The 113,288-nt window shown below is 70.9% G+C and carries 106 protein-coding genes and 1 pseudogene (2 of these 107 only partly in view); 58 read left to right on the forward strand and 49 right to left on the reverse strand.

The features are described from left to right. Together BJ998_RS28330 and BJ998_RS28335 are read left to right on the forward strand one after the other, a co-directional pair. Positions 1-85, forward strand: the end of a protein-coding gene (locus BJ998_RS28330; protein WP_184866413.1) for a hypothetical protein. The gene continues 353 nt to the left of window position 1, outside the view; 85 of the gene's 438 nt are visible here — the last part of the coding sequence; the start codon falls outside the window, past its left edge; the stop codon is at positions 83-85. Positions 86-176: 91 nt separating this feature from the next. Next, positions 177-539: a hypothetical protein gene (locus BJ998_RS28335; RefSeq protein ID WP_184866414.1), complete on the forward strand. Its 363-nt coding sequence runs from the start codon at positions 177-179 to the stop codon at positions 537-539. Between the two features lies 1 nt (position 540). On the opposite strand, the gene BJ998_RS28340 is transcribed toward BJ998_RS28335, so the two are convergent. Continuing rightward, the gene (locus tag BJ998_RS28340; protein WP_312890375.1) at positions 541-1,122 is read right to left on the reverse strand and encodes a TetR/AcrR family transcriptional regulator; all 582 of its coding nucleotides are present in this window, start codon (positions 1,120-1,122) and stop codon (positions 541-543) included. 143 nt (positions 1,123-1,265) lie between these two features. Between BJ998_RS28340 and BJ998_RS28345 the strand changes: the two genes are divergently transcribed. Both BJ998_RS28345 and BJ998_RS28350 read left to right on the forward strand, forming a co-directional pair. Continuing rightward, a complete protein-coding gene (locus BJ998_RS28345; RefSeq protein ID WP_221338147.1) occupies positions 1,266-2,348 on the forward strand; it encodes a nucleotide disphospho-sugar-binding domain-containing protein in 1,083 nt (360 codons plus the stop codon). A gap of 130 nt (positions 2,349-2,478) precedes the next feature. Further along, positions 2,479-3,456, forward strand: coding sequence for a cytochrome P450 family protein (locus BJ998_RS28350; protein ID WP_184866416.1), 978 nt, complete (start codon positions 2,479-2,481; stop codon positions 3,454-3,456). On the opposite strand, the gene BJ998_RS28355 is transcribed toward BJ998_RS28350, so the two are convergent. After that, positions 3,449-4,303 carry an NmrA family NAD(P)-binding protein gene (locus BJ998_RS28355; RefSeq protein ID WP_184866417.1) on the reverse strand — a complete coding sequence of 285 codons (855 nt, stop codon included), beginning with the start codon at positions 4,301-4,303 and terminating at the stop codon, positions 3,449-3,451. The two genes, BJ998_RS28350 and BJ998_RS28355, sit on opposite strands and share 8 nt — an antisense overlap. 526 nt (positions 4,304-4,829) lie before the next feature. On the opposite strand from BJ998_RS28355, the gene BJ998_RS28360 reads away from it, so the two are divergent. Further along, the gene (locus tag BJ998_RS28360; protein WP_184866418.1) at positions 4,830-5,975 is read left to right on the forward strand and encodes an HNH endonuclease; all 1,146 of its coding nucleotides are present in this window, start codon (positions 4,830-4,832) and stop codon (positions 5,973-5,975) included. Between the two features lie 288 nt (positions 5,976-6,263). Here the strand turns inward: BJ998_RS28360 and BJ998_RS28365 are convergent, their stop codons facing one another. Beyond that, on the reverse strand, positions 6,264-6,890 hold the full coding sequence (locus tag BJ998_RS28365) for a TetR/AcrR family transcriptional regulator C-terminal domain-containing protein (RefSeq protein WP_184866419.1): 627 nt from the start codon (positions 6,888-6,890) through the stop codon (positions 6,264-6,266). A 58-nt stretch (positions 6,891-6,948) separates the two neighbouring features. On the opposite strand from BJ998_RS28365, the gene BJ998_RS28370 reads away from it, so the two are divergent. The 5 genes from BJ998_RS28370 (at position 6,949) to BJ998_RS28390 (ending at position 14,113) form a co-directional block, all read left to right on the forward strand. Continuing rightward, complete coding sequence (locus BJ998_RS28370) at positions 6,949-7,374, forward strand: ester cyclase (protein ID WP_184866420.1); 426 nt, start codon at positions 6,949-6,951, stop codon at positions 7,372-7,374. A gap of 204 nt (positions 7,375-7,578) precedes the next feature. Next, entirely contained in the window at positions 7,579-8,055 is a 477-nt protein-coding gene (locus tag BJ998_RS28375) for a MarR family winged helix-turn-helix transcriptional regulator (RefSeq protein ID WP_184866421.1), read from the forward strand. Between the two features lie 19 nt (positions 8,056-8,074). Continuing rightward, a complete protein-coding gene (locus tag BJ998_RS28380; RefSeq protein ID WP_184866422.1) occupies positions 8,075-8,830 on the forward strand; it encodes an SGNH/GDSL hydrolase family protein in 756 nt (251 codons plus the stop codon). Between the two features lie 185 nt (positions 8,831-9,015). Further along, positions 9,016-10,272 (forward strand): MFS transporter, encoded by a 1,257-nt coding sequence (locus BJ998_RS28385; RefSeq protein WP_312890376.1) that lies wholly within the window; start codon positions 9,016-9,018, stop codon positions 10,270-10,272. A 103-nt stretch (positions 10,273-10,375) separates the two neighbouring features. Further along, positions 10,376-14,113 carry a S8 family serine peptidase gene (locus BJ998_RS28390; protein ID WP_184866423.1) on the forward strand — a complete coding sequence of 1,246 codons (3,738 nt, stop codon included), beginning with the start codon at positions 10,376-10,378 and terminating at the stop codon, positions 14,111-14,113. A gap of 52 nt (positions 14,114-14,165) precedes the next feature. Here BJ998_RS28390 and BJ998_RS28395 read toward each other — a convergent pair whose 3' ends face one another. The 3 genes from BJ998_RS28395 to BJ998_RS28405 all read right to left on the reverse strand — a co-directional run bounded on the left by BJ998_RS28395 (position 14,166) and on the right by BJ998_RS28405 (position 19,165). Beyond that, positions 14,166-16,076: a glycosyl hydrolase family 18 protein gene (locus tag BJ998_RS28395; RefSeq protein WP_184866424.1), complete on the reverse strand. Its 1,911-nt coding sequence runs from the start codon at positions 16,074-16,076 to the stop codon at positions 14,166-14,168. A gap of 97 nt (positions 16,077-16,173) precedes the next feature. Beyond that, entirely contained in the window at positions 16,174-17,616 is a 1,443-nt protein-coding gene (locus BJ998_RS28400) for a chitinase (protein WP_221338148.1), read from the reverse strand. Between the two features lie 205 nt (positions 17,617-17,821). Then, positions 17,822-19,165, reverse strand: a complete 1,344-nt coding sequence (locus BJ998_RS28405) for a glycoside hydrolase family 27 protein (protein WP_221338149.1) — start codon at positions 19,163-19,165, stop codon at positions 17,822-17,824. 264 nt (positions 19,166-19,429) lie between these two features. On the opposite strand from BJ998_RS28405, the gene BJ998_RS28410 reads away from it, so the two are divergent. Further along, positions 19,430-20,002: a cadmium resistance transporter gene (locus tag BJ998_RS28410; RefSeq protein WP_184869000.1), complete on the forward strand. Its 573-nt coding sequence runs from the start codon at positions 19,430-19,432 to the stop codon at positions 20,000-20,002. An 18-nt stretch (positions 20,003-20,020) separates the two neighbouring features. Here BJ998_RS28410 and BJ998_RS28415 read toward each other — a convergent pair whose 3' ends face one another. Together BJ998_RS28415 and BJ998_RS28420 are read right to left on the reverse strand one after the other, a co-directional pair. Beyond that, the gene (locus BJ998_RS28415; protein WP_184866426.1) at positions 20,021-20,905 is read right to left on the reverse strand and encodes a phosphotransferase family protein; all 885 of its coding nucleotides are present in this window, start codon (positions 20,903-20,905) and stop codon (positions 20,021-20,023) included. 98 nt (positions 20,906-21,003) lie between these two features. Continuing rightward, the gene (locus BJ998_RS28420) at positions 21,004-22,224 is read right to left on the reverse strand and encodes a glycosyl hydrolase family 8 (RefSeq protein WP_184866427.1); all 1,221 of its coding nucleotides are present in this window, start codon (positions 22,222-22,224) and stop codon (positions 21,004-21,006) included. A gap of 201 nt (positions 22,225-22,425) precedes the next feature. Between BJ998_RS28420 and BJ998_RS28425 the strand changes: the two genes are divergently transcribed. Then, positions 22,426-24,840 carry an alkaline phosphatase family protein gene (locus BJ998_RS28425; protein WP_184866428.1) on the forward strand — a complete coding sequence of 805 codons (2,415 nt, stop codon included), beginning with the start codon at positions 22,426-22,428 and terminating at the stop codon, positions 24,838-24,840. A gap of 12 nt (positions 24,841-24,852) precedes the next feature. Next, positions 24,853-25,401 carry a histidine phosphatase family protein gene (locus tag BJ998_RS28430; protein ID WP_184866429.1) on the forward strand — a complete coding sequence of 183 codons (549 nt, stop codon included), beginning with the start codon at positions 24,853-24,855 and terminating at the stop codon, positions 25,399-25,401. 17 nt (positions 25,402-25,418) lie between these two features. Here BJ998_RS28430 and BJ998_RS28435 read toward each other — a convergent pair whose 3' ends face one another. After that, positions 25,419-26,597, reverse strand: coding sequence for an RtcB family protein (locus BJ998_RS28435; protein WP_184866430.1), 1,179 nt, complete (start codon positions 26,595-26,597; stop codon positions 25,419-25,421). An 86-nt stretch (positions 26,598-26,683) separates the two neighbouring features. Next, on the reverse strand, positions 26,684-29,842 hold the full coding sequence (locus tag BJ998_RS28440) for a S8 family peptidase (RefSeq protein ID WP_184866431.1): 3,159 nt from the start codon (positions 29,840-29,842) through the stop codon (positions 26,684-26,686). A 185-nt stretch (positions 29,843-30,027) separates the two neighbouring features. Between BJ998_RS28440 and BJ998_RS28445 the strand changes: the two genes are divergently transcribed. Beyond that, positions 30,028-31,335 carry an MFS transporter gene (locus BJ998_RS28445; protein ID WP_184866432.1) on the forward strand — a complete coding sequence of 436 codons (1,308 nt, stop codon included), beginning with the start codon at positions 30,028-30,030 and terminating at the stop codon, positions 31,333-31,335. A 36-nt stretch (positions 31,336-31,371) separates the two neighbouring features. Here BJ998_RS28445 and BJ998_RS28450 read toward each other — a convergent pair whose 3' ends face one another. Genes BJ998_RS28450 through BJ998_RS28460 form a run of 3 tightly spaced genes read right to left on the reverse strand, consistent with a single transcriptional unit; the run spans position 31,372 to position 34,531 of the window. Next, positions 31,372-32,850, reverse strand: a complete 1,479-nt coding sequence (locus BJ998_RS28450; protein ID WP_184866433.1) for an aldehyde dehydrogenase (NADP(+)) — start codon at positions 32,848-32,850, stop codon at positions 31,372-31,374. A 14-nt stretch (positions 32,851-32,864) separates the two neighbouring features. Continuing rightward, positions 32,865-33,689, reverse strand: a complete 825-nt coding sequence (locus BJ998_RS28455; protein WP_184866434.1) for an NAD-dependent epimerase/dehydratase family protein — start codon at positions 33,687-33,689, stop codon at positions 32,865-32,867. A 50-nt stretch (positions 33,690-33,739) separates the two neighbouring features. Then, entirely contained in the window at positions 33,740-34,531 is a 792-nt protein-coding gene (locus BJ998_RS28460) for an IclR family transcriptional regulator (protein WP_184866435.1), read from the reverse strand. Positions 34,532-34,936: 405 nt separating this feature from the next. Here BJ998_RS28460 and BJ998_RS28465 point away from each other — a divergent pair, with 405 nt between their 5' ends. The 7 genes from BJ998_RS28465 (at position 34,937) to BJ998_RS28495 (ending at position 40,865) form a co-directional block, all read left to right on the forward strand. Then, positions 34,937-35,842 (forward strand): 5-dehydro-4-deoxyglucarate dehydratase, encoded by a 906-nt coding sequence (locus tag BJ998_RS28465; RefSeq protein WP_184866436.1) that lies wholly within the window; start codon positions 34,937-34,939, stop codon positions 35,840-35,842. Continuing rightward, a complete protein-coding gene (locus tag BJ998_RS28470) occupies positions 35,839-37,098 on the forward strand; it encodes a glucarate dehydratase family protein (protein ID WP_184866437.1) in 1,260 nt (419 codons plus the stop codon). The genes BJ998_RS28465 and BJ998_RS28470 overlap by 4 nt, the downstream gene beginning before the upstream one ends. Next, entirely contained in the window at positions 37,092-38,231 is a 1,140-nt protein-coding gene (locus tag BJ998_RS28475) for a hypothetical protein (RefSeq protein ID WP_184866438.1), read from the forward strand. The genes BJ998_RS28470 and BJ998_RS28475 overlap by 7 nt, the downstream gene beginning before the upstream one ends. A 238-nt stretch (positions 38,232-38,469) precedes the next feature. After that, complete coding sequence (locus BJ998_RS28480; RefSeq protein WP_184866439.1) at positions 38,470-39,057, forward strand: Uma2 family endonuclease; 588 nt, start codon at positions 38,470-38,472, stop codon at positions 39,055-39,057. 36 nt (positions 39,058-39,093) lie between these two features. Then, complete coding sequence (locus BJ998_RS46645) at positions 39,094-39,609, forward strand: hypothetical protein (protein WP_221338150.1); 516 nt, start codon at positions 39,094-39,096, stop codon at positions 39,607-39,609. Continuing rightward, positions 39,606-40,220: a hypothetical protein gene (locus BJ998_RS28490; protein ID WP_184866440.1), complete on the forward strand. Its 615-nt coding sequence runs from the start codon at positions 39,606-39,608 to the stop codon at positions 40,218-40,220. Before BJ998_RS46645 ends, BJ998_RS28490 begins: the two co-directional genes overlap by 4 nt. Before the next feature lie 93 nt (positions 40,221-40,313). Then, positions 40,314-40,865: a hypothetical protein gene (locus BJ998_RS28495; protein ID WP_184866441.1), complete on the forward strand. Its 552-nt coding sequence runs from the start codon at positions 40,314-40,316 to the stop codon at positions 40,863-40,865. Here BJ998_RS28495 and BJ998_RS28500 read toward each other — a convergent pair. From BJ998_RS28500 to BJ998_RS28515, 4 genes are all read right to left on the reverse strand, one after another. Next, positions 40,862-42,520: a fumarate hydratase gene (locus BJ998_RS28500; protein WP_184866442.1), complete on the reverse strand. Its 1,659-nt coding sequence runs from the start codon at positions 42,518-42,520 to the stop codon at positions 40,862-40,864. The two genes, BJ998_RS28495 and BJ998_RS28500, sit on opposite strands and share 4 nt — an antisense overlap. A 594-nt stretch (positions 42,521-43,114) precedes the next feature. Beyond that, positions 43,115-44,086, reverse strand: a complete 972-nt coding sequence (locus BJ998_RS28505; protein WP_184866443.1) for a sigma-70 family RNA polymerase sigma factor — start codon at positions 44,084-44,086, stop codon at positions 43,115-43,117. A gap of 343 nt (positions 44,087-44,429) precedes the next feature. After that, the gene (dtd, locus tag BJ998_RS28510; RefSeq protein WP_184866444.1) at positions 44,430-44,855 is read right to left on the reverse strand and encodes a D-aminoacyl-tRNA deacylase; all 426 of its coding nucleotides are present in this window, start codon (positions 44,853-44,855) and stop codon (positions 44,430-44,432) included. After that, a complete protein-coding gene (locus BJ998_RS28515; protein ID WP_376775924.1) occupies positions 44,852-46,333 on the reverse strand; it encodes a DUF7782 domain-containing protein in 1,482 nt (493 codons plus the stop codon). The genes dtd and BJ998_RS28515 overlap by 4 nt, the downstream gene beginning before the upstream one ends. A 186-nt stretch (positions 46,334-46,519) precedes the next feature. Between BJ998_RS28515 and BJ998_RS28520 the strand changes: the two genes are divergently transcribed. Beyond that, complete coding sequence (locus BJ998_RS28520; protein ID WP_184866445.1) at positions 46,520-46,888, forward strand: DUF3099 domain-containing protein; 369 nt, start codon at positions 46,520-46,522, stop codon at positions 46,886-46,888. A gap of 46 nt (positions 46,889-46,934) precedes the next feature. On the opposite strand, the gene BJ998_RS28525 is transcribed toward BJ998_RS28520, so the two are convergent. Both BJ998_RS28525 and BJ998_RS28530 read right to left on the reverse strand, forming a co-directional pair. Further along, positions 46,935-47,810: a carbohydrate kinase family protein gene (locus tag BJ998_RS28525; RefSeq protein WP_184866446.1), complete on the reverse strand. Its 876-nt coding sequence runs from the start codon at positions 47,808-47,810 to the stop codon at positions 46,935-46,937. Then, the gene (locus tag BJ998_RS28530) at positions 47,807-48,736 is read right to left on the reverse strand and encodes a pseudouridine-5'-phosphate glycosidase (protein ID WP_184866447.1); all 930 of its coding nucleotides are present in this window, start codon (positions 48,734-48,736) and stop codon (positions 47,807-47,809) included. The genes BJ998_RS28525 and BJ998_RS28530 overlap by 4 nt, the downstream gene beginning before the upstream one ends. Positions 48,737-48,790: 54 nt before the next feature. Between BJ998_RS28530 and BJ998_RS28535 the strand changes: the two genes are divergently transcribed. After that, complete coding sequence (locus BJ998_RS28535) at positions 48,791-49,024, forward strand: DUF3039 domain-containing protein (protein WP_184869003.1); 234 nt, start codon at positions 48,791-48,793, stop codon at positions 49,022-49,024. A gap of 27 nt (positions 49,025-49,051) precedes the next feature. Here BJ998_RS28535 and BJ998_RS28540 read toward each other — a convergent pair whose 3' ends face one another. Further along, the gene (locus BJ998_RS28540) at positions 49,052-50,173 is read right to left on the reverse strand and encodes a YihY/virulence factor BrkB family protein (protein ID WP_184866448.1); all 1,122 of its coding nucleotides are present in this window, start codon (positions 50,171-50,173) and stop codon (positions 49,052-49,054) included. 199 nt (positions 50,174-50,372) lie between these two features. On the opposite strand from BJ998_RS28540, the gene BJ998_RS28545 reads away from it, so the two are divergent. The 5 genes from BJ998_RS28545 (at position 50,373) to BJ998_RS28565 (ending at position 57,179) form a co-directional block, all read left to right on the forward strand. Further along, positions 50,373-52,094 carry a DEAD/DEAH box helicase gene (locus BJ998_RS28545; RefSeq protein ID WP_184866449.1) on the forward strand — a complete coding sequence of 574 codons (1,722 nt, stop codon included), beginning with the start codon at positions 50,373-50,375 and terminating at the stop codon, positions 52,092-52,094. A 362-nt stretch (positions 52,095-52,456) separates the two neighbouring features. Then, positions 52,457-53,584, forward strand: a complete 1,128-nt coding sequence (locus BJ998_RS28550) for a sugar ABC transporter substrate-binding protein (protein ID WP_184866450.1) — start codon at positions 52,457-52,459, stop codon at positions 53,582-53,584. A gap of 134 nt (positions 53,585-53,718) precedes the next feature. Beyond that, complete coding sequence (locus BJ998_RS28555) at positions 53,719-54,492, forward strand: ATP-binding cassette domain-containing protein (protein WP_184866451.1); 774 nt, start codon at positions 53,719-53,721, stop codon at positions 54,490-54,492. A gap of 20 nt (positions 54,493-54,512) precedes the next feature. After that, positions 54,513-55,979 carry a sugar ABC transporter permease gene (locus BJ998_RS28560; RefSeq protein ID WP_184866452.1) on the forward strand — a complete coding sequence of 489 codons (1,467 nt, stop codon included), beginning with the start codon at positions 54,513-54,515 and terminating at the stop codon, positions 55,977-55,979. Positions 55,980-56,009: 30 nt separating this feature from the next. Continuing rightward, positions 56,010-57,179, forward strand: coding sequence for an ROK family protein (locus BJ998_RS28565; RefSeq protein WP_184866453.1), 1,170 nt, complete (start codon positions 56,010-56,012; stop codon positions 57,177-57,179). 132 nt (positions 57,180-57,311) lie between these two features. Here the strand turns inward: BJ998_RS28565 and BJ998_RS28570 are convergent, their stop codons facing one another. The 3 genes from BJ998_RS28570 to ppgK all read right to left on the reverse strand — a co-directional run bounded on the left by BJ998_RS28570 (position 57,312) and on the right by ppgK (position 60,528). Next, positions 57,312-57,491 (reverse strand): DUF7455 domain-containing protein, encoded by a 180-nt coding sequence (locus BJ998_RS28570; protein ID WP_116174272.1) that lies wholly within the window; start codon positions 57,489-57,491, stop codon positions 57,312-57,314. A gap of 712 nt (positions 57,492-58,203) precedes the next feature. Continuing rightward, the gene (locus BJ998_RS28575) at positions 58,204-59,568 is read right to left on the reverse strand and encodes an RNA polymerase sigma factor (RefSeq protein WP_376775925.1); all 1,365 of its coding nucleotides are present in this window, start codon (positions 59,566-59,568) and stop codon (positions 58,204-58,206) included. Between the two features lie 198 nt (positions 59,569-59,766). Further along, positions 59,767-60,528 (reverse strand): polyphosphate--glucose phosphotransferase, encoded by a 762-nt coding sequence (gene ppgK / locus BJ998_RS28580; protein WP_184866454.1) that lies wholly within the window; start codon positions 60,526-60,528, stop codon positions 59,767-59,769. A 97-nt stretch (positions 60,529-60,625) separates the two neighbouring features. Between ppgK and BJ998_RS28585 the strand changes: the two genes are divergently transcribed. Next, positions 60,626-61,441 carry an inositol monophosphatase family protein gene (locus BJ998_RS28585; RefSeq protein WP_312890378.1) on the forward strand — a complete coding sequence of 272 codons (816 nt, stop codon included), beginning with the start codon at positions 60,626-60,628 and terminating at the stop codon, positions 61,439-61,441. 226 nt (positions 61,442-61,667) lie between these two features. On the opposite strand, the gene cei is transcribed toward BJ998_RS28585, so the two are convergent. Continuing rightward, positions 61,668-62,378, reverse strand: coding sequence for an envelope integrity protein Cei (gene cei, locus BJ998_RS28590; protein WP_184866456.1), 711 nt, complete (start codon positions 62,376-62,378; stop codon positions 61,668-61,670). Positions 62,379-62,891: 513 nt separating this feature from the next. Between cei and BJ998_RS28595 the strand changes: the two genes are divergently transcribed. Beyond that, entirely contained in the window at positions 62,892-63,191 is a 300-nt protein-coding gene (locus BJ998_RS28595; protein WP_116173883.1) for a DUF4193 domain-containing protein, read from the forward strand. A gap of 70 nt (positions 63,192-63,261) precedes the next feature. Here the strand turns inward: BJ998_RS28595 and BJ998_RS28600 are convergent, their stop codons facing one another. Continuing rightward, positions 63,262-63,732, reverse strand: a complete 471-nt coding sequence (locus tag BJ998_RS28600) for a DUF3093 domain-containing protein (RefSeq protein WP_312890379.1) — start codon at positions 63,730-63,732, stop codon at positions 63,262-63,264. Between the two features lie 24 nt (positions 63,733-63,756). Here BJ998_RS28600 and dut point away from each other — a divergent pair, with 24 nt between their 5' ends. The 3 genes from dut to BJ998_RS28615 are packed head-to-tail and all read left to right on the forward strand — an operon-like array spanning position 63,757 to position 65,736. Next, complete coding sequence (dut, locus tag BJ998_RS28605; RefSeq protein ID WP_184866457.1) at positions 63,757-64,251, forward strand: dUTP diphosphatase; 495 nt, start codon at positions 63,757-63,759, stop codon at positions 64,249-64,251. A 4-nt stretch (positions 64,252-64,255) separates the two neighbouring features. Continuing rightward, positions 64,256-64,900, forward strand: a complete 645-nt coding sequence (locus BJ998_RS28610; RefSeq protein ID WP_184866458.1) for a DUF3710 domain-containing protein — start codon at positions 64,256-64,258, stop codon at positions 64,898-64,900. After that, positions 64,900-65,736, forward strand: coding sequence for an aminoglycoside phosphotransferase family protein (locus tag BJ998_RS28615; protein WP_184866459.1), 837 nt, complete (start codon positions 64,900-64,902; stop codon positions 65,734-65,736). The genes BJ998_RS28610 and BJ998_RS28615 overlap by 1 nt, the downstream gene beginning before the upstream one ends. Here the strand turns inward: BJ998_RS28615 and BJ998_RS28620 are convergent. Beyond that, positions 65,708-66,421, reverse strand: coding sequence for an alpha/beta fold hydrolase (locus tag BJ998_RS28620; protein ID WP_184866460.1), 714 nt, complete (start codon positions 66,419-66,421; stop codon positions 65,708-65,710). The two genes, BJ998_RS28615 and BJ998_RS28620, sit on opposite strands and share 29 nt — an antisense overlap. Positions 66,422-66,528: 107 nt before the next feature. Between BJ998_RS28620 and BJ998_RS28625 the strand changes: the two genes are divergently transcribed. Further along, a complete protein-coding gene (locus BJ998_RS28625) occupies positions 66,529-66,906 on the forward strand; it encodes an OB-fold nucleic acid binding domain-containing protein (RefSeq protein ID WP_043723480.1) in 378 nt (125 codons plus the stop codon). Next, positions 66,903-67,640, forward strand: coding sequence for a DUF3159 domain-containing protein (locus BJ998_RS28630; protein WP_184866461.1), 738 nt, complete (start codon positions 66,903-66,905; stop codon positions 67,638-67,640). The genes BJ998_RS28625 and BJ998_RS28630 overlap by 4 nt, the downstream gene beginning before the upstream one ends. Positions 67,641-67,695: 55 nt before the next feature. Here BJ998_RS28630 and BJ998_RS28635 read toward each other — a convergent pair whose 3' ends face one another. Both BJ998_RS28635 and BJ998_RS28640 read right to left on the reverse strand, forming a co-directional pair. After that, entirely contained in the window at positions 67,696-68,355 is a 660-nt protein-coding gene (locus BJ998_RS28635) for a potassium channel family protein (RefSeq protein WP_184866462.1), read from the reverse strand. After that, complete coding sequence (locus BJ998_RS28640) at positions 68,355-69,020, reverse strand: potassium channel family protein (RefSeq protein WP_184866463.1); 666 nt, start codon at positions 69,018-69,020, stop codon at positions 68,355-68,357. Before BJ998_RS28640 ends, BJ998_RS28635 begins: the two co-directional genes overlap by 1 nt. A gap of 152 nt (positions 69,021-69,172) precedes the next feature. On the opposite strand from BJ998_RS28640, the gene BJ998_RS28645 reads away from it, so the two are divergent. The 6 genes from BJ998_RS28645 to BJ998_RS28670 all read left to right on the forward strand — a co-directional run bounded on the left by BJ998_RS28645 (position 69,173) and on the right by BJ998_RS28670 (position 77,589). Continuing rightward, positions 69,173-71,188, forward strand: a complete 2,016-nt coding sequence (locus BJ998_RS28645; RefSeq protein ID WP_184866464.1) for an APC family permease — start codon at positions 69,173-69,175, stop codon at positions 71,186-71,188. Then, positions 71,185-72,372, forward strand: a complete 1,188-nt coding sequence (locus BJ998_RS28650; RefSeq protein ID WP_184866465.1) for a class I SAM-dependent RNA methyltransferase — start codon at positions 71,185-71,187, stop codon at positions 72,370-72,372. Before BJ998_RS28645 ends, BJ998_RS28650 begins: the two co-directional genes overlap by 4 nt. 277 nt (positions 72,373-72,649) lie before the next feature. Then, entirely contained in the window at positions 72,650-74,584 is a 1,935-nt protein-coding gene (gene dxs / locus BJ998_RS28655; RefSeq protein ID WP_184866466.1) for a 1-deoxy-D-xylulose-5-phosphate synthase, read from the forward strand. Positions 74,585-74,698: 114 nt separating this feature from the next. Beyond that, positions 74,699-75,418: a response regulator transcription factor gene (locus tag BJ998_RS28660; RefSeq protein WP_184866467.1), complete on the forward strand. Its 720-nt coding sequence runs from the start codon at positions 74,699-74,701 to the stop codon at positions 75,416-75,418. A 1-nt stretch (position 75,419) separates the two neighbouring features. Beyond that, the gene (locus BJ998_RS28665) at positions 75,420-76,556 is read left to right on the forward strand and encodes a sensor histidine kinase (protein WP_184866468.1); all 1,137 of its coding nucleotides are present in this window, start codon (positions 75,420-75,422) and stop codon (positions 76,554-76,556) included. Between the two features lie 199 nt (positions 76,557-76,755). After that, the gene (locus BJ998_RS28670; protein ID WP_184866469.1) at positions 76,756-77,589 is read left to right on the forward strand and encodes an aldo/keto reductase; all 834 of its coding nucleotides are present in this window, start codon (positions 76,756-76,758) and stop codon (positions 77,587-77,589) included. Here BJ998_RS28670 and BJ998_RS28675 read toward each other — a convergent pair. The 5 genes from BJ998_RS28675 to BJ998_RS28695 all read right to left on the reverse strand — a co-directional run bounded on the left by BJ998_RS28675 (position 77,586) and on the right by BJ998_RS28695 (position 80,904). After that, entirely contained in the window at positions 77,586-77,957 is a 372-nt protein-coding gene (locus BJ998_RS28675; RefSeq protein ID WP_184866470.1) for a hypothetical protein, read from the reverse strand. The genes BJ998_RS28670 and BJ998_RS28675 overlap by 4 nt on opposite strands. A 2-nt stretch (positions 77,958-77,959) precedes the next feature. After that, complete coding sequence (locus tag BJ998_RS28680; protein WP_184866471.1) at positions 77,960-78,352, reverse strand: type III secretion system chaperone family protein; 393 nt, start codon at positions 78,350-78,352, stop codon at positions 77,960-77,962. Positions 78,353-78,434: 82 nt separating this feature from the next. Beyond that, positions 78,435-79,538: a helix-turn-helix domain-containing protein gene (locus BJ998_RS28685; RefSeq protein WP_184866472.1), complete on the reverse strand. Its 1,104-nt coding sequence runs from the start codon at positions 79,536-79,538 to the stop codon at positions 78,435-78,437. 42 nt (positions 79,539-79,580) lie between these two features. Further along, positions 79,581-80,522 carry an NAD(P)/FAD-dependent oxidoreductase gene (locus BJ998_RS28690; protein ID WP_312890380.1) on the reverse strand — a complete coding sequence of 314 codons (942 nt, stop codon included), beginning with the start codon at positions 80,520-80,522 and terminating at the stop codon, positions 79,581-79,583. 19 nt (positions 80,523-80,541) lie between these two features. After that, positions 80,542-80,904, reverse strand: a complete 363-nt coding sequence (locus BJ998_RS28695) for a peptidase inhibitor family I36 protein (RefSeq protein ID WP_184866474.1) — start codon at positions 80,902-80,904, stop codon at positions 80,542-80,544. A 168-nt stretch (positions 80,905-81,072) separates the two neighbouring features. Here BJ998_RS28695 and BJ998_RS28700 point away from each other — a divergent pair, with 168 nt between their 5' ends. After that, positions 81,073-81,765 carry a hypothetical protein gene (locus BJ998_RS28700; protein ID WP_184866475.1) on the forward strand — a complete coding sequence of 231 codons (693 nt, stop codon included), beginning with the start codon at positions 81,073-81,075 and terminating at the stop codon, positions 81,763-81,765. Here BJ998_RS28700 and BJ998_RS28705 read toward each other — a convergent pair. The 3 genes from BJ998_RS28705 to BJ998_RS28715 are packed head-to-tail and all read right to left on the reverse strand — an operon-like array spanning position 81,755 to position 84,262. Next, positions 81,755-82,714, reverse strand: a complete 960-nt coding sequence (locus BJ998_RS28705; RefSeq protein WP_184866476.1) for a serine hydrolase domain-containing protein — start codon at positions 82,712-82,714, stop codon at positions 81,755-81,757. The genes BJ998_RS28700 and BJ998_RS28705 overlap by 11 nt on opposite strands. After that, a complete protein-coding gene (locus tag BJ998_RS28710) occupies positions 82,707-83,507 on the reverse strand; it encodes a DUF72 domain-containing protein (protein ID WP_184869006.1) in 801 nt (266 codons plus the stop codon). Before BJ998_RS28710 ends, BJ998_RS28705 begins: the two co-directional genes overlap by 8 nt. An 11-nt stretch (positions 83,508-83,518) precedes the next feature. After that, positions 83,519-84,262 (reverse strand): DUF72 domain-containing protein, encoded by a 744-nt coding sequence (locus BJ998_RS28715; RefSeq protein WP_184866477.1) that lies wholly within the window; start codon positions 84,260-84,262, stop codon positions 83,519-83,521. 124 nt (positions 84,263-84,386) lie between these two features. On the opposite strand from BJ998_RS28715, the gene BJ998_RS28720 reads away from it, so the two are divergent. Further along, entirely contained in the window at positions 84,387-84,662 is a 276-nt protein-coding gene (locus BJ998_RS28720) for a type II toxin-antitoxin system RelE family toxin (RefSeq protein ID WP_221338152.1), read from the forward strand. An 84-nt stretch (positions 84,663-84,746) separates the two neighbouring features. Here the strand turns inward: BJ998_RS28720 and BJ998_RS28725 are convergent, their stop codons facing one another. The 4 genes and pseudogenes from BJ998_RS28725 to BJ998_RS28740 form a co-directional block, all read right to left on the reverse strand. Further along, entirely contained in the window at positions 84,747-86,852 is a 2,106-nt protein-coding gene (locus BJ998_RS28725) for a 3-hydroxyacyl-CoA dehydrogenase NAD-binding domain-containing protein (RefSeq protein ID WP_184866478.1), read from the reverse strand. Further along, complete coding sequence (locus tag BJ998_RS28730) at positions 86,849-88,042, reverse strand: thiolase family protein (RefSeq protein WP_312890576.1); 1,194 nt, start codon at positions 88,040-88,042, stop codon at positions 86,849-86,851. The genes BJ998_RS28725 and BJ998_RS28730 overlap by 4 nt, the downstream gene beginning before the upstream one ends. A 143-nt stretch (positions 88,043-88,185) precedes the next feature. Continuing rightward, positions 88,186-89,430: an HRDC domain-containing protein gene (locus tag BJ998_RS28735; protein ID WP_184866479.1), complete on the reverse strand. Its 1,245-nt coding sequence runs from the start codon at positions 89,428-89,430 to the stop codon at positions 88,186-88,188. Positions 89,431-89,515: 85 nt separating this feature from the next. Next, positions 89,516-90,233: pseudogene (locus BJ998_RS28740) on the reverse strand (response regulator). A 255-nt stretch (positions 90,234-90,488) separates the two neighbouring features. Between BJ998_RS28740 and BJ998_RS28745 the strand changes: the two are divergent. Continuing rightward, positions 90,489-91,673, forward strand: coding sequence for a dipeptidase (locus BJ998_RS28745; RefSeq protein ID WP_184866480.1), 1,185 nt, complete (start codon positions 90,489-90,491; stop codon positions 91,671-91,673). Between the two features lie 126 nt (positions 91,674-91,799). Here the strand turns inward: BJ998_RS28745 and BJ998_RS28750 are convergent, their stop codons facing one another. Beyond that, positions 91,800-92,357: a DUF3000 domain-containing protein gene (locus BJ998_RS28750; RefSeq protein ID WP_221338153.1), complete on the reverse strand. Its 558-nt coding sequence runs from the start codon at positions 92,355-92,357 to the stop codon at positions 91,800-91,802. 125 nt (positions 92,358-92,482) lie between these two features. Between BJ998_RS28750 and hemE the strand changes: the two genes are divergently transcribed. From hemE to BJ998_RS48685, 4 genes are all read left to right on the forward strand, one after another. Next, positions 92,483-93,556 (forward strand): uroporphyrinogen decarboxylase, encoded by a 1,074-nt coding sequence (gene hemE / locus BJ998_RS28755; RefSeq protein WP_184866482.1) that lies wholly within the window; start codon positions 92,483-92,485, stop codon positions 93,554-93,556. Continuing rightward, the gene (hemG, locus tag BJ998_RS28760; protein WP_184866483.1) at positions 93,553-94,995 is read left to right on the forward strand and encodes a protoporphyrinogen oxidase; all 1,443 of its coding nucleotides are present in this window, start codon (positions 93,553-93,555) and stop codon (positions 94,993-94,995) included. The genes hemE and hemG overlap by 4 nt, the downstream gene beginning before the upstream one ends. After that, entirely contained in the window at positions 94,983-95,678 is a 696-nt protein-coding gene (gene hemQ / locus BJ998_RS28765) for a hydrogen peroxide-dependent heme synthase (RefSeq protein ID WP_184866484.1), read from the forward strand. The genes hemG and hemQ overlap by 13 nt, the downstream gene beginning before the upstream one ends. 113 nt (positions 95,679-95,791) lie before the next feature. Continuing rightward, entirely contained in the window at positions 95,792-97,480 is a 1,689-nt protein-coding gene (locus BJ998_RS48685; protein ID WP_184866485.1) for a patatin-like phospholipase domain-containing protein, read from the forward strand. Positions 97,481-97,638: 158 nt separating this feature from the next. Here the strand turns inward: BJ998_RS48685 and BJ998_RS28775 are convergent, their stop codons facing one another. Beyond that, positions 97,639-98,280, reverse strand: coding sequence for a GntR family transcriptional regulator (locus BJ998_RS28775; protein ID WP_184866486.1), 642 nt, complete (start codon positions 98,278-98,280; stop codon positions 97,639-97,641). Between the two features lie 89 nt (positions 98,281-98,369). On the opposite strand from BJ998_RS28775, the gene BJ998_RS28780 reads away from it, so the two are divergent. The 5 genes from BJ998_RS28780 to BJ998_RS28800 all read left to right on the forward strand — a co-directional run bounded on the left by BJ998_RS28780 (position 98,370) and on the right by BJ998_RS28800 (position 102,114). After that, a complete protein-coding gene (locus BJ998_RS28780; protein WP_184866487.1) occupies positions 98,370-99,323 on the forward strand; it encodes an asparaginase in 954 nt (317 codons plus the stop codon). Between the two features lie 22 nt (positions 99,324-99,345). Beyond that, positions 99,346-99,777, forward strand: coding sequence for a peptide-methionine (R)-S-oxide reductase MsrB (msrB, locus tag BJ998_RS28785; protein WP_184866488.1), 432 nt, complete (start codon positions 99,346-99,348; stop codon positions 99,775-99,777). Positions 99,778-100,053: 276 nt separating this feature from the next. Continuing rightward, a complete protein-coding gene (locus BJ998_RS28790) occupies positions 100,054-100,947 on the forward strand; it encodes a TIGR04222 domain-containing membrane protein (RefSeq protein ID WP_184866489.1) in 894 nt (297 codons plus the stop codon). A gap of 19 nt (positions 100,948-100,966) precedes the next feature. Further along, entirely contained in the window at positions 100,967-101,779 is an 813-nt protein-coding gene (locus tag BJ998_RS28795; protein WP_184866490.1) for an MbnB/TglH/ChrH family RiPP precursor modification enzyme, read from the forward strand. Next, positions 101,776-102,114: an SCO6045 C-terminal-like domain-containing protein gene (locus tag BJ998_RS28800; RefSeq protein WP_184866491.1), complete on the forward strand. Its 339-nt coding sequence runs from the start codon at positions 101,776-101,778 to the stop codon at positions 102,112-102,114. Before BJ998_RS28795 ends, BJ998_RS28800 begins: the two co-directional genes overlap by 4 nt. A 4-nt stretch (positions 102,115-102,118) precedes the next feature. On the opposite strand, the gene BJ998_RS28805 is transcribed toward BJ998_RS28800, so the two are convergent. The 6 genes from BJ998_RS28805 to BJ998_RS28830 all read right to left on the reverse strand — a co-directional run bounded on the left by BJ998_RS28805 (position 102,119) and on the right by BJ998_RS28830 (position 107,484). After that, complete coding sequence (locus BJ998_RS28805; protein ID WP_184866492.1) at positions 102,119-102,883, reverse strand: ESX secretion-associated protein EspG; 765 nt, start codon at positions 102,881-102,883, stop codon at positions 102,119-102,121. 32 nt (positions 102,884-102,915) lie between these two features. After that, complete coding sequence (locus BJ998_RS28810; protein ID WP_184866493.1) at positions 102,916-104,034, reverse strand: hypothetical protein; 1,119 nt, start codon at positions 104,032-104,034, stop codon at positions 102,916-102,918. Between the two features lie 128 nt (positions 104,035-104,162). Next, complete coding sequence (locus tag BJ998_RS28815) at positions 104,163-104,804, reverse strand: DUF3558 domain-containing protein (RefSeq protein WP_184866494.1); 642 nt, start codon at positions 104,802-104,804, stop codon at positions 104,163-104,165. A 10-nt stretch (positions 104,805-104,814) separates the two neighbouring features. After that, the gene (locus BJ998_RS28820) at positions 104,815-105,240 is read right to left on the reverse strand and encodes a hypothetical protein (protein ID WP_184866495.1); all 426 of its coding nucleotides are present in this window, start codon (positions 105,238-105,240) and stop codon (positions 104,815-104,817) included. 247 nt (positions 105,241-105,487) lie between these two features. Next, positions 105,488-106,318, reverse strand: a complete 831-nt coding sequence (locus BJ998_RS28825; protein WP_184866496.1) for a MaoC family dehydratase — start codon at positions 106,316-106,318, stop codon at positions 105,488-105,490. Continuing rightward, entirely contained in the window at positions 106,315-107,484 is a 1,170-nt protein-coding gene (locus BJ998_RS28830) for an acyl-CoA dehydrogenase family protein (RefSeq protein ID WP_184866497.1), read from the reverse strand. Before BJ998_RS28830 ends, BJ998_RS28825 begins: the two co-directional genes overlap by 4 nt. Positions 107,485-107,546: 62 nt before the next feature. On the opposite strand from BJ998_RS28830, the gene BJ998_RS28835 reads away from it, so the two are divergent. The 4 genes from BJ998_RS28835 (at position 107,547) to BJ998_RS28850 (ending at position 110,551) form a co-directional block, all read left to right on the forward strand. Then, positions 107,547-108,167: a TetR/AcrR family transcriptional regulator gene (locus BJ998_RS28835; protein ID WP_184866498.1), complete on the forward strand. Its 621-nt coding sequence runs from the start codon at positions 107,547-107,549 to the stop codon at positions 108,165-108,167. A gap of 12 nt (positions 108,168-108,179) precedes the next feature. Beyond that, positions 108,180-109,187: a non-homologous end-joining DNA ligase gene (gene ligD, locus BJ998_RS28840; RefSeq protein WP_184866499.1), complete on the forward strand. Its 1,008-nt coding sequence runs from the start codon at positions 108,180-108,182 to the stop codon at positions 109,185-109,187. A gap of 215 nt (positions 109,188-109,402) precedes the next feature. Continuing rightward, positions 109,403-109,597 (forward strand): DUF8847 domain-containing protein, encoded by a 195-nt coding sequence (locus BJ998_RS28845; RefSeq protein ID WP_184866500.1) that lies wholly within the window; start codon positions 109,403-109,405, stop codon positions 109,595-109,597. Between the two features lie 267 nt (positions 109,598-109,864). Then, positions 109,865-110,551: a DUF6319 family protein gene (locus BJ998_RS28850; RefSeq protein ID WP_184866501.1), complete on the forward strand. Its 687-nt coding sequence runs from the start codon at positions 109,865-109,867 to the stop codon at positions 110,549-110,551. A gap of 304 nt (positions 110,552-110,855) precedes the next feature. On the opposite strand, the gene BJ998_RS28855 is transcribed toward BJ998_RS28850, so the two are convergent. Continuing rightward, entirely contained in the window at positions 110,856-112,397 is a 1,542-nt protein-coding gene (locus tag BJ998_RS28855; protein WP_246488675.1) for an alpha/beta fold hydrolase, read from the reverse strand. A 101-nt stretch (positions 112,398-112,498) separates the two neighbouring features. Between BJ998_RS28855 and BJ998_RS28860 the strand changes: the two genes are divergently transcribed. Continuing rightward, positions 112,499-113,288, forward strand: the 5' portion of a protein-coding gene (locus BJ998_RS28860) for an EamA family transporter (protein WP_184866502.1). It continues 116 nt past the right edge of the window; 790 of the gene's 906 nt are visible here — the first part of the coding sequence; it begins with the start codon at positions 112,499-112,501; the stop codon falls past the right edge of the window.

Below are 113,288 nucleotides of genomic sequence, written 5' to 3' on the forward strand. Positions count from 1 at the left end.
GTTCAACCTGGTGGACCCGACCGGCGTCGGCCATCAGTACCTGGAGATGCTGCAGCAGTGCGACAACGGCGGGTGCATCGCGTGATCCGCGCCTACGATGCCGGCGTGGCACGCGACGGAGGAACCGGATCACCGATGCCGATGCAGTGGAGCCTCGGCGTGCTCGGCGACCTGATGTGGCTCGGCTGCCGGAAACGCGGCAGCACCTGGCCAGGCTGATCGTCGACGAGGTCGAGGCCGCGCTGGCCAACGGCCGCGAGCTGCGGCCGCCGCTCATGGGCGAGGTGGTGCCGGATGCCCTGTGGTTCCCGGCGCTGGAGCCGACCCTGGAGCGGTATCCGGCCGACCGCGAGCGACTCTCCGCGCAGCTGCAGGTGGTGTTCGAGGCGTACCAGGCCGACGGTCCCGCCCGGGACTCGATCCGGTACGCGCTGGAGAACTACGTCTTCGAGTACCTCGTCGAGCCGGGCTACCGGGAGATCGTGGCCGAGGTGCACCCGCTGCTGTCCACTGTGGTGGATCGGGTGATGCCGGGCTGACTCAGGCCCGGATCAGCGGGACCAGCACCTCGTCGACGATCTCGGTGATGACGTCGTCGTCGAGCGGCGCGCCGTTGGTGAGGAAGTGGTCGCGCATCAGGGCGGGGCCGACGGCGGCGACGCGGAGGGTGAGCGCGCCGGGGCGCGCCTCGCCGCGGGCGGCGGCGCGCCGGATGAGGTCGAGCATGAGCTGGTTGCGGCGTTCGACGAAGCGCTCCCGGTGCCGGAGCATCGTCTCGCGGTCGGCGTCCATCTCGGCCATCACGCCCCGTACGGCCACGCCCACCGGGCTGTTCAGGGCGTCGGCCATGGCCCGCAGCGCGGCGAGCAGGTCGCCGCGCAGCTCGCCGGTGTCGGGCAGCTCGCCGGCGGTGGGGAAGACGTTCAGGACGGCATCCATCATCAGCTCGGCGCGGCCGGGCCAGCGCCGGTACAGCGACGCCTTGCTGGTGCGGGCCCGTTCGGCCACCCGCTCCATGGTCAGCCGCGCGTAGCCGACCTCCACCAGCTCGTCCAGGGCCGCCGCGAAGATGGCCTGGTTGAGCTCGTCGCCGCGCCGTCGCGGCCCCTTCCGGTGATCCACGCCACCCGCCCGTTCGATTAGAGTCCGTTGCGTTCTCTAACGCCCGGGACTACCGTCAGGATAGAAAACGTTTCGTTCTCTATGGGGGAGTCCTCGTGCGTGTTCTCGTAGTTTCGGCCCCCGGTGTGGGGCATGTCTTCCCGATGGTCCCTTTGACCTGGGCGTTGCGCGCGGCCGGACACGACGTCCTCGTCGCCACGTCGAGTGACGCGCTGGTCGTGGCCGACGCCGGCCTGCCGGTGGTCGACGCGCTGCCCGGGTTGGACATCCGGGAGCGGTTCCTCAAGATGCGGGAGGAGCACCCGGAGCAGTTCGCGGAGTTCGCCGCCCGCCGCGTCACCGACGTCCGCGAGATGGGGGAGTTCCTGCCGACCCTGACCCGCCCGCTGCTGCCGGGCACCATGGCCGTCGCCGAGCGGTTCCGGCCGGACGTCGTCGTGCAGGGTGTGCTGGGCGGTTCCGGCCTGATCGTCGCCGGCAAGCTGGGCGTGCCGTGGGTCGGCCACGGCTTCGGCTTCGTGCGCAGCGAAGGCGTGGTTGAGGCGTTCCGCGAGCACATGGCCGCGGAGTTCGAGCAGCACGGCGCCGAGCTGCCGGAGCGCCGCGCCTACGTCGACGTCGCCCCGCCCAGCATGCTCGCCGGCGAGCCGGAGGGCTGGTCGATGCGGTACGTGCCGTACAACGGCGGCGGCGTCGAACCGTCCTGGCTGGCCGAGACCGGCGACCGGCCGCGGGTCGCGGTCACGCTCGGCACCGTCGCGCCGAAGATGAACGGCCTCGGCCCGGTCGAGCGGATCATCGCCGCGGCGCCCGACGTCGACGCCGAGTTCGTCCTCGCCCTCGGCGACCAGGTCGACCTCGACGGCCTCGGGACGCTGCCGCCGAACGTCCGGGCGGCCGGCTGGGTGCCGCTGAACTCGTTGCTGGCCACCAGTTCCCTGCTGATCCACCACGGCGGCGCGGGCACCGCGATGACACCGCTGGCGCTGGGCGTGCCGCAGCTGGTCGCGCCCAGCGGCGCCGACCGGTACATCAACGCCGCCGCCGTCCACAGCCGTGGCGTCGGCCTGCAGGTCGAGGAGGAGGAACTGGACGCGCGGGTGATCAACCAGCTGCTCGACGAGGAGAAGTACCGCGTCACGGCGGCCGAGGTCGCCGCCGAGATCGCGGCCATGCCGTCACCGGCCGAGGTGGCCGCGCGGCTGGTCGATTTCGTTCGGGGGTGAACCGATCGGCCCCGGCGCTCGTGTCACCGTCACTTGACGCGAACGGCACGGGGGTGGGCAGGACATGTGCGAGCGGCCGACACTCGAGCGACCACGGGTCGTCCCGACGATCACTCCCGGCGGTGCGAAGGTGTGGCTGGTCACCGGATATCAGGACGTGCGAGCCGGGCTTTCCGACCCGCGGCTGAGCCGGGACACCCGCGCGGCCGGGCACGTGATCGACGGCGACATCGACGGCCAGGCGTTGCGGGGCCTGCCGATGGGCGTAGCGGAACCGTTGTTGCGCACGGAAAACGCCGCCCGGCTGCGGCGGCTGGCCGCCACGGTGTTCACCGCCGAGCGGGTGGAGCCGCTGCGGCCGCGGATCGCCGGGCTGGCGGCGGAACTGCTGGCGCCGCTGCGCAACCAGCGGTCGGTCGACCTGGTCGCCGAGGTCGCCCGGCCGCTGCCGGTGCTGCTGACGTGCGGACTGCTCGGATTGCCGATGGAGGACAAGACCCGTTCGTGGACCGAGGTTTTGCTCGCCGTCCACGAACGGGCCGGTTCCTCGCTGCGGAGCCACCTCCGGGCGGTCGCCGACAGCGACCTCGTCGAGGCGTTGGCGGCGGTCGAGGCGACCGACGACGAGCTGCTGAACCTGCTGGCGATGCTGGTCGTCGGCGGCGTCGAGATCGCCGGCGGTTTCGTCGCCAACGCGATGTCGGCGCTGTTGGAGAATCCGCGCCGGGTGGCGCTGGTCCGCACCGAGCCGGCGCTGCTGCCGGACCTGGTCGCGGATCTGGTCAGCGGCAGCGATCCGTTGCACGTGGGCACTTTCCGGTACACCACCGAGTCGGTTCGATTAGGTGACACGGTGATTCCGGCCGGCGAGGTCGTGATGCTCGCCGGAACCGACTGTCCGTCCGATCGGCGCGAAGTCGGCACGGTCGGGCACGGCGTGCAGTACCGGATCGGGGCACTGCTCGGCCGGGTGTTGGCAGAAACGGTGCTGGAGCTGCTGGTCGCGGAGTTCCCGACGGTGCGGCTCGCGGTGCCGGCGGAACAGGTGCCGTGGCAGTTCACCCAGCTCAGCCGGGCGGTCGAGAGCCTGCCGGTCGAGGTCAGCTGAGGGTCTTGGCCGCCCAGTCGGCGAACGAGTGCCAGCCGACCTCGGGGTAGTCGGTCCGCAGCCGCGTGATGTCGACGTCCATGCCGACACGCTCGAAGTAGTCGAACATTGCCGCCAGGTCGGTGGAGTACTGCGCGACATCCTTGACGCTTGCCGAGTCGTACTCGATGGCACGGCCGAGAACCGCCCCGAGCGTGCGGGCCATCTCCTTGCCGGTCCGCTCATCCGAGGCGATGTCGACCCGTTGCTTGAGGAACTCCTTGCGGCGCCCGATGACCAGCGCCGCGAACGCCCCGATGTCCGCCGCCGCGATGAGTTTGAGCGGGGTGCCCGGCGACAGCGGCAGCGAGTACTTGCCCTGCCGCAGCGACCGGCTCGCCCAGCCGCCGGCGACGTTGTCCATGAACGCCGCCGGGGCGATGACCGTCCAGGCGTCGGTGGCGTCGGCGAGATGCTTCTCCACGACCCACTTGCTGTCGAAGTGCGGGATTCCGGTGCCCCGGTCGGCGTTCGTCGCCGAGGTGAAGACGATGTGGCCGACGCCGGCGCGCACCGCCGCGTCGATCGCGTCCACGCCGTGCCGGATCTCGGTGTCGAGGTCCGTGCCGAACGGCGTCGTGACGAGGAAAACGGCGTCCGCGCCGGTGAAAGCCCGGTCCAGCGACGCCGGCTGGTCGAAGTCGGCCTCGACCACCTCGGCGCCGAGTTCGCGCAGGTCGTCGGCGGCGTCGGGTCGTCTGGTCAGCGCACGGACGCGGTGGCCGGCGGCGAGTAGGGCGCGGGCGGCCGCGCCGCCCTGGGTGCCGGTCGCGCCGGTGACCGCGACCGTCAACGGTGTGCGTTCCATGAGCAAAGTTTGACTGCGAAAAGGTATCGCGGTCAAGCCTTTTTGAGGCAAGGGTGTGGTGGGCGGGGTGGCATCCAGCCCCGCGTCGACGCGCCACCCCAACGCTGCGGCGTCCGGCCCGCGCTGGCGCATGGGCCCGATCTTGCGGCGCCCAGGCTGCAGCGTCCGGCCCGCACCAAAGCGCCGGCCTGCCTCTTGCTGCGCCCGGTCCGCGCCAAAGCGTCAGCCTGCCTTCGGTTCGACAGTCGGGGGTGCTGGGTGGGGGTGTGGATATTCGCGGTCGGGGTCGCGTGGATTTGGTGTGGAGCCTCTGGACGATGGCACTCAGGGCTGTTTAGGGGCAGGCAGAGCCCGCCCTGAGTCGCTGTCAATTGCATGCCATCGTCCACCTCCACACAAAATCCACGCTTCGCTCAGCGCTTCCCCGATCCCCCAGGGCGCACAGCGCCGGGAGTCGGCGATTATGCATGAAACAATCACCCGTTAGTGATTCGAGTTCGATCTTCGCCGAGCGTATTCTAGACACATGGAAGAACTCACCCTCGACATGGAGAACCAGGAGCCCTGCGGGGCCCTGCTCGACCTGTTGGTGAGGGTGGACATTCCCGGCCTCTCCGATCAGGAGAAGGTCACCGCCTACATTCTGGCCGGCAAGATCGCCGCATTCGGCCACGCCATCCAGCTGGAGGTCCTCCACCACGTCGACGACCTCACCGAACTGGCCATGGCCGGCCACGAACCCGAGCGGGCGTTGGGACAACGCAAGGAATTCAGCCGGGTGGTCGAGACACTGCCCCGCCTGTTCGCCCAGCTGCGGCGCGGGGAAATCGACGAGCGGCGGCTGGAGGTCGTGGATGAGCGGGTGGCTCACCTGCCCACCCAGGCCCTGGTCACCCAGGTCGAGGACTCCCTGGTCGAGGTCGCTGCGGGGTTGAACCGCAGCCAACTCGCCCGGCAGACGACGAAGTTGGTCGCGCTGGCCGATCCCGACGGTAGCGACCAGCGCTGTCAGCGCGCCAAAGCCGAGCGGCGGGTTGAGTTCACGCCGCTGCCGGATGGCATGGCCCAGCTCAAGGCGGTGCTGCCCGCTGTGGAGGCCCGCGTGGTCTACGACCTGCTCAACGCTGATGTCGCTGAGCTGCCCCAAGATGACCGGACTACTGATCAGAAGCGGGCCGATGCCTTCCTCGACCGTTTCCTCGCCAACACCAAGGACCGCCAGGTCCAGGTCCATGTGACGATCCCCGTCGAGACCCTCATCGGCCTGACCAAAGAGCCCGGCCTGCTGGACGGCTACGGCCCCATCCCCGCCGAACTCGCCTGCGAACTGGCCATGCAAGGCCCCTGGCGCGGGATCCTGCTCGACGAGTACCGGCACGCGGTGGCCATGAGCACCGCCAAGTACCGCCCCACCGCCCCCATGCGGGAAATGGTCAAGATCCACGACGGCGGCACCTGCACCGCCCCCGGCTGCACCAGCCCCATCCGCGAACTCGACCACGTCATCCCCTGGCCCAAGGGCAAAACCAAGGCCACCCAACTCAAGGGCCTGTGTTCCTGGCACCACCACCGCAAACACGACAACTACACGGTGACCCTGGATTCCGACGGCACCACCCGCTGGACCACACCCCAGGGCCGGGTCCATACCACCCGACCCCACCAATACTGACCCGCCCCCGCCCCCCATTCTTTGACAACTCCACAGCGAAGGATAAACCGCCAACCCGCCACCCTCACCCCATACTTGGGTCGATTTTGTGTGGAGGTGGACGATGGCATACAATTGACAGCGACTCAGGGCAGGCTCTGCCTGCCCCTAAACAGCCCTGAGTGCCATCGTCCAGAGGCTCCACACCAAATCGGCCCACCCGACACAAGAAATCCCGCCGGCACACAGTGGAAGAGACGACCCGCGAAACGAACCGTCTCTCCCGATGCAACGTCGGCAGTCTGCCGACTACCCCTCCACCCCGTCACCCCGCAGCGTCTCCAATCCAGCCAGCAGTGCCTCCACCGCAAACCTGAACCGCGCGGCGTCATCGGTCCCGCGGCCGCTCCGGAGAGCCTCGGCCAGCAGCGGGAACTCGCTCAGGTCCGGCAGTTGTGAGCCCTCGCCGATGGCGACTTCGCTGGTGGCGTGCCCGATGACGAAGACGGAGAGGGCGTTCACCGCGTCCAGCGCGCGGCCGAGGGGAAAGCCGGCGTCGACGAGCATGCGCACCCCGTCTTCGACGAAACACAACGTGTCGGGGGTGACGGCCGGGCGGGATGCGACGAGGGGGAGCACGTGCGGGTGCGAGAGAAGGGTCTCCCGCAACGAATGGGCGTAGGCGGAGAGCACGGATCGCCAGTCGCCGTCGAGAGCGGGCGGTTCGGAGCGGCGGAGCACAAGCTCGACGAGGCCGTCGAGCAGGGCGTCCTTGGTGGGGACGTAGTGGTAGAGGGTCATCGCCTCGACGTCCAGTTCCGCCCCGAGCTTGCGCATCGACAGGGCCTTGAGGCCGTCGCGGTCGACGAGCGCGAGCGCAGCGGCGAGCACCCGCTCCCGGGAGAGACCGACCTTGGTACCCGGCGTCCTTGACATTCTTACATTGTAAGGCAATGCTGGACCCGCAAACTTACGACGTAAGAAAGAGGGGGGCGTGCTCACCGAGAACAAGCAGGCGGTGGTGGGGTTCTTCGACGCGATCAACACGCGAAGACTGGACGCCCTGCCCGAGTACATGGCCGCCGACGTGATCGACCACAACAAGATCATTCACGGCGAGGCGGACGAGCCCGGGGCGGCGTTCGACGGGTTTCGGCAGCAGCTCGACGCGTTCGGCGAAGGGCGGATGGAGCCCGAGGAGCTGATCGCCGAGGGCGACCGGGTCGTCGCCCGGCTCACCGTGACGGGCGTGCACACCGGCAGCCACCCGCGCATGCCCGAGCCGACCAACCGGCCCTTCCGCGTCGAGCAGATCTGGATCTTCACCCTGCGCGACGGCAAGATCAGCGAGATCCGGGCGGTGAGCGACCGGCTCGGCATGTTCCTGCAGCTCGGCTGGGACTGGCCGACGGCGGACTGAGCTCAGGGCGTGGCGACCAACGCCACCGCCCGCAGCGTCGACGGGTCGGACTGCTCCGCCACCAGCAGTGTGGCGGCGCCAACGACACCACCGGAGTGCACACGCACCGGCCCCAACTCCCCAGACGAGTCCGACTCGTCAGAAATGCCACGCCCGTGACGTGCAACTGTTGACAGCGGAAGTGTTCTGCCGTCAACTCTTGCCATGGCGGATCAGGACCCCCTGCTGGCGTGGCTCTACCTGCAACAGGGCGTGAAGACGATCGAGGAGTCGCTCAGCGCCACCATGGAGGAGCACTGCGACTGCACGCTCAGCGAGCATTCGGCGCTCTACCGGTTGAAGACCGCCAAGGACCAGCGGCTGACCATGGCCGAGCTGTCGGAGCTGCTGTCGATCAGCCCGAGCGGCGTCACCCGCCTGGTCGACCGGCTGGTGCGTCGCGGCTGGGTGGAGCGCGTGCAGCCGCCGGGCAACCGGCGGACGGTGTGCGCGGTGCCCACCGAGGAGGGCCTGCGGGTGCTCCAGGGGCAGACGATGGTCGTCTACTGGCAGTCGGTGCACCAGCACTTCGAGTCCATCCTGGATGCCGACGACCTCGAGGCGGCCGCCCGGATCGGCCGCAAGATGCTGGAGGCGCACGGGCGTTGGGACGAGAAGCGATTCGCGCCCGGCTCACCGTGAGGCCGGTACCGTCCCAGCCATGAGACGGTATGTCGCGCTGGGCGACAGCCTGACCGAAGGCATCGGCGATCCCGCCGACGACGGTCGCCCGCGCGGCTGGGCCGACCGGTTCGCGCACGGCCTGGCCACCCGGCGTGGCGAGGTGGAGTACGCCAATCTCGCCATCCGCGGCCTGACCACCGCGCAGGTGCTGGCCACGCAGCTGCGGCCGGCCGTCGCGCTCGCACCGGATCTGGCCAGCGTCATCGTCGGCATGAACGATCTGCTACGGCCCCGGTTCGACGTCGGCGGCCTCCGTCGCGACCTGGGCACCCTCTACGGAGAGCTGGCGGCGACCGGCGCGGTGGTACTGACCGCGACGCTGCCGGAGCCGGGCATCGGCGTGCCGCTGCCGGCCCGGATGCGGGCCAGCTTCGTTCGCCGCGGCCGCCGCCTGAACGACGCGATCCGGCACGCCGCCGCCGAGAACGGCGTGCGCTGCCTCGACCTCGCGCGGCTGACGCCGATCGATCCGGCGATCTGGAGCGCCGACAAACTGCACCCCAGTGCGCACGGGCATCAGCTCATCGCCGACGAGTTTCTGGCGTTTCTGCACGGTCTTCCGTCGGCGGTGCACGGCCCGGCGCAAGGTGCCGCCTCCGTCGCCCGGCCCGTCGAGCAGATGCGGTGGGTGGCCAACCATGTCGGCCCGTGGCTGTGGCGGCGTCTGACCGGGCGCGCGGCCGGCGACGGTGTCACGGCCAAGCTGCCGGCGTACCAACTGCTGCGCGCCTGACGTCGGTCGCGCTGACCGTTCGGCTGTGCTGCGGCCGGAAAACGGCCCGTTCGGGTCGCCGGCCGTTTCCGGTCGTGCCCGAATCCGTAGAGAAGTCTGTGAGTTTCTGTCCGAATCGGCGCCTGCCCGCTAGTCTGTGCGCATCACGCATATTCGTGCGCATTGCGAACGAATCGGAGGACCTTGTGACTTCCACCGCTGTGCCTCACAACAAGGGCACCGGTCGCGGCTGGGTGCTACCGCTGTGCTGGTCGGCCGTCCTGCTGGACGGCTTCGACCTGGTCGTGCTCGGCACCGTGCTGCCGGTGCTGCTGCGCAACAAGGTGTGGGACCTGTCCCCGGGCGCGGCGACCTTCGTGTCCACCATCGGCCTGGTCGGCATGACGATCGGCGCGCTGGTGCTGGGCACCGTCACCGAGGTGCTCGGCCGCCGCCGGGCGCTGATCGTGTCGGTGACGGTGTTCTCCGCGTGCACGCTGCTGTGCGCGGTGGCGCCGTCGGCGTTCCTGTTCGGGCTGCTGCGGTTCGTCGCCGGCCTCGGCCTCGGTGGCTGCCTGCCCACGGCGATCACGCTGGTCAGCGAGCACTACGCCCGTTCCGGCCGCCCCGGTACGGCGACCACGACCGTGATGACGGGCTACCACGTCGGCGCGATGGCCACCGCCCTGCTGGGCATCGCGCTGATCGAACCGCTCGGCTGGCAGTCCATGTTCGTGGTCGGCGCGCTGCCGGCGCTTGTGCTGGTGCCGCTGATGATCAAGTACCTGCCCGACTCGACCACGCCGGTGGAGCACCGCCCCGGCTCGTCCATCAAGCAGGCGCTGGCGGTGCTGTTCCGCGGCCGCATGATCGGTGTGACGATCGCCTTCTGGGTCACGTCCTTCATGGGGCTGATCCTGGTGTACGGCCTGAACACCTGGCTGCCGGAGATCATGCGGCAGGCTGGCTACCCCCTCGGCGCCGCGCTCGGCCTGTTGCTGACGCTGAACTTCGGCGGCGTGGTCGGTCTGCTGGTGGCCGGCGTGGTGGCGGACCGGATCGGCATGAAGCCGGCGACGCTGGGCTGGTTCGTCGTCGCAGCCGTGCTCTTGGCGCTGCTGAGCATCAAGATGCCCGGATTCGCCTTGTACGTGGCGGTTTTCCTGTCCGGTTCGTTCGTGTTCAGCGCGCAGGTTCTGGTGTACGCCTACACGACCCGCGCCTATCCGGCCGAGGCGCGCGCCACCGGACTGGGCTGGACGGCAGGCATCGGACGTATCGGCGCGATCTGTGGACCGCTGCTCGGCGGCCTGCTGCTCACCGCCGGAATCGTGTACCCGTGGGGCTTTTACGCGTTTGCTGTGGTGGCGGCGCTGGCTGCGGTCGGCGTCGGGGCCCTCAACGCGGCCAGTCGGCTACCGGAGGAGACCGTCGGCTCCAACGCGGAGACATCCCACCAATAGTGAGTGCCATCACGTTGCTCCTTCACGGCCTGCCTGCGATGTTGCCGGGTGACCGCCGCCACGGTCACCCGGGCACACACGCAGGCCCCTCGAAGGGAGCACAATGCTGCGCGGTCTGGTCCTGGTCACGGCGGCGGTTTCGGCCCTTGCCCTGACTACCGCCGGTCCCTCTGCCGCCTCGGCGGCACCGCTGACCCCAACCCCCATAGGCACCTCCGCCCTCGGCGACCTGGTCGGCAGACCGACGCCGCCGCCGACCCGGCAGCCGGACTCGGTGCTCGTCGTCACCGACGGCACCGCGAAGTTCGGGGCCAATGCCAAGCCGGTGGACGGCGTGCCGAACACGACCGTGGTGCACGTCGACGGCGACGCCGAGAAGGCGGCGCAGGAACTGCGCAAGCAGCCGGGAGTTCGCTTCGCTGAGCCGAACCGTGCCGTCGGCGGCATGAGTTCCGGCTCGATGCCAGCGCCGAACTGGGCCGGCAGCCTGCCGGTCAAGGGCCCCGACAACTACGGCGTCACCTCGTCGCTGCAGAGCTTCCTCAACGCCAACGGCGTCGATGCCCTTGGCGCCTACGACACCCTGGGTTCCCGCTACGGCCAGCTGCCCGGCACGGGCGAGATCATCACCAACGTCAGCAGCGGCGACCTCACCGACCAGACCACCGTCGTCAAGGACGGCCAGCGGTACCTCGACATCCCGTCCATGCCGCTGATCCCGACCTACGTCTCCACCGGTGACGGGCTGGACCCGGTGGCCACCACCACCGGCCAGGACGCGCAACTGGCGGAGGTGCTGCTGGACTTCGCCGTGATGGCCCCGCTGCCGCACGACAAGCAACGCCCGGAGGCCGTGGGCAGCGGCTCGACCGACCTGCTCGGCATCGCGCCGGGAGCGCAGTACCGGCTGGTGGTGCCGAACCAGGTGAGCGCCGACGGCATCGCCGAGGCGCTGCTGGCGGCGGCCCGGCAGAACCCGCGCCCCGACGTGATCACCGCCAGCCTCGGCTTCGGCGTCGACCAGTACGGCTTCGCCGGCCGCTACCTTGAGGACGACCCGATCCTGCAGTCGGTGGTGTCCACGATCGTCCGTGACTACCACATCGTCGTCACCATCTCCTCCAACGACGGCACCCGGCTCTACACACCGGCGGCGGTCGGCCCCGACGGCGGCAGCACGCCGACCGACCTGGCTCGCAAGGCATCCGAGACCACGGACATCAACGACGACGCCTTTTCCACGACCCCGAGCAAGGTGCTCGACAGCGGCGCCATCGCCGTCGGTGGCACCACGCTGGACGACACGCTGTCGCAGCCGGGCTCGGCCAACGGGACGTTCGCGACCACCCGCACCAACGGCGCGACCAACTACTCGTCCGGCTTCGGCGAGCGGATCGATGTTTCCGCGCCCGGTGACGGCATTCCCGCCTTCATCCACACGGACAACGGCAGCCCGCAGGCGGTGACGCCGGTGTTCAACGGCGGCACGTCCGCCTCCGCACCGCAGGTCGCTGCCGCCGCGGCGGTTGTGTTGCAGGCGGCTCGCATCGCCGGCAAGAAGCTCGACCCGGTCGACGTCCGCAAGGTGCTGCAGAAGACCGGCCGTCCGGTGGCGACCCCACCGCAGGTCGACCGGAAGCTCGACGTGGGCAACCAGATCGACGTCACGGCGGCGGTGGAGTCCTTGCTGCCCAAGGCGTCGAAGACGACGATCCAGCGGATCTCCGTCGCGCACCGGGTCACCTTCGGCAACCTCGGCGGCAACTTCACCGAGGCCACCGACCCGAACCGGATCGACCTGCAGACCAACGGCACGGGCGAGGGCCTGGTCGGCCCGGTGACCATCGGCGCGGACGTCACCGGCGCGCCGGCCGGGCGCAAGCTCGACTACGTGGTCACCGTCAACGGCGAGCAGTTCCACGCCGACCGACCGGCCGTGCGGATCACGCCAACGCAGCTGCTGCAGGCCGCCGGCCTGCCGGTGATCGCCGCGACCGACCGGGCCGTGGATCTCACCTTCGAGGTGCGCGATGGCCACAAGGTGTTGGCATCGGCCAAGAAGACGCTGACCGTCGGCCCGACCGACGGCACGTACGCCGAGGCGACCGCCCCGATCGCGCCGGCCACGGTGAAGCTGGGCGCACCGGTCACCGTGCACTACGACCTGACCGGCGTCCGCAACCCCAAGTCGCCGCAGCTGGTGGTGTCCTCGGTCGGCCACTGGAATCCGCTGAGCGCGCCGATCTTCTCCGCCGCGTACAAGGTTCCGCTGACCGGCACGTCCGGCGACGTCACGATCCCCGCCAGCGCCTTCGACGGCGGTGGCGGCCTCTACGGCATCGGCATCGTGCAGGACTCGACCAGCATTCACCCTCTCTACGGCGAATTTGCGTCGGTCCGCGTTGATGGCGGCAGCGCCGACCACCGAGCCGCGGCCCCGACGTTCAACGACCAACTGCACAGCCTGACCGTCACCCGGGCGGCGCCGAACTTCACGGTCGACTACGACGTGCGCGGCGTTCCCGGCGCGACCGGCGCCGAGCTGGAGTTCTCCTCGCCCGCGCCGACGCTGTTCAACTCCTACAACACCGTCACCAACGCCAACGGCACGCGGCCGGACGACGACGGCATTGACGGGCCATCGGCGGCCGTCCAGAAACTGCCCAGCCGCAACGGAACCGCGCATCTCGACGCCACCAAGCTCGGCCTCGGGTTCTCGGACTCGTACAACGTGCGGGTGATCGCGCTCGGGCGCGACGGCAAGCCGGTCGGCCAGGCCGGCCCGACCTCGTTCCTCGAACTGGACGACGGCATCGCGCCGGACGACACCGCGGTCGTCGACTTCGCCATCCAGGGCACGGATTCCGTGGTCGTCACCGACGACGGCAACGGGCATCAGGCCGTTCGCCGCTACGACCCGAGCACCGGCGCCTACGGCGCGGTTCTGACCACCGGCAGCGGCTACCAGCTCGCCGGTGTCGATCCGTCGTCGCACCGGGCGGCCGTGCTGCACGGCGCGGCCGTCGAGATCTACGACGTCCCGGCGGCGAAACTCGTTGGCACCGTGGCACTCGGCGACTACACGCCGATCGGTGGCCGTGTCGACGGCGTCCGGCACCGGGCGGCGATCCTGGTGCACCACAAGGGTGACAATGCCGACGCCGTCGTGTCGGTCGACCTCGCCACCGCCACCGCCGGCCAGCCCATCGCCGCCGACAAGGGCGTGCCCGCCGGCACGTACTTCCTGATCGACGTCGATCAGAAGACGGGGCAGGTTTTCGTCGGCAAGGCCGGCGGCGGGCTGATCTGCTTCGCCGGCGGCGCCGGCCTGGTTGCCCGCGTCGACCTCGACACGGCGACCGTGACCGCCGCCGACCGGGCCGACGGCTGCGCAGGTTCGCTCGCCGTCGACGACGGCACGAACACCGCGTACCAGCTGTCGTACCGGTCGGTCAGCGTCAACATCAACGGCACCAGCAACCTGATCCCGGTCGCCGGCGACACTCTGGCTTCCGGCACGGGTATCGCCGTCCGGCAGCAGCCGTCGCTGACGCTTGCCGTCGACAGCGTGCACCACCTGGCGCTGGTCGCGTTCCAGACGCCGCCGGCGGTGCCGCAGTTCGGCGCGGTCGGCGGACTGATCTTCGACAACAACGCCACCAGCCAGGTGGCGGTCGTGGATCTGAGCACCGGCAAGACGGTGAACACGGTGCGGGGCATGAACTTCTCGCCGGGCCTCGTCGGCGCGGGCCCCGGTCGGGGCGTGCAGCTGGATCCGGCGACCCGGACCGGTTGGACGTTCTCCGGCGACATCCACCAGGTGCAGCAGTTCTCGTACTGAGAAACAGAAAGGGCCGGGCAGATCGCCCGGCCCTTTCCTTCACCCCGTTACCTCAGCAAGCTCCGTTGTCGGTCCACACGTTCTGGCTGTTGGCCCCGGGGACGTCGCCCTGGGTCCACCACTTCGCGGTCCACTTGTGGCCGTTGTAGGAGACCACCGCACCGCCGTTGTACGGAGTCGACGCGCTCCACGCGGCCGGGCAGGTGCCGCCGCCGGGCGGGTTGGTCGTCGTCGTGCCGCCGCCGCTGCACGGACCGTTGTCGGTCCACACGTTCTGGCTGTTGGCCCCGGGGACGTCGCCCTGGGTCCACCACTTGGCCGTCCACTGGTGACCGTTGTAGGACACGACCGCGCCGCCGTTGTACGGGGTCGAGGCGTTCCACGCTGCGGCCGTGCAGCCGCCGCCACCCGGGGGAGTGGTCGTGGTGGTGGTGGTCGTCGTGGTCGTCGTGGTGGTGGTCGTGCTGGTCGGCGGGCCCGCGCAGCCCGGCGTGCTGGCCGCCAGGCCGTTCACCACGGAGTTGAACAGCGTCGACGCCGGGTCGAGGTCGTAGAGCGAGAACATCATCGCGCCGGCCAGGCCGTTGCAGTGGATGTAGTCGGTCCGCGCCTTGATCGACTGCGGCGAGGAGCCGCCGTAGAAGTTGGTGCCGTCGTAGAACCAGGCCGACTGGGTGGTCGGGTCGAAGAAGGTGTCCGCCGGGTTGTCCACGATCCCGGACAGTTCCTTGTACATCGCCACACCCGGCACGTTGCCGCTGAGCGTCTTGCCGGCGGACGGGCCGCTCGCGCTCTGGTACAGGCCGTGGTTGGAGCCGGCCGGCACGCCCGTCCAGCCGCGGTAGTAGAACGGGATGCCCAGGGTCAGCTTGTTGGCCGGGAAGCCGCCCGGAATGCCGTAGGCGCTGGAACCCTTGGTGTAGGCCTTGATGATCGAGTCGGTGTTGTACTTCTCGGTGCCCGGCGGGATGGTGCCGGACGGGTCGCTCGGCGAGGGGTACAGCGGGTCCTGGAAGTTCGTCGGGCCCGTCGCGTCCCACGCGCCGTGCATGTCGTAGGTCATCGCGTCGGCGAAGTCCATGTACTGACCGATCTTGTCGGTCTGGATCTTCGCGATCTTGTCCTGGCCGCCGGGCAGGGCCGCGGACAGCGAGTAGTGCTTGCCCAGCCCGTCCAGCTGCGACCGGAACTCCGCCAGCAGCGCGGTGAAGTTCTGGGTGTCGCCTGCGCTGGTGTGGTTGCCCAGGTGACCGGCGGTCGACCCCGGGTACTCCCAGTCGATGTCGAAGCCGTCGAAGATGCCGGCCGCGCTGCCCGCGCCGCCGTAGCCGCCCTCCGAGGGCAGGTTGCCCTTGATGAACATGTCGATGCAGGAGCTGACGAACTTCTTGCGCGAGGAGTCGGTCGCCGCCGCGTCGGAGAAGTACTTCGAGTACGACCAGCCGCCCAGCGACAGCACGACCTTCAGGTTCGGGTGCCGCTTCTTCAGCTCCTGGAGCTGGTGGAAGTTGCCGACGATCGGCATGCCCCACGCGTCGGCCGTGCCGTCCACGCTGATGTCCGCGCCGAACGACTTCTGGTAGTCGGCGAACGCGTCGCCGGCGCCGTCACCGGCGTTGGGGTCGTTCTCGCCGCCCGGGTCCGGGTCGCTGGCCTTCGTCGCCTCGAAGCAGGTGAGGTTGGTGGGGTCGATGTTCTCGAAGTCGTAGATCAGGTAGTCGAGGTTGTTGGCGATCGCGTCGACGTTCTTCAGGTAGTACGCGTTCTGGTAGATCGACCACTGGTCGAAGTACGCCACGCGCAGGCCGCCGGAGGACGCCGCGGCGGTCGCCGCCGCCGGGGTCACCGCGATGGACTGGGGTTGCTGCTGCTGCGTCGCGCCCGCGCCGACAGCGGTGATGCTGCCGACCACGACGGTCGCGGCCGCCGCCGCGATCAGGGCCGTTCTCGCGGATAACTTCATCTGCAGGGGGCCTTCCGAGAGAGGGTGAAGAGCGGAAGTCGTTTGGTGCTCGCCGGCGGGCCGGGATCGGGGGCACCGACCCGCCGGCGAAAGCTACTCAGCAAGCTCCGTTGTCGGTCCACACGTTCTGGCTGTTGGCCCCGGGGACGTCGCCCTGGGTCCACCACTTCGCGGTCCACTTGTGGCCGTTGTAGGAGACCACCGCACCGCCGTTGTACGGCGTGGAGGCGCTCCACGCGGCCGGGCAGGTGCCGCCGCCGGGCGGGTTCGTGGTGGTGGTTCCGCCGCCACCACCCGTGCACGCGCCGTTGTCGGTCCACACGTTCTGGCTGTTGGCTCCCGGAATGTCGCCCTGGGTCCACCACTTCGCCGTCCACTGGTGGCCGTTGTACGAGACGACCGCGCCGCCGTTGTACGGGGTCGAGGCGTTCCACGCCGCCGCCGTGCAGCTACCGCCGCCGCCCGGAGTCGTCGTGGTGGTCGTGGTGGTGGGCGGCGGGGACTGCGGCGGGGTCGCGCCGGCGAACCGCGTGGTGAACTTCGTGAAGTCCCAGTCGTTCTGCGTGACGTTGCTGCAGATGGCGTTGTCGGCGTTGGAGCCGCACTGCCGGTCCCGGTTGACCGACCAGAACGTGAACCGGCCCAGGCCGTGGCTGGTCGCGTAGTCGTACACGGTCTGGAAGTCGGCCTGGTAGAAGAACTCGCCGTTGTCCGACCGGCCGTTCATGCCGGAGAAGCCCTCGTGCGAGTACGCCGTCGCGCTGTCCCAGCCCATGTGGCTCATCAACAGGCCGTGCAGCGCCTCCAGCGCCGACACCTGCGCCGAACCGCCGGCGAAGCCGCCGTCGAACGGCATGATGGAGAAGTTGTTGGGGGAGAAGCCCAGCGCCTTGGACTTGTCCAGCAGCTGGGTGCCGAACCAGCCGGTGCCGGCGGCCGTGCCCGGCATCGTCACCGAGACGAACAGGCCGGGGTTGTTGGCCTGCAACGTCTTGGCCGCGCCCAGCTCGTTGTTGACCGCCGCGTCGTTCTCGTACTCCGGCTCCTCGAGGTCGAAGTCGATGGCGTGCAGCGAGTACTTGTCGATCACCTGCTGGTAGGCCGCGGCGGTGGCCGCCACGGTGCCGCAGGTCTGGCCGAGCTTGGTGCCGCCGTAGCCGCCGACCGAGACCGAGACGTCGCCGCCGGCGGCGCGGATCCGGCTGATCACGCCGGCCACCGCGGTGTCGGAGGAGACCGCGTTCTTGCCGTCCCAGGTGGGACTGCAACCGCCGCCGTCGGGGGCGAGGATGAAGGCGAGCTGGAATGCCTTCTGCCCGGTCGCCGCCATCACGACGGTCGGGTCCGGCGGGTTGTTGCTGACCGGCATCAGGTACGGCGCCGAGGCGTACCAGTTGTTGGACAGGGCATTCGGGGCCAATGCGGCGGCGGAAGCGGCCGTCTGGACCTGAGCCGTGCTGGCGTTGGCGGCCACGGCCGCGGCGACGCCCGCCACGGCGACCGCCGCCAACGCAGTCGCGGCGAGTCTGGCTCGCTGCATATGTCCTCCTCGTCGAAGGCACTGCATGTCATCTTTCGCCGGGCCCGGTGTTCAGAAATGTGGACTAGACCATTGCGGGTGTCAAGGCTTTGGCCTAGACCACTGCCCGGACATTTACCCGGCTACTCCGTTCGGCCCCCGCCATTGGTCGCAAAACGCCGCGAGGCCCGCCATCGGCGGGCCTCGCGGGTTCGTCTCCGGACGGTCAGGGCCACACGGTCAGCAGCCGTGACGCGTGCGGCGCGAGGGTGGCGGAGAAGTTGTCGCGCACGACGCCAAGATTCTTGTGCGCCCAGAGATCGCGGACGAACGCGCTGTGCCGATGGGGTGCTAGATCGGTCCAGTTCGCCGTGACCGTCGCCGGCGCGTCACCGAGGTTGAACAGCGCCACGGTGTAGCTGCCGTTGTGGTTGTCGCTCACCCAGACCTGCTGCTTGGTCGCCTGCGACAGCGGGTGCGCCGCGTGTCCGGCCTGGTCGACCGCGAGCACCTCGTCATTGGTGATCATCTTGACGTCCTCGGGCACCAGCTTCGTCAGGTCGGTGCCCAGCAGCAGCGGCGAGGCCTCGATCGCCCACAGCGTCATCACCGACTGCTTCTCGTCCGGGGTGAGGCCGTCCGGCGCGCCGTTGCCGATCTCCAGCGAGTCGAGGTCGTTCCAGTGGCCCGGGCCGGCGAACGGCACCCACTTCGGCGCGTCGTCGAAGCGGAGCGACGCGCGCACCGCCCAGTTCGTCAGGCCGACACAATGTGAGTAGCACTCGATATCGCCCTCGATGCGCCAGCCGTTGCTGTACTTCGCCCACACCGCGGCGTTGTCGAAGCTGAGCGAGTTCGACAGTTCCAGGTGGATCGGCCGCCGCGTGTTGTCCAGGGCCTTGCGCCACTGCTGCATGTCGACCCGGTTGTCCGTGGCGACGCGGCCGCCGCCCGGGCCGACGAAGTCCATCTTGATGTAGTCGACTCCCCATGACGCCAACAGATCCGCCTGCGACTGCACGTAGGCGGCCGCGCCCGGCTTGCTGAAGTCCAGCTTGCCGGCGCCGTCCGCGGCCGTGTTGCCCGGCAGCGTCGGGTCGAGGACGTCCTCTACGTGGTAGGGCGTGCCCTTGATCGGCGAGTTCGCGTCCACCGCCGCCTTCGGCACGCCCGGCACCATGTAGATGCCGAACTTCAGGCCCAGCTTGTGCACGTACTGCGCCACTGCCGCCATGCCGTTGGGGAACTTGGTGGTGTTCCACGTGCTGCGGCCGTACTCGTCCACGCCGGCCGTCCAGCCCGCGTCGATGTTGACGTACTTGTAGCCGTGGGCGGCGAGCTGGTCGTGCATGACCTTCGCCTGCGCCTCGATGATCGATTCGGAGATGTTGCCGCGCAACGAGCTCCAGCTGCTCCACCCCATCGGCGGGGTTCTGGCGATCGTCACCGGGTGGTGCCCCGGGGTGTTCCACGGTTCGTCGGGGGTCTGGGTCCGGGCGACCGCCTGGCCACCCGCCGCGAGCAGGGCGGCCGCGGTGAGCAGGGCCGCGCCGATCCGCCACCTGGTCATGCGTGCTCCTTCGTCGAAGGTGCCCGGCGGCGGACGGGTCATCGGGTGAATCCTCGTACCTCATCCGTGTTTCGGCAAGATGTACACGGTTACATCCGATGTTTTGCCTGGCTACGCTCGTTCAACCCGTGTGGGTTGCGGCGGTCACCAGGGCGGGCAGGCCCCGAAGCGCGCCTGCCCCACCCGTCTTCCTTACGATTCGGCACTGGTCTGTCGGAGGGGACGGTCGGAGTGGGGCTGGAGCTCGTCGGGCCGGCCGCGGGCATGTTCGCGGTGACCAACATCGACGACATGCTGGTGCTGGCGGTGTTCTTCGGCCACGCGGCGGGCAGCCGGTCCGCCGCGTTGCGGGTGGTCCTCGGCCAGTACCTCGGCTTCGGCGCGATCGTGGCCGTGTCCGTGCTGGGTGGACAGGGTGTCGGCCTGCTGCCCGAGCAGGTCATCCCCTACCTGGGGTTGGTGCCGCTGCTGTTGGGGCTGCGGGCCGCATGGACGGTCATCCGGGAACGCCGCGCCGGCGGCGAGGATGCGGTGGACACCCCGGCCGGCGACAAGGGCGCTGGCATCCTGCAAGTCGCCGCCGTGACCTTCGCCAACGGCGGCGACAACATCGGTGTCTACGTGCCGGTGTTCGCCGTGGCCGGCATCGGCGGCATGATCGGCTACGTCGTGGTGTTCCTGATCGGCGTCGCAGTGTGGTGCGCCATCGGCTGGTTTCTGGCCAGCCGCCCGGTCGTGGCCGGCGCGCTGTCCCGGTGGGGGCACCTGATCTTGCCGGTCGTGCTGGTCGGCGTCGGCCTGGTCATCCTCATCGGCGGCGGCGCGTTCGGCCTCTGAGCACCGGCCGACGGGTTTTCACGCGGCCAGAGCCGTCCGCAGCAGCAACTCGCTGGCGTTCAGCCAGACCGGGTTGGGCCAGCCGCCATGTCGGAACGCGAACCAGCCGAGGGTGCGCAGCACGTTGTGCGCCGAGTAGGCCCACAGCAGCTCGGGCTCCATGACCCGACGGAGGTGTCGGCGCAGCTCGGTGGAGGTGCGGGTCTGGTCGGTGCCGATGCGCAGGGCGAACCACAGCGTGACCAGGTCGGCGCGTCGGTCGCCGGGCCGCCAGCCGTCCCAGTCGATGACGCCGCTGAGCCCGCCGGCGTGGAACAGCATGTTGCCGAGGCCGTAGTCGCAGTGCACGACGTCGTCGGACGGCAGCCGGGACAGGTCGAGGCGGGCGGCGAGGGTCTCGATGCCGCGAACGAGGTCGGCGGCTCGTGGCGAATGCGCTACCAGGGCGCGCTTTCGTGGCGTCCAGTGGCCGGGGTCGGCGAGGTCGCGGTGGATCTGCTCGCCCCACGGCAGCGTGGTGCGCGGTGACGACAGCCCGCGGGCGGCGCCGGCATGCAGCTCGACGAGGTCGATGAGCCGTTCCAACTGGTCGACGTCCAGCTCGTCCGACGGCGACCCCGGCAGCTTCTCCTGCACGTAGAAGGCGATCTCGCCGAGCCGGTCGGCGGCGATCACCCGCGGCGCGGGATAGCGCAGCGTCCGCAGGCGAGAGGTCACCTCGGCCACCTCGTGCGGCCACGACCGCGGATGCCACGTCCACTTGACCACGTACCGGCCGCGCCCGGCGACGGTCGCCTCGACCGCCCCGTGCTCGCCGGACAGGGGTTTGACTCTGCTGAAGCCGAGACCGCACGCCTCGGCGATCACCGGCAGCGCGCGGTCGGCATCGGTGCCGCCTCTCATGGCCGCACAGTGTGGACGAAAATGCTGAATCGGTCCACCTTCCGGCTCGGGGAGCACCGGAAGGTGGACCGCAGCGTTGGATCGAAGGGGGCAGGGCTTCAGGACGCGGGCGTCCAGTAGTCGCCGGCCATCACGATGTAGACGAGCATCTTGATCGTCTCGCCGTAGTAGGTGTCGCCGAACGGGTTGGTGGCCAGGTACTTCCACAGCGAGTCGGTCCACGCCTGGTCGCCCGCGGCCATCGCGGCCACGCCCACCGGGTCGTTGGCGCACTCGCACTGGTCACCGGTGTTGGTCGGGGTGCCGTCCAGCTTGGTGTGCGGGTAGATCTTGGCCGGGTTGCCGCCGGCGTGGCTCTTGTAGCTGTTGGACTCCTTGGTGGCCACGGACTTGGCCACCGAGCTGCCGTAGACCAGCGCGTCGGTGCCCATGTGCCACGGCACGCGCACCGAGTTGTAGCCGACGATGTTGTCCGGCTGTGACTCCTGGTAGTCGGCGGGCGCCGGCTTGGGGCTGGTGGTGTTGGCGCTGACCACGAAGTCCGACAGCAGGTTCGCGGTCGGCGAGTACTTCGCGGTGAACTCCTGGATCACCGCCTCGGTGCGGGTGACCACCTTGTTCCAGTCGTGCGCGGTGTCGTAGGCGGCGAACGCGCGCAGGTGGTCGAGCATGAAGTCGGAGGGCCGGGTGTCGGTGCTCGGGCCGTCGTCCTCGCACTTGAGGTGGCCGTCCGAGGCGACGTCGGCCTTGTAGAGCTTGGCCAGCCAGTCCTTGGCCGCCGCCGTGTAGCCGCCCCACTGCTTGTCCGCCAGGATCAGGCCGTAGCCGACGTCGAGGTCACCGTCGGTGGCCGCGTCCGGGGTGCCGGAGTCCGCGTACTTGCAGCTGCTGCCGTCGATCTTCCACTCCATCATGCCCTTGCTGTCGGGGTGGTCCTGCACCACCTTCCACAGGCCGTCGAATTCCGCCTTGGCGTTCGTGTCGTAGCCGGCCATCAGCGGCACGATGTTCATGCCGTAGCCCTGGGCCTCGGACACGGTGCCCTTGTTGGGCGCGTCGCCGGTGGCGTAGACGAGGTAGCCGCCGCAGGCCGAGCGCAGGTACGCCTTCTTCCAGGAGTCGTACTGCTTCTTGACCGCCGCGTCCCGGTCGGCCGCGCTGGCCGAGGGCATGACGCCCGTCTTGTACGTGACGTGGGTGGGAAAGGGATGGCTCTCGCCGGCGGCTGCGGCGGGAGCGGCCGTGGAGACCAGCACGGACAGGGAAATCGTCGCGGCAGCGGCGGCCATCGCCACCAGCCGACCGGATCGATCGCGCATCGCTCGCTCCTGTTAGGAAAGTTTCTTAACTAAGCGGCGGCGTCAACCAGGGTGACGTCCGATCCTTGCGATGTCAAGGGAGGTCTAGACCTCTCAACGGAATCCGCCCCCGGGCGGGTTCACCCGAACGGACCGTGAACCGTTGCGGCGGTCGACGGCGTGGTGTCTGCTGAGCGCGTCATTCGGGAGGTCGGGAGCACCATGGCTGGGATCTCGCGTCGCCGCCTGCTCGAGTCGGCGGCCGGCGCCGCCGCACTCGCGGTGCTGCCGCCCAACCTGCGGCGGGCCCTCACAGTCACCCCGGCCAACCCCGCGACGCTGCGGGACATCAAGCACATTGTGGTCCTGATGCAGGAGAACCGGTCGTTCGACCACTACTTCGGCACCATGCCCGGCGTCCGCGGCTTCGACGACCCGAACGCGGTCACGCTGTCCACCGGCCGCTCGGTGTTCTACCAGCCCGACCCCAAGAACCCGGACGGCTACCTGCTGCCGTTCCACCTCGACACGCAGCGCACCAGCTCGCAGGCGATCCCGTCCACGAGTCACGCCTTCGCCGTGCAGCACTCGGCGGTCAACGGCGGCAAGATGGACAACTGGCTGCCCGCCCATCGCGCCGCCGACGGCGACGGCAACGGTCCGTACACGATGGGTTACTACACCGAGGACGACATCCCGTTCCAGTGGGCACTCGCGCGGAACTTCACGCTCTGCGACGCCTACTTCTGCTCGGTGCTCGGGCCGACCTGGCCCAACCGGCTCTACCACTGGACCGGCACCATCGACCCGGCCGGCCGGCACGGCGGCCCGATCACCAGCAACATCGTGCCGTCCCCGTACACGTGGACCACCTACCCGGAGCGACTGACCGCCGCCGGCGTCAGCTGGCACGTGTACCAGCAGGAGGACGACTACGGCTGCAACCCGCTGGAGTTCTTCAAGAACTACCAGGACGCCGGCCCGAATTCCCCGCTGCATCGACACGGTCTGGCCATCGGGCCGGCCGACCGCTTCGAGTACGACGCGATGAACGACCGGCTGCCGACCGTCTCGTGGATCATCCCGACCTCGCCGCAGTGCGAGCACCCCGACTACATCCCCGCCGCCGGCGCGGACTTCGTGGCCAGCAAGCTGGACGCGATCGCCGCGAACCCGGACGTGTGGGCGAAGACCGTGGTGATCCTCAACTACGACGAGAACGACGGCCTGTTCGATCACATGGTGCCGCCGTTGCCGCCCGCGGGCACTCCCGACGAGTTCGTCGACGGCTTGCCGATCGGCGCCGGCATCCGCGTGCCCTGCACCATCGTCTCGCCGTGGACACGCGGCGGCTTCGTCGCCACCGAGCCGTTCGACCACACCTCGGTGCTGCGCCTGATCGAGGTCATCACCGGCGTCCGCGAACCGAACATCACCGGCTGGCGGCGCAAGACCTTCGGCGACCTCACCTCCGCCCTCGGCCTCGGCGACAGCGCCCAGCCCCTGCCGCCGCTGCCGTCGACCAAGGCCCCGCTGTGGCAGGCCGAGCACAACGTCAAGCACCTGCCGCGGGCGAAGATTCCCGGCGCCGACCAGACGCCGCCGCACCAGGGCGGCCGCAGTCGGATCGACGAAACCGTCACCACCCATGCCCCCGACTTCCCGCACGGCGTGGCCGGCACCAGCTTCCCCGGCACGCAGCTGTTGGTACGCAACAAGGCCGCCGGCGAGGTCCCGCCCACCGCCAGACGCGCGTATGTGACCGGCATCGTCGCCTACACCGTCTCGGTCATCGACGCCGGCAGCGGCAAGTTGCTCTCCACCGTGCAGGGGCCGATCAACCCGTACGGCATCGCTGCCGCCTCGGACGGTCGGTACCTGTATGTCACGGAATCCGGCTCCGACAAGGTTTGTGTGATCAGCACCGACACCGGGGGGATCGTCGGCTCCATCGCCGTCGGCCTGTTCCCGCACGGCATCTGCGCCTCACCGGACGGCCGACGGCTCTACGTCGCCAACACCGGGCCCGACACCGGCCCCGGCGGTTCCAAGTCCGTGTCGGTCATCGACGCCAAGTCCCACTCCGTCGTCGGCGAGATCCCCGTCGGCCTTGCGCCGCAGGCGGTTTCCGTCAGCCCCGACAGCTCCACCGTGTACGTCTCGTGCCAGGACGGCTTGTGGGTCGTCGACGCCGCCAGCCGCAAGATCAAGGCCTCGCTGCCCGGTCTGGCCAAGGCCCACGGCATCACCGCCTGCCCCGGCGGGCGGCATGTCTACGTCGCCAACACCTGGCAGGACGCCGTTTCCATTGTGGACGTCGGCAGTCATGCCGTGAAGGCCACCGTCCCCGTCGGCCGGTCCCCGTGGAACATCGCCTTCCGCCCCGACGGCGCGGTCGCCTACGTCACCAATGCCAACTCCGACACCGTGTCCGTCATCGACACCGGCAAGCGGGCCGTCACCGCCACCGTCCGGGTAGGACACATCCCCACCGGCATCACCGCCACCCACGACCAGATCTGGGTCACCAACAACGCGTCCAGCACCGTCAGCAAGATCGACGCGGAGACCTTGAAGGTGGTTGCCACGACCTCGCTCGGCCTGAGCACCGTGCCCGCCGGGGTTGTCCTGGTCTGAGATGATCGGCCGGTGCGAGCCGACATCGTCCTTGTCCGACACGCCCACCCGGTGTACCCCTCACCTGGCGGCCCGGACGACTACCACCGCCCGCTGGACGAAATCGGCCTGGCCCAGGCCGAAGACCTCGTCGAGGAGCTGGCGGCGATGGGGCCAACCCTGATCGCGTCCAGCCCCTATCTCCGTGCCGTGCAGACGATCGAACCCCTCGCCCGCACGCTCGGCCTGCCCATCCGGACGGACCAGAACCTTCGTGAGTGGGACTCCGGTGTCGGCCCCACCCCCGACTACGCCCGCTACTACGAGGAAAGCTGGGCCGACCCGGACTTCGCCCGCCCCGGCGGCGAAAGCCTGAACCAACTCACCGCCCGGGCCACCGCCGCCCTCCGCGAGCTCGCCGAGAACCAGGGCACCGTGGTGATCGGCAGTCACGGCACGATCCTCGCCCGGGCGCTGATCGGCTTCGGCCTCACGACCGTCGACTGGCCGTTCAGCAAGGCCATGCCGATGCCGGCGGTCTACCGCATCACCGGCACGAAGATCAGCGGCCCGGGGCTGTGACACCCCCGGGCCGGCGCTCATCCCTTGACGCAGATGACCTGCTTCAGCTTCGCCACGACCTCGACGAGGTCCGACTGGTTCGCGATGACCTGGTCGACGTCCTTGTAAGCGGCCGGAATCTCGTCGATCACGCCGGTGTCCTTGCGGCACTCGACGCCCTTGGTCTGCTCGATGAGGTCCGTGCGCTTGAACATCTTGCGGGCCTTGGTGCGGGACATCCTCCGGCCCGCGCCGTGCGACGCCGACTCGAACGAGTCCGGGTTGCCCAGGCCGCGCACGATGTACGAGCCGGTGCCCATGGAACCCGGGATGATGCCCAGGTCCCCGTTGCCGGCCCGGATCGCGCCCTTGCGGGTCACCAGCACGTCCTCGCCGAAGTGCTTCTCCTCCGCCACGTAGTTGTGGTGGCAGCTGATCGGCTCGTCGAACCGGATGTGCTTGTACCGCTTGCGCAGCACGTCGCAGATCAGGCGCAGCATCACCGACCGGTTGCGCCGCGCGTAGTCCTGCGCCCAGTACAGGTCGTGCCGGTAGGCCGCCATCTCCGGCGTGCCGGCCAGGAACACCGCCAGCTCCCGGTCCGGCAGCTCCTCGTTGTGCGCCAGGCCGCGCGCCACCCCGATGTGGTGCTGCGCCAGCTCGTTGCCGATGTTGCGGGAGCCGGAGTGCAGCATCACCCAGACCCGCTTGGACGTGTCCAGGCAGACCTCGATGAAGTGGTTGCCGCCGCCGAGCGTGCCGAGCTGGTTGACCGCCCGGTCCGCGCGGGCCTTCACCGCCGGCGTGAGGTCGTCGAACCGGGCCCAGAACTGCTTCCAGTCACTGGCATCCCGCTCGCCGAACGCCGCCTCGCGGTGCGCCCCGAAGCCGACCGGCACCGCCTTCTCGATGTCGGTACGGATACCGGCCAGGTCGCCCGGCAGGTCGTTCGCCGTCAGCGAGGTCCGCACCGCCGTCATCCCGCAGCCGATGTCCACGCCCACCGCCGCCGGCGACACCGCGTCCTTCATCGCGATCACCGAACCGACCGTCGCCCCCTTGCCCAGGTGGACGTCGGGCATGACGGCGACGTGCTTGACCACCCACGGTAGGGACGAGATGTTGCGCAGCTGCTGCATCGCCGCGGGCTCGACCTCGTCGACCCGCGTCCACATCTTGATGTCCACGTGCTTCCCGGGCACGGTCGTCATCGCCATGCCGGCAAGGCTAGGGCGACGACGAGCCGAAAGCGATCGAGTTTGCCGGCCGCGTGGCCGATACGTCAGCCACGCGGCCGGCACGGCTAGCGCAGCAGGTAGGCGTCGATGATCGTCTGCTCGACCGAGTTGCCCGCGCGGTCGGCGGCGGTGGCGCGCAACGACACGGATTTGGCGTTGTCCGGGTGGTGGAGCGCCGCGTAGCCGCCGATCACCGGCACGGTCTGCCAGCTGCTGCCCTGGTCGTAGGAGACCTGGAGGGACTGCAGCCGCTGCTTCGACGTCGTGCCCGGCTGGTCCTCGACCGACACCGGCAGGAGGAAGAAGCCCTTCCTGGCCGCCCCGTTGTCGTCCAGGTTCGGGGTGAACCGGATGGCGGAGACGGGGTACTGCGACACACCGGTGTTGCGGTCGCCCTGGAAGGTCCAGCTGGCGGTGATCTTGCTGGCCTGCGCGTGGCCGGTCCGGGTGGCCTCCGTGGTGATGCGGTAGGTGGCCTTCCCGGCCGGGATGACGAACCGGCCGGCCCCGGCATCCTTTGTCTCGCCGAACAGTTGGCCGTCGCGGTACAGCCTGGTCGACGCCGACGTGGTGGCGGAGAAGCCGGCATTGTCGGAGCCGTCGCTGAACAGCGGCAGCGCGACCACCATCAGGTCTCCGCGTTGCTGCACCCACAGATCGTCCCGGGTGTCCGGGAACGCGGGCCCGAAAACGCCGCGGTACAGGGAATCCGAGTACGTGCGGCCCGGCGTGTAGTGCTTCACGGGACCCAGGAACGCCTCGTAGTTGTCGCCGGGCAGGCTGAGGCGGCGGGCCCAGTCGGCGTTGTCACCGCCGTAGAACTCCGTGTACTGACCGGGCTTCACCGGCTCCAACTGGCCGTAACCCCAGTCGGCGCGGGCGTTGTGCGGTGACGAGGTCAGCCCGACGTACGCCGGATCGCTGACCTTGCCGACGTTGACGTGCACGGTGGCCAGGTCCTCCGGCTTGATCACCTTGGACAACCCGGTGTGCAGGCCGCCCTTGCGGTACCAGGCCAGGCCGTACAGCCCGGCGTTGCCGGTCCAGTTGGTGGCCAGCTGCCCGGTGGCCTCGCCGGCCGGGGCGTCCGGACCGAGCTGCGCGAAGCCGAGGCTGCTGACGTCACCGCCGCGGTCGATGCTGGTGATGGTGTACCGGTGCGGCCCGGCGATCCGCTCGAAACCGATCTGCAGCAACGACAACTGCGCCTTCGGGTCGGGCAACGTGAGGTTGAGCGGCTTGGCCGTGCGGGCGTCGAGGTCGATCGTGGCGGGCCCGCTGATGCGCAGGTTCGGCGCGTTGATGACGTCGTCCGCGTACGGCTCGTCGGTCATGACGGATCCGGACAGCAGGTACCGTCCGGCCGGCATGCGCTCGACCACCTTGCCGTTCACGAAGTTCCTCGGGAACACGCCCTCCCCGGTATCCAGATTGGTCAGGAACAGGTTCGCGAAGGACGGGGCCGCGCCGGCGCGGTCGTGCGCGGTGAAGGTCACGTCGTAGCTCTCGACCTCAAGGTCGATCTCGACGGCCGTCCGCACGCTCATCGCGCCGCTGCTGGCGACCACGGCGCCGCCGAACTTGCCGCCGTCCGGAGCCTTGCCCGCCTCGGCGCTGACCGTGGCCTTGGCCGTTCCGCCGGCGGGCACGACGATCCGCGCCGGTGACACGGTGAACACGCCACCGTTGGTGTCCATCTTCAGGTCGAGGGTCACCGGCGCCGTGCCGGTGTTGGCGTAGGTGATGTCCTTGGTGACCGGGGGTTTTCCGGTGTGCGGCCACTGTTCGTTGCCGAAGCCGAGGCTGATCGGCTGGCTGGTGACGGTCTGGGTGAGCACCTTGGCGGAGTCCACCCGGCCGGCGCCCTGCTCGAACGGGGTCGCCCCCGGGGTGGGCGTGCTGGCTCCGACCAGCAACGCCTTGAGCTGCGTGCCGTTCAGGTCGGGGTGTTGCTGGGCCAGCAGTGCGGCCGCGCCGGCGACGTGCGGGGTGGCCATGGACGTGCCGGACAGCTTCGTGTAGCCGTCGGCGGCCGGCTCGCCGATCTTGGCGGTCGAGCTCAGGGCCGCGGTGATGTCCACGCCGGGCGCGGTGATGTCCGGCTTGATCATGCCGCCCTCGGCGCGCGGGCCGCGCCCCGAGAACTCGGCGATCTGGTTGTCGCGGTCGACCGCGCCGACGGTGAGGGCCGCGTCGGCGCTGCCGGGGGAGTCGATGGTGCCGGTGACCGGGCCGTAGTTGCCGGCGGCGATCACGAACAGCGTGCCGTACCGGGCCGACAACGTGTTCACGGCCTCTTCGATCGGGTCGACGTCCGGGGTGTCCTCGCCGCCGAGGCTCATGTTGACGACCTTCGCGCCGTTCTCGGCGGCCCACTGCATGCCCTCGATGATCCCCGAGTCGGCGCCGGAACCGTTGTCCCCCAGCACCTTCACGTCGAGGATGCGGGCGCCCGGGGCGACGCCGCGGTACTTGCCGCCGGACTTCGCGCCGGTGCCGGCGACGATCGACGCCACGTGCGTGCCGTGGCCGAAGTGGTCCTGGTCGTCGGGGGAGCCGGAGAAGTTCTTCTCGCCGATCTCCTGGGTGGCCAAGTCGGGGTGGGTGTTGTCGACGCCGGTGTCGAGCACGGCGACGGTCACTCCGGTGCCCGTGTATCCGGCGGCCCACGCGGTCGGCGCCCCGATCTGCGGGACGCTGTGGTCGAGCGTGGCGTGCCGCTGCCCGTCGAGCCAGACCTTGGCGATGCCACTGGACCGGAGTGACGAGCCGGTCAGGTTGGACCAGAACGAGGCGGGGTCGGCCTTGACCGCCGTGCTGTTGATGGCAGGCAGATCCACGGCGCCGGCGGTGCGGGCCAGGGACCGCTGGGACGACGACGAGTACTTGACGATGAGCGGCAGCCGGCCGTGGTAGGCCCGCAGTTCATTGACGTCGAACAGCCGCAGGTCGACGGTCCTGGCCGCCAGCAGCGGCATCGCGTCCTCGGGGATCACGTAGCTGTGGCCCGGGGTCCGGTAACTGGTGAACCTCATCCGCTCCCGGCCGGGAGCCGGCAGCAGGTATCCGGCGCCGCCGTCGGCGTCGGGGACGACCCTGTCCCCGGTGATCAGGGACACCGCGTCCGCCGGGTTGCCCGGCTCCGGCGACGCCGCTGTCACGGCGGGGAGTCCGGCCATGGCCAGGAAAACGGCGAGCAGGACGCCACCACGCCGACGGAGCACTGGTACCTCCCGGTGAGCAGGATCTGACGGAAGGTAATGGGCGGCCCATGAGATCCACAAGCGCCGTCCGGCGGAGTTTCCATGTCTTGATTTAACTCTCGTAGAAAGCTGTCGATTTTCCGGTGGACGTCGCGGGGGGTTCACACGTTCTTGACACGGCAACGTTGCGCGATCACTGTGTCGGCATGAGTGACGTGGCTCTCATCCGCACCCAGCGGCTGCGCGCCGCGGTCGCGAGCACGATCGGAACGTCGATCGAGTGGTACGACTTCTTCCTCTACGGCACGGCGGCGGCGCTGATCTTCCCGAAGCTGTTCTTCCCGGGGAGCACGCCGTTCGCGGGTGTGCTGGCGGCGTTCGGCACGCAGTTCGTGGGCTTCGCGGCGAGACCGATCGGGGCCGCGGTGTTCGGCCACTTCGGCGACCGGATCGGCCGCCGGGGCACGCTGATCGGCACGTTGCTGACGATGGGCATCGGCACGCTGCTGATCGGCTGCCTGCCCACGGCGGAGGCGATCGGGGTCGCCGCGCCGGTCCTGCTGACGATTCTGCGGATCGCGCAGGGCATCGGGGTCGGTGGCGAGTGGGGCGGCTCGGTGCTGCTGGCGATGGAGTGGGGGGATCAGCGCAAGCGCGGCCTGATGGCCAGCTTGCCGCAGCTGGGGGTGCCGATCGGTCTGCTGCTGTCGACGGGGGTGGTGCGGCTGGTGTCGAGCTGGGCCGGCGACGGCTTCCTGGCCTGGGCCTGGCGGATTCCGTTCCTGCTCAGCGTGGTGCTCATCGGCATCGGCCTGTACGTCCGGATGCGCGTGCTGGAGTCGCCGCAGTTCGAGACGGTGGTGTCGAAGGAAGCCGTTGTGCGCCAACCGGTCTGGCAGGCGATCGTCGAGCACCCGAGGGAGATCCTCAGTGCGGCGTTCCTGCGCATGTCCGAGCAGGCGCCGTTCTACCTGTTCATCACCTTCGTGCTGACCTACGGCACCAAGCAGCTCAAGCTGAACCAGGACGACCTGCTCGGCTACACGATGATCGCGGCGGCGGCCGGGGTGATCTGCGTGCCGCTGTTCGGCTGGCTGTCCGACCGCATCGGCCGCAAACTGATGTACGGCATCGGAATCGTCTGCGTCGGCCTGTACGCGTTCCCGTACTTCGGACTGCTCAACACGAAAGTCGCCGGCCTTGTGCTGGTCGGCATCGTGATTTCCCTTGTCCTGCACGCCATGCAGTACGGCCCGCAGGCGGCGCTGATCGCGGAGTCCTTCGGCACCAACGTCCGCTACTCCGGCGCCGGCCTCGGCTACCAGCTGGCGTCGGTGATCGCCGGCGGCCCCGCGCCGCTGATCGCCACCGCCATCCTCGCCAGCACGTCGTCGAGCACGTGGATCAGCTGGTACATCGTCGGCTGCGCCGTGGTGGCCTTCCTCGCACTGCTGGCGCTACCACGGCGGGTGCACGCCGAGCAAGTCGAAACCGTGGGAACGGACCTTTCCTAAACTCGGAGTTTAGGAAAGGTCCGTTCCCAGCATCAGTTACCTGGTGCCCAGCACGCCGTCGAAGCGGCGGGGGATGCCGAGCGGGTTGCCGGCCTGCAGCTCCGGCGGCAGCAGCTCCTCGGGCCAGCTCTGGTACGTCACCGGCACCAGCCAGCGCCGGATCGCCGTCGCGCCGACGGAGGTGAACAGCGAGTTGGTCGTCGCCGGCCACGGGCCGCCGTGCTGCATGCCCCACGCCACGGCGACGCCGGTCGGCCAGGCGTTGAAGATCAGCCGCCCGGCCACCGCCTGCAGCGCGGCGCCGACACGGCCGGTGAGCTCGTGTTCCTGAGCGGAAGCGTGCACCGTGGCGGTCAGCGAACCCGGCAGCTGCGGCAGAACCGCCAGCAGCTCCTCGGGATCGGTGTACGTGACGACCACAGCCGCCGGCCCGAAGTGCTCCTCGGTCAGCGTGCCCAGGTTGGCGGCGAAGGTCTTCAGCTCGGTGGTGAACAGCTTCGGCGCCACGCTGTAGCCCTGCGCCGGGTCGGTGCCGGTGGCGGCCAGTTCGACCAGGTCGCTGCCGGCCAACGAGTCCACACCGGACCGGTAGCCCTGCTGCATCCGCTCGTTGAGCATCGGCCCGCCGGACGAGGCGTCCACGGCGGCGGTCAGCGCCTCCACCATCGACGCCGGCGCGAACAGCAGGCCCGGGTTGGTGCAGAACTGCCCGACGCCGAGGGTGAGCGAGCCGGCGAAGCCGGCGGCGGTCTCCTCGGTCGCCGCGCCCGGCAGGATCACCGTCGGGTTGACGCTGCCCAGCTCGCCGTAGAACGGGATCGGCTCGGGCCGACTGGTGGCCAGGTCGAACAGGGCTCGCCCGCCGCCGGTGGACCCGGTGAAACCCACCGCCTTGACGGCCGGGTGCTGCACGAGCCGGGGCCCGGCCGCCAAGCCGTGCACGATGCCGAACACGCCCTCGGGCAGCGTGGCGGCGACGATCCGGGCGGTCTCGTGGGACGTCCGCGGGTGCGACGGGTGCGCCTTCACGATCACCGGCGATCCGGCGGCCAGCGCGGACGCGGTGTCGCCGCCGGCGACGGAGAAGGCGAACGGGAAGTTGCTCGCGGCGAACACGGCGACGGGCCCGATCGACCGCAGGATGCGGCGCAGCTCCGGCCGCGGCGGCACGGTGGTGGCGTCCGCGGTGTCGATGGTGGCTTCGAGGTAGCTGCCTTCGCGCAGCACCGACGCGAACAGCCGCAACTGGTTCGTGGTGCGCTTCAGCTCGCCCGACAGCCGAGGCCGGCCGAGCGCGGTCTCACTGTCCGCGGTGGACACGAGCAGCTCGGACTCGGCGTCCAACGCGTCCGCGACCCGCTCCAACGCCTCGGCCCGCTGCTCGGAAGTCGTCGCCGACCAACCGGAAGCGACGGCCTTGGCGACGATCGCGTCCAGCTCGGCGTCCGAAGTGGACTCGATCGGCTCGCCGAAGGGTTCTCCGGTGCGAGGGTTGTAGCCCTGAATGGCGCTCATTCGACCAGAATCCGTCATAGGGTCTGCTCCTTGACGGCGGTGTCCCAGGCGGATGTCACCCAGACGCCGCCAACGTAGTTCAGCTCGGGGCCGTCCGGGGCAGGCATGCCGTGCTCGGCGATGATCTCTTCCGCGAACCGCTCCGAGTCGTCCTCCGACTGGTATCCCAACGCTTTGGCCTCGTCCAGGGATACCCAGCGGCGAGTGTTGTCGGACACGCCCCAGATCACCCGGAAGCCCGGCGAGGGCGTGGCCAGGCAGGCCTCCAGCATGCGGGCGCAGTCGTCCGGCGACAGCCAGGTGGACAGCATGCGCACGTCCCGCGGCTTCTCGAAGCAGGACCCGATCCGGATGGCGATCACGTCCAGGCCGTAGCGGTCGGAGTACAGCGCGCCCAGCGCCTCCACGGCGACCTTGCTGACGCCGTAGTACGTGTCGGGGCGCGGGAACGCGTAGTCGGGCGTGTCCTCGGCGCCGCGCCGGTGGAAGCCCGCGGCGTGGTTGGAGCTGGCCAGGACGACCCGCTTGACGCCGTTTCGGCGGGCGGCCTCCAGCACTGTGTGCGTGCCGTCGATGTTGACCGACAGGATGTCCTTCCACGGCTGTTCCAGGCTGTGCCCGCCGAGGTGGATGACGGCGTCGACGCCCGCGCAGGCGGCGTCCATCGCCGCCTGGTCGGTGACGGACGCGGTCAGCAGCTCGACGTTCTCGCCGTCACTCGCGGCCGGCAGCTCGCCGATGTCCAGCAGCCGCAGCACGCGGCCCGCCGCGGCGAGTCTCGGCCGCATCAGGGTGCCGACGCCGCCGGCGGCGCCAGTGATCAGGATGCGTTCGGTCACGGGGTGTGGCCTCCATGTTGCAAACGTTTACAATTGCTTCAGAACGGTACTCAGCGACCGAACTGACGCAAGACCTCGGTGATGGTCCGGGCGGCGGCGAGCAGCGCCCCGACGACCTGGCGCTCGTGCTCGGCGTCCAGCCGGCCGAGCGGCACCGAGCAGCTCATCGCGTCGATCACCGGGTTGCGGTACGGCAGCGCGACGGCGAAACAGCCGAGTCCGGGGGTGTTCTCCTCGCGCTCGTGCGCGTAGCCCTCGGCGTGAAACCTGGCGAGCTGCGCGTGCAGCTCGTCGTGGTCGGTGACGGTGTTCGGGGTGAGCGCCTCCAGCCGCTCCGGCAGCAGCGCCTCCACCTCGGCCCGGCTGCGCTCGGCCAGCAGCGCCTTGCCCAGCGAGGTGGCGTGCGCGGGCAGCCGGCGGCCGACGCGGGAGACCACGCGCAGGTGGTGCTCCGACTCGCGGCTGGCCAGGTAGACCACGTCCGCGCCGTCCAGGCGGGCGAGGTGCACGGTCTCGTTGATCTGCTGGCGCACCTGCTCCATCACCCGGATGGCGGTGCGCACCACGGGGTCGTGGTCCAGGTATGACGTGCCGACCAGCAGCGCCCGCACGCCGATGCCGTAGCTGCCGCGCTGCGGGTCGACCTCGACCCAGCCCCGGGACACCAGCGTCTGCAGCAGCATGTACAGGCTGGACTTGGGGTAGCTGAGCTCCTTGTGCAGCTCGGTCAGCGTGAGCTGGCGCTCGGAACGGGACATGACCTCGAGCAACTCGACGGTCCTGTCCGCGGATTTCACCGCTGCCGGCCTGGTGGGGGCCGCGCTGTCGACTGCCTCTGACATCTGATCGGCCTCCAGGACCTTGACACACGGTGGTTCTGATTCTTACAGTCCGTGCCAACGTTCACAAGTACGACCGGCATTCAGATACGTGAACCGCGAGGAGAGGGTCAATGGCAGCCCCGATCTCCAGGCAGGCGGCCCGCGAGGCCGCGCCAGGGATCGCGGACGCAGCCGGGGCTCCGCCCTCGCGGTGGATCACCTGATGGCGGTCGCGACAGGCGTGGGCTCGACGGCTAACGGCGGCGGTGTCGTTGAGTCCCACAAGCCCGCGAGGCGGTGCCCGACGCACCGCCTCGCGGGTACCCACCCTCGGGGTCAGGGACTGACCGCGTCCTGGCGTGTAAACGTTTTCGCGAGCAACGATCGTCACGGATGTCGTCACAGGGCGAAGTCGAGAGGTCTGGAATGCAACTGGATGGAGTGCTGTTCTTCCCGGTGACCCCGTTCACCCCCGACGGGGAGGTCGCGGAGGACGTGCTCGCCGAGCACGTCAAGCACGGCGTCGCGGCCGGGCCCGGCGGCGTGTTCGTGGCCTGCGGCACCGGTGAGTTCCATGCCCTGGAGCCCGAGGAGTTCGAGCGCACGGTGCGCGTCGCCGTCGAGGCGACCGCCGGGCGGGTGCCGGTCTTCGCCGGCGCGGGCGGCTCCGTCCCGCTGGCCCGCAAGTTCGCCGCCGCCGCCAAGCGCGCCGGCGCGGACGGCATCCTGCTGCTGCCGCCGTACCTGGTCGGCTGCCCGGCGCCGGGCGTGGCCCGCTACGTCACCGAGGTGGCGTCGGCCACCGACCTGCCGGTGATCGTCTACCAGCGCAACAACGCCGTCTTCACGCCCGAGGCGGCGGTCGAGGTGGCCAAGCTGCCCAACGTGATCGGCTTCAAGGACGGCATCGGCGACCTGGACCTGATGCAGCGCATCGTGCTGTCGGTCCGGGAGAGCGTCGACAAGCCGTTCCAGTTCTTCAACGGCCTGCCCACCGCCGAGATGACCGTGCCGGCCTACCGGGGCATCGGCGTCGACCTCTACAGCTCCGCGGTGTTCTGCTTCGCACCGGAGATCTCGCTCGGCTTCTACAACGCTGTCACCAGCGGCGACACCGAGCGGGTGAACGCACTGCTGCACGGCTTCTTCAAGCCGCTGGTCGAGCTGCGCGACAAGGTGCCCGGCTACGCGGTGTCGCTGGTCAAGGCGGCCGTCGTGCGGGGCGGGCTGGACGTGGGCGGCGTGCGGCCGCCGCTGCTGGACCCGACCGAGGAGCACCTCGCCGAGCTGGACCGGATCGTCGAGACCGGCCGAAGGCTGGTGGCCGGATGAAGATCACCGAGATCGTCCTGACCCCGATCGCGTTCCGCGACCCGCCCCTGCTGAACTCCGTCGGCGTGCACGAGCCGCTGGCGCTGCGCACGATCATCGAGATCCACACCGACGAGGGCGTCAGCGGCCTCGGCGAGACCTACGGCGACGCCGGGCACCTGGAGCGCACCCGCACGGTCGTGCCCGCCCTGATCGGGCTGGACGTCTACGACCTCAACGGCATGCACGCGGCCGTCGCCGCGGCGCTCGGCGGCACGGTCGGCACCGACCAGCACGGCCTGACCGGCCAGATGACCGGCATCGGCACCGTGGACCGGGTGTTCTCCCCGTTCGAGGTGGCCTGCCTGGACATCCAGGGCAAGCACCAGGGCCGGCCGGTGGTGGACCTGCTGGGCGGCAAGGTGCGCGACGCCGTGCCGTACAGCGCCTACCTGTTCTACAAGTGGGCCGGCCACCCCGACGCCGAGCCCGACGAGTGGGGCGCGGCACTCGACCCGGCCGGCGTGGTCGCCCAGGCCCGCAAGCTGATCGACGAGTACGGCTTCGGCTCGATCAAGCTCAAGGGCGGCGTCTTCCCGCCCGAACAGGAGATCGAGGCCATCCGCGCGCTGCGCGAGGCGTTCCCGGACCACCCGCTGCGGCTGGACCCGAACGCGGTGTGGACGCCCGACACCTCCGTCAAGGTCGCCGAGCAGCTCGACGGCGTGCTGGAGTATCTGGAGGACCCGACCTCGGACATCGAGGGCATGGCCGAGGTGGCCGCCCGGGTGGACATTCCCTTGGCCACCAACATGTGCGTCGTGTCGTTCGACCACCTGCCGCCGGCGGTCCGGCAGAACGCCATCCAGGTGCTGCTGTCCGACCACCACTACTGGGGCGGCCTCACCCGGTCGCGGAGCCTCGCGCTGCTGTGCGAGACGTTCGGCATCGGGCTGTCCATGCACTCCAACTCGCACCTGGGCATCAGCCTGGCCGCGATGACCCACCTGGCCGCCGCCACCCCGAATCTGCGCTACGCCTGTGACACGCACTATCCGTGGAACGCCGTCGACGACGTCGTGAAGCCGGGTGCACTGTCCTTCGTGGACGGTGCGGTGCCCGTGCCGAGCGGGCCCGGCCTGGGGGTCGAGCTCGATCGGGACGCGCTTGCCGTGGCGCATCAGCGGTTCCTGGACACCGACATCCGCAGCCGGGACGACACCGGCTACATGCAGCGGGTCGATCCGTCGTACGAGAGGAAGAACCCCCGGTGGTGACCACGCTCGCCCACGCCTACTCGTGGGACCTGGTCGGCGACGACGCCGCGGCGGACCGCTTCGCCGGCCTCGGGGTCGGCGCGGTCGCCCTGGCGGCGTCGTACCACACCACGCGGGCCGCGACCCCGCTGCACCCCGAGCACCGGATGGTCGACGCCCGGCACGCCGCCCTGTACGTGCCCGTGCGGCCGGAGGCGTGGCGGGGCAAGCGACTCGCGCCGGCCGAACCGTCCTGGATGGACAGTGGCTCGTTCGGCGTGGCGGCGGAGCGGCTGCGCGCGGTCGGGCTGCCCGTGTACGCGTGGACCGTGCTGACGCACTCCAGCCGGCTCGGGGACCTCGTGCCCGATGTGACCGTGCGGAACGCCTTCGGCGACCGGTACCCGTACGCGCTCTGCCCGGCGCAACAGGATGTCGTGGAGTACTGCGAGACCCTGGTCGCCGAAATCGTCCAAAGTGGACCTTTGGACGGCGTCGTGCTGGAGGCGTGCGGGCCGCTGGGCTTCGTGCACGGCGGGCACCACGAGAAGACCGACGGCACCGACTGGTCACCCGTCCAGCAGCAACTGCTGTCGCTCTGCTTCTGCGCCGCCTGCGTTGCCCTCTATGGGGATGCCGGCATCGACGTCGAGCAGCTCCGGTCGGCCGTGCGGGCCGGTGTCGACGGCAAGGCCGACAGCGTCCGCGCGGCGCTGGGGGAGCAGCTCGCCGACGCCGTCTCCGGCGTTCGCACCGGGCTTTCCCGTGGCCTGCGGCAGCTTCTGGTCGGCCGGATCCGGGAGTCGCTGCCGTCCGCGAAGATCATCGCCCATGCCGCGGCCGACGAGTGGGCCACCGGCCCGTTCGCGACCGTCGCCGGCGGTGTCGACGCCGACGTGGACACCCTGACGTTCACCGCGTGGCCCGGGCCGGACGCCGCCCTGCCCGTGCTGAAGGCGTTGCAGGGCATCACCGACAAGGCGCTCGCCGCCTACGTGCTCGCGCTGCCGCCGCGCCCCGTCGACGGGGCCGCGCTGGCCGCCGAGTGGCGGCAGTACCTCGACGCCGGCGCGTCCGAGCTGCACGTGTACCACCCCGGCCTGGCCTCCCAGGGCCGCCTGGACGCCATCAAGGACGCCCTGTCCCGGCTGTGAGCTCCCCGAGGGCCGGCGATACTGCTCGCCGGCCCTCGGGCGCAGTGTCTTTGGCGCCGCCTTCGGCGTCGCGGCTCGGCCCCTTCGGGGCCGCCGCCTCGCCCTTGCTGGATTTCGATCGGCCGCGTCGGCTTCCTGGTGGGTGCGTCGGGTGGCGGCCGATCGAAATCCAGCGACCGTGCGAAGCGACGGCGGGGCCTCGCGCTCGGTACCATGGGTGCCTGAGGGAGGTGCCCGCATGTCCGCTTCGGTCTCGTTCGACCCGCTCGTCGAGCTCGCCGGCATGTGGACCACGGAGCTGGCCGAGCGCTACCTCCCGGACCCCGGGCTGTTGCCGAGCAAGTACGAGTGCGTTGACGGGAACCTGATCTTGAGCCCGTACGAGGCCGGCCCGAACGTGTACGCCGCTGACGAGTTACGCGGCCTGTTCAAGGGCCCGGCCCGGGCCGTCGGCCTGCGCGTGTACACCACCGTCAACCTCCAGATGACCGCGCAGCGGTGGATCCAGCCCGACATCACGGTGATGCGCTCGCCCGTGATGAGCACCTGGGCCCAGGCCGCCGACGCCGTCCTCGTCGGCGAGTTCGTGTCGCCCTCCTCGCGGCAGCGCGACCGCCTCGACAAGCCCGCCATGTGCGCCCGCGAGGGCATCCCGTACTACCTGCGCGGCGAGGTCGACCTGCGCACCGAGACCGCCACGCTGTGGTTCTACCGCCTCGCCGACGGCGAGTACCAGGAGATCGCCGTCGCCCACACCGGCGGCACGTTCGAGATCACCGAGCCCTTCCCGGTGTCGTTCGACCCCATCCAGCTGCTGGACCTGTGACATGCCGCGCGTCCCGCGCGGGTGAGGTCGTCCTGGGTGGCCGGCGCCTCTGACCGCTCCGCCATCCGGGTGGACCGGTGCAACCCGTCGCGGCGGTCGCTCCGTCCCTCCACCATGAAGGGACTGACGACAGTGGTCGGCGCGGGCGCGCTGGTGTTGGCGATAAGCGCCTGCGGCCAGACCCAGACGACGACGACCCCGTCCGGCAGTGCCAACGGCATCGCGCCCGCCGGCCAGGGCGGCAGCCTCCGCGACGTGCCGGCCGAGCAGGTCGACGTGTCCAAGCTGCCCGCCGGGTACCCCGCGCGGGTCCAGCTGGACGACAACGGCGCCGTGCTGGCCGTGCAGGGTCAGGAGGGCGGGTGCGAGCATTCGAGCGCCGAGCTGAGCGCTCAGGACGCCGCCTCGGTGCACGTGCTGCTCACGCGGAACCTCGTGGAGTCCGACCGGGTGTGCAGCAAGGAGCTCCGGCTGACCCAGCTGACCGTGCAGCTGGACAAGCCACTCGCCGACCGCAAGGTTGTGCTGGAACAGAGGACGGTGCGGTCATGACCAAGCCACTTGCCGGGCGCCTGGCCGGCTCGCCCCAGCCGGCCGGGCGCCGCCCCTACTCCCGGCGGAGAGCGGCGCTGCCCCAGCTGTCGGGTCACCGCTGGCTGAGAACCGCCGTCATCGGAGCCGGCCTGTTCGCCTTGGCCGCCTGTGGTTCCCCCGCCGCGATGAACGCCGCGCAGACCGGTACCACCACCGCGTCGCCGACCACCACCGCCACGTCGCCGCCGACGACCTCGATCACCCTGGTACCGCCGCCGAGTTCCGGCCCGCCGCCGACCTCCGCGCCGCCCGCGAAGGCCACCGGCCCGACCGTGCCGCCCAACCAGGTCGACTACGCCGGCGCCGCCGAGAGCGTCCCGCAGACCGTGTGGGAGCAGGACGGCGGCAAGACCCTCGTGGTGATGGCCGAGGAGGGCGGCTGCGTCAAGGTCGAGGCCCAGGTCGTCAAGCAGACCGCCGACGAGGTCGACGTCGCGCTGGTGAGCATCGCCCAGACGCACCGCGTGTGCCCGCTCTACGTCCGCAACGTCCCCGTCGCCGTCCACCTGGACGCGCCGTTGGGGAACCGCAAGGTCGTGCTGACAACCCAGATCGGCACGCAACGCTAGCCACGCCGCCGCCGATAACCCGCGTGTGGTCCCTGCCCGGCGGCAGGGGTCGGGCAGGGGCCACACGCGGGACTCCTCGGAAGGGCGTTGGCGATGACCGCACGCTTGCTCGGCTGTCTCCTGGTGCTCGGCACGGCCGTCGTCGCCGCCCTGAAACCCGTCTCCGGCATGGGCGAGGCAGTGGTTCTCGGCGTGTTGTTCGCCGTGCACATCGCGGCTTTCCTGAGCGGCCGGCCACCCGTCTCCGCGATGGCCACGGGCTTCGCCGCCGGCCTGCTGTGGCTGGGGCTGGTCGTGATCCTGCCGCCGGTGGCCGCCACCATCGGACCGGCCGTGGTTCTCACCGCCGTCGCCGTCGCCGGGACGCTGTGGCTGACCCGGCGGCCCGTCGCCGCGCTCCACAGCGCCGTCGCCGCCGTGCTGTCGATCGTGGCGTTCGCCTGGCTGCTGCTCGCCCACGGGCCCGCCGGCCTCGTCCCGCACGACCGGATCCCGGTGGCGCAGACCAGGATCGAGGCCGCCGACCACTACCTGTGGCTGCTGCTCATCGGCGCGGCGCTGTCCGCCGGCGTGATCGTGTACGCCGCCGTGGACGCGAAACGGGGCCGAGTCCGCGGACCCGGCCCCGTTCGTCTGGTCGGCTAGCGGCGGAAGGAGATCTGCAGCGTCGGCGCGGACGTCTCGGAGAAGAAGTCGTTGCCCTTGTCGTCGACGACGATGAACGCCGGGAAGTCCTCGACCTCGATCTTCCACACGGCTTCCATGCCGAGCTCCGGGTACTCCAGGACCTCGACCTTGCGGATGCAGTCCTTGGCCAGCCGGGCGGCGGGGCCGCCGATCGAGCCGAGGTAGAAGCCGCCGTGGGACCGGCACGCGTCGGTGACCTGCCGGGACCGGTTGCCCTTGGCCAGCATCACCAGCGAGCCGCCGGCGGCCTGGAACTGCTCGACGTAGGAGTCCATCCGGCCGGCGGTGGTCGGGCCGAACGAGCCGGAGGCGTAGCCCTCAGGGGTCTTGGCCGGGCCGGCGTAGTAGACGGGGTGGTCGCGCAGGTACTGCGGCATCGGCTCGCCGGCGTCCAGCCGCTCCTTGATCTTGGCGTGGGCGATGTCGCGGGCGACGACGAGCGGGCCGGTCAGCGACAGCCGGGTCTTCACCGGCAGCGCGGACAGCGTCCGCCGGATCTCGTCCATCGGCTGGTTCAGGTCGATCCGGACGACGTCGTCGGACAGCTGCTCGTCGCTGACCTCGGGCAGGAACTGCGCCGGGTCGCGCTCCAGCTGCTCCAGGAACACGCCATCGGCGGTGATCTTGGCCTTGGCCTGGCGGTCGGCCGAGCAGGACACGGCGATGCCGACCGGGCAGGACGCGCCGTGCCGGGGAAGCCGGATGACCCGCACGTCGTGGCAGAAGTACTTGCCGCCGAACTGCGCGCCGATGCCGAACTCGCGGGTCATCGCCAGCACCTGCTGCTCCAGGTCGGTGTCCCGGAACGCGCGGCCGTCGGCCGAGCCCTCGGTCGGCAGGTTGTCCAGGTAGCGGGCCGACGCCAGCTTGGCGACCTTCAGGTTGTACTCGGCGGAGGTGCCGCCGACGACGATCGCCAGGTGGTACGGCGGGCACGCGGCCGTGCCCAGCGAGCGCAGCTTCTCGTCCAGGAAGCGGGCCAGCCGCGTCGGGTTCAGCAGCGCCTTCGTCTCCTGGTACAGGAACGTCTTGTTGGCGCTGCCGCCGCCCTTGGCCATGAACAGGAACTCGTAGACCGGTTCCTGGCCCGCCTTGTGGTACAGCTCGATCTGCGCCGGCAGGTTGGTGCCGGTGTTCTTCTCGTCCCAGAACGTCACCGGCGACATCTGCGAGTAGCGCAGGTTCAGCTGCTGGTAGGCGTCGTATACGCCCTCCGACAGCGCCGCCTCGTCGTCACCGCCGGTGAGCACGGTCTCCGTGCGCTTGCCGACGACGATCGCCGTGCCCGTGTCCTGGCACATCGGCAGCACCCCGCCCGCCGACACGCAGGCGTTGCGCAGCAGGTCGGTGGCCACGAAGCGGTCGTTCCCGCTGGCCTCGGGGTCGTCGATGATCGACCGCAGCTGCTTGAGGTGGCTGGTGCGCAGCAGGTGCTGGATGTCCTTGATCGCCTCGCGCGCCAGCAGCCGCAGCGCCTCGGGCTCCACTTCGAGGAATCGCCGCCCCGCCACCTCCGTCACCCGGACCCCGTCCGGGCTGACCAGTCGGTACTCGGTGGTGGTGTCCTTGCCCAGCGGCAGCGGATCGACGTACTGGAACGAGGTGGTGGTCACGTTCGCGGGCTCCTGTGCTTGTGCCGCGCGTTCCGCGCGGGGCGAGGTCGCCTCCAAGCCGATGCCTTCCCTTGCCTCAGTTCGATCGATGGAAAGACTCGATCGAACTGAGGCCGCGGTCCAGGCATCGGCGCGACCTCGCGGGTCGGCAGCTTGGGCGACATTACCGCCGCCGGGCACACGCCTGGCGCCATCCCCGGTGTGACGGCGGACGTCACACTGAATCGCCCGATTCTTCCGGAATGCCGGATGCACCTGGATTTAACGCGCTTGGGCTCGGGCCTGCCGCCAGCGAGGAGAGTGTTCGGCCCCGCTGGTGCTTCGCACGGCCAAGGGCGAGGCAGCGGCTTGAAGGGGGCCGAGCCGCGCCGCCGGAGGCGGCGCCAAAGATACCGAGAGGCCGGGGTGGCCCCCGGCCACCCCGACCTCCCGCCGGGTGCGGTCACGAACCGTCGGTTCCCCGACTGTTCGCACCGCGAAGCTTTCTGTTGTGCGGACAAACTTTGCCGTGACGCAGATCACAAGTCAAGACGGCTGTTCGGGCGAGGCTCCGCCGATGTCTGCCCCGCGCGGTACGCGCGGCCTCAACACGATTCAGCTGGCGTACGCACGCAGCCGTTCGGCCCGGTCACCCTGCCGCAGCTTGGACATGACCTCACGCTCGATCTGGCGCACCCGCTCCCGGGACAGCCCGAACCGCTTGCCGATCTGGTCGAGGGTGCGGGGCTGGCCGTCCTCCAGGCCGTAGCGCAGCCGGATCACCGACTGCTCCCGCTCGTCCAGCGTGGCCAGCACGCGGCGGAGGTCGTCCTGCAGCAGGCCGGAGATGACGGCGCTCTCGGCGTCCGTGGCCTCGGCGTCCTCGATGAAGTCGCCCAGCGGGGCGTCCTCGTCGGTGCCGACGGGCATGTCCAGGCTCACCGGGTCCCGGGAGTGGTCGAGCAGGTCGGCGACCTTCTCCGGGGCGATGCCGGCCTCCTTGGCCAGTTCCTCGGTGGTGGCCTCGCGCCCGAGCTGCTGGTGCAGGTCCCGCTTGATCCGGGCCAGCTTGTTCACCTGCTCCACCAGGTGGACGGGCAGCCGGATGGTGCGTCCCTGGTCGGCCATGCCGCGGGTGATGGCCTGGCGGATCCACCACGTGGCGTACGTGGAGAACTTGAAGCCCTTGGTGTAGTCGAACTTCTCGACGGCCCTGATCAGGCCCAGGTTGCCCTCCTGGATCAGGTCGAGCAGCGGCATGCCCCGGCCGGTGTAGCGCTTGGCCAGCGACACCACGAGCCGGAGGTTGGCCTCCAGCAGGTGGTTCTTGGCCCGCTCGCCGTCCCGCACCAGCTGGGTGAGCTCGGACTTCCTGGTGGCGTCCAGCACCCTGGCGGTCTCGAGCATGTGCCGGGCGAACACGCCGGCCTCGATCCGCTTGGCCAGCGCCACCTCCTGCTCGGCGGTCAGCAGCTTGGTCCGGCCGATGCCGTTCAGGTACACACGCACCAGGTCGGCGGCGGGCCCCTGGGCGTCGAGATCTGCTTCGGGGCCGATCTCCTGGTCGATGGTCTGTGGGACGGTCACGGTGCTCCCTCCCCGGTCGCGGGCTGGTGTGTTGTCGCGTCACACACCGGCGCTGCGTTGCGCGGCGAGCCTTTCGGGCGAGGCACCCGAGTCGGGAATGCCTTGCGCTTGCTGGCTGGACACTGGGAAAACGCGAGCGATGGCGAAATCGTTCCCGTCTTCTCACCACTCATGACGTCTCCACGCCCGGAGCGGTTGCCCTGAGAACCTGAGGTTTCCCTGAGAGAGGGCCACCTCCACCCGTTCAGCCGGCAACCGTCCCGGTGAAACGTGAAGTCCATGTTGGACGACTGAACCGAATCGGCGGTCCATACGTTTCCAAGGCCAGGAAACCCCGGAATCATCACACTTCGACGAGCACCGTGAACGGACCGTCGTTCACGCTTTCCACCGCCATGTCGGCGCCGAACCGACCGGTGGCCACGGTGGCGCCCCGCGCACGCAGCGCGTCGACGACCGCGTCCACCAACGGCTCGGCGACCGAGCCGGGCGCGGCCTTCGTCCACGTTGGACGGCGGCCCTTCCTGGTGTCGCCGTACAACGTGAACTGGCTCACCACGAGCAGCGGAGCCCCAGTGCTGGCACAGGATTGCTCGTCGTCGAGTATCCGCAGCTCGTGCAGCTTCCGCGCCATGGTGTCGACCTGCTCGGCGCCGTCGGTGTGGGTGATCCCCAACAGCACCAACAGACCCGGCTCCTTGATCTCACCGACGACCTCGTCGCCGACGGTGACGCTCGCCCTTGTCACGCGCATGACAACAGCCCTCATGCGGGCACGACCATGCCGTGCCGCACCAGATCGCGCACGATCGGCAGCGCCGCTGTCACGAGGTCGTCGACCGACTGGCCGTGCCCGTACGCCAACAGGTGCAAGAGGTCACCCAGCGGTAGCGCCCCGCGACAACCGGCGAGCAGCGCGGCCGCCAGCTCGTCGACCTCGTGCTGCCAACCGGGACCGTCGGTGCGGTGCAGCCGCCGCACCACCGACTGCCAGCCCTCGTCGCCGGGCTGCGACACCTCCTCCAGCATCACGGTCGGCGGCACCAGGAACCGCGTCGCCAGCAGTTCCTCGGCGGAACCGTGCTCCCGCAACCAACTCACACGATCCAGCCAGGCCGCGGCCTCCGGCCCCAGCGGGTCGTCGAAGGCGTGCCGCAGGTCCTCGCAGACGATCTCGGGGTGCGCCGACGAGGTGCGACGCAGCGTGACGAAACCGAAGCCGACACCGAGAACGTCGTTGGCCTCGAACCAGTCCAGCCACGCCGACGCCTTCGCCCGGCCCTCCGCGGACCGCGGGTCGATGCCGGCGTCGCGCAGCCAGGTGCCCACGTAGAGGGTCGGTTCGGCCACGTCGCGCTGCACGAACCAGGCGTCGACCCCGCCGCGGGGCAGCCAGGACGCGACCCGGTCGGTCCAGTCCTCGCCCTTGCGGTGCACCCACGACGCGAGCAGCTGGCCGACCCCGCCCTCGTTGAGAAACGCCGGCAACTGCCGCACCACCAGGGCACTCGCGTCGTCGCCGGCCAGCCCGGAGTCGCGGTAGGTGTAGTCGACGCGGGCCGGCCCGACGACGAACGGGGGATTGCACACGACCTGGTCGAAGCGGCGGCCGGCGACGGGCTGGAACCACTCGCCGCGGGCCAGCTCGACGTCGAGCTCGTTGAGACGGAATGTCGCCGAGGCAAGGGAAAGCGCCCGTTCGGACAGGTCGGTGGCGGTGATGCGCTGGGCGTGGCGGGCGGCGTGCAGCGCCTGCACGCCGCAGCCGGTGCCCAGGTCCAGCAGCGTCCCCACGGGCCGTCGCGCCGTCGCGCGAGCAAGGCTCAGAGACGCGTGTCCGACGCCGAGGACGTGGTCCGGGCCGACGGGTGCGCCGCGCAGGTCGGAGTCCTGGTCCGACACCACCCACCAGGAACCCTGATCGTCTCCGTACGGTCGAACGTCCAGATCCGCGCGCAGGTTCCCGCCGTCCTCGCGCAGCAGGCCCTCCGCCACGGCTTCGGCCACGGACAGCGTTCCCAGCGCCGCTTGCGTTTCTGTCGCTGACTCGCTGTCGCCGAGCAGGAACAGCCGGATCAGGGTGCCGAGCGGACCCGCGTCGGCGCTGGCCCGACGGGCCGGCTCCGGCTCGCCGCGGCCGAGCGCCGCGTGCGCCTGCGCGCCCAGCAGGTCGACGACCGCGTCCGGCTCGTAGCGGGCCTCGCGGAAGGCGTCCCGCAGCTGGTCACAGAACTTGTCGGAAAACACGACCGGAATGTTTGCACGGGGCAGCGGGGCCTACGATAGAGCCACGCGCGAGGTCGCGCCGGTGCCTGGACCGCGGGCTCAGGTCGATCGAGTCTTTCCATCGATCGACCTGAGACAAGGGAAGGGACCGGATCAGAGCGACCTCGCCCCGCGAGGTACTCGCGGCACAAGCAGAGAGGTGGTGTCGTGAAGGGCTCTGACCGGGACGACACACCGGTACTGATCACCGGGGCCGCGCCCTCGTACGCGGACCAGGCCCGGGCACGCAAGCGCAAGTACACGATCATGATGCTGATGCGCATCCCGTGCCTGCTGCTGGCCGTCGTGTTCATCAACGTCTGGTGGCTGGCGCTGCTGTTCCTGGTGCTGTCGATCCCGCTGCCGTGGGTGGCCGTGCTGATCGCCAACGACCGGCCGCCGCGCAAGCAGGAGGAGATCAACCGCTACAACGCGGAGAAGGCCGCCCGCCGGGCGCTGGCCCGCGAGGTCTCGCCGGACGACACCCCGGCGGACGGCAAGGAACCGCCGGCCCCGCCCCGCGCCATCGGGGGCTGAGGCCGGGCGTCGAGCCGGCGGCGGACCGCCGGCTCGAACAGCTGTGTCAGGACGGCTGGGCCCCGACCCGGGACACCGCCTTCGACCCCGCCGCCACCCCGGCCCGCAGCACCTCCAGCGGCGGCTGCCCGCGCAGCCACGCCGCGAGCAGCCCGGCGTCGAACGCGTCCCCGGCGCCGGTCGAGTCCACGCAGGTCGCGGGGGCCGCCGGCACGTCCCAGCGGCCGACACGGTCGACCCAACTGGCCCCGTCCGGCCCGGTCGTCACGGCGACGGCCCCGACGTGGTCCAACAGCGCCGCGGCGGCCGACGGGTCCCGCGAGCCGGTCAGCGCCGCCAGCTCCTCGGCGTTCGGCAGCAGCAGGTCCACGCCGGCCACCATCGCCAGGAACGTCTCCGCCCCCTGCGTGACGATGTGCAACGCCGCCTGCGGGTCCACGGATGTCGTCAGCCCGGCCCCGCGCGCCGCCGCGAGCATCTCCAGGCCGGCGTTCCGCGAGGCCGGATCCAGCAGCACGTAGCCGGACAGGTGGAGATGACTGGCCGTCTCCAGCAGGTTGACGGTCAGGTCCGAGCCCTCCAACCGCGCGTTCGCGCCCCGGTCGGCCAGCATGCTGCGCTGGCCGTCACCGTCGACCAGCACGACGACGCAGCAGGTCGGGGCGGTCCGGTCGGTGGCCAGGGCGCAGCGCACGCCGGCCGACGACAGCTCCGACCGGACCTGCCGGCCGGCCATGTCGTCGCCGACCCGCCCGACCAGCACGGTGTCGACGCCGAACGACGCCAGCCACGCCGCAGTGTTCGCACCCGCCCCGCCGACCGCCAGCGCGATGTCCGCACGGGAGTCGCCGGCGTGCGCGATCGGGCTGTGGTGCCGGGCGACGACGTCCAGGGCGGCGTCGCCGACCACGATGACCGTCATCGAGCCAGCTCCGCCTGCCCCAGCTCAACAGCCACAGCGGCGGCCAGCCGCGCGTTGGACAGCACCAACTGCTCGTTGGTGTCCAGGCTCACGCCCCCGCTGGCCGAGTGGAAGTGCTCCAGCAGCACGGGCGTGACGTCCTTGCCCCGCACGTTCCGCGTGACGAGCAGCTCCAGCCCCTCGGCGAGCAGCCGGTCGTGCAGCTCACGGTCCATCTCGTGCTCCACCGGCACCGGGTTGGCCAGCAGCACGCCGGCCTGACCCGGCGCATGCTCCCGATGCGCCCGCACGGCCGCGGCCGCCTGGGCCGGGTCGTCCACCCGCCACGGCACGCCGAACTCCGACTCACGCAGGTAGAACGCCGGGAACCGGTCCGTCCGGTAGCCCAGCACCGGCACCGAGCTCGTCTCCAGCAGCTCCAGCGTCGCCCCGATGTCCAGCACCGACTTCACGCCCGAGCACACCACCAGCACCGGCGTCTCGGCCAGCACGCCCAGGTCGGCCGACACGTCCCAGCTCTCCGCCGCGCCCCGGTGCACGCCGCCGAGACCGCCGGTCGCGAACACCCCGATGCCCGCCCGCGCCGCGATCGACGCCGTGCCGGCCACCGTCGTCGCCCCGTCCCGGCCCAGCGCGATCGCCGGCCCCAGGTCCCGTCGCGACAGCTTCACCAGCCCCGCCGCCGGGTCGCACACCCGGTCCAGCTGCTTGCCGTCCAGGCCGACGACCGGCCGTCCGTCCAGCACCGCGATCGTCGCCGGCACCGCGCCGGCGTCCCGGACGACCTGCTCCACCCGGTCCGCGACCTCGCGGTTGCGGCCCGGCGGCAGCCCGTGCGCCAGGATCGTGCTCTCCAGCGCCACCACCGCCCCGCCCTCGGCGATAGCGGCCGCCACCTCGGCGCTGACCTGCGGTTGTGTACCCATCGTCTCCCGTTCCGACGTCCTGCGTGTATCAGGCATCATGAATGAGTGAGCCCGATGACCCAGACGCTGCCCGACACCGACACCCGGCCGGAAGGCACCGACACCACCGGCGACGACACGCCGAAGATGTTCCACTACGTGCGCAAGGCGAAGATCGCCGAGAGCGCCGTGATGGGCACGCACGTGGTGGCGCTGTGCGGCGAGGTGTTCCCCGTCACCAAGTCGCCGAAGCCCGGTTCGCCGGTCTGCCCGGAGTGCAAGAAGATCTACGAGGCGATGGCCGAGTAGGCGCCGCGCGGGGCGAGTTCCCCGCCGCTAGTTCTGCCGCTCCGCCGACGGACGCCGCAACACCTCGGTGTCGTTGACGTCGGCGGGCGACGGAGCCTGCCACTTCTCGGTGACGCCGTCGTGCGGCTCGGTTCCGTTGGCGTCCTTGGACTCCGGCTGCGCGTCGAGCCACGCCCGCGCCTGCTCGCCGGCCCGGATCTTCACCGCGGCCCGCTCCAGCTCCAGCCGCCGCCACTTCCGCCGCTGCCGCCGGGTCATCTTGGCCGGCCAGAACTCCTCGATCGCGCTGTTGAAGTGCGCGCCGACGATGATCGCCATGCCGATGAAGAACGTGAACAGCAGGAACGCGATCGGCGTGGCCAGCGCCCCGTAGGTGTAGCCGGTGGTGGTGATCCACCCGATGTACAGCCGCAGCCCGATGCTGGACAGCAGGAACATCACCATCGCCAGCGCCGCGCCCGGCAGCCCCCGGTGCCACGGCAGCTTCCGCGGCAGCGCGACCTTGTAGAGGGTGGTCAGCGCCAGCACCAGCAGCACCGCCATCACCGGGTAGTAGAACGTGCTCAGCAGCTGCTGCACCAGCGGCCGCCACTGCCCGGGCACGACGGTGGCCAGCAGGTCCGGCCCCAGCGCCAGCAGCGGCAGCCCGATCACCGCCAGCACCAGCCCGACGATGTACATGAACAGCGCGAAGATGCGCTGCCACACGGGATGCCGCACGTCGTGCTGCCCGTACGCCGCGGTGATCGCGTCCACGAACGAGGCCATCGCCGACGAGCCGGCCCACAGCGAGATCAGGAAGCCGATCGACGCCACCTCGGTGTGCGCGCCGGTGAGGATGCTCACCACCGTCGGGGCGATGATTTGATCAACGACGTTCGGACTGAATATGGTGTGGCAGAACGAAAGGATCTTGGACTGCACGGCGGTGACGATCTGCGGCCCGAACCAGTCGCCGACGAAGCTCAGGCAGCCGAGCAGACCCAGCAGCAGCGGCGGCAGGGACAGCGTCTGCCAGAACGCCGCCTCCGCGGCCTCCGAGAAGATGTCGCCGAACCAGGCCTTGCTCGCCGTGCGCACCGCGAGCCGCCACGGCCCCCGCTTGGCGGGTGCGACCGCGCCGGTGTCCTGCTCAGGCTGCTGACCCATGGCACCCCAAAGCATGCGGCATCACGGGATCCTCGGCTGGGCTACCCCCCGAAACGTCATCTGGTGGCCATCGGCACATCCCGTCGAGCGGTGCGTCCGGGGCGGGTTGGGTAAGCTGCCATCAGCCCTCAGGGAACCCCACCGTGAGGGCATTCGCACGTCATCGGCCGGTTGTCGCAGCTAGGGAGGGTGAACGGAGTTGACGGACACCCTCAACCCCACGACAACCGCCGCACGACCGCTCCGGGCCTGGCAGCGCCGCGCGCTGACCAAGTACCTGACCACCAAGCCGCAGGACTTCCTCGCGGTCGCCACCCCTGGCGCCGGCAAGACCACCTTCGGCCTGCGGGTGGCCGCCGAGCTGCTGGCCGACCGCACGGTCGAGCGTGTCACCATCGTCACGCCGACCGAGCACCTCAAGCACCAGTGGGCGAAGTCGGCCGCCGAGGCGGGCATCGCGATCGACTCGAACTTCCGCAACGGCGCCGGCCAGACCTCGAACGACTACAACGGCGTCGCCGTCACCTACGCCCAGGTCGCGGCCCATCCGACGCTGCACCGCGTGCGCACGGAGAACCGCAAGACGCTGGTGATCCTGGACGAGGTCCACCACGGCGGCGACGCGAAGTCCTGGGGTGACGCGATCCGCGAGGCGTTCACGCCGGCGGTGCGCCGGCTGGCGCTGACCGGCACCCCGTTCCGCAGCGACGACAGCCCGATCCCGTTCGTCAACTACGAGCCCGACGGCGCCGGCCAGATGCGCAGCCGCGCGGATCACTCGTACGGGTACGCCGACGCGCTGCGCGACGGCGTGGTCCGGCCGGTGTTGTTCCTGGCCTACTCGGGCGAGGCGAGCTGGCGGACCGGCGCGGGCGAGGAATTCACCGCCCGACTGGGTGAACCGCTGACGCAGGAGCAGACCGCCCGGGCCTGGCGCACCGCGCTCGATCCGACCGGCGAGTGGATGCCGTCCGTGATCAGCGCCGCCGACCAGCGGCTGAACCAGGTACGCCAGTCCATCCCGGACGCCGGCGCGATGGTGCTGGCCTCGGACCAGGAGTCGGCCAAGGCGTACGCGGCGATCATCACGCAGCTCACCGGCGAGGAGCCGACGGTCGTCCTCTCCGACGACCCCAAGGCCACCGGCCGGATCGCCGAGTACTCGGCGGGCCAGGCCCGCTGGCTGGTCGCGGTCCGGATGGTGAGTGAGGGCGTCGACGTGCCGCGGCTGGCCGTCGGTGTGTACGCGACCAGCTCGTCCACGCCGCTGTTCTTCGCGCAGGCGATCGGCCGCTTCGTGCGGTCCCGGCGCCCCGGCGAGACGGCCAGTGTGTTCCTGCCGAGCGTCCCCGTGCTGCTGCAGCTGGCGGCCGAGCTGGAGGCGGAGCGCGACCATGTGCTCGGCAAGCCGCACCGCGAGAAGGACGGCTGGGACGACGAACTCCTGAAGGACGCCAACCGCACCAAGGACGAGGACGGCGAGGAGGAGAAGGGCTACACCTCGCTGGGCGCCTCGGCCGAGCTGGACCAGCTGATCTTCGACGGGAACTCGTTCGGCACCGCGGCCATGGTCGGCACCGCCGAGGAGCAGGACTATCTGGGCCTGCCCGGCCTGCTGGAGCCCGATCAGGTGCGTACGCTGCTGCGGCAGCGGCAGGCCAAGCAGCTGGCCGACGTGTCGGCGCGCAAGGCCGCCGAGCCGGAGCCGGCGCCGCAGCCCGCGCGCCCCCGTACCACCCAGGAGCGGCTGGCCGAGCTGCGGCGCGAGCTGAACACGCTGGTGTCGATGCACCACCACCGCACCAAGAAGCCGCACGGCAAGATCCACAGCGAGCTGCGCGCCTACTGCGGCGGCCCGCCCACGGCGATGGCCTCGGTCGAGCAGCTCGAGGAGCGCATCGCCACGCTGCGTTCGTGGTGACTCCGGGTTCGTGGTGACACCCGGACGAGGCCGCACGGCCGAATGGCCGCAGGGCTGTTGGTAGCGCTCTCATACCTCTCCGTGACGCCGCCGGTAAACCTTCCGGCGCAGGCCCGGCGGCCAACCGTGCAGGTACTGCGCGGCAACTCCCCCCGTTTTAGTCACAACGCGTAGTTGGCGGGGGGCCTTTCGGTGTAGCGGCGGCCTCCCGGTTACCGGGTCGTTGCCGCATCGTGTCGCCAGAATCGAACTTAACCGCTTCAGCCACCTTCCCGACCGTGCCTCGGGGGCATATGTTCTGCGCCACAACATTTTCGCGGGCTCCTCGAAGTGACCCGCGCCACGATGAAGGGAACAGCCGGATGCGGAGCAGAACTCTCGCCGTGCTCGCCGCGAGCACCGGGCTCGCGCTGGCGGTCACCGCGTGTGGAGCCAACAGCAGCAGCGGCAGCGGCGGCTCCGGCTCGTCGGGTAGCAACACGGCCGGCAGCGGCGCCAAGGTCGGCGTCATCCTGCCGGAGACCGCGTCGTCCGCCCGCTGGGAGGGCTTCGACCACCCGCTGCTGGAGAAGGCGCTCAAGGCCAAGGGCTTCGACCCGATCATCCAGAACGCGCAGGGTGACGACCAGAAGGTCTCGCAGCTCGCCGACCAGATGCTCAGCCAGGGCGTCAAGGTGCTGATCCTGGCCTCGACCACCGGTGACGTGGGCGCCGCGGTCGAGAAGAAGGCCGAGGCCCAGGGCGTGCCGGTCATCGACTACGACCGCCTCAACGCCGGTGGCAGCGCCGCCTACTACGTCTCGTTCGACAACGTGAAGGTCGGCACGCTGCAGGGGCAGGGGCTCGCGGACGCGCTCAAGGGCAAGCCGGCCGGCGCGCAGGTCATCGAGATCGAGGGCGCGCCGACCGACAACAACGCGACGCTGTTCAACCAGGGCCAGCAGCAGGTGCTCAAGCCGCTGTACGACAACGGCACCCTGAAGAAGGTCAACAGCCAGTTCATCGACAAGTGGGACAACCAGACCGGTGGCCAGGTCTTCGAGCAGTTCCTGACCGCCAACGGCGGTCACGTGGACGGCGTGCTCGCGGCCAACGACGGTCTGGCCGGCGCGGTCATCACCGTGCTGAAGAAGAACAACCTCAACGGCAAGGTCCCGGTCACCGGCCAGGACGCCACCGCGGACGGCCTCAAGGCCATCCTGCGCGGCGACCAGTACATGACCGTGTTCAAGCCGATCGACAAGGAGGCGAACGCCGCCGCCGATCTGGCCGCCGCCCTGATCAACAACAGCAAGGCGGACGCGGACAAGGTCGCCAACCAGAAGGTCACCGACCCGAAGACCAAGCGTGAGGTCGCCTCCCTGCTGCTCGACCCGCAGTCGATCACCAAGGACACCGTCAAGGACGTCATCGCGGCCGGCGCCGTGCCCAAGGGCGACGTCTGCACCGGCGACGTGGCCCCGCTCTGCGCGTCCGCGGGCATCAACTGACCCGCTGACGGCCGCATCCTAGGCCGCCGCCGCGGCTGGTCCGGACCCCCGACCCGGGCCGGCCGCGGCGGCTTCCCATGCCCACCACCCCGCCGCCACCGGGGCGGGCGCAGACAGTCTGGAGAACACCCCCCATGACCGAGCCGATCCTCGAACTGCGCGGGATCAACAAGAGCTTCGGGCCCGTCCACGTGCTGCACGACGTGGACCTCGTGATCCGCCCCGGAGAGGTGACCGCGCTCGTCGGCGACAACGGCGCCGGCAAGTCCACGGTGGTCAAGTGCATCGCGGGCATCCACCCCATCGACTCCGGCGAGGTGCTGTTCAACGGCGAGCCGGTGCACGTGAACGGCCCGCGGGACGCGGCCGCGCTGGGCATCGAGGTCGTCTACCAGGACCTCGCGCTGTGCGACAACCTCGACATCGTCCAGAACATGTTCCTCGGCCGCGAGCGCGGCAACTACGGCATGCTCGACGAGTCCGACATGGAGCAGGCGGCCCGCGAGACCCTCGCGTCGCTGTCGGTGCGCACGGTCAAGTCGGTGCGCACCCTGGTCGCGTCGCTGTCCGGCGGCCAGCGGCAGACCGTGGCCATCGCCAAGGCCGTGCTGTGGGACAGCAAGGTCGTCCTGCTGGACGAGCCGACCGCCGCGCTGGGCGTGGCGCAGACCCGCCAGGTGCTCGACCTGGTGCGCCGGCTGGCCGACCAGGGCCTGGGCGTGGTCCTGATCAGCCACAACATGAACGACGTCTTCGAGGTCGCGGACACCATCTCGACGCTGTACCTGGGCCGGATGGTCGCCCAGCTGCCGGCCAAGGACCTGACCAACACCCAGGTCGTCGAGCTGATCACCGCCGGCCGGTCCGGCGACATCGGCCTGGCCAAGCCCGAAGTCGCCACGGTCTGAACTGCAAGGGATCGCTTCCAATGACTGACACACCTGCCGCCGCCCCGCCGTCGGACCCCAAGCCGAGTGAGAAGCCGGCGGCGAACAAGCAGGACGCCGCCATCGCCGACTTCGGCATCGACACCACCAGCCGCTCCACCGGCCAGGCGCTGCGCGACTACGTCGACCGCGTCCGCGGCGGCGAGCTCGGCTCGCTGCCGGCGCTGGCCGGCCTGATCGTGCTGCTGATCGTGTTCACCGCCGTGTCCAGCACGTTCCTCACCCTGAACAACCTCGCCAACCTGCTCGCGCAGAGCGCCGGCGTCACCATCATCGCGATGGGCCTGGTGTTCGTGCTGCTGCTCGGCGAGATCGACCTGTCCGCCGGCACCGCGTCCGGTGTGGCCGCCGCCGTGATGGCGCTGCACCTGGTCAAGGGCGGCAATCTGCTGTCCGGCATGGGCGACGTCGTCTTCTACGCGTTCATCATCGGCGGCCTGATCGCCGTCGCGGTCTCGGTGTGGCAGCGCATCTGGCCCGGCGCCGTGCTGTCCGCCGTCGCGGTGCTGCTGCTCCTGCTCGGCGTGCCGCCGAACCCGTGGCTGGAGATGCTGCTGGCGGTCTGCGTCGGCACGGTCATCGGCTGCCTCACCGGCGTGCTCATCTCCAAGATCGGCATCCCGTCCTTCGTCGTGACCCTGGCGCTGTTCCTGGCCTGGGGCGGCGTGGTGCTGAAGCTGATCGGTGACGGCGGCACGCTGTCCATCAGCAACGACCCGGTGCTGTTCGGCGTGGCCAACAACAACCTGAGCACCGTCGGCAGCTGGATCCTGTTCCTGATCTTCGCGGGCGGCTACGCGCTCGTGGTGCTCTACCGGCACTTCGGCCGGGTCCGCCGCGGCCTCGTGGCCCAGCCGACGACGCTCGTACTGATCAAGGTCGGAGCGGTCGTCGTGCTCGGCGCGGTGGCCACCTACCTGCTCACGCTCAACCGCTCGCCCAACCCGGACCGGGTCACCATCGCCGGCGTGCCCTACGTGGTGCCGATCATCCTGGTGCTGCTCGTGGTGGGCACGTTCGTGCTGGACCGGACCAAGTACGGCCGGCACATCTACGCCGTCGGCGGCAGCGCCGAGGCGGCCCGCCGCGCCGGCATCAACGTGCCCAAGATCCGGATGAGCGTGTTCGTGATCGCCTCCACGGTCTCCGCGGTCGGCGCCATCGTGTACTCGTCCAAGGTCGGCTCCGTCGACCCGAACGCCGGTGGCGGCAACACGCTGCTGTTCGCCGTCGGCGCCGCGGTTATCGGCGGCACGTCGCTGTTCGGCGGCAAGGGCCGGCTGTCCAACGCCATCATCGGTGGCTTCGTGATCGCGATCGTCAGCAACGGCCTTGGCCTGCTCGGCCAGCCCGCGGCCGTGGTCAGCATCGTCACCGGCGTGGTGCTGCTGCTGGCCGCCAGCGTCGACGCGCTGTCGCGGCGGCGGGCCAAGGCGACCGGTCACTAGCAGTCCCGCAGGGGCACGAGGGGGTGTGCGGTGAGCGGTCCGCCAACCGCGGGTACACGTCCCGACGAGGTCCGCAGGCACAACCGGACCGCCCTGCTGCGCAGGCTGCACGTCGGTGGCCCGTGCACCAGGGCGGAACTGGCCGCCGAGCTGGGGCTGAACCGCAGCACGATCAAGGCGCTGGTCGACGGCCTGGCCGACGCCGGGGTGGTGGTCGAGCAGGTCTCGGCCAAGCGCACCGGCGCCGGCCGGCCGTCGCTGCTGGTGCTGCCGCAGCCGCGGTCGCTGTGGGTGCTCGCCGTCGACGTCGGCGTCGAGCAGACCACCGTGGCGGCCGTCGGCTTCGGCGGCGAGGTGCTCGGCACCCGGGGCTGGACGCTGCCGCGCGGCACCGGGTCGCCGGACGACCTGCTGGCCAAGATCGGTACCGCCTGCCGGCGGCTGGCCGAGCGGATCGGCTCCGAGCCGGTCGGGGTCGGCGTGTCCGTGCCGGGTGTCGTGCGGCGGGACGGTTTTGTGCACGAGGCGCCCAACCTGCACTGGGAGGGCGTGCCGGTGGGGGAGCGCCTGGCCGCCGCGCTGCACCGGCCCGTGCTGGTCGGCAACGACGCCGAGCTGGGGGCGCTCGCCGAGCACACCCGCGGCGTCGCGACCGAGGCCGCCGACATGGTGTTCGTCTCGGTCGACGTCGGTGTCGGCGGCGGGGTCATCTCCGAGCGGGCCGCCTTACGCGGCAGCGGCGGCTACGTCGGCGAACTCGGGCACATGGTCGTGCGACCCGGCGGCCGGCCCTGCTACTGCGGGTGCCAGGGCTGCTGGGAGACCGAAATCGGCGAGGACGCCCTGTGCCGGGCGCTCGGCCTGCCCGAGGGCTCGCCGCGCGAGGCCGTCGTCGGCGAGCTCCGGGCGCTGGCCGGTGAGCCGCAGGCGGCGCTGAGCCGGCTGCGGGAGTTCACCGACTGGCTGGGACTCGGGCTGATCAACGTGGTCAACCTGCTCGGGCCGCAGCTGGTCGTGCTCGGCGACCTGCTGGCCGCGCTGCCCGACGCGGTCGTCGACGAGGCCGCCGAGACCGTGCGGGAGCGCAGCCTGGTCAGCCGGGCCGTCGGCGGCATCCGGATCGTGGCGTCCCCGCTGGGCAAGGAAGCCAAGATCATCGGCGCCGCCGAGCTGGCCTTCCAGCAGGCCCTGGCCGGCTGACCGAGCCCGGCCGGGCGGCTCCCGGCCGGGCGGTTCTCGGCCTGCTGACTTCTCGTTGGGGTAGCGAAGGGGCGCGGGCCCACACCTGGCCCGCGCCCCTTGATCGCTTTGGATTTTTCGGTCTGCCCCGTCTCAGCCCTGCTGGATCTCCGCCGAGAGCTCACGCAGCTTGGCGCTGTGCTCACGGGCGTGGTGGCCGCAGAAGAGGAGCTCGCCTCCGGACGGGAGAATGGCGCGTACCTGAGCGGCCGCGCCGCACCGGTCGCAGCGGTCGACAGCGGTCAGCTCGGGGCGGGTGAGCAAGGTCGTCATGGAAATCTCCCTCCGTCCCGGCACCGGTGCTCCGGTGCCTACTACAGCTGCGACCACAACGCTCCGGGGCCTGGCGCCCGGTCGCGCGGTGTTCGCTGCCATCACTGTTGCAGACGTTCGGCGCCTCGCTGGTGTTCCCCACCGTAGTGGCGACTCCCGTCACGTGAGATGTACCCGGATGCAGCAAGCCACACTCCGTGACATCGCACTCCTGTCGATGGTCCGGTGCCCGGGCCCTCCACAGGTGCCGAGTCGGTTACGGTTTGTCGTCGGATCGGGTCCGAGATGACGCACCGCAACGAACTCAGTGACTCAAGCTACGTCAGCGAACCACGACCGGGTTCGTATCACCACCCCTGTTGTGGGATGAGTCACATTACGGAGCGTGATATTCGCTTCTGGCGAACAGCCCCCCGGAGCCCGGTTTCGGCCCCGGTGAGTGTCCGGGAGCCCCGCGGCCGGTTTCCTCCTCGCCGCGCGTGACACGGCGTCCCACGGGCCAACTGGGGGCCACGAACGACCGTCCGCGAGGTGAACGCCCGACCTCCAGTGGATCACCGGCCCCGAAAGACGGCGGCGGTGGCGACCCGAGAACCACGGCCCCTCGCCCGGTCGGGGGAGGGGGCAGAAGCGGTCCCGGCTTCCAGCCGAAAACGACGACTGCCCTGTCCGGCCAGAAGCCGGACAGGGCAGTCGTGTCGAACCGGGGCCGTCAGTCCAGGTAGTCGCGCAGCACCTGCGACCGGGACGGGTGACGGAGCTTCGACATGGTCTTCGACTCGATCTGGCGGATCCGCTCCCGGGTCACGCCGTAGACCTGGCCGATCTCGTCCAGGGTCCGCGGCTGGCCGTCGGTGAGGCCGAAGCGCAGCCGCACCACGCCCGCCTCCCGCTCGGACAGGGTCGCCAGCACCGACTGGAGCTGGTCCTGCAGCAGCGTGAACGACACGGCGTCGACCGCGACGACGGCCTCGGAGTCCTCGATGAAGTCGCCGAGCTGGCTGTCGCCCTCGTCGCCGATGGTCTGGTCCAGCGAGATCGGCTCCCGGGCGTACTGCTGGATCTCCAGCACCTTCTCCGGGGTGATGTCCATCTCCTTGGCCAGCTCCTCCGGCGTCGGCTCGCGGCCGAGGTCCTGGAGCAGCTCGCGCTGGATGCGGCCGAGCTTGTTGATGACCTCCACCATGTGCACCGGGATACGGATGGTGCGGGCCTGGTCGGCCATGGCTCGGGTGATCGCCTGCCGGATCCACCAGGTGGCGTACGTGGAGAACTTGTAGCCCTTGGTGTAGTCGAACTTCTCGACCGCGCGGATCAGGCCCAGGTTGCCCTCCTGGATCAGGTCCAGGAACGCCATGCCGCGGCCGGTGTAGCGCTTGGCCAGCGACACCACCAGGCGGAGGTTGGCCTCGAGCAGGTGGTTCTTGGCCCGCTCGCCGTCACGCACGATCCAGCGCAGGTCCCGGCGCAGCTGCGGGGGCAGCTTCTCGGTCTCGTCCTCGGCCTTGCGCACGCGCTCGGCGGCGTAGAGCCCGGCCTCGATCCGCTTGGCCAGCTCCACCTCCTCCTCGGCGTTGAGCAGGGCGACCTTGCCGATCTGCTTGAGGTAGGCGCGGACGGAGTCGGCCGACGCGGTCAGCTCGGCGTCCTTGCGCGCCTGCCGCAGCGCCTCGGACTCCTCCTCGTCCCAGACGAAGTCGGAGCTGTCCTTGGTCTCCTCCTCGTCGGGCTCCTCGACGACGTCCTCGACGACAACGTCCTCGAGGTCGGCCGCGTCGAGCTCGACCTCGCCCTCGAGGTCCTCCGGCTCCTCGCCGTCGCCGGCCTTCTTGGCCTTGGCCGGCGCGGCCTTGCCGGTCGCTGTCTTCTTGGCCGCGGCGGCGCGGGGGCCGGCCGGCTTCTTGGCCGCTGTCTTCGCGGCGCCGGTCTTGGCCGCACCACGCCCCGGGGTGGCCTTCACGGCCTCCTCGGCGTCGACCGGCTGCTGTGCCTTCGCGGCGGCGCTCGCGGGGGTGGCGGAGCGTCGGGTTGCGGTTTCTGCGGCTGCCACGTACGCCCTTTCGCGACGGTCCTTCACGGCAGACCGAAGGGCGCGAACCTCGGCCGCCAGGGGGTTTCGGGGGAGCACCCGGCGGTTGCTGACCGTGGGCGCTGTTCCATTGTAACGACGACGGCCGTGTCGCGTTGCCGCCACACGGCCGTCGTCGGGCCCTTTTCCCGTGTTCCCGCAGGTAGATCGCCGGAACACGATTCGGTCAGATTTTTCGGGGTACCACTAGTGGCCGATTCCGTGGGCGGCCGCGGCGGCCGCGCCGACGATGCCGGCGTCGTTCTTCAGCGCGGCGGCGACCACCGGGGTCCGCACCTTGAGCAGCGGCAGCCACTTGTCGGCCTTCTTGCTGACGCCGCCGCCGGCGATCACCAGGTCCGGCCAGATCAGGTCCTCGAGCGTGCGGAGGTACTTGCTGACCCGGTGGGTCCACTCCTCCCACGACAGGTCCTTGTCCTCCTTCACCGACGCCGCGGCGCGCTTCTCCGCGTCGTGCCCGTCCACCTCCAGGTGGCCGAACTCGGTGTTGGGCACCAGCTTGCCGTCGAGGAACACGGCGCTGCCGATGCCGGTGCCGAAGGTCAGCAGCACGACGACGCCCGACTTGTCCCGGCCGGCGCCGTAGCGGAGCTCGGCCATGCCGGCCGCGTCGGCGTCGTTGAGCACGACGACCTCGCCGGGCTGCCGGCCGAGCCGGCGGGCGAACAGGGCCGCCGCGTCGGTGTCCACCCAGCCCTTGTCCACGTTCGCGGCGGTCAGCGCGACGCCGCGCTTGACGACGCAGGGCAGCGTGACCCCGACGGGGCCGGTCCACCCGAACTTCTCCACGATCTCGGCGACCACGTCGGCCACCGCGTCCGGGGTGGACGGCTGCGGCGTGACGATGCGCAGGCGCTCGCCGTCCAGTTCGCCGGTCTCCAGGTCGACAAGTCCGCCCTTGATGCCGGATCCACCGATGTCGATCCCGAACCCGCGGGTTGTGCCCATCCGTCGGACCCTTCCTACTCGATTCAGTCCGCTGTCAGTCCTCGACCCTGCGCGCGGGTCTTCGGGAGTGTGCGCAGACCCTAACGTGTGTGGTTCGGTGGACAACGTGCTAGCCGCTGAATCCGAGGAACTCGTCAGGATCGCTGTCACCGTCGCGACGGAAGCCGCCGAGCTGGTCCGCAACGCCCGTAGCCACGCTGTCACCCAGGTGGACACCAAGTCCAGCGAAACTGACGTGGTGACGGCCGCGGATCGCGCGTCCGAACAACTGGTCCGCGACCGTTTGGCGCAACTGCGCCCGGGCGAGCCGGTGCTCGGCGAGGAGGAGGGCGGCGCGACCTCGCTGGACGGCCTGGTCTGGGTGGTGGACCCGATCGACGGCACCGTCAACTACCTCTACGGCCTGCCCTGGTACGCCGTGTCGATCGCGGCCCAGCTGGACGGGGTGTCGGTGGCCGGCGTGGTCGTCGAACCGGTGTCCGGCCGGGTCTGGACCGCGACCCGGGGCGGCGGTTCCTTCCTCGACGGCCAGCCGCTGCGCGCGGCGGCGACCACCCGGCTGGAATTGTCGCTACTGGGGACCGGATTCTCGTACGACCACGCCCGGCGGCTGCGGCAGGCCGAGGCGGTCAACCGGATGCTGGGCAAGGTGCGGGACATCCGCCGTTGCGGCGCCGCCTCGCTCGACCTGTGCGCCGTCGCGGCGGGCTGGGAGGACGCCTACGTCGAGCACGGTCTGCACCGCTGGGACTGGGCCGCCGGCGGCCTCATCGCCGAGGAAGCGGGCGCGGTCGTCCGGTTCCCCGGCGGCGCGGACGACGGGTTGGGCGAGGAGGCGACGTTCGCCGCCGCCCCGGGCATCGCCGAGCAGTTGCGAGCCGCCCTCGTGGAGAGCGGCTTCGGCAAGGTGTAGCCGACCCGACTCCGCCGTTCGCCAGCCCTCAGACCGCTCGACCCCGCCCCTGCTTCGCCTGGTCGCTGGTTTTCGCGAGGCCCCGCCGATGCTTCGCCCGGTTGGCGTATTTCGGCCGCCGCCACCCAACGCGCCCACCCACCCAAGCCGATGCGGCGGGCGAAATACGGCAAGGGCGAGGCATCGGCTTAAAAGGGGCCGAGCCCCGCGCGGAACGCGCGGCAAACTAACAGTGCACAGCGCGGGCGGCGTTGATCAGGTCGGCGCTGACCGGCGGCTGGCCGGTCGGCTGGGCCAGCTGGCCGCCCTGGGCGGGCGGCTGGCTCTTGGCCCACGCGGCCAGCTCCTGCAGCACCTGCTTGGCGCTGGAGTTGACCTTGAACTCGTCGAACTTCTTGCCCACGGCCAGGTCGACGGTGCCGTCCTGGCGGTCGTCGCGCACGAGTTCGGCGCACGGCTCGACGATGCTCAGCGTGCGGGCGCCGGCGGCGCCGTTGGGGCCGAACCGGATCTGGGCCCGGCAGTTCATGTCGCCGGCCAGGTAGATCGGGTCGTTGGCCGGGTCGCCCGCGCTGGCGAAGCCGGCGCTGAGCACCGCGGAGTTCACGATCGAGGCCTGGTTGCGGGTTTCGCTGGCGTTGTAGACGCGGACCTGCACCTGGGCGGGGGGCGCGGGCGGCGTCTTGTCCAGCGCGTCGTGCCCGAGCACGGTGCCCAGCTTGGGCGCGGGTGTGGCGGGTGGCGTCGCGCCGGCCGGCAGCGGGCCGGGGGCGTTGCAGTGCACGGCGGCGTCCACGTCGTCGGTGGTGTTGATGACCTTGATCCAGACGAAGCCCGCGACGACGGCCAGAATGGCGAACAGGACCAGGGCTGGCCATGGCCGCCGCTTCCGGTATAGCGGCTTCCCCTTCCGGCTCACCCCGACTGGCGCAGTCACGTCCCCGCCCTCCTCGACCCCGACCGACGCGACGCGTCGTGACTGGTGAATACCCCTGTGCCCGGACCGTCGCCTGTGATCAGCCTAGGCGTTACCGCCGACCGGCGTCGGTCGGCACCGCCGTCCGTGTCCGGTCCGTGTCCCATCGCCGACCGCGGTCGCGCCCCGCGATCGGCCGTGCGCGTAGTGTCAACCCCGCTCGCGCGGAATCGCATCACGCCGCGGCCGCCGCGGCAAGGGGTTTCCCGGCCGAATTCCCTCGTAATCGCCGCCGATCCCACCAGCTAGGACCTCGGATGGGTGAGTGTGTGCGTGGAGTCTTGCGCGGTGGGCTATCATCCTCGCGCTCCGAGCCACTGTGGGTGCGGCTGGAATCGACTGACGATCACTGGATGGCAGCCGGCGGCGAGCGAGACCTCCGTCACTTCCGACGGCGGGCACAAATTGAGGCCCTGGAGCGTTGACCAGCGGCACGAACACAGTCTGAATTGTGACTGCAGGGGTGAAAGAAGTATGGCGACCGACTACGACGCTCCGCGCCGGAGCCAGGACGACGACCTGGCCGAGGACTCCCTCGAGGAGTTGAAGGCGCGGCGCAACGAGACGCAGTCCGGCGTGGTCGACGTCGACGTGGATGCACCGGATGAGAACTTCGAGCTGCCAGGCGCCGACCTGTCGAACGAGGAACTTACCGTCAAGGTGCTGCCGAAGCAGGCTGACGAGTTCACCTGTTCCAGCTGTTTCCTGGTGCACCACCGGAGTCGACTGGCCGAGGAGCACAACGGGCAGTTGATCTGCCGGGACTGCGCCTGAGCGAACGTGACCGGACGGCGTGCGGGAACCACCCGGCGCCGGTCGGCGCGGCACTCGGGCGTTCTGGGGGTCAGTTGTGCAAGATGGCGGCCAGCTTGTCCGCGTTGCGGACGCTGAACAGCCAGTACGGGGTCGGATCCTGCGGGTCGTTGAGGTAGACCCGGAGGACCGGCCCGACCCAGCCGCGGTGCGACACGAACGCGGCCGGATCCAGGTCCGGGCCGAGCGCCTTGCGCTTGGCCTTGGCCGGGATCACCTCGACCTCGTCGATGAAGCGCAGCGGCACGTGGGCGTCGCCCACCCACAGCTCGTCGTCGACGACCTTCACGGTGGCGCGGCCCAGCCACAGCATCACGCCGACCACGAGCGGGATCGTGATCAGGTACGGCAGCCACGCGCGCACGCCCGGGTAGCCCATGTGCACCTCGGCGGCCATCAACACGGCCGCGACGACCGGCAGCGGCCAGCCCCACCACGGCACGTACAGCCGCTCGGCGAACACCGGCTTGGTCTTTGCCACCGCACTCACGCTCTCGGTCACGGGACCAGGGTAGTGTCACGCGCCGTGCCCAGCGTGCAGGTCCTCCTCTCCCGAATCGATCCCGACGTCCCGGTGCCGTCCTACGCGACCGCGAACGACGCGGGCGTCGATCTCGTGACGACCTCGGACGTCGTCATCGAGCCCGGCGAGCGCGCCGTCGTCGGCACGGGTGTGGCGATCGCGCTGCCGGTCGGTTACGCCGGCTTCGTGCACCCCCGCTCGGGCCTGGCCGCCCGGGTCGGCCTGTCCGTGGTGAACACGCCCGGCACCATCGACGCCGGCTACCGCGGCGAGATCCGGGTGTGCCTGATCAACCACGACCTCCGCGAGCCGATCAAGCTGACCCGGGGCGACCGGATCGCGCAGCTGGTCGTGCAGCGCGTCGAGCACGTGGTCTTCGAGGAGGTCGCCGAGCTGCCCGACTCCGAGCGCGGCACCGGCGGCTACGGATCCACCGGCGGGCACGCGGTGCTCGCGGCCGCGGCGGGCGCCGGGGCCGAGCAGGGGACGAAGGAGTAGCGGAATGTTCGGCAAGCGCGGCAAGCGTGGGCGGCACCACGTCAGCAAGGACAGTGGCCGCCTGGGGGTGCCGAACTACGACGTCGTCGACGAGCCCGTCGAGGAAGGTCAGCTGACCTCCGGGCCGTACGACGAGGAGGACGCGCCCGAGGACGGCCTGTCCCGCCTGGACCTCGGTTCCGTGCGGGTGCCCGTGCCCGAGGGGGCGCAGCTGCAGGTCGAGGTCGACCCGTCCGGGCCGGTCCGGGCCGTGCACCTGGTGACGCCGATCGGGCAGATCACCGTCAGCGCGTACGCCGCGCCCCGCAGCGGCGAGCTGTGGCCGGAGATCTGCGAGGAGCTGGTCACCCAGCTGCGGGCCGACGGGGCCCGGGTGATCAAGGAGGCCGGCCAGTGGGGGACCGAGCTCGCCGCCACCGCGAACAACGTCGTGCTGCGCTTCATCGGCGTCGACGGGCCGCGGTGGATGCTGCGTGGCGTCGTCGCCGGGCCCGGTGAGCACAACGTGATGGCCTCCGAGCTGCTGCGCAACGTCGTCCGTGACACCGTCGTCGTCCGCGGCGCCGCGCCCCAGCCCGTGCGCACCCCGCTGCCCGTCGAGCTGCCGCCGGCCATCGCCCAGCACATTCAGGCCCAGCAGCAGGGCTGATGCTCTCCGCCACGACCGTCGACCGGTTGCGGGCACGCTTCGGGCCGGACGCCCAGTCCTGGCTGGACGGCGTGCCCGCCCTGGTCTCGCGGCTGGCGTCCCGGTGGGGCCTGGAGATCGTCGCCAAGATGACCGGCGGCACCTCGGTGACGTTGCGCTGCCGCCGTTCCGACGGCAGCGGCGCCTACCTCAAGCTCACCCCCGACGCCGGGGTCTTCGCCGAGGAGGCCGCCGCCCTGCGGGCGTGGGCCGACTGCCCCGCCGTCGTCTCGCTGCTCGACGCCGCCGACGACGACAACGCTCTGCTCATCGAGGCCTTGGAGCCCGGCACCCCGCTCACCGACTGGCGTCCCGCCGTGTCGGTGCTGGCTCAACTCCGTGACGTGCCGCCTGTTGCCGGTTTCGCGACCGTCGCCGACCGCGTCGACTTCATGTTCGGCCTCGCCGCCCGCCGCAATCCCGGCCTGCCCGCCGCTCTGCTGGACGCCTCCCACGCCGCCGCCCGCCGCCTCGCCGACACCGGCACCGTCGTCCGCCTCGTGCACGGCGACCTCCACCCAGCCAACGTCCTCACCAGCGCCCGCGGCGCCGTCGCCATCGACCCCCGCCCCAGCCTCGGCGACCCCGACCTCGACGTCGTCGACTGGGCCTTCCTCGACGTCTCCACCACCTCCCAGCTGCACTCCCGCATCGCCGCCCTCCACGTGCTGGACGAGGACCGCGCCTACGAGTGGAGCCGGGCTCTGGCCGTGCTCATGCTGATGTCCCACGTGCGGCGTGGCGTCGAGGACGCCAGCACCGCCCTGTTCAGGCAGCTGGCGGAGAGCCTCGCCTGACCACCGATGCCTGCCAGGCCGCCACGGCGGCGCGGCCGAGGGCGGAGCGGTCGGCGCCGAAGTCGGCGAAGGACAGGGAGCGGAGTTCGGCGCCGGGGATGGTGGCGGTCCACTGGGCGGCGACGGTCGCCGGATGGAGCGGATCGTCGTGCACGGCGACGACGCCGACGGGAATGTCCAACGACGCGAGTTGGGCCAGCGCGGGGGCGGGGCGGTCGGCGGCGGCGAGCAGGGAGTCGACGAGACCGGGGCCGTGGCGGCGCCAGGCCCGGTCGAGTTCGGCGGCGAGCCAGGGGGAGACGTCGGCGGCCGCGAGGGTGGCGTCGAGGCCGTCACGGCGGACGGCGCCGGCTGAGAACCGGGCGGCGACGGCGGCCGGGCAGTCGCCGGGGGCGCCGTGCCAGGCGGGCATGGCGAGCAGCAGGCCGGCGCAGCGGGAGGGGTGTGCGCAAGCCCACTCGGCGGCCAGGTGGGCGCCGAAGGAGATGCCGCCGGCGAGCACGGGACCGTGCGACGCGTACGCGGAGTCGAGGGCGAGCAGGTGCCGAAGGCCCAGATCGGGACCCGGGACCGGTTCCGGAGCGACGAGCGTCACCCCGGCGGCGGCCAGCGGGGCGGCGAAGACCGAACGGATGAAAACGTCATCCGATCCGGTTCCGGGCAGCAGGACGGCCGTGTCGGTCACATCGGCAGATCTTGCCGGTTCGGAGGCGGTTCTCGAAGCCCCGACGCGGCTACCCTGGCTTGTGAACGGCCCGGCGTGGGGGCCACAAGGCGCATGGGAGCGCGACGATGGCGAGCACAAGGGGCGGCTACTGGAACCGTCTCGTACGCCGACTGACCAGCGACGTCACCGAGTTGGACGCCGACGACCTGTCGCGCGAGGTCGACGCCGTCGGTGCGCAGCGGGCGTGCGACTGCCGGTCCGGCGAGGAGGTCACCGTGCTCGGCCGGCTGCGCAGCGTCGAGCTGTGCCCCAGGGACGCGGCGGCGACCCTGGAGGCCGAGCTGTACGACGGCACCGAGGGCGTGACGCTAGTCTGGCTGGGCCGGCGCCGCATCGCGGGCATCGAGCCGGGGCGCACCATCAAGGCCCGGGGTCGGATCGCGGTCCGCGACGGCCGCAAGGTGCTCTACAACCCCTACTACGAGTTGCAGACGACTTCATGAGCGAAAAGCCAGCCCCGGCCGCGGAGTCGGTCACCGCCGAGAAGCCCGCCGCCGACGGTCCGGCCGAGACCGAGGACGAGCAGCGCAAGCCGATGCCGACCCTGCTCGAGCAGATGGGCGGCATCAGCGGCCTGATCTACTCGTCGGTGCCGATCGTGGTCTTCGTGCTGGTCAACTATCTCTTCGAGTGGCAGGCCGCGCTGTGGGCGGCGGTCGGCGTCGCGGTGGCGATCGCCGTGGCCCGGCTGATCCGCCGCGAGCCCATCCAGCCCGCGATCTCCGGCCTGTTCGGCATCGCCGTCGCCGCGTTCATCACCATCCGCACGGGCTCGGCCAAGGGCTTCTTCGCCTTCGGGATCTGGAGCAGCCTGGTCTACTGCGGCGCGTTCCTGATCTCGGCGCTGGTCCGCTGGCCGCTGGCCGGCGTGATCTGGTCGACGCTGAACAACACCGGCTTCAAGTGGCGCGCGGACCGCACCGCCCGCCTCTACTACGACATCGCCACCCTGGTCTGGATTCTGGTGTTCGGGTCCAAGTTCGTGGTCCAGCAGTGGCTGTACGACCAGGACAACGTCGGCCTGCTCGGCCTGGCCCGGATCGCGATGGGCTATCCGCTCACGGCGATCGCCATCGCCGTCACGGTGTGGGCCGTGCGCAAGGCCGACAAGCGCCTGGCCCAGCTGGCCGCCGACGAGCAGCCCGAGCCGACGACCCGGCAAGAGCCGGCCGCCTGAGACACGCATCGGCCCCCGCCTCCCGGAAGCTCGGGAGGCGGGGGCCGACGACTGCTCAGCTCAGGCCGAGCGCGGTCCTGATCTCGTGCTCGACGTCGGCCGAGGCCACGAACAGCAGCTCGTCGCCCTGCTCGAACGGGTCGTCCGCCTGCGGCACGATGACCCGCCCGCCGCGCAGGATGGTCACCAGCGCCGCGTCCTTGGGCAGCGCCAGCTGGCCGACGGCCTGGCCGGCCAGCGAGGTGTCGTGCGGCAGCGTGATCTCCACCAGGTTGGCCTGGCCCTGCCGCAGCGTCATCAGCCGCACCAGGTCGCCGACGCTGACGGCCTCCTCGACCATGGCGGCCAGCATGCGCGGCGTGGACACGGCCACGTCCACGCCCCAGGCCTCGGTGAACAGCCACTCGTTGGTCGGGTCGTTGACCCGGGCCACCACGCGGCGCACCGCGAACTCGGTCTTGGCCAGCAGCGACACCACCAGGTTGACCTTGTCGTCGCCGGTGGCGGCGATGACCACGTCGCACATCTGCAGGCCGGCGTCCTCCAGCGAGGACAGTTCGCACGCGTCGGCGTGCACCCACTCGGCCTGCTCGACGGTGCTGGGTTCGAAGTGCGCCTGGTCCCGCTCGATCAGCATGACCTGGTGGTTGCTGCCGAGCAGCTCCTGGGCGATGGACCGGCCGACGGCGCCGGCGCCCGCGATCGCGATCCGCATCAGTGGCTCTCCTCGGGTGCCTGGCCCGCCGCCGCGGTGACCTCGGTGATGGTGCCGGACAGGGCGGCGACGTAGATCTCGTCGTCGGCCTGCACGACGGTGCTCGGCTCGGGCAGCACGCCGGTGCCGAAGCGCATGATGAACGCCACCCGGCAGCCGACGGTCTCCTGCAGCTCGGCGATCTTGCGGCCGACCCAGCCCTCGTGCACCGGCAGCTGCAGCACCGCGACGGTGCCGGACGGGTCCCGCCACGCCGCGGCCTGGCCCTCGGGCACCAGCATGCGCAGGAAGCGGTCGGTGGCCCATGGCACGGTGGCCACGGTGGGGATGCCCAGCCGCTCGTAGACGGCCGCCCGCTTGGGGTCGTAGATCCGCGCGACGACGTGCTGCACGCCGAACGTCTCACGGGCCACCCGGGCGGCGATGATGTTGGAGTTGTCCCCGCTTGAGACGGCCGCCAGCGCGCCGGCCCGCTCGATGCCGGCGGCCACCAGGACCTGCCGGTCGAACCCGTTGCCCACGACCTGCTGGCCGTGGAAATCACTGCCCAGCCTGCGGAAGGCCTGGCCGTTCTTGTCGATGACGGCGACCTGGTTGCCGAGGCGCTCCAGCGCCTTGGCCAGTGACGCCCCCACCCGGCCGCAGCCCATGACCACCACGTGCACGAATCGTCCTCCTCCGCGATGCGGCTGCACGGTACCTGGCGGCGGTGGCGGCGAAACCCCGCAACCCCCCAATGCACCAATGGACCGGTTTGTTCCCCAACCTACCGACGACTGCTCCGAAGTGGTGACGGCCTCGCCTACGCTGTGCCGTTGTGTCCAAGCTTGCGACCGCGGCCAAACGGCTCGTCCTCGGCCGACCCTTCCGCAGTGACCGTCTGGCGCACACGCTGCTGCCGAAGCGGATCGCCCTGCCGGTGTTCGCGTCCGACGCGCTGTCCTCGGTGGCGTACGCCCCGGAGGAGATCTTCCTGACGCTGAGCGTGGCCGGCCTGTCGGCCTACGGCTTCGCGCCCTGGATCGGCGTCGTGGTGGCCCTGGTCATGCTGGTCGTGGTCGCCTCGTACCGGCAGAACGTGCACGCCTACCCCAGCGGCGGCGGCGACTACGAGGTGGCCACCACCAACCTCGGCCGCTACTTCGGGCTCACGGTGGCCAGCGCGCTGCTGGTGGACTACATCCTCACGGTCGCGGTGTCCACCGCCTCCGGCATCGCCAACATCGGCTCGGCGCTGCCGTTCGTCGGCGAGCACAAGGTGCTGTTCTGTCTGCTGGTGATCGGCCTGCTGACGGCGATGAACCTGCGCGGCATCCGCGAGTCGGGGGCCGCGTTCGCCATCCCGACCTACGGCTTCATGATCGGCGTCATCGGCATGGTGCTGTGGGGCGTCGTGCGTGCGCTGTCCGGCGCCGACCTGCGGGCCGAGAGCGCCGGCTTCCAGCTGCACGCCGAGACCTCGATGACCGGCATCGCGTTCGCCTTCCTGATCCTGCGCTCGTTCTCCTCCGGCTGCGCGGCGCTGACCGGCGTCGAGGCGATCAGCAACGGCGTGCCGGCCTTCCGCAAGCCGAAGTCCCGCAACGCGGCGACCACGCTGCTGATGATGGGCCTGGTCGCGGTGGTGATGCTGATCGGCATCATCAGCCTGGCCATCCTCACCAAGGTCAACTTCGCCGACGACCCGGCGTCGCAGCTGATCGGCGCGCCCCCCAACTACCAGCAGAAGACGATCCTGGCTCAGATCGCGGCGGCGGTGTTCAGCAACTTCCCGCCGGCCTTCTACTACATCTCCTTCGTCACCGGCATCATCCTGGTGCTGGCCGCCAACACCGCGTTCAACGGCTTCCCGGTGCTCGGCTCGATCCTGGCCCAGGACCGCTACCTGCCGCGCCAGCTGCACACCCGCGGCGACCGGCTGGCCTTCAGCAACGGCATCATCTTCCTGGCCGCGCTCGCGGTGGTCCTGATCATCGCGTTCGACGCCGAGGTCACCCGGCTGATCCAGCTGTACATCGTGGGCGTGTTCGTGTCGTTCACGTGCAGCCAGGCCGGCATGATCCGGCACTGGAACCGGCTGCTGGCCACCGAGGAGGACAAGGCGGTGCGGCGCCGGATGCGGCGGTCGCAGACCATCAACACCATCGGCCTGGTCTGCACCGGCGCCGTGCTGATCGTCGTGCTGATCACGAAGTTCGCCGCCGGCGCGTGGATCGCCATCGCCGCGATGGCCGCGATCTTCGCCCTGATGACCGCCATCCGGAAGCACTACGACACGGTGGCCGCCGAGCTGAGGATGGCTCAGGCCGAGCGGGACAACGCGGTCATGCCGTCCCGCAACCACGCCATCGTGCTGGTCTCCAAGCTGCACCTGCCGACGCTGCGGGCGCTGTCCTACGCCAAGGCCACCCGGCCGGACATCCTGGAGGCGGTCACCGTCAACGTGGACGACGCCGACACCCGCGACCTGGTCGCCGAGTGGGACCGGCACGCGTTCAAGACGCCGCTGAAGGTCATCGAGTCGCCCTACCGGGAGATCACCAAGCCGGTGCTGGACTACGTGAAGCGGGTCCGCACCGACAACCCGCGGGACGTGGTGACGGTGTTCCTGCCCGAGTACGTGGTCGGCCACTGGTGGGAGCAGCTGCTGCACAACCAGAGCGCGCTGCGGCTCAAGGGCCGGCTGCTGTTCCAGCCGGGCGTGATGGTGACCAGCGTGCCGTGGCAACTGGCGTCGGCCAACCGGCGCTCGGAGGCCGACCGCGTGGTCACCCCCGGCCAGATCCGCCGTGGCCTGGACACCCCCGTCGAGCGCAGGAAGACACGCACGTGACGCAAACTCAGCCCTGGACCGGTCGCCGCCTCGAGGTCGAGGTCGGCCCCGTCGCCCACGGCGGCCACTGCGTCGCCCGCGCCGACGGCCGGGTGGTGTTCGTCCGGCACGCGCTGCCGGGGGAGCGGGTCGTCGTCGAGGTCACCGAGGACAAGGGCGGCTCGTTCTGCCGGGCCGACGCCGTCGAGGTGCTCGAACCGTCGCCGGACCGGGTGGAGCCGCCGTGCCCGCTGGCCCGTCCCGGCGGCTGCGGCGGCTGCGACTGGCAGCACGCGTCGGGTGAGGCGCAGCGGTCGTTGAAGGCGGCGGTCGTCGCCGAGCAGCTCCGCCGGCTGGCCGGTCTCGACGTGGACGTCGAGGTGGAGGCGTTGCCGGGCGGCCTGGGCGAGTGGCGGACCCGGCTGCGGATGGTCGTCGACGGCAAGGGGCGGGCCGGCTTCCGGGCGCACCGCAGACACAAGGTCGTGCCCGTGCGGCGGTGCACCATCGCCGCGCCGGATCTCGTCGAGGACGTGGCCGCGCAGCACTGGACGCGCGGGGCGGAGCTCGACCTGACCGCCGACTCGATGGGCCGGATGCACATCGTGGAGCGTCCGCAACGGGGCCGGCCGCGCGTGGTCGCCGGTGACGGTGTCGCCGTGGAGCGGGCCGGCGGCCGGGAATGGCACGTCGACGCGCACGGCTTCTGGCAGGTCCACCCCGAGGCCGCCGACCTGTACGCCGAGATCGTCGGCGAGTGGGCGCAGGCGCCGGTCGGCGGCACCGCCTGGGACCTCTACGGCGGCGCCGGCCTGTTCGCCTCCGTGCTGGCCGAGCAGGTCGGGCCGGACGGCTCGGTGCTGGTGGTGGAGTCCTCCCGTGGGGCGGTGGCCGACGGCCGGGCCAACCTCGCCGACCAGCCGCAGGTGCGGTTCAAGGCCGGGCTGGTGGAGGAGACCGCCCTGGCTGGTCGACCGGACGTCGTCGTGCTCGACCCGCCCCGCAAGGGCGCCGGCAAGGCCGTGGTCGACGCCATCGCCTCGCACGAGCCCGCCCGGGTGGTGTACGTCGCCTGCGACCCCGCCGCGCTGGCCCGTGACGTCGCCGGCTTCGCCGAGCACGGCTATCGGCTGGAGCGGCTCCGGGCGTTCGACGCGTTCCCGATGACGCACCACGTGGAGTGCATCGCCCTGCTCAGCCGCTGAGCCGGCCGTGAGCAATGACTCAACCATGTGGTGATCCTGTGCAGGCCGCCAACCTCCCGGCACACCGAGCGTCTTCCTGACCAGGGGCTCGACCGGCCGGTGGAGGCGCCGGCTCCGCTGGACGGGCGAGCGACCCCGGTGGTGACGGTACGTTCCGTCACCACCTCGACAGGTGAAATCCCAAGATCTCCGTAGACTGACATGCGCCGCCGCGGCGGCGACGTTCCGCAGGACACGGCGAGGATATTGACCCCGGCGCCAAAGGCGAGGTGAAGCGGTGACGCTGCTGGAATCCGTGCACGGACCCACTGATGTGAAGCGGATGGAGCAGGGGGAGCTGGAGCAGCTCGCGTCCGAGATCCGGTCCTTCCTGGTGGAGAAGGTGGCCCGTTCGGGCGGACACCTCGGCCCCAACCTGGGCATCGTGGAGCTGACGCTCGCGCTGCACCGGGTGTTCGACTCACCCAGCGACGCGCTGCTCTACGACGTCGGGCACCAGTGCTACGTGCACAAGATCATCACGGGTCGGACCGAGGGCTTCGACCTGCTCAAGCAGACCGGCGGCGTGTCCGGCTACCCGAACCGGGCCGAGAGCGCCCACGACTTCATCGAGAACAGCCACGCCTCGACCGCGCTGTCCTACGCCGACGGCATGGCCAAGGCGTTCCAGCTGGCCGGCAGCCGCCGGCACGTGGTCGCCGTCGTCGGTGACGGCGCGCTCACCGGCGGCATGTGCTGGGAGGCGCTGAACAACATCGCCGCCGACCAGACCCGGCCGGTGGTCATCGTCGTCAACGACAACGGCCGCTCCTACTCGCCGACCATCGGCGGCTTCGCCGACCACCTCGCGTCGCTGCGCCTGCAGCCCGGCTACGAGCGGGCCCTGGAGAGCGGCAAGCGCACCCTGCAGCGCACCCCCGTCGTCGGCCCCGCCGTCTACGCCGCGCTGCACGCCGCCAAGCGCGGCATCAAGGACGCGCTGGCCCCGCAGGCCATGTTCGAGGACCTCGGCCTGAAGTACCTCGGCCCGGTCGACGGCCACGACCTCGTCGCGCTGGAGGCCGCGCTGCGCCGGGCCAAGGCGTTCAACGGGCCGGTCATCGTGCACGCCGTCACCCGCAAGGGCAACGGCTACGCGCCGGCCGAGAACGACCCCGCCGACCAGATGCACCAGACCGGCGCGATCGACCCGGTCACCGGCAAGCCGCTCGGCCCGAAGGCGACGTCGTGGACGTCCATCTTCTCCGAGGAGCTGATCAGAGCCGGCGCCGAGCGCAAGGACGTCGTCGCCATCACCGCCGCCATGCTCGGCCCGACCGGCCTGGACAAGTTCGCCAAGGCCTACCCGGACCGGTGCTTCGACGTGGGCATCGCCGAGCAGCACGCGCTGACCTCGGCCGCCGGCATGGCGATGGCCGGGCTGCACCCGGTCGTGGCGATCTACTCGACCTTCCTCAACCGGGCCTTCGACCAGTTGCTGATGGACGTCGCGCTGCACCGCCAGGCCGTCACGCTCGTGCTGGACCGGGCGGGCATCACCGGCTCCGACGGCCCCAGCCACAACGGCATGTGGGACCTGTCCATCCTCGGCATCATCCCCGGCATCCGGGTCGCCGCGCCCCGTGACGCCGTCACCCTGCGCGAGGAGTTCCGGGAGTCGCTGGAGATCGAGGACGGGCCGTCCGCGCTGCGCTTCTCCAAGGGCGCGGTGGTCGAGCACGTGCCGGCGCTGGAGCGCGTGGGCACGGTCGACGTGCTCAGCAAGCCGGCCGGGTCCGCCGGCTCCGACGTGCTGCTCGTCGCCGTCGGCGCCTTCGGCGAGCTGGGCGTCGCCGCCGCGCAGCGGCTGGCCGACCAGGGCATCGGCGTCACCGTGGTGGACCCGCGCTGGCTGCTGCCGGTGCCGGCCGAGCTGGTCGAGATGGCCGCCGACCACCGGCTCGTGGTCACCGTCGAGGACAACGGCCGGCACGGCGGCTTCGGCTGGGCGCTGGCCGCCGCGCTCCGCGACGCCGGCATCGACGTGCCGATGCGCGACCTGGCCGTGCCGCAGCAGTTCCTGGAGCACGGGTCCCGGTCCGAGGTGCTGGCCCAGGTCGGGCTGACCGCCCAGGACGTGGCCCGGCGGGTCACCGAGTGGGTGGCCGGCCGGATCGGCGAGCCCGCGCCGGCGCAGGCCGACGTGCCCGCCGAGGAGCGCAAGCACGGCTGATCTCCGACCGCCGGGGGACCCGCGTCCTCCGGCGGGCCACCGGCCGACCTCGACCCGCCTCGAACCGCACCTCCCGCCGCTCCCCTGCCCGCCCGGCTGTGGCACGGTGGAGAGGTGCGGATCCTGGTAGTCGAGGATGAACAGCCGTTGGCCGAGGCGATCGCCCGGGGCCTGCGGCGTGAGGGTATGGCCGTGGACGTCGCCTTCGACGGCGAGTCCGGCCACGAGAAGGTCACCGTCACCCGGTACGACGTGGTCGTGCTCGACCGCGACCTGCCGAAGATGTCGGGCGACGAGCTGTGCCAGGAGATCGTGCGGTCGGGCGCGCTGACGCGGGTGATCATGCTCACCGCGAGCTCGGCGATCGAGGACCGGGTCGAGGGCCTGTCGCTGGGCGCCGACGACTACCTGGCCAAGCCGTTCGCGTTCGCCGAGCTGGTGGCCCGGGTGCGGGCGCTGGCCCGGCGGGCGACGCCCGCGACGCCGCCGGTGCTGGTCGCTGCCGACGTCGAGCTGGACCCGGCCAAGCGGACCGTCACCCGGTCCGGGCAGCTGGTAGACCTGACCCGCAAGGAGTTCGGCGTCCTTGAGGTCCTGATGGCCGCCGGCGGGACCGTGGTCAGCAGCGAGGAGCTGCTGGAGCGGGTGTGGGACGAGAACGCCGACCCGTTCACCACGACCGTCCGGGTCACCGTGATGACGCTGCGCAAGAAGCTCGGGGAGCCGGGCATCATCGAGACCGTCGTCGGCTCCGGCTACCGTGTGCCTGCCGCCGGCCGGGCCGCCGGGCCGGCACTGGACTCGGCTTCGGGAGCCCGACCTGCTGAAAGTTGATGTGCCCCGGCGGCGTGGTCCGGGGCTGAGGCTGCGCATCACCTCGGTCGCCGTCGGCATCGTCGCCGCCGTCAGCGCGCTGCTGCTGTGGCTGGGCTGGCTGCTCGTCGGTCTCGTCGTGCGCGGCGCCGTGCCGCAGATGCCGGCCAACAGCAAGATCGTCGTCGACGGCGTCGCCGTCGAGGCATCCCAGCTCGGGGACGTGCTCGAACAGCACGCCCGGGCCCAGGTCCTCGGCGCCGGCGTCATCGCCTTCGTGCTGCTGCTCGTCGCCGCCGCCGTGCTGGCGTGGACCTTCACCGGCCGGGCTTTGCGCCCGCTGCACGAGGTCACCGCCACCGCGCGGCGGTTGTCGGCCGAGTCGCTGGGGGAGCGCATCGCCCTCAACGGCCCTGACGACGAGGTCGCCGAGCTCGCCGACACCTTCGACGCCATGCTCGACCGCCTGCAGGGCGCCTTCGACGCTCAGCGCCGGTTCGTCGCCAACGCCAGCCACGAGCTGCGGACCCCGCTCGCCGTCATCCGCACCGAGCTCGACGTCACCCTCTCCGACGACAAGGCCGACGTCGAGGAGCTTCGCCGGATGGCCGACGTCGTCGGCACCGCCGCCCTCCGGGCCGAGCAACTCGTCGAGGCCCTGCTGCTGCTCGCCCGTACCGACGGCATCGGCCTCGCCGTGCACGAGCCCGTCGACCTCGCCGCCGTCGTCGCCTCCGCCTGGCGCTCCGCCGGCCGCGAGGCCGCCGCCCGCGGCGTTCGCGCCACCTTCGCCACCGCGCCCGCCCCCACCGTCGGCGACCCGGCGTTGTTGGAACGCGTCGCCGGCAACCTGCTGGAGAACGCCGTCCGCCACAACGTCGACGGCGGCTGGATCGAGGTCACCACCGACAGCGGTCCCGAGTGGACCCAGCTCCGGGTGAGTTCCAGCGGCCAGCTCATCGCCCCCGAGCTGGTGGCCGAGCTCTTCGAGCCGTTCCGTCGCGGCGGCGTCGACCGCACTGCCCGCACCGGCACCGGCCTGGGCCTGTCCATCGTCCGGGCGGCGGTCATCGCCCACGGCGGCGCCGTGCACGCCGAGGCCGTCCCCGGCGGCGGACTGGCGGTCACCGTCCGCCTCCCCAGCGGCCGCGGCAACTGACCCCGGCGAGTCCCGCCTAGCGTCACACCGAATGCGTGAATCCGCTTCACGCATTCGGTGTGACGCTGAGCGGGACTCACCGGGGTTGGCTCCCGAGTTGCGAGGGTGAGAGGTGGCTCTCATGGTGGAAGAGCCGCCGCCGTCCGTGGCGTTGCGGACAGTGACCGTGAATCGAGAAAGTGCGAGGGAAGCGTCTCCTATGCCTTTGGTTCCCACCATCAAGCTGAACAACGGCGTCGAGATCCCGCAGCTGGGGTTCGGGGTGTTCCAGGTGCCCGACGCGGAGACGACGGAGGCTGTCACGTCGGCGCTGGAGGCCGGGTACCGCAGCATCGACACCGCGGCGGCCTACGGCAACGAGCGGGGCGTCGGCGAGGCCATCAAGGCGTCGGGTCTCCCGCGTGACGAGCTGTTCGTCACGACCAAGCTGTGGAACTCGGCGCAGGGCTACGACAGCACGCTGCGCGCCTTCGACGAGAGCATGGCGCAGCTGGGCCTGGAGCAGCTGGACCTGTACCTGATCCACTGGCCGGTGCCGAAGGCGGACAAGTTCGTCGAGACGTGGAAGGCCTTCGAGAAGCTGCACGCGGACGGCCGGATCCGCGCGATCGGCGTGTCGAACTTCCAGCCGACGCACCTGCGCCGGCTGCTGGACGAGGGCCTGACGGTGCCGGCGGTCAACCAGATCGAGCTGCACCCCGCCCTCCAGCAGGCGACGCTGCGCGCCTTCCACACCGAGCACGGCATCGCCACCGAGGCCTGGAGCCCGCTGGCCCAGGGCGAGGTGCTCGACGCCCCGGAGATCACGAAGATCGCCGCCAAGCACGGCAAGTCGCCGGCCCAGGTGGTCCTGCGCTGGCACCTGCAGCTGGGCAACGTGGTCATCCCGAAGTCGGTGACGCCCAAGCGGATCCGCGAGAACATCGACGTCTTCGACTTCGAGCTGGACGGCGACGACCTCAACGCGATCGTCGGCCTGGAGCGCGGCCACCGCACCGGCCCGGACCCCGACACGTTCAACGCCGGCGCCTAGGGCCAGCCGTATCCGCCTGACGTCGTCGGCGTCGGGGACTTCGCGGCGAGCCTCGTGCAGGCGGCCTTGGCCTGCTCCTGCAACCAGTCCGGCGGCACCGCGCCGCCGGACTGGTGCTGGCGGGCCTGTTCGATCAACGCCTGCAGCGCCTCGTACTGGTCGCCGTCCAGGCCCATCTCCTGGTAGTCCAGCCCGGTGTCCTTGGCGTTGCCGAGAATGTCCTTGGTCCAGTACACGAGCTGGTTGGTGCACACGGCGACGGGGTCCACTGTGGACGTTGTCGTCGGGGCGGGCGGCGTCGCCGGGCCGCCGGAACAGCCGGCGGCCGCGAACGCGACCGCGGCGACGAGGAGCAGGCGTCTGGCCACGGCTAGAAGGAGTCCCCGCCGGAGAACTGCTCCTCCAGCGTGTCCACGGTGCCGGCGAGCAGCGTGAGCGGGTCGACGAACTCGTTGATGTCGAGGTTCTCCAGCGGCAGCGCGTGCCGCAGCACGACGTGCTCACCCATGATCGCGACGCCGCCGACGACGGTGGTGTGCCCGACCTCCTTGAGCAGCGCGGGCAGGTTGATCTTCGCGGCCAGCCCGCACGGGGAGGCGATCTGCACCCAGTCCTCCTTGCCGTCGAGCACCTCGTGGCTGAGCCAGATCACCTGGCTGCGCTCGTCGTCGAACTGGACGTAGATGCTCACCTCGTCCGGCGTCTGGTCGATGACCTGGTACTCGCTGCGCACGAAGGCCACCAGGTCGCCCCACGTCGCCATGACTCACCCTTTTCCGCCGGCTGAACAAGATCACTCGACGATAGGGCGTCGCCACCGGCGGCGGAAAGACCCTCGCGGGTAGTCACACCAGGCGAAGGTGCGCCGTGCGGCCGCCGGGCGTGCGCAGTGCGTAGGACCGGCCGGGCAGCGCGGTGACGACGAGCCCGAAGACGATGTTGTTCAGCTCCTGCGTGCTCAACATCAGGTCGGCGGCCAGCTCGTGCGGGGTGACGCCCTGCTCACGCAGCGCCCGGAACACCTTGGCCAGCAGCTGCGACGACTCCCGGGCCTGGTCGCTGTCGGCGTCGACCCGCGCCAGATCCGCGCACAACGCCCGGTAGACGCCGTCCCCGACCTGGCGCAGTTCGCGCAGCCGGCGCGTCAGCGCCAGCGGCGACACCCGCCAGCGCGGGCAGGCCCGCAGCACCTGGTCCTTGGACGGATCCTCGGGCACGTAGGTCAGCACGTCGACGTCCGGCATCAGCATGGCGCTGGCGAAGGCATCGGCCTCCGCCTCGACGTCGACGCCCGCCACCGGCCGCCCGCCGCCGTGCAGGACGAGATGCCCGAGCTCGTGCGCGGCGTCGAACCGGCCGTGCTCGGCTGACTTCGCGGTGTTGAGGAAGACGTACGGGGTGCCTTCGTGCCAGAACGAGAAGGCGTCCACGTCGGTGTGGTCGACGCCGAGCGAGAACACCCGAACCCCGTGTGCCTCCAACAGATGCACGAGATTCGGAGCGGGCTTGCTGCCCAGCTGCCACTGCTCGCGCACGGCGTCGGCGGCGGCGCTCGGACTACCGGCCGCGACAACGGGAACGTCCACATCGGGCAGCGTGAACCGACGCTCCAGGAAGGCGTTGAACTCGATCGCCAGCCGACCGGCCGCCAGCGCACCGGCCCGGCGGCGTGCCGGCAGCTTGGCCCGCGCCCGGAACGACACGACGTCCTCGGTGAGCTCGGCCGGCTCGGCGGCGGTGAAGAACTCGACCGGAAAACCCAGCACGCGCGCCAGCTCCGCGAGATCGGTCTCCGTCGGCACCCGGCGGCCGTGCTCGAAGTCCGACACGAACCGCGGACTCACGTCCAGTTCTCGCGCGAGGGCCGCGGCGGTCAGCTGACGCCGCTGTCGGGCGAGCTTGAGGCGGGCCGGCGTGAACATGATGAGATCATTCTTCCGGGTGCTCACCCGGTCGACGCAACAGACGTCCCCGAGTGGAGTGATCTCGATTCAGCCCAGCCGGCTCGCCAGCGCCCGGCCCAACGCCGTCCCCGACAGCCACGCCGTCTGCACACGCGACGGCCCCCAGGCGTCGCCGCACACGCCGACGTTGTCCTCGTCCAGGTGGAACGGCGCGTCGGACGGCGTCTCCGGGCGGGCGTGCGGCCACTGGTGGGCGTAGCCGGTGACGGGCCGCGCCGGCAGCCCGAGCACCTCCTCGACGGCGTCGGCCACCTCGGCGATCACCTGATCGTGCGCACCCAGCCGCGTCGCCGTGTAGGAGGCCGTTGTGTAGGCAACAAGAACCGGGGCGCCGTCGCCACGACGGTCGCCGTCGTCGCAAATCGTGGTGAGCACGTCGTGCCCGTTGACGAACGCGCCGTGGAAGTCCGGCCAGGCGCGCTCCGGGTAGCGCAACGTCACCGCGAACGAGGGCGACCAGTTCTGCCCGTCGGCCGCCGCCCGCGCCGCCCGCAGGCACGGATCCAGCACGTCGAGCGCCTGCGGCCCGGGCATCGCCAGCGCGACGGCGTCCACCGGAACGCCGTCGACCATCGGACCGGGCTCCACGGCCGTCACCGCGTGCTGCAGCTTGACCGTCAGCCCGTCGGCGAGGTGCTCGGCCAGGCTGCGCAGCCCGCCTGGCGCGGCCCAGCGCATCGGCCCCGGCTGTGGCGCGGAGCGACCGTCCTCGAAAGCGACGAGCGTGTCCGTCCACTCCCGAGCCAACCCGGCGTCCTGCCAGCGCCGCACGACGGCGTCGAACGACGGGTCGCTCACCGTGAAGTAGGCGGCCCCGATGTCGGTGGGGCGGCCGTCGTAGCGGCGGGTCGCGAGGCGACCGCCGACGCCGGGCGTGCGCTCCAGCACGCGAACGTCGATGCCGGCATCGACCATGACCCGGGCACAGGCCAGGCCGGCGATGCCGGCGCCGACGACCACAACGCTCACGATCACCACAGTAGGGGCGTCACTCCCACACCTGGATCGCCCGTACCACGAAAGGCGCATTCGGCACGTAGGTGCCGCCCTTCGGATACGTGGTGAACTCCGCCTCGGTCGAGCAGGTCGCCCCCTCGTAGGCGGTCACATCCTTGGTCATCTCGTTGGCGAACGACTTGGCGACCAGCTTGTCCGGCAGCGTCACGCACCGGTTGGTGAGCGTGGTCTCCAGCGAGAGTCTGGCGACCTTGCCGGAGTAGTTCCCGCCGCTCCAGGCACAGAACGAGCCGGCGTCACAAGTGCCGTCGGACGTCGCCCAAACGGGCGGTGCTGTGCCCAACACCACCACTGCCGCCATGACCGCCGCGAACCCCAGTTTCCGCACCGACATCGCGACTCCTTTCCCCAGTTGTCCCTGCTAGGAGCCTTGCGGCGGCTGCCGTCCGCGTCCGGCGATCGGGGTCGCATCACCCGTCCGTGCCGGCTGTCCACCCGGTGGTGAGCAAGCGCACTGCCGGTGCGTGTTCAAGGAAGATCAGGAAGGGGTAAGACAGGTCCTGTGGCAACCACTCTGCTGACCCGTCCGGCCCCGCAACTCCGTCGTGACCAGCGCGCGCTGGTCGATGCGATCAGGCGCATGACGGGCTTCGACGCGGTGGCCGTGCTGCGCGGATTCGACAAGACCAGCAGGGCCACCCGCGACGCCATCAACGAGGTCGTCCGCGAGCACGGCGGCCGGGTCATCGACCTGACGCCGGTGCCCGGCCTCGGCGAGCTGGCCGCCGTGCCGCCGGCCGACCTGGTCGTGGCCACCAACCGTTCGCTCGCCCCGGCGGCCGAGCGCTGCGCCGCCTACTGGAACGTCCCGGCTGTCGTCCTCGGTGACGGCGCCGGCGAGCACGGCCGCCTCGTGCGGACCCGGCAGCCCGCGGTGTTCGTCACCCGCGAGGAGGGCGGCCAGGACGTCGTCGTCCGGCAGCTCCGCCTGCTCGGCCCCGTGACCTGGTCCGACGGCACCGCCCCGGCGCGGCCCGCCGAGGAGCTGGTGCTCAAGCCGACCATCGAGGGCATGGTCGTCACCGCCCAGTACGGCGGCACGTCCGTCACGCGGCCGGCGAGCCGGATGATCGAGGTGGAGATCACCGACGAGGTCGTCGCCGAGATCGACGGCCACGCCGGCCTGGTCGGCGTCGGCCGCTACGAGGCCCGGCCGACGACCCGCCCGGTGTGCCGGGTCGCCGTCAACGGCTGACCGCCGCCAGGATCCGGTCGGTCAGGTCGACCATCCTCGACACGTCGCCGTCGTTGGACAGGGCGGCGATCGTGATCCCGCGCTCCGGCAGCCGCACGGTCGTGGCCGTCCAACCGCCGGACCAGCTGCCGCCGTGGCTGTGCATCAGCACGCCGTCGCGCCGGTTGACCAAGACGCCCCAGGCGTAGTCGATCGGCCGGCCGTCGTCGAGGCGGCCGGGCCTGGCGGACAGGGCCTTCACGCGATCGTTCAGGGCTCCGCCCGGCAGCAGGGCGTCGTTCCAGCGCTGCATGTCGTCGGCGGTGGACCACGCCCCGCCGTCGCCGACGCTCAGTGGCAGTGGACACTCGGCTTCGACGGTGGGACGGCCCTCGGCGGCATCGGCGGGCGGGGCGTCGGCGCGGAACTCCGTGTGCGCCATGCCGAGCGGCTCGAACAACTCGCGTCGAGCCAGGTCGGCGAACGGCGTGCCGGTGAGGCGTTCGATGACCGCGACCAGGCTGATGTAGCCGGCGTTGCAGTACTCGTAGCGGCGGCCCGCCGGGAACTGGGGCTCAGGGCAGGCGGCCAGGGCCCGTAAGACGGCCGGACTGTCCCAGCGGGGTTCAGCGACGCGGTCCTGGAGTTCGGGATCGCCGGGCAGGCCGCCGGTGTGATGGATCAGGTGCCTGATGCGCACGCTGTCGGCCCAGCCGGGCAGCTCCGGCAGCCACCGCCGGACGGTCGACTCGACGTCCAGCCGGCCGTCGACGACGAGCATGGCCGCGCAGACGCCGACCATCTGCTTGGCCACGGACGCCAGGTAGGACACCGTGTTCGTGGTGAACGGGGCGTCCGGCCGGGCCAGCCCGGACGCCGCCCGGTGGACCCGACCATCGGCGTCGCGGACCGCGACGGCGACTCCCGGGCCGTCGGCGGTGTAGCCGGCGGCCGCGATCAGATCATCCAATGCCGAGCCTCCGCGACAGCCCGATCGCGTCGACCGGCGCCCTGACCTTGGCGTCGTTGTCGAAGTAGACGTGGACGTCGCCGCGGCGGTGCCACTCGCGCACCTTCGCCGCCCAGCGGTCCAACGCCTCGTCCGTGTAGCCGCTGGTGTAGAGCTCCACGTCGCCGTGCAGCCGCGCGTAGGCGAAGTCGGCGGTCAGTTCCTCGAAGTACGGCCACTTCTTCGCCGTGTCGGCGACGACCAGCGCCACGTTGTGGTCGCGGAGCAGCCGCAGGCACTTCTCGTCCTGGAAGCTGACGTGCCGCGGCTCCAGGGCGTGTCGAAGCGGCCGGTCCGCGTCGATCCGGAGGCCCTCGTCGTCCTCGATCCGGTGGTCGTGGCGGGCGCTGAGCTTCGCCGCCGCGGCCGTGGACTGCGGCAGCAGGCCCAGGAACTCCGCCAGCACGTCCGCGTCGAACCGGAACGTCGCCGGCAACTGCCACAGGATGGGGCCGATCTTGTTCTGCAACATCAGCACCCCCGAGGCGAAGAAGTTCGCCACCGGCGTCTCCGCGTCGCGCAGGCGTTTCATGTGCGTGATGAACCTCGGCGCCTTCGTCGCGAACACGAAGTCGTCCGGCGTCTGCGCCGCCCACGACCGGAAGCTCGCCGGCCGCTGCCGCCCGTAGAAGGTGCCGTTGATCTCCACCGAGTTCAGGCGCTCCGCCAGGTAGGCCAGTTCGCGCTTCTGCGTGACGCCCTTCGGGTAGAAGGTCCCGCGCCATGGTGGGTACACCCAGCCCGACGTCCCGATCCGGATCACCGTCACATCCTGCGCCGGTCGTCTCGTTCTCGCACCAGGGCCGCCAGGGTCATCGCGTCGCGTGGGGCGCGGCCGCGCATCGTGTTGTCGAAGTAGACGAACACATCGCCGTTGCCGGCCAGTTCGTCGACCCGCGCCGCCCAGTGGCCGAGTTCCTTGTCGCCGTAGCCGCTGATGTACTGCTCCTCGGCCCCGTGCAGCCGGATGTAGCTGAAGTCCGCCGTCGTCTCGTCGAACACCGGCCACTCCCCCGCGCCCTCCGAGTACACGACGGCGACGTTGTGCTTCCGTGCCAGCTCGTAGAACGCCTCGTCCCGGAAGCTCTCGTGCCGTACCTCGATCGCATGCCGCGCTCGCGAATCCAGCAACGCCAGGAAATCTGCCACCACTCCCGGATGGAACGCCGTCCGGTTCGGGAGCTGCCACAGCACCGGCCCCAGCCGCTCCCCGAGCTCCAGCACCCCCGACTCGAAGAACCGCTTCAGCGCATCCTCGACCCCGCGCAGCCGCCGGACGTGCGTCACCTCTCGTGAGCCCTTCACCGCGAACACGAAGTCCTTCGGCGCCTGCCCCGCCCAGGACCGGAAATGCTCCGGCTTCCGCAGTGAGTAGAAGGTCCCGTTGATCTCGATCGAGTTCACGTGCTCGGCCAGGAACTCCAGCTCCCGCCGCTGCGCCAGGCCCTTCGGATAGAAGTCGCCCCGCCACTCCGGATACTTCCAGCCCGAGGTGCCGATCCTGATCATCACTCCATGGTGGGACGGGAGCGGGCGGCGCGCACGGCGAGCAGTGGGAAGGGGGCCGGTGGGAAGGCGGACGACGGCGGGCGGCGATCCTGCGTGCCCGCACGGATGGAACGGACAGCGTCGCTTGAGCGAGCCGTACGACATCGCCTGGTCGCCGCAGGCACGGCACCCGATGGCCGAGCAAGTCCCGGTGCAGGTCGCGATGGCGGTGTACGAGCTGGTCACCGGGCCACTGGCGAGCAACCCGCACCGCGTTGGCAAGCAACTCGATCCGCCGATGGACGATCAGTGGTCAGCTCGCCGCGGTGACTACCGCGTGCTCTACCGCGTCCATGAGGACAAGCATCAGGTCTACATCACGCGGATCAGCCACCGTCGCGACGCATATCGGGCGTACTGAAAGCCGGTCGCCCGCGCGGACGACCGGCTTTCGTAGCGCCCGGCCCGGATCCGGGGTTCGAGGATCCGGGCCGGGCGACGGATGTCAGGCCGGAACCGAAGCCACACCCTGGGCGAGGAAACGTTTGCCGGTGACCCGCTCGGACACGCCGGCCCGGTCCAGGTACGGCGTGATGCCACCCAGCCAGAAGGGCCAGCCGGCGCCGAGGATGAGGCACAGGTCGATGTCCTGGGCCTCGGCGACGACGCCCTCGTCGAGCATGAGGCGGATCTCCTGGGCCAGGGCCTCCTCGGCGCGGGCGCGGAGCTGCTCGGCGGTCAGCGGCGACGAACCGGGCTGCCACAGGGCGGCAACCTCGGGGTCGACCTGGGGCTTGCCGGAGGCGTCCCACGTGTACACGGCGGTCTTGCCGGCGGCGACGAAGCGCTTCATGTTCTCGCTGACGCCGAACCGGTCCGGGAAGGCGTGGTGCATGGTCTCGGCGACGTGCAGGGCGACGGCGGGGCCGACGAGCTGCAGCAGGATCAGCGGGCTCATGGGCAGACCCAGCGGATCCAACGCCTTGTCGGCGACCTCGAAGGGGGTGCCCTCGTCGACGGCCCGGATGACCTCACCGAGGAAGCGGGTGAGCAGCCGGTTCACCACGAACGCGGGGGCGTCCTTGACGAGCACGCTGGACTTCTTGAGCTGCTTGCCGACGGCGAACGCGGTCGCCAGGGTGGCGTCGTCGGTCTGCTCGCCCCGCACGATCTCCAGCAGCGGCAGCACGGCGACGGGGTTGAAGAAGTGGAAGCCGACGACCCGCTCGGGGTGCGAGAGCTTCGACGCCATGTCGGTGATGGACAGCGACGAGGTGTTGGTGGCCAGCACGCACTCGGCCGACACGTGCTCCTCGACCTCGGCGAACACCTGCTGCTTGACCGACAGCTCCTCGAACACGGCCTCGATGACGAAGTCGGCGTCGGCGAAGGCGGCCTTGTCCAGCGAACCGCTGACGAGCGCCTTGAGGCGGTTGGCGGCGTCGGGGGACAGCCGCTTCTTGCCCAGCAGCTTGTCGATCTCGCCGTGCACGTAGCCGACGCCCTTGTCCACCCGCGCCTGGTCGACGTCGGTCAGCACGACCGGCACCTTCAGCTGGCGCACGAACAGCAGCGCGAGCTGGCTGGCCATCAGGCCGGCGCCGACGATGCCGACCTTGGTGACCGGCCGGGCCAGGGACTTGTCGGGCGCGCCCGCGGGCTTGCGGGCCCGCTTCTGCACGAGGTTGAACGAGTAGAGTCCGGCCCGCAGCTCGTCGGTCATGAGCAGCTCGGCGAGCCCGTCGGTCTCGGCGGCGTAGCCGGCGTCGAGGTCGTTGCCCCGCGCCAGCTCCAGCAGCTCAAGGGCCTTCGTCGCACCCGGCGACGCGCCGTGGGTCTTGGCCTCGACGAACGCCCGGCCGCGGGCCAGCGCGGCGTCCCAGGCCTCGCCCCGGTCGACGTCCTTGCGGGCGACGGAAACCTCGCCGTTGACGACCTTGGCCAGCCACGACAGCGACTGCTCCAGGTAGTCGGCGGAGTCGAAGACCACGTCGACGATGCCGAGCTCGGCGGCCTGCGCCGGCTTGAGCATCTTGTTCTGGTTCAACGCGTTCTCGATGATCACGGTGACGGCGGCGTCCGCGCCGATGAGGTTCGGCAGCAGCTGCGTACCGCCCCAGCCCGGGAACAGGCCCAGGAACACCTCGGGGAACGCGATCGCGGCCGCGTTGGACACCAGGGTCCGGTAGTGGCACGACAGCGCCAGCTCCAGGCCGCCGCCCATGACCGCGCCGTTGACGAAGGCGAAGGTCGGGATGGACGACTCGGTGAAGCGGCGGAACACGTCGTGCCCGGTCTGCGCGATCTGCCGCGCCAGCTCCGGCGACGACAGTTGCTCCACCCCGGACAGGTCGGCCCCGACGGCGAACACGAACGGCTTGCCGGTGACGGCGATCGCGGCCGGCTCGGCGGCCAGGGCCTCGTCCAGCGCGGCGTTGAGCGACACCAGGCTCTGCGGCCCGAAGGTCGACGGCCGGGTGTGGTCGAAGCCGTTGTCGATGGTGATCAGGGCGACCGGCTTCGCAAGCCCGGGCACCGGGATCAAACGAGTGACCGCCTTGGTGACGACCTCGTCCGGGAAGGCCTGCGCGGCCTGCTCAGCGGTAATCACTTGTCGCCCCCGTTCCAGTGCGGGTTCTCCCAGATCACGGTGCCGCCCATGCCGATGCCGATGCACATGGTGGTGATGCCGTAGCGGACGTCGGGCCGCTCGGCGAACTGGTGCGCCAGCTGCGTCATCAGCCGCACGCCGGAGGACGCCAGCGGGTGCCCGGTGGCGATCGCGCCGCCCCACTGGTTGACCCGCGGGTCGTCGTCGGCGATGCCGAAGTGGTCGAGGAACGCCAGCACCTGCACGGCGAACGCCTCGTTGATCTCGAACAGGCCGATGTCGGAGATGCTCAGGCCGGTCCGCTGCAGCGCCTTCTCGGTGGCCGGCACCGGGCCGACGCCCATCACCTCGGGCTCGACGCCGGCGAAGGCGTAGCCCACCAGCCGCATGCCGATCGGCAGCCCCAGCTCGGTGGCGGTGGCCTCGTCGGCGAGCAGGCAGCCGGTCGCGCCGTCGTTGAGACCGGCGGCGTTGCCGGCGGTCACCCGGCCGTGCGGGCGGAACGGCGTCTTCAGCGTGGCCAGGCCCTCGACGGTGGTGCCGGGGCGCGGCGGCTCGTCGGCGGTGGCCAGGCCCCAGCCGTGCTCGGCCGAGCGGGTGGCGACCGAGACGAACTCGGGGCCGATCTTGCCGGCCTTCACCGCGGCGTCGTACTTGGCCTGGGAGGCGGCGGCGAAGGAGTCCGCCCGCTCCTTGGTGATGCCCGGGAACCGGTCGTGCAGGTTCTCCGCGGTCTGGCCCATGACCAGCGCGGAGGTGTCCACGAGGCGGTCGGCGAGGAAGCGCGGGTTCGGGTCGACGCCCTCGCCCATCGGGTGCCGGCCCATGTGCTCGACGCCGCCGGCGATGACGACGTCGTAGGCGCCGAAGGCGATGCCGCTGGCCGCGGTGGTCACGGCGGTCATGGCGCCGGCGCACATGCGGTCGATCGCGTAGCCGGGCACCGACTTGGGCAGGCCGGCCAGCAGGGCGGCGGTGCGCCCGATGGTCAGGCCCTGGTCGCCGATCTGGGTGGTGGCCGCGATGGCGACCTCGTCCACCCGCTCGGGCGGCAGCTCGGGGTGGCGGCGCAGCAGCTCGCGGATGACCTTGACGACGAGATCGTCGGCCCTGGTCTCGGCGTAGATGCCCTTCGGGCCGGCCTTGCCGAACGGCGTGCGCACGCCGTCGACGAAGACCACGTTGCGCACGGCCCGTTCCGTCATCGGCGCTACTGGTGCGGCCACGGCGTGCTCCTCCTCAGCTTCGAGTTCGGGTCGACCGGGTCCACTACCGGCCGGTAACCCGAACTCTAGTCCGAGTTACTCGCCGGTAACCAGCAGGGTGGCTGAACTCATGCTGCCGCAGCCTTCAGCGACTTGCTCAGCGGCTCCGCGGTGAGCTCGACCTGCCACGGCCGGGCGTTGCCGGCCCGCAGCACCTCGGCCACCGAGGACGGGTCGAGGTCGGCCGGCGGCTCCCAGCAGGTGCGCCGGACCAGGTCCGGGAGCAGCAGGTTCTCCACCGGCAGCTTCAGGCTCTCGGCGATGGACGTCAGCGCGGCCCGGGCGGCGGCCAGCCGGGCGGCGGCGTCCGGGTCGCGGTCGGCCCAGCGGTTGGGCGGCGGCGGGCCGTCGTGCGCGGGGGAGACCTCCGGCAGCTCCTTGCGCGGCAGCGACCGGGCCTTGGCCAGGGCGTCCGCCCACACCTTCACGGTCCGGCGCTGCGACCGGCCGCGGAACACCGGCAGCGCCAGCAGGTCGGCCTCGGTCGCCGGATCGGTCACGGCGGCGTCGATGATCGCGCTGTCCGGCAGCACCCGGCCGGGCGCGATGTCGCGCTGGCGGGCCAGCCCGTCCCGGGCCTCCCACAGCGCCCGCACGGCGGCCAGCTGGCGGGGATTGCGCAGCCGGTGGATGCCGGACGTGCGCCGCCACGGCTCGGCCCGCGGCTTGGGCGGCGGCGCGGTGCGCACCGCCTCGAACTCCTGCAGCGCCCAGTCGAGCTTGCCCTGCTCGCGGAGCTCGTCCTCCAGCACGTTGCGCAGCGGGACCAGCAGCTCCACGTCGAGAGCCGCGTAGGTCAACCAGTCCTGCGGCAGCGGGCGGCGTGACCAGTCGGCGGCGCCGTGGCCCTTCTCCAGGTGGTAGCCGAGCAGGCGTTCCACCATCGAGCCGAGCGCGACCCGGTCGAAGCCGGCCAGCCGGCCGGCCAGTTCGGTGTCGAACAGGACCGCCGGTCGCAGGCCGAGTTCGGCCAGACACGGCAGGTCCTGGGACGCCGCGTGCAACACCCATTCGGTGTTGGCGATGGCGTCCACCAGCGGGTCGATCCGGCCGCCCAAGGCGACCGGATCGACCAGCACGGTGCCTGCCTGCTCTCGTCGCAGCTGCACCAGGTAGGCGCGCTGCGAGTAGCGGTAGCCCGATGCCCTTTCGGTGTCCACCGCCACCGGACCCGTCCCGCCCGCCAGCGTTGCGGCCGCGCGCCGCAGCGTTGCCGGATCGGACACCACTGGCGGAACCCCCTCAGCGGGTTCGGTCAGCAGCACCGGGGTGTCTCCGGTCGGGTCCTTCGGTTCAGAGCAGGGTGCATCCACGGCGGAAGACCCTACGTCCTCGACGCCCCGCGCGGGCGTGGATCACGTTCTGCTCGGTCTTCGCGTCGTCCATCCATCCGTCTTCTCAGCGGATCACGCCGGCCCGCATGGCCAACGCCACCATCTGAGCGCGAATCCCCGGTGCCCAGCTTCCGGCCGATCCGCGACAGGTGAGACTTCACCGTGAGCGCGGACAGGTTCAGAGCTTCGCCGATCTCCTTGTTGGACTGGCCATCGGCGACCAGCTGGAGCACCTCGACCTCACGCGCGGACAGCTCCCGCGGCGTGTTGTCGGTTCCGGGCACCCGGGTTCCCGCAGCGAGGACCGGGGCCACGCTCGGGTCCGCGTAGACGCCACCGTCGAGAACTCGGCGAACTCCGTCGGTGACCACCATCGGCGACGCGGACTTCAGCAGGTACGCCTGGGCGCCTGCCTGGAAGGCCGAGCGAACCGCATAGGGGTCGTCGGAGGACGCGAGCACCACGATGCGCGGCCAGCCCTGGGCACGGAGTTCCGTGACCAGATCGATGCCGCTTCCGTCGGGCAGCCCGAGATCAAGGATCGCCAGGTCGCACGGCCCCGTGGCCAGGGCACGCGCCCTCGCCTCGGCCACCGATGCGGCCTCATGCACTGTGCCGGCACCCATCTGGGTAAGCCGAGCCGCTATCGCCTCCCTCAACAGTGGGTGGTCGTCAACCACCAGCACTGAAAACAGCTCTTCCCGCGGGTGCGGGACCATGTTTGCCGGCAACGAGCCGGCTGGCGTGGTACGAACGGCCTGACCTAAGCCGACGGCAGCCACGTCACTACCTCCCTGGAGTCGGTCGTGCCCCCCGACCGGCACCGGGACTTTCGTCCAATCAGCCGCGCCACTGATCGACCGAAAGTGGTGTCGACGGCAGCAGCGTAGCCGCCCAAGCGGGTCAGCGGGACGATCAAATGGGTATCTGTCCCGATCGAGTTGTCACCGGAGGCCAGGTTTGTCGCACGATCGAGGGACTCCTGGCGAGGTGGCTAACGCGAGAAGGCTTCATAACGACATGAAGGAGTTGCGGTCGTGACGGACGGCTCGGAACACGCAGATGGACGTGCTTCTGCACGTGCAAACGCCCTACTGCGGCGGGTCCAACTGGCGGATGGCCACAACGACCTGCCGTGGGCGCTGCGCGAACTGGCCGGTGGCGCGGGCCGGCCGGCGGACTGGGCGTCGGCCGATCTGACGAAAGTGCGGACAGATCTGCACACGGACCTGGTCCGGCTCCGCGAAGGCGCGCTGACCTTGCAGTTCTGGTCCGTGTACGTGCCGTGCCGGCTGGAAGGTCACAGCGCGGTCACGGCCACGCTGGAGCAGATCGAAGTCGTGTACGAGCTGGTCAACCGCTATCCGGAGCATCTTCAGCTGGCCCTCACGGTTGACGACGCGGAAGCCGCGTTCGCGAACGGCCGGATCGCCTCCCTGCTCGGCGCCGAGGGCGGCCACAGCATCGCCGGCTCGCTCGGCGCGTTGCGCTCGCTGTACCGGCTCGGCGTCCGGTACATGACGCTCACGCACAACAACAACACCGAATGGGCGGACTCGGCGACGGACGAACCCGTGCACAACGGGCTCACCGATTTCGGCCGGCACGTGGTGCGCGAGATGAATCGCCTGGGCATGCTCGTGGACTTGTCGCACGTCGCACCGGCGACGATGCGCGACGCGCTGGCGGTCAGCGAGGCGCCGGTCATCTTCAGCCACTCCTCCTGTCGCGCGGTCGCCGACCATCCCCGCAACGTCCCCGACGACGTGCTGGTCGAGATGGCCGCCAAGGGTGGTGTGTGCATGATCACATTCGTCCCGACCTTCGTGTCGCAGGCCTACGCGGAGTGGGACGGGCGACTGCGGGAGGCCATGACGGCGGCCGGCGCCGACCACCGCGACCTGGAGCAGCGGCACGCGTTCTCGACGACGTGGACGGGCGGCGGCCCGAAGCCCGAGGTCACCGTGAACGACGTGGTCAGGCACCTGGAGCACGCCCGCGAGGTCGCCGGCATCGACCACATCGGGCTCGGCGGCGACTACGACGGCGTCGCCCAGCTGCCTGTCGGCCTCGAGGACGTCTCCTGCTATCCGCGGCTGTTCACGGAGCTGCTCGACCGCGGCTGGAGCGAGGACGACTGCGCGAAGCTGGCCGGCGCGAACACGCTGCGGGTGCTGCGGGACGCCGAGCAGGTCGCCCGCAAACTTCACCCGATCGAGTGATCACATAAGGGCAGAAGTCGTGCGCCGCGAGCTCCTGGCGGCCGGGCGCCGCTGCACGTGCACGTTCGGAAGGGGGCATTCCTGGCGTTGAACGCCAGGAATGCCCCCTTCCGAACGCCGAGGCGGTTACAGGCTGCTCTGGCGCTGACTGAACAGGGTGACGCCGACCGGGGGTAGGCCCACGGTGCTGGACAGCAGCTCGCAGAAGGCGTCGCCGTGCGCGGTCAGCTCGGCGTCCAACGCGGTCCACGACGCCCGCAGCTCCAGGTCGTCGGTGCGGGCCGGGCCGGAGATGTCGCCGAACCGGGCCGAGGAGTTCTGCGTGACGGTGCCGCCCAGCGCCGTCCACTTCGCCGACGAGCCCTCCAACGCGTCCGTCAGCCAGGACCACGCGACCGCCGGGAGCAGGGGATCCACCGCCAGCTCGGCGTCGAGCTCGGCGCGGACGAAGGTCACCACCCGCAGCACGCCGCCCCAGGCGTCCTCGCCGTCCGGGTCGTGCAGCAGCACCAATCGCCCCGTCGCCACCTCGTCGGCAGGCCCGTTGGCTTCCGCGCTGAAGGCGAACGACCACGGCGCCAACCGCTGTGGCGCACGGACCTCGGCCAGTTCGACCTCCGGTCGAGGACGCACCGACCTGAGCGCTTCCACTGCCTGCCGGAACAGCGCTGGCTCCTCCGACATCCCGGTCACGTCCGGTGACCTTACGGCCATCACCGCGCCGAAGTCCCGCACGACACGACGGATTCCGCATCCCCGAGACGACTCCGTGACAAACGAATCCGGCCGCGTGGCACCATTGAACGGCCATGACGAACACTGCTCCGGTCTCGGCGCGCCGCGACCTCTCAGACGCTCCCCTGCTGGTCGCGGCCCGGGGCGGCGAGCCGTCCCGGACCCCCGTCTGGTTCATGCGGCAGGCCGGCCGGTCATTGCCCGAGTACCGCAAGGTGCGCGAGGGCGTCGCGATGCTGGAGTCGTGCCTCACACCCGACCTGGCGTGCGAGATCACCATCCAGCCGGTGCGCCGGCACGGCGTGGACGCGGCGATCCTGTACAGCGACATCGTGGTGCCGCTCTACGCCGCCGGTGTCGGCGTGGACATCGTGGCCGGCACCGGCCCGGTGGTGGCCGACCCGGTCCGCACGAAGGCCGACGTCGACGCGCTGCCCGACCTGCACGAGGAGCAGGTCGCCGCGGTCGCCGAGACGATCCGGCTGCTGACCTCGTCGCTGGGGCGTACGCCGCTGATCGGCTTCGCCGGCGCGCCCTTCACGCTGGCGTCGTACCTGGTCGAGGGCGGCCCGAGCAAGAACCACGAGCGCACGAAGGCGTTGATGCACAGCGCGCCCGACGTGTGGCACGCGCTGCTGGCCAAGCTGGCCGGCATCACCGAGGAGTTCCTGCGGGTGCAGGTCGCCGCCGGCGTCGACGCCGTGCAGCTGTTCGACTCGTGGGCGGGGGCGCTGTCCGAGCGTGACTACCGCGAATACGTGCTGCCGCACTCCACCCGGGTGTTCGAGAGCCTGAACGACGCCGGCGTGCCGCGGATCCACTTCGGGGTCGGCACCGGCGAGCTGCTGGTCGCCATGCGTGACGCCGGGGCCGACGTGGTCGGCGTGGACTGGCGGATCCCGCTGGACGAGGCGGTGCGACGGCTGACCGCGGCCCGCCCGGACGGACCGGCGCCGGTCGTGCAGGGCAACCTCGACCCGGCGCTGCTGTTCGCCGACTGGGCCGTGCTGGAGAAGGAGGTGCGCCGGATCCACGCCGAGGGCAAGGCGGCCGGCGGGCACATCTTCAACCTCGGCCACGGCGTGCTGCCGGAGACCGACCCCGAGGTCGTCACCCGGGTGACAGAGCTGGTGCATTCGCTGTCATGACCGAGCCCCATGTCGCCGTCGTCGGAGGCGGCGTGTCCGGCCTCGCCGCCGCGTACCGGCTGCGCAAGCTGCTCGGACCGCTGGCCACCATCACCGTCATCGAGCAGACGGACCGCGTCGGCGGCAAGCTCCGCACGGTGGAGCTGGGCGGCCGCTCCTACGACGTCGGCGCGGAGGCGTTCCTGGCCCGGCGCGGCGAGGCGACCGAGCTGATCACCGAGATCGGCCTGGCCGACGAGCTGGTGCACCCGACCTCGGCGCGGGCGACGGTCCGGGCCGGCGGGCGGATCAGCCCGCTGCCCGGGCACACCTTTCAGGGCGTGCCGGCGTCGGCCGACGCGGTGCGCGGCGTGCTGTCCGACGAGGCGGCGGCCCGGGTGGCCCACGAGCCGTCGCTGCCGCCGATCCGGTTGGACGGCGAGGACGTCTCCGTCGGCAAGCTGCTGCGCGAGCGGTTCGGGCCCGAGGTGACCAACCGCCTGGTCGACCCGCTGCTCGGCGGCGTCTACGCCGGCCACGCCGACGGCCTGAGCCTGCGCGCGACGATGGCGCCGCTGGCCGGCGCCCTGGACCGCGGCGCCGGCTCGCTCGTCGCCGCCGCGGCCGCGCTGGTGCCCGCGCCGCCGCAGCAGGGCGCTAAGCGGCCGCCGGTGTTCGGCACCCTGCGCGACGGCCTCGGCTCGCTGACCGATCGGCTGGCCAAGGTCGCCGACGCCACCATCGAGTTCGGCCGCCCGGTCCGCCGGCTGCGGCGGCGCGAGGCCGGCTGGACCGTCGAGTTCGGCGACCACGCCCTGGACGTCGACGGCGTCGTGCTCGCCGTGCCCGCCCCGGCCGCCGCGAAGCTGCTGGCCGACGTCGCGCCGGTGGCGGCGGCCGCGTTCGGCGGCATCGAGCTGGCGTCGATGGCCGTCATCTCGCTCGTGCTGCCGGCCGACGTGGCGCTGCCACAGAACTCCGGGGTGCTGATCGCCGGCGACGACCGCTGGGCCGACGGCACCCGCTTCACGGCGAAGGCGTTCACGTACTCCAGCCGCAAGTGGGCGCACCTGGACGGCGAGGACACGCTGGTCATCCGGGGCTCGGTCGGCAAGGCCGGCGAGGTCGCCGCGCTGCAGGTCGACGACGAGGACCTGATCCGCGGGGTCCGCGCCGACCTGGCCGAACTCACCGGCATCACCGTCGCGCCGATCGACGCCACCGTCACCCGGTGGGGTGGCGGCCTGCCGCAGTACGGCGTCGGACACCTCAGCCGGGTGGCCGCCATCGAGACCGCCGTCGCCGAGTTGCCGGGGCTGGCCGTCGCCGGCGCCAGCCTGCACGGCGTCGGCGTGCCGGCGTGCATCGCCACCTCGCAGGCGGCCGCCGCCCGTGTCGCTGCACACCTCCTGGGCCGGCACCGGGGCGCCGGTGGGACGATGGGCTCATGGCCCGCTTGAACTACAACGAGTTGAACGACACCATCCGCTACACCATGTGGTCGGTGTTCCGCGCCGAACCCGGACGGCTCGGCGAGGACCGCGGGCCGGCGGCGGCCGAGGCCCAGGAGTACCTGGACTCCCTGGCCGGCAAGGGAGTCGTCGTGCGCGGTGTGTACGACGTCTCCGGCCTGCGCGCCGACGCCGACTACATGATCTGGTGGCATTCCGAGGAGATCGAGCAGGTGCAGGCGGCGTACGCCAACTTCCGCCGCACCACCGCCGTCGGCCGCGCCTCGACGCCCGTGTGGAGCCAGGTCGCGCTGCACCGGCCGGCCGAGTTCAACAAGAGCCACATCCCGGCCTTCCTGGCCGGCGAGGAGCCGAAGAACTACCTGTGCGTGTACCCCTTCGTGCGGTCCTACGAGTGGTACCTGCTGCCCGACGACGATCGCCGCAAGATGCTCGCCGACCACGGCAAGGAGGCCCGGGACTACCCGGACGTCCGGGCCAACACGGTCGCCTCGTTCGCCCTCGGCGACTACGAGTGGATCCTCGCCTTCGAGGCCGATGAGCTGCACCGGATCGTCGATCTGATGCGCCACCTGCGCGAGACCGAGGCCCGCCGGCACGTGCGCGTGGAGATCCCGTTCTACACCGGCACCCGGGTGCCGGCCGCCGAGCTGGTCGCGAATCTGCCGTAACGGTTGAGGGGCTGGATGCCGCGCTGCGGTATCCAGCCCAGCGGGCGACCCCTCTTCTGTCCGACGCGCAAGATCACTAGCCTTGGTGCGGACGGCTTAGCGAGGTGTCGGTCATGACCAACCCCGGGGGGATCCCTGCTCGCCCCACCGAGTGCGACCTGGTGATGCAGGGCGGAATCACCAGCGGCGTCGCCTATCCGGCGGCGGTTCTCGAGCTGTACAAGCAGTTCCGGTTCCGGTCCATCGGCGGCGCCTCGGCGGGCGCGATGGCGGCCGCGGTGACCGCCGCCGCCGAGTATGCCCGTGACAGCGGCGGTTTCGAGCGTCTCGAGGCGTTGCGCCAGCAGCTGCAGCAGCCCGGACTGATCGTCAAGCAGTTCCGGCCGAGCAAGCAGGCCCGGCCGCTGTTCCGGATCCTGCTTGCGGCGCAGGCGAAACGCACCACCGGCGCGCGGACCGTCAGCTACCTGTGGGGACTGCTGCGCTGGCTGTTCCTGCCGCTGCTGCTGTCGGCCGCGGTCGCGTTCGGGCTCGGCTGGCTGCTGGTGGCCAGCGCCGGCGGCACGCTCGGCGGCCTCGGCGTGGCCGGCTGGATCGTGTTCGCCGTCGGCATGCTGATCACCGGTGGACTCGGCCTCACGCTGGCACTGCTGTGGTCGGTGGTGCGCCTGGTGCGGGACCTGCCGAAGAACTACTACGGCATGTGCATCGGCGCGAAGCAGCGTCCCCAGGACCCGGACGCGCTGGCCGACTGGCTGCACAAGCAGATCCAGATCGTCGCCGGCAAGGACGTCTCGGATCCGTTGACCTTCACCGACCTCAAGGCCAAGGGCATCAATCTGCAGCTGATGACGACCGACGTCACCGGCGGCCGGCCGGTGCGGCTGCCCAACGAGGCGTACTCGGACGTCAGCTACCTGTTCAGCCTGGACGAGTGGCGGCGGCTGTTCCCGGCCGAGGTGCTCGACCACCTGGGCCGGATCAGCGCCGTCGTCTATCCCGGCGCCGGGGAGCTGCGGGCGCTGCCCACCGACGACCTGCCCGTGCTGGTGGCCACCCGGATGAGCCTGACGTTCCCGGTACTGCTGTCCGCCGTTCCACTGTGGACGGTCGACGGGCAGACCGTGGCCCGGCACTGGTTCGCCGACGGCGGCATCTCCAGCAACTTCCCGATCCAGTTCTTCGACGCGTGGCTGCCGACCCGGCCGACGTTCGGCCTGTACTTCGGGCCGAAAGTGCCGTCGTCCCAAGGGGACCAGCCGCCGGTCGACCCCGACCGGGTCGAGGAGTCGCCCGGGCTGCTCGGCTATCTCGGCGCGATTCTCGACGCCGGCCTGAACTGGCACGACACCATGCAGGCCCGGCTGCCCGGGTTCCGCGAGCGGGTGCAGGCGATCCGGCTCACCGACGGCGAGGGCGGCTTCAACCTGACCATGCCGCCGGAGACGATCAAGCGCATCGACGCCAAGGGCGCGGCCGCCGGGCAGGCGCTGCTCGGGTTCGACTTCCACAAGCACTGGGTGGAGCGCTACCTGATCGCGATGCGCATGCTGCAGCGCAATCTCGTCGCCCCGGAAGACGGCCGCATCAGCATGCGGGAGGCCTACACCCGCGAGTACCACGAGTGGCTCGCCTCCGGCGCGACCGGCACGGGCCATGGCGAGGTGTGGTCCGCCGAGGCGGCCGAGGCCACCGCCCACCTCCTCGACGGCGCCGAGAGCTGGCTCCGCTGCGGCGAGACCTTCGTCGACGGCGCCGACCCGAAGCCGTCCGTGGCCATGCGGATCACCCCCGACGTCTGATGGTCGACCTGACCGGTGTGACCGTCACCGGCTCGGATCCCGTGCTGCCGGGCCGGTGCGCTAACGGTCCGATGTGGACAGTGGGGGCGCCGTCGACATGCGCGCGGCGGCCGCCTTCCGCATTGGCCGCTGGGGGAACGAAGGGCGGACCGGTCCGGCTACCTGGTGGTGAGCAGCTGGTCGCGGACCCGGTCGAGATGCGTGGCCATGACCGCCGCCGCCCGGTCGCCGTCGTGGGCGGTGATGGCCTCGATGAGCACGTCGTGGTCGTCCATGGAGGCCCGTTCGTGGGAGAAGGCGACCTCCTTGGTCGCCCGCAGCAGGATCACCCGTTGCTGCGCGAGACGGACCTGTTCGGCGACGAGGGGACTGCGGGCGGCGTCGAGTAGCGCGCCGTGGAAGGCGAGATCGAGGCGGTAGGGGAACTCGCCGGTCGTGAAGGCGGCCCGAGAGGCGGCGCTGACCTCCCGCATCCTGGCCAGGTCCTCGTCGGTACGGCGGGCGGCGGCGAGCCGGGCGGCGGCGCACTCCAGGGCGGAGCGCAGCTCGAACAGGGCATGCACGCCGTCGTTGTCGGCGACGGGGACGTGCGCGCCGCGGTTGGGGGTCAGCACGAGCAGGCCCTCGCTGGCCAGGTGGCGGATGGCCTCCCGGAGGGGACCCCGGCTGATGCCGAGCCGCTGGGCCAGGCCGACCTCGTTGACCCGCTCGCCGGCGGCGATCTCGCCGGTCAGCACCAGCTCCCGCAGCACCGCCACGGTCTGGCCGGCCAAGCCGGTGTGCACCAGGTCGACGCTCATGTGACGAACATCCGCCTTTACAACGTCCGCGAGCAAGTTGTTAACTGTCGACAGTTGGCAGAATCACCCGTCGGACGGAGGAGGCCGGAATGCACGAGCTCGTCGCCGAGGTGTGGCGGGGCGACTTCCTCGAATCCGTGCACCACGGCTCGGTCGTCGCCGTCGACGGCGACGGGCGCACGGTGTTCGGCGTGGGCCAGCCCGACGACCTGACCTACCCGCGCTCGTCCAACAAGCCGTTCCAGGCGCTGGCGATGGTGCGCAGCGGCCTCGGCCTGGACGGCGAGCTGCTGGCCCTGGCCTGCGCCAGCCACTCCGGCGAGCCGTTCCACATCGACGGCGTGCGCCGCATCCTCGCCGGCGCCGGCCTCACCGAGGACGCGCTGCAGTGCACCGCCGACCTGCCCCTCGGCGACGAGGCCAGGGCCGCCCACCTGGCCGCCGGCGGCAGCCGCGCCCCGATCTACATGAACTGCTCCGGCAAGCACGCGGCGATGCTGGCCACCTGCGTCGCCAACGGCTGGCCGACCGACAACTACCTGGACGCCGACCACCCGCTCCAGCTGGCTGCCCGCGCCGCCCTGGAGGACCTGGCCGGCGAGCGCGTCGGCGCGATCGGCGTCGACGGCTGCGGCGCCCCGCTGTTCGCGATCACGCTGACCGGCCTGGCCCGCGCCTTCGGCCGGCTCGCCGCCGCCCCGGCCGGCACCCCCGAACGTCGCGTCGCCGACGCGATGAGCCGACACCCCGAGTGGGTCGGCGGCACCGGTCGCGACGTCACCGACCTGATGCGCGGCCTGCCGGGCGCGGTCGCCAAGGACGGCGCCGAGGGCGTCTACGCCATCGGCCTGCCCGACGGCTCCGCGGTCGCCATCAAGATCGCCGACGGGTCCAACCGGGCCCGGCCGGTGGTCCTGGTGGCGGCGCTGCGTCAGCTCGGTGTGGACGTGGACGCGGTCGCCGGCATCGCGGACGTGCCGGTGCTCGGGCACGGGCAGCGCGTGGGTGAGCTACGTCCTGCCTTCGTAATGGTCGCGGCCTGAGCAAATCCATAAGCTGGAAGGCATGGAACCAGTCGTCGGAGCCACCCCCAAGGTCGTCAAGTCCGAGCAGGAATGGCGCGCGCAGCTCACCCCGCAGGAGTTCGCCGTGCTGCGCCAGGCCGGCACCGAGCGGCCCTGGGTCGGCGAGTACACCGACACCAAGACCACCGGCGTCTACGAGTGCCGCGCCTGCGGCGCCGAACTGTTCCGCAGCGACACCAAGTTCGACTCGCACTGCGGCTGGCCGTCGTTCTTCTCGCCGCTGGCCGGTGACAGCGTGATCCTGCGCGAGGACCGGACGCTGGGCATGGTGCGCGTGGAGGTCCTGTGCGCCACCTGCCACAGCCATCTCGGCCACGTGTTCGAGGGCGAGGGCTACCCCACTCCCACGGACCAGCGTTATTGCATCAACAGCATTTCACTCCGCCTCGTCCCCCAGACGGACGAAGCCTGAGCGGTCCACCCTAAGGCTTCCTCAAGAGGCCTTGCCCGCGCATTTTCGCGCGCCCACGATGATGCGCACCCGAAGCCGAAAAACGGCGACGGGGCGACGACGTCAACGCCGCCGACACCTGGGGAGGGGTCGGCGGGACCGGGGGTGTCGCCGGGTGCTGCGACTGGCTGGGGGTCGGCCGCGGCGCCCGGCGACCTCGGTGCTCGACGCGTTTCTCCCAGAGAAACGCGTTGCGAATCGCGGTTTGGGGCAAGGGCGACCCTACGGGGGTGGGGGATGGGCCAGGAACCTTGGGGACTGTCCGGTGAACAGTTCCTGGAATGGTATTTCATCGGTCTCGGCTGCGCGGTGGTGCTGGCCGTTGTGATCCGATACCTGCCGAAATTCTTTGGAGCCGACGGTAATAATGTCTTCCGGCCCAGCGCCGTGGAGATCGGTTTTCTCGCCGGCGGCCCGGATCGCGCGGTCGAGACGGCCGCCGCCGAGCTGCTGGCGGCCGGCGCGCTGCGGGCCGAGAGCACCGGCCTGCTCCGCGCCACCGGGCACGCCGTGGCGACGAGCGCCGTCGGGTCGCAGGTCCTGATGCGGGCCGCGGCCAGCCACACGCTCAAGGACATCACCGGCTACCTGCGTAGCCGGTCGGCGCTGTGGAACGTCGGCCACGACCTGGCCGAGCTCGGGCTGGTGGTGCCGCGGCACATCGCGGCGCGGTTCCGCTTCGGGTCCACCCTGCCGGTGCTGGCGGTGCTGCTCGTGGGCGTCGTCCGCTGGGGAAACGGCTTCCACCTCGGCCGGCCCATCGGCTTCCTGACCGCCGCGTTGGCCGGGACCATCGTGCTGTTCATCGTCATGCTGAACTTCCGGCGCAACCGGCACCTGCGCACCTTCGCCGGCGACCGGGCCCTGCGGGAACTGCGCCGCCCGACGCTGCGGGACGCCGCCACCGCCGTCGCCCTCGACGGCGTCGGCAGGTACCCGGACGCCCGGATCGCCGCCGCGCTGCAGCGGTCGATCTCGCCGCCGCGCCGACGTCCCACCGGCGTCGGGGCGGCCGCCGGTGGCGGCTTCTTCCTCGGAGGCGGCGGCTGTGGCGGCGGCGGGGGAGGATGCGGCGGTGGTGGCGGTGGAGGTGGGGGCGGCGGCTGCGGTGGCGGTGGCTGCGGCGGGTGACGGCGTTCGGAGGTGACGGATGCGGGCGACATCCTTCCCGCGGCTCGGAGTCGGCATCGGGTGGCGACCGGAGATCGACCTGACCGTCGAGCGGCTACCTGATGTCGACTTCGTCGAGGTTGTCGCCGAGAACATCGCTCCCGGCGACGTCCCCGAGTCGTTGCGGCTACTCCGGGACCGCGGCGTGCCGGTGCTGCCGCACGGCGTGTCCCTCTCGCTCGGCGGGGCCGAGCCGCTGGACATGGCCCGCGTCGAGCACCTGGCAGCCGTCGCCGAGGCGTTGGACGCGCCGATGGTCAGCGACCACGTGTGCTTCGTGCGGGCCGGCGGTCTCGACGCCGGGCACCTGATGCCGTTGCCGCGGACGCGGGACGCCCTGGACGTTCTCGTCGCCAACGTCCAGCAGGCGCAGCAGACGCTTCCCGTGCCGTTGGCGCTGGAGAACGTCGCAGCGCTCATCGACTGGCCCGGCGCCGAGATGACCGAAGGGCAGTTCCTCGCCGAGCTGGTCGAGCGCACCGACTGCCGGCTACTCGTCGACGTCGCCAACCTCTACGCCAACGCCCGCAACATCGGCACCGATCCCGCCGAGTTCCTCGCCACGCTGCCGCTGGAGCGGTTGGCGTACGTGCACGTCGCCGGCGGCGTCGAACGTGACGGCCTCTACCACGACACCCACGCCCACGCGATGCCCGACGCCGTGCTCGGCCTGCTCGGCGACCTCTGCGCCCGCGTCGACCCACCCGGCGTGCTGCTCGAACGCGACGACGACTACCCGCCCGACGCGGAGCTCGCCGCCGAGCTCGCGGCCATCCGCGCCGTCCTGGCATGAGCCGCGACCGCCTCGCCGCCCAGCAGGCCGAGCTGCTCCGCGCCCTGTTGGCCGGCGCCCCCACTCCCGCCGGTTTCGACGACGACCGCCTCCATGCCCAGGCCCATGCCCTGCTCGCCAAGCGCAGCCGAGTCACCTGGCACCTGCGCCCGGACCTCGCCGACGATCTCGGCGACCGCTTCGGCCCGCTGTTCGCGGAATACGCCGCCGCCCACCCGAAGTCCGTCGGTGTGCGGGCTCGCCAGGACGCCGACCGGTTCGGGCTTTGGTTGGTGGAAAAGGGACATCTGACGCCGCCTCGCCGCCCGTGGTGGCGCGTCGGCCGACGCCCCTGAGGCCTCAGCCCAGGCTGTGCAGGATCTCGTGCAGCTTGCTCGTCACCAGCTGCGGGCCGGCCGGGGCCGCGATCACCCAGCGCTGTCCGGACGCCGTCGTGGTCTGCGTGAGCCAGCGGCCTTCGGCGGTGTCCCGCACGGTGATCGGGGTCTCGGCCTGGTGGAGTCGCCCGTCCGCGCCACGGGCGGCCACCCACAGCTGGCTGATGCCCAGCACCGGTTCGTCGAGCAACGCCTTCAGGGCCCTCACATCGCGCGACTCGGTCTGGCGGCCGAACCCGCGGAACCCTTCCTCGCCGTCGGGACGGGCTGCGGCTCCGGTGAAGTCGGCCTCGGACACGTTGATCGACCGGCCGTGGGCGGGCGGCACCGCCGGGAGCTGCGCGACCACCGCCTCAGCCACCTCATCGGGGCGCACCGGCGACAGCCAGGCCGCCTCGCCCGAGCGGACCACCAGCGCGGCCTCCCCGCCGCCGGCCGCGGCCAGCACCCCCGACGTCCGCTGCGGCGTGCTGATCCAGCCGAAAACCTCCACCTCCGGCCGGGTCAGCGCCTGGAAGGTCGCCCGCACGTCGGCCGACACGCCACCGCCGGCGAGCAGACCCCGCCCCGCCAGCTCGGCCAACACCTGCCGATCGGCCTCGCGGCGGGTGTCGTCGTCCATCCACTCCACAGTGGACACCAGCACGGACGGCATGCGGTCATGGCCTTCCCAGCGCCAGAACGCCTTCAGCGCGTCCATGGACAGCTCGACGCGCTCTCTCAGCACGCCAACCCCCAGTTGTTCGGATCCTTCGGTCGTCAGTCCAGCCCGATCACCGGTGGTGTGGTGCGGGGCAGTTCGCCGATGAGCTCGTCGGAGTAGTCGTCCTCGAGGTAGGCCGCCGACGTGTGCTCCTGGTCCTCCTCCTTGCGTCCGCCCCGACCGGCCGCGCCGGCCATGCCACCGGCGCCCGGTGCTCCGGGCGCGCCCGCCCGCCCCGTCGCCAGCGCGGCGCCCGGGCTGCTCGCGCCGGAGGCACCCGCGCCGGCACGGGCACCGGGACCCGCCTGGCGTTCCGCCGCGTTCACGCCGGCCGTACCGGCCATGCCGCCGGCTCGGAGGCCTCGCGCCCCACCACTGGCCGTGCCCCCACCGGCCGTGCCGCCGTCGAACCCGCCGCCTCCACCGAATGGTGCGCCGACCGCACCGGGGAAGCCGTCACCGCCGAAGCCCCAGCTTTGGCCGCCGCCACCGGGCGGCGTGGGCCAGCCGCCGGCGCCGGGCGCGGACGGGCCGCCTTGCCAGCCCTGGGTGTTCGTCGGCCCGGTCCCGTAACCCGGCGTGCCCGGCCCCGGCAGCCCGCCGGTTCCCGGTCCCGGGGTGCCGCTGCCGGACGGCGTATACGCGGACGTGTCAGGACCACCGCCGTAGTGGGACACAGGGTGGTGCGGGCCGCCCGTGCTGCCGGGGCCGGTGATCCCGCCGGGGCCGCCCGGTCCGGGGTCACCGGGCCCGGGCTGCGCCGGGGCCAGGGCGATGTCCGAGCCCGATCCGCTCGGGTCGCCGTACTCCTGCGGCATGTTGGACTGGTTATACGAGCTGGCGTTGGCGTAGCCGGTGTACGCCGTGACGTTCGCGTTGGCCTTCTCCGACCAGTCCTGCACCTTGTTGAGGTAGCCGCCGCCGGTGAACAGGCTGACGCCACTGGCGTCGCTGAGCATGTCCCCGAACGACGCCGACGGCGGTTCGTTGGGCACGTCGTGCACGCTCGTCTTGGCCACCCCGAACGAGTGGGTCTGAGCACCCATCAGCTCCTGATGGGTGCTCAGCGCCCGCTGCCCGTCCCGGAACGCCTGCAGCAGCGGCGCCGCGCCCGCCTGCGCCGCCTCCGACGCGTCCCCCGTCCACGCGGAGCCCATCTTCATGACCAGCGACATCGCCTGGCTCTCGCGCTCCTGGTGGGACTGCGCCAGCGACGCCGAGGCAGCCCGCGCATCTTGGAAACTGCCTGTGCCAGGCCCTTGCGTCAGGGCGTGGTGGATGTCCCCCGGCCCAAGTCTGCCCATCACGACCCCGCTTTCAGATTGGTCATCACCATGTCGGTGACCTTCTTGGCGATCGCGCAGGGATCAGACTGCTGCGGTGTGACTGACATTTCGATTCCAACGGTGAACTGAAGCGTGTCGCTGACGCCGACCGCCAGTCCGCAGCCGGCGTTCGAGGTTTCCTTCCGGGTGTCGTACTGGGAATACAGCACGGCGGGGTATCCCTGAAATGGGTCGATCGGCTCGAAGTAGCCGCCATTCTTCTTAAGCGACTCGGCCTGGACGTAGAGTGAGCTCAAGCCGCCCTTGCTCCCTGTGATGAAGCCGACGCCGATCGTCATGAGGGACGGGATCGTCGAAGTATCCGACCAATTGCAACCAGGGCCTGTCGGGTCAGTGCTCAGTTTTCCGGTGGCCACGATTCCAAGGGATGAAATCTGTGCTGGAGTCAATACCCCGCACGGTGCAGCCTGTGCATGTGACGTGTCGAGCGGGTTCGCCACGTGTGGAGCTCCGGAGGGCAACTTGCCGTCGGCCGATACGGCGCTGGTCTGCGGTGCTGGCGTGCCACCGACCGACGGTGGCGTCGAGCAGGCGGCCGTGACCACCGCAAGCGCTGCCGCCGTGGCGGCGAAGCCGATCTTCAACGTGTGGTGACGCACTGGCAATTCCTCACGCCTTCTTGAGGTGGTCGGCACCGGCCTGGTCGGCTTCCGCATGACCGTCTCGCACCGCCGTCAACTTTCTGATGTAGTCGGACACGAAGTCCTGCTGAGCCTGGTTGGCCTTTATGTATGCGGTGCCAGAAGCGTTCGCCGCATTGACAAAGGCTTGACCGGCCTGGTCGAGCGGACTTCCGGCGGCGGTGAGGCCGACCATGCGTCTGCCCTTGACGGCATCCTCGCGCAGTTGAGCGAGCAGGCCGCTCCACTGTTTGATGGCGTCGTTGATCTGGTCCACGTCCATGGTGAACTTGCCGCCCGAGGGCGGCAGCCCGCCGAAGACGTGCTTGGCGAGGTCCTGGATCGCCTCGCTGCGGCTCGCGCCCTTCACTACGTTCGGCGGCGTTTGCGCCTGCCCGGCTGCCTGGTCGCCCATGGCGTCTCGTGCCTTCTTCCCCTCGTGCCCGCGGCACCCTACGAACTGACGGTGGCGACGACTCGCCGGCCACCCTCACTTCGACGCCGCCCACCGCCGAGCCGTTCCCCTCGGTGGTGACGCAGCGCCGCTCGATGGTAGCGGTCCGCACACGGGCCGGGGGTGGGGTTGAGGCGCGATATCACCCGGGTGGGCCGCCGCCATCGCCAGGGGAGCGCCGAAAGAGCGCGCAGATACGAGACGAACTTCACCGAGGACCGGCCAGCTCCAACCGGCCGTTGTCGATGACCACGGTGCCGGCGGCGGTGCTGGTGCGGAAGGCGACGCCGGAGTGCTCCTGCCACGCGTCGACGACCAGCACATCGCCGGGAATGACCGGCGCGGTGAAGCGGCCGGTCATGCCGGTGACGCGGTGGGCGTCGCCGTCGGCGAAGGCGCCGATGAGCAGGCGGCAGGTGATGCCGTACGTGCACAAGCCGTGCAGGATCGGCCGCTTCAAACCACCCTGAGCGGCGTAGACGGGGTCGCTGTGCAAGCGATTGCGGTCGCCGGACAAACGGTAGATCAGGGCCTGGTTGGTTGCGGTGGCGAACTCCAGGCGCCGGTCGGGTTCCCGGGAGGGCATCGCCGAGCGGGAGGAAGTGCCGCGAGAGCCGCCGAAACCGCCTTCGCCACGGAGGAAAGCCGACGAGACGGCGGAGAACAAAGGCCCGGAAGCGTCTGCGGCGTCGACGCGGCTGACGACGAGAGCGCCGGAGCCCTTGTCGAAGATGTCGGTGACCTGGCGGCGAACCTCGACGGAGCCGGCCACCGGAAACGGCCGGTGCAGGGTCAGCGACTGCTCGGCGTGCAGGACCCGCGTCTTGTCGACGTCGCCGAAGATCTGCTCGGGCTCGGTGAAATGGGTCAGCGCCAGCGCCATCGTCGGCAACGCCTGCTGATCAACCCCCGACGAGTTCTCGGTGGCGAAGGCGAGTTCGGAGGCGCCGACGCCGACGGCGTAGCGCAGGGCGTCGTCGGAGGTCCAGGACTTGCGCCACGGGCCATCGACGACGCCCAGGATGCCGAAGTCGATCACCCGAGGTAGCCGCCGACCTTGGCGTGGCCCTTCAACAGGTTGCGAGCGATGGTGCGGCGCTGGATCTCGTCGGTGCCCTCGTAGATGCGCAGCAGCCGCAGCTCCCGGTACCAGCGCTCGACGGGCAGCTCCCGGGTGTAGCCCATGCCGCCGTGGATCTGCAGCACCCGGTCGACGATCTCGTTGGCCTTCACGCCGCCGTACAGCTTGGCCATGGACTGCGCCTGCCGCGAGTCGACGCCCTGGTCGACCTGCCACGCGGCGTGCAGCACGAGCCAGCGCAGCGCCTCGATCTCCACGGCGGAGTCGGCGATCATCCACTGGATGGCCTGCCGCTCGGCGATGGGCTGCCCGAAGGTGACCCGGGTCTTGCTCTGCTCGATGGCCATCTCGACCAGCCGCTCGGTCGCGCCGATGGCCCGCGCCGGCAGCAGGTAGCGGCCCTGGCCGATCCACTGCATGGCCAGCCGGAAGCCCTGCCCGACCTCGCCGAGGATGTTCTCCTCGGGCACGCGCACGTTGTCGAAGATCAGCGACGCCGGGCCCCACTCGCCCATGGTGTCGATGGGCTCGGACTTCCAGCCCATGTCACGGTCGGCGAGGAAGCAGGTGACGCCGCCGTCGGCGCCTTTCTCCTTGTCCGTCACGGCGAAGACCATCACGAAGTCGGCCTCGTTGCCGCCGGTGATGAACGTCTTCTCGCCGTTGATCACCCACTCCGCGCCCTCCTTGCGGGCCGAGGTGCGGATGTTGCGGGCGTCCGAGCCGGCGCCGGGCTCGGTGATCGCGAAGCACGACTTGCGGTCGCCGGCGATGGTCGGGATCAGGTACCGCTCCCGCTGCTCCTCGTTGGCGTGGAACAGAATGTTGTCGGCCTTGCCGCCCAGGTAGAACGGCACGAACGAGCGCCCCAGCTCGGCCTCGATCAGCGCGGCGGTGACCGCGTCCATGCCCATGCCGCCGTACTCCTGCGGCGTCAGCACGCCCCAGAAGCCGGCCTCCTTGGCCTTGAGCTGCAGGGCACGGGACTCCTCGGCGGTGAAACCCCGCTGGCCGGCGCGTTCCCGGCGCAGCACCTCGGGCTCGAGCGGCATGACCTCCTTGCGCACGAAGGTGCGCACCCAGTCCCTGATCTCCCGCTGCTCGTCGCTGAGTGAGAAGTCCACCGCGAGTCCCTTCCCGACTAAACCGAACGCTGTTAGTTTTAATGTACGCGCAGGAGGTGCCGATGCCAAGACCACACACCCCGATCCTCAGCCCGGCGCGGATCCGGACCACCGCGCTGGCGCTGGTCGACCGCGACGGCCTGGAGGCGCTGTCGATGCGCAAGCTGGCGGCCGAGCTCGGTGTCCAGGCCGCGTCCCTGTACAGCCACGTGGCGACGAAGGAGGACCTGCTCAACGACGTCGCCAACGAGATCATCGGCCGGGTCGACGTCGGCGGCTTCGACGACGGCTGGCGTCCGGGCCTGATCCGCTGGGCGCGGTCCTACCGGGCCGTGCTGGCCGAGCACCCCAACATGGTTCCCTTCGTCGCCCGCGGCCCCGCCCGGCGCGAGTCCTCGCTGCGGATGGCCGACGCCGTGCACGGCGGCCTCGTCGGCGCCGGCTGGCCGCCGCGCGAGGCGACGATGATCGGCGCGGCGGTGAAGTACATCGTGATCGGCGCGGCGACGAGCTCCTTCGCCGCCGGCTTCTCCGACGACGCCCAGCTGTACGTGGAGCGCTACCCGCACCTGAACCAGGCGCACCTGCTGCGGCAGCACGCCGAGGAGGTGGACGAGGACAGCTTCGAGCTGGCCCTGGAGGCGTTGCTCGCGACATTGGACGCGAAACACGCCGCCCTGTGAGATCGTGCTGCCGTGGCCGAGGCGATCGAGTTGCAGGTGCCGGGTCCGGAGGGTGAGCGCACCGTCCGGGTGTCCAACCCGAGCAAGGTGTACTTCCCGGAGCGGGGCATCACCAAGCGCCAGGTCGTCGAGTACTACCTGGCGGTCGCGGAGCCGCTGCTGCGCGCCATCGGCGACCGGCCGACGACGTTGAAGCGCTACGTCGACGGCGTCACCGGGGAAGCCTTCTACGCCAAGCGAATCCCCAAGGGCGCGCCGGAGTGGGTGCAGACGGCGCGGATCACGTTCCCTTCGGGGCGGACGGCGGACGAGGTGTGTCCGACGGAGCCGGCGGTGCTGGCGTGGGCGGCGAACCTCGGCACCTTCGACTTCCACCCGTGGCCGGTGCGACGCCGGGACGTGGACCGGCCGGACGAGCTGCGTATCGACCTGGACCCGCAGCCGGGCACGGACTTCGCCGACGCGGTCAGGGTGGCGCTTGTCCTCGACGAGGTGCTGGGCGAGCTGGGCATGACCGGCTTCCCGAAGACCTCCGGCGGCCGCGGCATTCACGTGCTGGTCCGGATCCGGCCGGAATGGGACTTCATCGACGTCCGGCACGCGGTGATCGCGCTGGGCCGCGAGGTGGAGCGGCGGATTCCGGACAAGGCGACTACCGCCTGGTGGAAGGAGGAGCGCGGTGAACGCGTCTTCCTCGACTACAACCAGGCGGCCCGGGACCGGACGATCGCCTCGGCATGGTCGGTCCGCGGCACGCCGCGGGCCACGGTGTCCATGCCGCTGACCTGGGAGAAGCTGCCGTCGGTCGACCCGAACGACTTCGATGTGCTGACCGCTCCGGGCTGGCTGGCCGAGCACGGCGACGCGCTCGAAGGCATCGACGACGAGGCGTACGGGCTGGAGCGGCTGTTGGAGTGGTACGCGGCCGACGACCGGGGCGAGATGCCCTATCCGCCCGATTATCCGAAGATGGCCGGAGAACCGAAGCGAGTGCAGCCGAGCAAGGCCCGAGCCGACTGAATCGCGCCCGTGCAATTCCATTGTGGACAAAATGTGTCATCGAAGGCGTATCATGTCCGGCCGGCGTCTTGACGGTGGGGAACGGCGTCGTTCCCGCCGGTGACCTGCGGGGAAAATGTACTGAGACGTCAGTGTGATCGCCCTCTCCAACGCGGTGTCCGCCGTTTACCATGGAGCGAGGGTCAATACCCGGCGAGCCGCGAGGAGGACCGGCCGTGACGATTCCGTATGTGGCTCGCTTCGTCGGCGGCCCGCTCGACGGCCGCGAAGAGGTCTGGAGCAAGCCGATCGAGGAGCCCCGCCAGACCATCACCCACGTGCACCTGCACGACGGCCCCAAGATCGAGCACCACTACGACCTGCACCACACCGACCAGTTCGGCTGGGAGTACCGGCTGCGGGAGGCGTAGGGGCGGAGGCGCGTGGCTGGGAGTTCTGGCCGCCGATGGGCGGAGCGAGGCCGGCGCTGAGTGGCTTGCCGGGCTCCACGGTGCGCCGGCCGGTCGCCACTACCACTTCGAACACGTGTGCTAATCTCGGCGTCGCCTTCCGGACGGAGCCGGTGAGGGGCGTGAGCCCCTACTGCTAGGTTGCCGGGCGGCAGCACGCCGGGCAGCCCCTCGTCACGGTGTGTGCCACCCCGGTGCCCAGCCCTGCACGCATCGAGGAGAATTGAGATGGCGCAACCAGGCTCGCTGTCCGACGAGGACGTCGAGCACCTTCGTGACGAGCTCGTCCGGGGCCGCGAGCCCACCGTCTGGTTCACGGCCGAGGCGGTCGGGGTCGAGGCGGGCAAGTCGGCCAAGGTGGTCGGGCTCAACGATCCGGTCGAGGGCGACTACATCCAGGTCCGACCGGCCGGCTCGCACGATGAGCTGTCCTTCTCGCCGAGCGAGCTGACGCTCGAACGGCCGGGGCGCAAGCGTTCGCCAGCAGACGTACCAGCGGTATCCCGTCCCTCCATGGAGCAGAGAATGTCGGAGATCGAGAACACCACCACCGAGACGCCCGAGGAGGTCGCCGCGGGCGACACCGCCGCCGTGGAGGAGGCGCCGGCAGCCAAGAAGCCCCGCCCGGCCAGCACCGCGAAGAAGACCCGCGTCGCCGACGTGGTGATCACCATCAGCGGCAGCGTCGACGGGGACTGGACCGTGGACGTGGTCGCGGCCAAGAAGAAGGCGCTGCGGGCGCTGCCGGTGACCCCGGCGGTCGTCGGGCAGGCGGCCAAGGCCCTGCACCCCGAGGTCGCCGAGTCCATCGAGGCGATCCTGGAGCAGGCCCGCGAGCAGCAGACGGCCAAGGTCGAGCAGCTGCGCGCCGAGCTGGAGGCGGCGCAGAAGGCCCTCGAGGAGCTGGCCGGCTGATTCGCCGGCAATAGCACAGAGTGGGGATTCCTTTCGGGGGGTCCCCACTTCTTTTTCCGTCACGTATCGCTGTGCGTGAATCGATCGGGCCCCGCGATCGGGTGAGGACCGGGTCCCTCGCGTAGCGGTGTCCCCGGCACCGCGCGCGGAAATACCGTCAACCCGGCTGGTCCGTTCGAATTCCGGGGAGGTCCTCATGGACGACAAGACGCCTGAGCTCGGTGGCTGCAGCTGCTGCGGAAGCTGCACGGGCCCCGGCTGCGGCTGCTGCTCCAGCTGCAGCTGAGGCGCTAGGGGACGACACTCACGGCGGGCAGGCCGTGCCGTCCGTCGGAACCTGAGCGTCGACCAGGAAATGCTGCACAGCGGCGGTGGCGCACGGCGACTGCGCGAGCGCGCCGTGCCCGCCGCCCTCCCAGCTGACCAGCACACCCGAGGCCAGCTGGCGCGCGGTGCGCTGCGTGCCGGCCTCCGGGGTGACGGGGTCGTCGGCGGTGCTCAGCACCAGGATCGGCGGCGCGCCGTGCCCGCTCGGGGCCGGCAGCTGCCGCGCCGGCACCGGCCATGAGCTGCACAGCAGCAGTTGCTGCGCGAACAGGCCGCCGAACAGCGGGGCCTTCTGCTTCCAGTCCTGGACCATGCCGCTGATCTGCTCCGGCGGCAGCCGCATCTGCATGTCGTTGCAGCCGGTGATCAACTGCGTGTCCAGCAGTGGCGGATCGCCGTCCACGACGGTCGACAGCGGCGCCGCGAACTCGGCCAGCGGGTTCTCGTCACCCCGCAGCGCCGCGCTGATCGCGTCGGCCAGCGGCGCCCAGCTGGCCCGGTCGGCCAGCCCCATCAGCACGGCGTGCACGGCGGTGCCGACCGACAGGTCGCCGTTCGGATGCTGCCGCAGCTTGTCCAGCAGCGACAGCACGGCCTGCTTCGGGTCCGCGCCCAGCGAGCAGCCGCGGCTGCGGCAGGACGAGGCGAACGCGTCGAACGTCGCCTCCGCGCCGACCGCCCCGGCCTGCGCCGCGCCCGGCGGATCCAGGATCGGGTCGGGCGAGCCGTCCAGCACGAGCCGGCCGGTGTGGCTGCCGTAGCGGTCGGCGTAGATGGTCAGCACCCGCGACCCCTCGCCGTGCCCGATCGCGTTCAGCCGGGGCACGCCCAGCGCGTCCCGCAGCTGGTCGAGATCCCCGGCGGTCCGCCAGCTGTCCAGCGCCTGCAGCCGGTCGTCGAGTTCGAGCACGCACTCCTGGCTGGCCCGCTTCGCCGCGGCGATCAGGTTGTCCAGCTGGGTGCTGTCCGGGTCGTAGTCGGCGATCTCGGCCCGGGCCGAGCCGGGAATGCACTGCGCCGGGTCGGACGCGCCGGTGCCCCGGCGGTCCATGCCGATCAGCGAGAACGTCTTGAGCAGCGGGGCCGGCAGCTTCGACGCCAGCTCGGCCGCGTACAGCGTGCCCGGCACGCCGGTCGCGTCGTTGACCACGACCAGCGGGATCGCGCCGTCGCCCGCCTTGAGCACGGCCACCGCGACGTCGCCCACGCCGGGCTGGTCGGGCGCGTCGAGCGGGGTGGTGATCCGGCCGCACTGGAACGACAGCGAGGTGGTCGTCTCCGGCATCCGCAGCTTCGTCGCCGACGTGCAGTCCGACCAGGCGATCGACGAGTTCTGCGGCTTGTCCAGCGGCGGCAGCTGCCCGGCCTGGGTGGGCGCGCCGGCGCTGGAGGTCTGCGCGCCGTCGTTGACCGCGATCACGGGGCGCACGGACGGGCCGACCGCGCAGGCGCCGGCCGCCAGCATCAGGACGGGGACCAGCACGCCGAGCGACCGGCCAGACTGGGAATGGCGCGGCAACAGCTGCTCCTCGCTCTCATCTCGGTCGGCATCCAGCCTCGCACGGGGCGGGTGAGGCTCCGGTGAGCGGGACTGTCGGTACCTGCACCTATTTTGTAGTCATGGTCATGGTCTCCGTGGACGGCACTTCGGGCCGGCTGCCCCGCCGCGCGCTCGGCGAAGTCGCCGACCGCCTGCTCGGCTCGGTGCCGCCGACCGGACTGCTGCTGGGCGGCATCGTCAGCGTCCAGCTCGGCGCGGCACTGGCCAAGGGCCTGTTCCCGGTCATCGGGGCGGCCGGCACGGCCGGTGTGCGGCTGGTGTTCGCCGCCGTCGTGCTGCTGGCGTTCTGGCGGCCCCGGCTGCGCATGTCCGGGCGGGCGTGGCTGGTGGTCCTCGGCTACGGCACCGTGCTCGGGCTGATGAACCTGTCCATCTACGAGGCACTGCAGCGGTTACCCCTCGGCATCGCCGTGACCATCGAGTTCCTCGGGCCGCTGGCGATCGCGCTGGCCGGCTCGCGCCGCTGGCTGGACGCGTTGTGGGCGCTGCTGGCCGCCGCCGGCGTGGCGATGCTGGCCGACATCGGCGGCGACGCCTCGCTGCTCGGCATCCTGTTCGCGCTGGCCGCCGCGGTCTGCTGGGCCGGTTACATCCTGCTCGGCGCCAAGCTCGGAGAGGCCACCGCCGGCGGCTCCGGCCTCGCCGTCGCGATGGCCATCGGCGCGGTGGTCATCGCCCCGTTCGGCGTGGCCGAGGCCGGCTCGGCGCTGCTGAACCCGACGATCCTGGTCATCGGGGCCGGCGTCGCCCTGCTGTCGTCGGTGATCCCGTACTCGCTGGAGTTGGAGGCGCTGCGCAAGATCCCGCCGCGCCTGTTCGGCGTGCTGATGAGCGTCGAGCCGGCGGTTG

The sequence above is a fragment of the Kutzneria kofuensis genome (assembly GCF_014203355.1).
Lineage (GTDB): Bacteria > Actinomycetota > Actinomycetes > Mycobacteriales > Pseudonocardiaceae > Kutzneria > Kutzneria kofuensis.

What these genes read in the sequence shown, in the direction of transcription:
- BJ998_RS28610 (WP_184866458.1), top strand. Translation starts at nt 64,256, where the DNA reads ATGTTCGGCAAGCGCGGCAAGCGTGGGCGGCACCACGTCAGCAAGGAC.
- BJ998_RS28420 (WP_184866427.1), bottom strand. Translation starts at nt 22,224, where the DNA reads ATGCGCGATCGATCCGGTCGGCTGGTGGCGATGGCCGCCGCTGCCGCG.
- BJ998_RS28550 (WP_184866450.1), top strand. Translation starts at nt 52,457, where the DNA reads ATGCGGAGCAGAACTCTCGCCGTGCTCGCCGCGAGCACCGGGCTCGCG.
- BJ998_RS28470 (WP_184866437.1), top strand. Translation starts at nt 35,839, where the DNA reads ATGAAGATCACCGAGATCGTCCTGACCCCGATCGCGTTCCGCGACCCG.
- BJ998_RS28535 (WP_184869003.1), top strand. Translation starts at nt 48,791, where the DNA reads ATGACCCAGACGCTGCCCGACACCGACACCCGGCCGGAAGGCACCGAC.
- BJ998_RS28780 (WP_184866487.1), top strand. Translation starts at nt 98,370, where the DNA reads ATGCACGAGCTCGTCGCCGAGGTGTGGCGGGGCGACTTCCTCGAATCC.
- BJ998_RS28450 (WP_184866433.1), bottom strand. Translation starts at nt 32,850, where the DNA reads ATGAGCGCCATTCAGGGCTACAACCCTCGCACCGGAGAACCCTTCGGC.
- BJ998_RS28460 (WP_184866435.1), bottom strand. Translation starts at nt 34,531, where the DNA reads ATGTCAGAGGCAGTCGACAGCGCGGCCCCCACCAGGCCGGCAGCGGTG.
- BJ998_RS28525 (WP_184866446.1), bottom strand. Translation starts at nt 47,810, where the DNA reads ATGACGGTCATCGTGGTCGGCGACGCCGCCCTGGACGTCGTCGCCCGG.
- BJ998_RS28530 (WP_184866447.1), bottom strand. Translation starts at nt 48,736, where the DNA reads ATGGGTACACAACCGCAGGTCAGCGCCGAGGTGGCGGCCGCTATCGCC.
- BJ998_RS28695 (WP_184866474.1), bottom strand. Translation starts at nt 80,904, where the DNA reads ATGTCGGTGCGGAAACTGGGGTTCGCGGCGGTCATGGCGGCAGTGGTG.
- BJ998_RS28395 (WP_184866424.1), bottom strand. Translation starts at nt 16,076, where the DNA reads ATGAAGTTATCCGCGAGAACGGCCCTGATCGCGGCGGCGGCCGCGACC.
- BJ998_RS28425 (WP_184866428.1), top strand. Translation starts at nt 22,426, where the DNA reads ATGGCTGGGATCTCGCGTCGCCGCCTGCTCGAGTCGGCGGCCGGCGCC.
- BJ998_RS28835 (WP_184866498.1), top strand. Translation starts at nt 107,547, where the DNA reads ATGCCAAGACCACACACCCCGATCCTCAGCCCGGCGCGGATCCGGACC.
- BJ998_RS28435 (WP_184866430.1), bottom strand. Translation starts at nt 26,597, where the DNA reads ATGGCGATGACGACCGTGCCCGGGAAGCACGTGGACATCAAGATGTGG.
- BJ998_RS28670 (WP_184866469.1), top strand. Translation starts at nt 76,756, where the DNA reads ATGCCTTTGGTTCCCACCATCAAGCTGAACAACGGCGTCGAGATCCCG.
- BJ998_RS28390 (WP_184866423.1), top strand. Translation starts at nt 10,376, where the DNA reads ATGCTGCGCGGTCTGGTCCTGGTCACGGCGGCGGTTTCGGCCCTTGCC.
- BJ998_RS48685 (WP_184866485.1), top strand. Translation starts at nt 95,792, where the DNA reads ATGACCAACCCCGGGGGGATCCCTGCTCGCCCCACCGAGTGCGACCTG.
- BJ998_RS28380 (WP_184866422.1), top strand. Translation starts at nt 8,075, where the DNA reads ATGAGACGGTATGTCGCGCTGGGCGACAGCCTGACCGAAGGCATCGGC.
- msrB (WP_184866488.1), top strand. Translation starts at nt 99,346, where the DNA reads ATGGAACCAGTCGTCGGAGCCACCCCCAAGGTCGTCAAGTCCGAGCAG.
- BJ998_RS28375 (WP_184866421.1), top strand. Translation starts at nt 7,579, where the DNA reads ATGGCGGATCAGGACCCCCTGCTGGCGTGGCTCTACCTGCAACAGGGC.
- BJ998_RS28445 (WP_184866432.1), top strand. Translation starts at nt 30,028, where the DNA reads ATGAGTGACGTGGCTCTCATCCGCACCCAGCGGCTGCGCGCCGCGGTC.
- BJ998_RS28540 (WP_184866448.1), bottom strand. Translation starts at nt 50,173, where the DNA reads ATGGGTCAGCAGCCTGAGCAGGACACCGGCGCGGTCGCACCCGCCAAG.
- BJ998_RS28410 (WP_184869000.1), top strand. Translation starts at nt 19,430, where the DNA reads ATGTTCGCGGTGACCAACATCGACGACATGCTGGTGCTGGCGGTGTTC.
- BJ998_RS28345 (WP_221338147.1), top strand. Translation starts at nt 1,266, where the DNA reads ATGGTCCCTTTGACCTGGGCGTTGCGCGCGGCCGGACACGACGTCCTC.
- BJ998_RS28570 (WP_116174272.1), bottom strand. Translation starts at nt 57,491, where the DNA reads ATGACGACCTTGCTCACCCGCCCCGAGCTGACCGCTGTCGACCGCTGC.
- BJ998_RS28400 (WP_221338148.1), bottom strand. Translation starts at nt 17,616, where the DNA reads ATGCAGCGAGCCAGACTCGCCGCGACTGCGTTGGCGGCGGTCGCCGTG.
- BJ998_RS28820 (WP_184866495.1), bottom strand. Translation starts at nt 105,240, where the DNA reads ATGGGCGACCAGGCAGCCGGGCAGGCGCAAACGCCGCCGAACGTAGTG.
- BJ998_RS28630 (WP_184866461.1), top strand. Translation starts at nt 66,903, where the DNA reads ATGAGCGAAAAGCCAGCCCCGGCCGCGGAGTCGGTCACCGCCGAGAAG.
- hemQ (WP_184866484.1), top strand. Translation starts at nt 94,983, where the DNA reads ATGGCCCGCTTGAACTACAACGAGTTGAACGACACCATCCGCTACACC.
- BJ998_RS28365 (WP_184866419.1), bottom strand. Translation starts at nt 6,890, where the DNA reads ATGTCAAGGACGCCGGGTACCAAGGTCGGTCTCTCCCGGGAGCGGGTG.
- BJ998_RS28355 (WP_184866417.1), bottom strand. Translation starts at nt 4,303, where the DNA reads ATGGAACGCACACCGTTGACGGTCGCGGTCACCGGCGCGACCGGCACC.
- BJ998_RS28715 (WP_184866477.1), bottom strand. Translation starts at nt 84,262, where the DNA reads ATGATCAGGATCGGCACCTCGGGCTGGAAGTATCCGGAGTGGCGGGGC.
- BJ998_RS28480 (WP_184866439.1), top strand. Translation starts at nt 38,470, where the DNA reads ATGTCCGCTTCGGTCTCGTTCGACCCGCTCGTCGAGCTCGCCGGCATG.
- BJ998_RS28635 (WP_184866462.1), bottom strand. Translation starts at nt 68,355, where the DNA reads ATGCGGATCGCGATCGCGGGCGCCGGCGCCGTCGGCCGGTCCATCGCC.
- BJ998_RS28405 (WP_221338149.1), bottom strand. Translation starts at nt 19,165, where the DNA reads ATGACCAGGTGGCGGATCGGCGCGGCCCTGCTCACCGCGGCCGCCCTG.
- BJ998_RS28790 (WP_184866489.1), top strand. Translation starts at nt 100,054, where the DNA reads ATGGGCCAGGAACCTTGGGGACTGTCCGGTGAACAGTTCCTGGAATGG.
- BJ998_RS28775 (WP_184866486.1), bottom strand. Translation starts at nt 98,280, where the DNA reads ATGAGCGTCGACCTGGTGCACACCGGCTTGGCCGGCCAGACCGTGGCG.
- BJ998_RS28795 (WP_184866490.1), top strand. Translation starts at nt 100,967, where the DNA reads ATGCGGGCGACATCCTTCCCGCGGCTCGGAGTCGGCATCGGGTGGCGA.
- BJ998_RS28560 (WP_184866452.1), top strand. Translation starts at nt 54,513, where the DNA reads ATGACTGACACACCTGCCGCCGCCCCGCCGTCGGACCCCAAGCCGAGT.
- BJ998_RS28750 (WP_221338153.1), bottom strand. Translation starts at nt 92,357, where the DNA reads ATGTCGGAGGAGCCAGCGCTGTTCCGGCAGGCAGTGGAAGCGCTCAGG.
- hemG (WP_184866483.1), top strand. Translation starts at nt 93,553, where the DNA reads ATGACCGAGCCCCATGTCGCCGTCGTCGGAGGCGGCGTGTCCGGCCTC.
- BJ998_RS28415 (WP_184866426.1), bottom strand. Translation starts at nt 20,905, where the DNA reads ATGAGAGGCGGCACCGATGCCGACCGCGCGCTGCCGGTGATCGCCGAG.
- BJ998_RS28625 (WP_043723480.1), top strand. Translation starts at nt 66,529, where the DNA reads ATGGCGAGCACAAGGGGCGGCTACTGGAACCGTCTCGTACGCCGACTG.
- BJ998_RS28465 (WP_184866436.1), top strand. Translation starts at nt 34,937, where the DNA reads ATGCAACTGGATGGAGTGCTGTTCTTCCCGGTGACCCCGTTCACCCCC.
- BJ998_RS28490 (WP_184866440.1), top strand. Translation starts at nt 39,606, where the DNA reads ATGACCAAGCCACTTGCCGGGCGCCTGGCCGGCTCGCCCCAGCCGGCC.
- BJ998_RS28495 (WP_184866441.1), top strand. Translation starts at nt 40,314, where the DNA reads ATGACCGCACGCTTGCTCGGCTGTCTCCTGGTGCTCGGCACGGCCGTC.
- BJ998_RS28595 (WP_116173883.1), top strand. Translation starts at nt 62,892, where the DNA reads ATGGCGACCGACTACGACGCTCCGCGCCGGAGCCAGGACGACGACCTG.
- BJ998_RS28555 (WP_184866451.1), top strand. Translation starts at nt 53,719, where the DNA reads ATGACCGAGCCGATCCTCGAACTGCGCGGGATCAACAAGAGCTTCGGG.
- dtd (WP_184866444.1), bottom strand. Translation starts at nt 44,855, where the DNA reads ATGAGGGCTGTTGTCATGCGCGTGACAAGGGCGAGCGTCACCGTCGGC.
- BJ998_RS28615 (WP_184866459.1), top strand. Translation starts at nt 64,900, where the DNA reads ATGCTCTCCGCCACGACCGTCGACCGGTTGCGGGCACGCTTCGGGCCG.
- BJ998_RS28680 (WP_184866471.1), bottom strand. Translation starts at nt 78,352, where the DNA reads ATGGCGACGTGGGGCGACCTGGTGGCCTTCGTGCGCAGCGAGTACCAG.
- ppgK (WP_184866454.1), bottom strand. Translation starts at nt 60,528, where the DNA reads ATGGGCACAACCCGCGGGTTCGGGATCGACATCGGTGGATCCGGCATC.
- BJ998_RS28810 (WP_184866493.1), bottom strand. Translation starts at nt 104,034, where the DNA reads ATGTCGCTGGTCATGAAGATGGGCTCCGCGTGGACGGGGGACGCGTCG.
- BJ998_RS28360 (WP_184866418.1), top strand. Translation starts at nt 4,830, where the DNA reads ATGGAAGAACTCACCCTCGACATGGAGAACCAGGAGCCCTGCGGGGCC.
- hemE (WP_184866482.1), top strand. Translation starts at nt 92,483, where the DNA reads ATGACGAACACTGCTCCGGTCTCGGCGCGCCGCGACCTCTCAGACGCT.
- BJ998_RS28800 (WP_184866491.1), top strand. Translation starts at nt 101,776, where the DNA reads ATGAGCCGCGACCGCCTCGCCGCCCAGCAGGCCGAGCTGCTCCGCGCC.
- BJ998_RS28850 (WP_184866501.1), top strand. Translation starts at nt 109,865, where the DNA reads ATGGCGCAACCAGGCTCGCTGTCCGACGAGGACGTCGAGCACCTTCGT.